The 115,343-nt window shown below is 59.0% G+C and carries 87 protein-coding genes and 4 pseudogenes (1 of these 91 running past the window's edge); 44 read left to right on the plus strand and 47 right to left on the minus strand.

Features of this window, described 5'->3' with window-relative positions; translation table 11 throughout:
• Together murL and murD are read left to right on the plus strand one after the other, a co-directional pair.
• Window positions 1-39, plus strand: the 3' portion of a protein-coding gene (gene murL, locus EO087_RS15595; RefSeq protein ID WP_128899665.1) for a UDP-N-acetyl-alpha-D-muramoyl-L-alanyl-L-glutamate epimerase. It extends 1,311 nt beyond the left edge of the window; 39 of the gene's 1,350 nt are visible here — the last part of the coding sequence; its start codon lies beyond the left edge, outside the window; it ends in the stop codon at window positions 37-39.
• A 1-nt stretch (window position 40) separates the two neighbouring features.
• A complete protein-coding gene (gene murD, locus EO087_RS15600) occupies window positions 41-1,399 on the plus strand; it encodes a UDP-N-acetylmuramoyl-L-alanine--D-glutamate ligase (RefSeq protein ID WP_128899666.1) in 1,359 nt (452 codons plus the stop codon).
• A gap of 142 nt (window positions 1,400-1,541) precedes the next feature.
• On the opposite strand, the gene EO087_RS15605 is transcribed toward murD, so the two are convergent.
• Window positions 1,542-3,626, minus strand: a complete 2,085-nt coding sequence (locus EO087_RS15605) for a M13 family metallopeptidase (RefSeq protein WP_128899667.1) — start codon at window positions 3,624-3,626, stop codon at window positions 1,542-1,544.
• Between the two features lie 180 nt (window positions 3,627-3,806).
• Between EO087_RS15605 and EO087_RS15610 the strand changes: the two genes are divergently transcribed.
• Complete coding sequence (locus tag EO087_RS15610) at window positions 3,807-5,273, plus strand: DHA2 family efflux MFS transporter permease subunit (protein WP_240669078.1); 1,467 nt, start codon at window positions 3,807-3,809, stop codon at window positions 5,271-5,273.
• Between the two features lie 98 nt (window positions 5,274-5,371).
• Complete coding sequence (locus tag EO087_RS15615; protein ID WP_205744388.1) at window positions 5,372-6,061, plus strand: response regulator transcription factor; 690 nt, start codon at window positions 5,372-5,374, stop codon at window positions 6,059-6,061.
• 5 nt (window positions 6,062-6,066) lie between these two features.
• Here EO087_RS15615 and EO087_RS15620 read toward each other — a convergent pair whose 3' ends face one another.
• The 5 genes from EO087_RS15620 to EO087_RS16510 all read right to left on the minus strand — a co-directional run bounded on the left by EO087_RS15620 (window position 6,067) and on the right by EO087_RS16510 (window position 16,138).
• The gene (locus EO087_RS15620) at window positions 6,067-9,846 is read right to left on the minus strand and encodes a translocation/assembly module TamB domain-containing protein (RefSeq protein ID WP_240669079.1); all 3,780 of its coding nucleotides are present in this window, start codon (window positions 9,844-9,846) and stop codon (window positions 6,067-6,069) included.
• 8 nt (window positions 9,847-9,854) lie between these two features.
• The gene (locus EO087_RS15625) at window positions 9,855-11,618 is read right to left on the minus strand and encodes an autotransporter assembly complex family protein (protein WP_128899992.1); all 1,764 of its coding nucleotides are present in this window, start codon (window positions 11,616-11,618) and stop codon (window positions 9,855-9,857) included.
• 253 nt (window positions 11,619-11,871) lie between these two features.
• Complete coding sequence (locus tag EO087_RS15630) at window positions 11,872-14,508, minus strand: glycosyltransferase (RefSeq protein ID WP_128899668.1); 2,637 nt, start codon at window positions 14,506-14,508, stop codon at window positions 11,872-11,874.
• Window positions 14,509-15,165: 657 nt separating this feature from the next.
• Window positions 15,166-15,912 (minus strand): SDR family NAD(P)-dependent oxidoreductase, encoded by a 747-nt coding sequence (locus EO087_RS15635; protein WP_128899669.1) that lies wholly within the window; start codon window positions 15,910-15,912, stop codon window positions 15,166-15,168.
• A gap of 4 nt (window positions 15,913-15,916) precedes the next feature.
• Window positions 15,917-16,138 carry a hypothetical protein gene (locus tag EO087_RS16510; protein ID WP_205744389.1) on the minus strand — a complete coding sequence of 74 codons (222 nt, stop codon included), beginning with the start codon at window positions 16,136-16,138 and terminating at the stop codon, window positions 15,917-15,919.
• Window positions 16,139-16,522: 384 nt separating this feature from the next.
• Between EO087_RS16510 and EO087_RS15645 the strand changes: the two are divergent.
• From EO087_RS15645 to EO087_RS15695, 11 genes and pseudogenes are all read left to right on the plus strand, one after another.
• Window positions 16,523-16,751, plus strand: a pseudogene (locus EO087_RS15645) (transposase); the annotation flags it as partial.
• Window positions 16,752-17,634: 883 nt separating this feature from the next.
• Window positions 17,635-18,410 (plus strand): annotated as a pseudogene (locus EO087_RS15650) (IS5 family transposase).
• 53 nt (window positions 18,411-18,463) lie between these two features.
• Window positions 18,464-19,336 (plus strand): SDR family oxidoreductase, encoded by an 873-nt coding sequence (locus tag EO087_RS15655; protein WP_164931869.1) that lies wholly within the window; start codon window positions 18,464-18,466, stop codon window positions 19,334-19,336.
• Between the two features lie 89 nt (window positions 19,337-19,425).
• Entirely contained in the window at window positions 19,426-23,484 is a 4,059-nt protein-coding gene (gene hrpA / locus EO087_RS15660) for an ATP-dependent RNA helicase HrpA (RefSeq protein ID WP_128899672.1), read from the plus strand.
• A gap of 132 nt (window positions 23,485-23,616) precedes the next feature.
• Window positions 23,617-25,743: a bifunctional (p)ppGpp synthetase/guanosine-3',5'-bis(diphosphate) 3'-pyrophosphohydrolase gene (locus tag EO087_RS15665; protein WP_128899673.1), complete on the plus strand. Its 2,127-nt coding sequence runs from the start codon at window positions 23,617-23,619 to the stop codon at window positions 25,741-25,743.
• A gap of 325 nt (window positions 25,744-26,068) precedes the next feature.
• Window positions 26,069-27,769: a hypothetical protein gene (locus tag EO087_RS15670; RefSeq protein ID WP_128899674.1), complete on the plus strand. Its 1,701-nt coding sequence runs from the start codon at window positions 26,069-26,071 to the stop codon at window positions 27,767-27,769.
• Entirely contained in the window at window positions 27,766-28,626 is an 861-nt protein-coding gene (locus EO087_RS15675) for an NAD-dependent epimerase/dehydratase family protein (RefSeq protein WP_128899675.1), read from the plus strand. The genes EO087_RS15670 and EO087_RS15675 overlap by 4 nt, the downstream gene beginning before the upstream one ends.
• A gap of 215 nt (window positions 28,627-28,841) precedes the next feature.
• On the plus strand, window positions 28,842-31,181 hold the full coding sequence (gene mrcB / locus EO087_RS15680; RefSeq protein ID WP_128899676.1) for a penicillin-binding protein 1B: 2,340 nt from the start codon (window positions 28,842-28,844) through the stop codon (window positions 31,179-31,181).
• Between the two features lie 2 nt (window positions 31,182-31,183).
• Entirely contained in the window at window positions 31,184-31,714 is a 531-nt protein-coding gene (locus tag EO087_RS15685; RefSeq protein WP_240669080.1) for a tetratricopeptide repeat protein, read from the plus strand.
• Window positions 31,715-31,785: 71 nt separating this feature from the next.
• Window positions 31,786-33,765, plus strand: a complete 1,980-nt coding sequence (locus tag EO087_RS15690) for an ATP-dependent DNA helicase (protein WP_128899678.1) — start codon at window positions 31,786-31,788, stop codon at window positions 33,763-33,765.
• A 322-nt stretch (window positions 33,766-34,087) separates the two neighbouring features.
• Window positions 34,088-35,527, plus strand: coding sequence for a sugar porter family MFS transporter (locus EO087_RS15695; RefSeq protein ID WP_128899679.1), 1,440 nt, complete (start codon window positions 34,088-34,090; stop codon window positions 35,525-35,527).
• Between the two features lie 226 nt (window positions 35,528-35,753).
• Here EO087_RS15695 and EO087_RS15700 read toward each other — a convergent pair whose 3' ends face one another.
• A complete protein-coding gene (locus EO087_RS15700; RefSeq protein ID WP_128899680.1) occupies window positions 35,754-36,011 on the minus strand; it encodes a hypothetical protein in 258 nt (85 codons plus the stop codon).
• Between the two features lie 70 nt (window positions 36,012-36,081).
• Between EO087_RS15700 and EO087_RS15705 the strand changes: the two genes are divergently transcribed.
• Complete coding sequence (locus tag EO087_RS15705; protein WP_128899681.1) at window positions 36,082-37,689, plus strand: CocE/NonD family hydrolase; 1,608 nt, start codon at window positions 36,082-36,084, stop codon at window positions 37,687-37,689.
• Between the two features lie 80 nt (window positions 37,690-37,769).
• Here EO087_RS15705 and hemE read toward each other — a convergent pair whose 3' ends face one another.
• The 6 genes from hemE to EO087_RS15735 form a co-directional block, all read right to left on the minus strand.
• Window positions 37,770-38,840, minus strand: a complete 1,071-nt coding sequence (gene hemE / locus EO087_RS15710) for a uroporphyrinogen decarboxylase (RefSeq protein ID WP_128899682.1) — start codon at window positions 38,838-38,840, stop codon at window positions 37,770-37,772.
• Between the two features lie 2 nt (window positions 38,841-38,842).
• A complete protein-coding gene (locus tag EO087_RS15715) occupies window positions 38,843-39,106 on the minus strand; it encodes a WGR domain-containing protein (protein ID WP_128899993.1) in 264 nt (87 codons plus the stop codon).
• A gap of 149 nt (window positions 39,107-39,255) precedes the next feature.
• Window positions 39,256-40,356, minus strand: a complete 1,101-nt coding sequence (gene aroB / locus EO087_RS15720; RefSeq protein WP_128899994.1) for a 3-dehydroquinate synthase — start codon at window positions 40,354-40,356, stop codon at window positions 39,256-39,258.
• Window positions 40,356-40,898, minus strand: a complete 543-nt coding sequence (locus EO087_RS15725; protein WP_128899683.1) for a shikimate kinase — start codon at window positions 40,896-40,898, stop codon at window positions 40,356-40,358. Before EO087_RS15725 ends, aroB begins: the two co-directional genes overlap by 1 nt.
• Before the next feature lie 95 nt (window positions 40,899-40,993).
• Window positions 40,994-41,740 carry a response regulator transcription factor gene (locus EO087_RS15730; RefSeq protein WP_128899684.1) on the minus strand — a complete coding sequence of 249 codons (747 nt, stop codon included), beginning with the start codon at window positions 41,738-41,740 and terminating at the stop codon, window positions 40,994-40,996.
• A gap of 379 nt (window positions 41,741-42,119) precedes the next feature.
• A complete protein-coding gene (locus tag EO087_RS15735; protein ID WP_128899995.1) occupies window positions 42,120-42,950 on the minus strand; it encodes a kinase in 831 nt (276 codons plus the stop codon).
• A gap of 40 nt (window positions 42,951-42,990) precedes the next feature.
• Between EO087_RS15735 and pdxH the strand changes: the two genes are divergently transcribed.
• Both pdxH and EO087_RS15745 read left to right on the plus strand, forming a co-directional pair.
• The gene (pdxH, locus tag EO087_RS15740) at window positions 42,991-43,578 is read left to right on the plus strand and encodes a pyridoxamine 5'-phosphate oxidase (protein WP_128899685.1); all 588 of its coding nucleotides are present in this window, start codon (window positions 42,991-42,993) and stop codon (window positions 43,576-43,578) included.
• A gap of 77 nt (window positions 43,579-43,655) precedes the next feature.
• Window positions 43,656-44,465: a cobalamin-binding protein gene (locus EO087_RS15745; protein WP_128899686.1), complete on the plus strand. Its 810-nt coding sequence runs from the start codon at window positions 43,656-43,658 to the stop codon at window positions 44,463-44,465.
• A 26-nt stretch (window positions 44,466-44,491) separates the two neighbouring features.
• Here the strand turns inward: EO087_RS15745 and EO087_RS15750 are convergent, their stop codons facing one another.
• Both EO087_RS15750 and proC read right to left on the minus strand, forming a co-directional pair.
• Window positions 44,492-45,067: a YggT family protein gene (locus EO087_RS15750; protein WP_128899687.1), complete on the minus strand. Its 576-nt coding sequence runs from the start codon at window positions 45,065-45,067 to the stop codon at window positions 44,492-44,494.
• 4 nt (window positions 45,068-45,071) lie between these two features.
• Complete coding sequence (proC, locus tag EO087_RS15755) at window positions 45,072-45,893, minus strand: pyrroline-5-carboxylate reductase (protein ID WP_128899688.1); 822 nt, start codon at window positions 45,891-45,893, stop codon at window positions 45,072-45,074.
• Window positions 45,894-46,114: 221 nt separating this feature from the next.
• Between proC and EO087_RS15760 the strand changes: the two genes are divergently transcribed.
• Window positions 46,115-47,152 (plus strand): type IV pilus twitching motility protein PilT, encoded by a 1,038-nt coding sequence (locus EO087_RS15760; RefSeq protein ID WP_128899689.1) that lies wholly within the window; start codon window positions 46,115-46,117, stop codon window positions 47,150-47,152.
• Between the two features lie 109 nt (window positions 47,153-47,261).
• A complete protein-coding gene (locus EO087_RS15765; RefSeq protein ID WP_128899690.1) occupies window positions 47,262-48,431 on the plus strand; it encodes a PilT/PilU family type 4a pilus ATPase in 1,170 nt (389 codons plus the stop codon).
• Between the two features lie 42 nt (window positions 48,432-48,473).
• Here EO087_RS15765 and EO087_RS15770 read toward each other — a convergent pair whose 3' ends face one another.
• The 6 genes from EO087_RS15770 to gshB all read right to left on the minus strand — a co-directional run bounded on the left by EO087_RS15770 (window position 48,474) and on the right by gshB (window position 54,271).
• Window positions 48,474-50,237 (minus strand): hypothetical protein, encoded by a 1,764-nt coding sequence (locus EO087_RS15770; protein WP_128899691.1) that lies wholly within the window; start codon window positions 50,235-50,237, stop codon window positions 48,474-48,476.
• Between the two features lie 106 nt (window positions 50,238-50,343).
• Window positions 50,344-51,270, minus strand: a complete 927-nt coding sequence (locus EO087_RS15775; protein ID WP_128899692.1) for an aspartate carbamoyltransferase catalytic subunit — start codon at window positions 51,268-51,270, stop codon at window positions 50,344-50,346.
• A 92-nt stretch (window positions 51,271-51,362) separates the two neighbouring features.
• Window positions 51,363-51,794: a Holliday junction resolvase RuvX gene (ruvX, locus tag EO087_RS15780; RefSeq protein ID WP_128899693.1), complete on the minus strand. Its 432-nt coding sequence runs from the start codon at window positions 51,792-51,794 to the stop codon at window positions 51,363-51,365.
• Window positions 51,791-52,360 carry a YqgE/AlgH family protein gene (locus EO087_RS15785; RefSeq protein WP_128899694.1) on the minus strand — a complete coding sequence of 190 codons (570 nt, stop codon included), beginning with the start codon at window positions 52,358-52,360 and terminating at the stop codon, window positions 51,791-51,793. The genes ruvX and EO087_RS15785 overlap by 4 nt, the downstream gene beginning before the upstream one ends.
• 91 nt (window positions 52,361-52,451) lie before the next feature.
• Complete coding sequence (locus EO087_RS15790) at window positions 52,452-53,312, minus strand: energy transducer TonB (protein WP_128899695.1); 861 nt, start codon at window positions 53,310-53,312, stop codon at window positions 52,452-52,454.
• On the minus strand, window positions 53,309-54,271 hold the full coding sequence (gshB, locus tag EO087_RS15795) for a glutathione synthase (protein WP_128899696.1): 963 nt from the start codon (window positions 54,269-54,271) through the stop codon (window positions 53,309-53,311). Before gshB ends, EO087_RS15790 begins: the two co-directional genes overlap by 4 nt.
• Window positions 54,272-54,608: 337 nt before the next feature.
• Here gshB and EO087_RS15800 point away from each other — a divergent pair, with 337 nt between their 5' ends.
• The 7 genes from EO087_RS15800 (at window position 54,609) to EO087_RS15830 (ending at window position 65,988) form a co-directional block, all read left to right on the plus strand.
• Entirely contained in the window at window positions 54,609-54,971 is a 363-nt protein-coding gene (locus tag EO087_RS15800) for a response regulator (protein WP_128899996.1), read from the plus strand.
• A gap of 21 nt (window positions 54,972-54,992) precedes the next feature.
• A complete protein-coding gene (locus EO087_RS15805) occupies window positions 54,993-55,364 on the plus strand; it encodes a response regulator (protein ID WP_128899697.1) in 372 nt (123 codons plus the stop codon).
• 7 nt (window positions 55,365-55,371) lie between these two features.
• Window positions 55,372-55,914, plus strand: a complete 543-nt coding sequence (locus tag EO087_RS15810; RefSeq protein WP_128899698.1) for a chemotaxis protein CheW — start codon at window positions 55,372-55,374, stop codon at window positions 55,912-55,914.
• A 158-nt stretch (window positions 55,915-56,072) separates the two neighbouring features.
• Window positions 56,073-58,118 carry a methyl-accepting chemotaxis protein gene (locus tag EO087_RS15815; RefSeq protein WP_128899699.1) on the plus strand — a complete coding sequence of 682 codons (2,046 nt, stop codon included), beginning with the start codon at window positions 56,073-56,075 and terminating at the stop codon, window positions 58,116-58,118.
• 100 nt (window positions 58,119-58,218) lie between these two features.
• Entirely contained in the window at window positions 58,219-63,945 is a 5,727-nt protein-coding gene (locus tag EO087_RS15820; protein WP_128899700.1) for an Hpt domain-containing protein, read from the plus strand.
• Entirely contained in the window at window positions 63,938-65,515 is a 1,578-nt protein-coding gene (locus EO087_RS15825) for a chemotaxis protein CheB (RefSeq protein ID WP_128899701.1), read from the plus strand. The genes EO087_RS15820 and EO087_RS15825 overlap by 8 nt, the downstream gene beginning before the upstream one ends.
• Window positions 65,512-65,988 (plus strand): chemotaxis protein CheW, encoded by a 477-nt coding sequence (locus EO087_RS15830; RefSeq protein ID WP_128899702.1) that lies wholly within the window; start codon window positions 65,512-65,514, stop codon window positions 65,986-65,988. The genes EO087_RS15825 and EO087_RS15830 overlap by 4 nt, the downstream gene beginning before the upstream one ends.
• A 433-nt stretch (window positions 65,989-66,421) precedes the next feature.
• On the opposite strand, the gene EO087_RS15835 is transcribed toward EO087_RS15830, so the two are convergent.
• The 8 genes from EO087_RS15835 to EO087_RS15870 form a co-directional block, all read right to left on the minus strand.
• Window positions 66,422-67,870, minus strand: coding sequence for a hypothetical protein (locus tag EO087_RS15835; protein ID WP_128899703.1), 1,449 nt, complete (start codon window positions 67,868-67,870; stop codon window positions 66,422-66,424).
• 316 nt (window positions 67,871-68,186) lie between these two features.
• Window positions 68,187-68,750, minus strand: a complete 564-nt coding sequence (yeiP, locus tag EO087_RS15840) for an elongation factor P-like protein YeiP (protein ID WP_128899704.1) — start codon at window positions 68,748-68,750, stop codon at window positions 68,187-68,189.
• 107 nt (window positions 68,751-68,857) lie between these two features.
• On the minus strand, window positions 68,858-69,625 hold the full coding sequence (locus EO087_RS15845; protein WP_128899705.1) for an SDR family NAD(P)-dependent oxidoreductase: 768 nt from the start codon (window positions 69,623-69,625) through the stop codon (window positions 68,858-68,860).
• A 145-nt stretch (window positions 69,626-69,770) separates the two neighbouring features.
• The gene (locus EO087_RS15850; protein ID WP_128899706.1) at window positions 69,771-70,676 is read right to left on the minus strand and encodes a hydroxymethylglutaryl-CoA lyase; all 906 of its coding nucleotides are present in this window, start codon (window positions 70,674-70,676) and stop codon (window positions 69,771-69,773) included.
• A gap of 33 nt (window positions 70,677-70,709) precedes the next feature.
• Window positions 70,710-72,707: an acetyl/propionyl/methylcrotonyl-CoA carboxylase subunit alpha gene (locus EO087_RS15855; RefSeq protein ID WP_128899707.1), complete on the minus strand. Its 1,998-nt coding sequence runs from the start codon at window positions 72,705-72,707 to the stop codon at window positions 70,710-70,712.
• A gap of 95 nt (window positions 72,708-72,802) precedes the next feature.
• Window positions 72,803-73,315, minus strand: a complete 513-nt coding sequence (locus EO087_RS15860) for a cupin domain-containing protein (protein WP_240669081.1) — start codon at window positions 73,313-73,315, stop codon at window positions 72,803-72,805.
• Between the two features lie 95 nt (window positions 73,316-73,410).
• On the minus strand, window positions 73,411-75,087 hold the full coding sequence (locus EO087_RS15865; RefSeq protein ID WP_128899708.1) for a glucan 1,4-alpha-maltotetraohydrolase domain-containing protein: 1,677 nt from the start codon (window positions 75,085-75,087) through the stop codon (window positions 73,411-73,413).
• A gap of 205 nt (window positions 75,088-75,292) precedes the next feature.
• On the minus strand, window positions 75,293-76,087 hold the full coding sequence (locus tag EO087_RS15870; protein ID WP_128899709.1) for an enoyl-CoA hydratase-related protein: 795 nt from the start codon (window positions 76,085-76,087) through the stop codon (window positions 75,293-75,295).
• Between the two features lie 199 nt (window positions 76,088-76,286).
• On the opposite strand from EO087_RS15870, the gene EO087_RS15875 reads away from it, so the two are divergent.
• From EO087_RS15875 to EO087_RS15895, 5 genes are all read left to right on the plus strand, one after another.
• Window positions 76,287-77,437 (plus strand): IS3 family transposase gene (locus EO087_RS15875; RefSeq protein ID WP_128899710.1). Its coding sequence is split into 2 segments (ribosomal slippage): window positions 76,287-76,551 and window positions 76,551-77,437, totalling 1,152 coding nucleotides; the frame shifts between segments, so codons are not numbered across the junction.
• A 916-nt stretch (window positions 77,438-78,353) separates the two neighbouring features.
• Window positions 78,354-80,525, plus strand: a complete 2,172-nt coding sequence (locus EO087_RS15880) for a hypothetical protein (RefSeq protein WP_164931870.1) — start codon at window positions 78,354-78,356, stop codon at window positions 80,523-80,525.
• Window positions 80,526-80,953: 428 nt separating this feature from the next.
• Window positions 80,954-81,193, plus strand: coding sequence for a FeoA family protein (locus tag EO087_RS15885; protein WP_128899712.1), 240 nt, complete (start codon window positions 80,954-80,956; stop codon window positions 81,191-81,193).
• The gene (locus EO087_RS15890) at window positions 81,190-83,031 is read left to right on the plus strand and encodes a ferrous iron transporter B (protein ID WP_128899713.1); all 1,842 of its coding nucleotides are present in this window, start codon (window positions 81,190-81,192) and stop codon (window positions 83,029-83,031) included. The genes EO087_RS15885 and EO087_RS15890 overlap by 4 nt, the downstream gene beginning before the upstream one ends.
• Window positions 83,019-83,330: a DUF6587 family protein gene (locus EO087_RS15895; protein ID WP_343133161.1), complete on the plus strand. Its 312-nt coding sequence runs from the start codon at window positions 83,019-83,021 to the stop codon at window positions 83,328-83,330. Before EO087_RS15890 ends, EO087_RS15895 begins: the two co-directional genes overlap by 13 nt.
• A 9-nt stretch (window positions 83,331-83,339) precedes the next feature.
• Here EO087_RS15895 and EO087_RS15900 read toward each other — a convergent pair.
• The 5 genes from EO087_RS15900 to EO087_RS15920 all read right to left on the minus strand — a co-directional run bounded on the left by EO087_RS15900 (window position 83,340) and on the right by EO087_RS15920 (window position 88,995).
• Window positions 83,340-84,115, minus strand: a protein-coding gene (locus EO087_RS15900) for an IS5 family transposase (RefSeq protein WP_240669003.1) whose coding sequence is annotated in 2 segments (ribosomal slippage) — window positions 83,340-83,746 and window positions 83,746-84,115 — 777 coding nt in all. Because the reading frame shifts where the segments join, the coding sequence is not laid out codon by codon here.
• A 131-nt stretch (window positions 84,116-84,246) separates the two neighbouring features.
• A complete protein-coding gene (locus EO087_RS15905) occupies window positions 84,247-85,272 on the minus strand; it encodes a phospholipase D-like domain-containing protein (protein ID WP_164931871.1) in 1,026 nt (341 codons plus the stop codon).
• A 285-nt stretch (window positions 85,273-85,557) separates the two neighbouring features.
• Window positions 85,558-87,165 (minus strand): carboxyl transferase domain-containing protein, encoded by a 1,608-nt coding sequence (locus tag EO087_RS15910; protein ID WP_128899716.1) that lies wholly within the window; start codon window positions 87,163-87,165, stop codon window positions 85,558-85,560.
• Between the two features lie 160 nt (window positions 87,166-87,325).
• Window positions 87,326-87,655, minus strand: a complete 330-nt coding sequence (locus EO087_RS15915; RefSeq protein WP_128899717.1) for a hypothetical protein — start codon at window positions 87,653-87,655, stop codon at window positions 87,326-87,328.
• A 155-nt stretch (window positions 87,656-87,810) separates the two neighbouring features.
• Window positions 87,811-88,995, minus strand: coding sequence for an acetyl-CoA C-acyltransferase (locus tag EO087_RS15920; protein ID WP_128899718.1), 1,185 nt, complete (start codon window positions 88,993-88,995; stop codon window positions 87,811-87,813).
• Between the two features lie 437 nt (window positions 88,996-89,432).
• On the opposite strand from EO087_RS15920, the gene EO087_RS15925 reads away from it, so the two are divergent.
• From EO087_RS15925 to EO087_RS15930, 3 genes are all read left to right on the plus strand, one after another.
• Complete coding sequence (locus tag EO087_RS15925; protein ID WP_343133163.1) at window positions 89,433-92,144, plus strand: S8 family serine peptidase; 2,712 nt, start codon at window positions 89,433-89,435, stop codon at window positions 92,142-92,144.
• Between the two features lie 121 nt (window positions 92,145-92,265).
• Window positions 92,266-92,418 (plus strand): hypothetical protein, encoded by a 153-nt coding sequence (locus tag EO087_RS16325; RefSeq protein WP_164931872.1) that lies wholly within the window; start codon window positions 92,266-92,268, stop codon window positions 92,416-92,418.
• A 453-nt stretch (window positions 92,419-92,871) separates the two neighbouring features.
• Entirely contained in the window at window positions 92,872-93,147 is a 276-nt protein-coding gene (locus EO087_RS15930) for a hypothetical protein (protein WP_128899720.1), read from the plus strand.
• A 386-nt stretch (window positions 93,148-93,533) separates the two neighbouring features.
• Here EO087_RS15930 and EO087_RS15935 read toward each other — a convergent pair whose 3' ends face one another.
• From EO087_RS15935 to EO087_RS15960, 5 genes and pseudogenes are all read right to left on the minus strand, one after another.
• Entirely contained in the window at window positions 93,534-94,685 is a 1,152-nt protein-coding gene (locus EO087_RS15935; RefSeq protein ID WP_128899721.1) for an ATP-binding protein, read from the minus strand.
• Window positions 94,686-95,227: 542 nt separating this feature from the next.
• Complete coding sequence (locus EO087_RS15945) at window positions 95,228-96,385, minus strand: isovaleryl-CoA dehydrogenase (RefSeq protein ID WP_128899722.1); 1,158 nt, start codon at window positions 96,383-96,385, stop codon at window positions 95,228-95,230.
• Window positions 96,386-96,628: 243 nt separating this feature from the next.
• Window positions 96,629-96,960, minus strand: a pseudogene (locus EO087_RS15950) (SDR family NAD(P)-dependent oxidoreductase); the annotation flags it as partial.
• A 49-nt stretch (window positions 96,961-97,009) separates the two neighbouring features.
• Complete coding sequence (locus EO087_RS15955; protein WP_128899723.1) at window positions 97,010-98,200, minus strand: beta-ketoacyl-[acyl-carrier-protein] synthase family protein; 1,191 nt, start codon at window positions 98,198-98,200, stop codon at window positions 97,010-97,012.
• Between the two features lie 29 nt (window positions 98,201-98,229).
• Window positions 98,230-98,775 (minus strand): hypothetical protein, encoded by a 546-nt coding sequence (locus EO087_RS15960; protein ID WP_128899724.1) that lies wholly within the window; start codon window positions 98,773-98,775, stop codon window positions 98,230-98,232.
• A gap of 62 nt (window positions 98,776-98,837) precedes the next feature.
• On the opposite strand from EO087_RS15960, the pseudogene EO087_RS16330 reads away from it, so the two are divergent.
• Window positions 98,838-98,938 (plus strand): annotated as a pseudogene (locus EO087_RS16330).
• The gene (locus EO087_RS16335) at window positions 98,909-99,235 is read left to right on the plus strand and encodes a hypothetical protein (RefSeq protein ID WP_164931873.1); all 327 of its coding nucleotides are present in this window, start codon (window positions 98,909-98,911) and stop codon (window positions 99,233-99,235) included. The pseudogene EO087_RS16330 and the gene EO087_RS16335 overlap by 30 nt, the downstream one beginning before the upstream one ends.
• A 296-nt stretch (window positions 99,236-99,531) precedes the next feature.
• Here the strand turns inward: EO087_RS16335 and EO087_RS15970 are convergent, their stop codons facing one another.
• From EO087_RS15970 to EO087_RS15990, 5 genes are all read right to left on the minus strand, one after another.
• Window positions 99,532-101,898 carry an MMPL family transporter gene (locus tag EO087_RS15970; protein ID WP_128899726.1) on the minus strand — a complete coding sequence of 789 codons (2,367 nt, stop codon included), beginning with the start codon at window positions 101,896-101,898 and terminating at the stop codon, window positions 99,532-99,534.
• Window positions 101,895-102,545, minus strand: coding sequence for an outer membrane lipoprotein carrier protein LolA (locus tag EO087_RS15975; RefSeq protein ID WP_128899727.1), 651 nt, complete (start codon window positions 102,543-102,545; stop codon window positions 101,895-101,897). Before EO087_RS15975 ends, EO087_RS15970 begins: the two co-directional genes overlap by 4 nt.
• Window positions 102,546-102,558: 13 nt before the next feature.
• Window positions 102,559-103,662 carry a Glu/Leu/Phe/Val dehydrogenase dimerization domain-containing protein gene (locus tag EO087_RS15980; RefSeq protein ID WP_128899728.1) on the minus strand — a complete coding sequence of 368 codons (1,104 nt, stop codon included), beginning with the start codon at window positions 103,660-103,662 and terminating at the stop codon, window positions 102,559-102,561.
• Window positions 103,663-103,922: 260 nt separating this feature from the next.
• Window positions 103,923-104,698, minus strand: a protein-coding gene (locus EO087_RS15985; RefSeq protein ID WP_240669083.1) for an IS5 family transposase whose coding sequence is annotated in 2 segments (ribosomal slippage) — window positions 103,923-104,329 and window positions 104,329-104,698 — 777 coding nt in all. Because the reading frame shifts where the segments join, the coding sequence is not laid out codon by codon here.
• Window positions 104,699-104,768: 70 nt separating this feature from the next.
• Window positions 104,769-105,086 (minus strand): hypothetical protein, encoded by a 318-nt coding sequence (locus EO087_RS15990; RefSeq protein ID WP_343133166.1) that lies wholly within the window; start codon window positions 105,084-105,086, stop codon window positions 104,769-104,771.
• Window positions 105,087-105,631: 545 nt separating this feature from the next.
• On the opposite strand from EO087_RS15990, the gene EO087_RS16860 reads away from it, so the two are divergent.
• The 5 genes from EO087_RS16860 to EO087_RS16010 all read left to right on the plus strand — a co-directional run bounded on the left by EO087_RS16860 (window position 105,632) and on the right by EO087_RS16010 (window position 111,141).
• Complete coding sequence (locus EO087_RS16860) at window positions 105,632-105,766, plus strand: type III secretion system chaperone (protein WP_240669084.1); 135 nt, start codon at window positions 105,632-105,634, stop codon at window positions 105,764-105,766.
• Window positions 105,767-105,945: 179 nt separating this feature from the next.
• Complete coding sequence (locus EO087_RS15995; protein ID WP_128899730.1) at window positions 105,946-106,401, plus strand: type III secretion system chaperone; 456 nt, start codon at window positions 105,946-105,948, stop codon at window positions 106,399-106,401.
• A 27-nt stretch (window positions 106,402-106,428) separates the two neighbouring features.
• Window positions 106,429-108,153 (plus strand): hypothetical protein, encoded by a 1,725-nt coding sequence (locus EO087_RS16000; protein WP_128899731.1) that lies wholly within the window; start codon window positions 106,429-106,431, stop codon window positions 108,151-108,153.
• A 105-nt stretch (window positions 108,154-108,258) separates the two neighbouring features.
• On the plus strand, window positions 108,259-108,690 hold the full coding sequence (tnpA, locus tag EO087_RS16005; RefSeq protein WP_128897488.1) for an IS200/IS605 family transposase: 432 nt from the start codon (window positions 108,259-108,261) through the stop codon (window positions 108,688-108,690).
• Window positions 108,691-108,780: 90 nt separating this feature from the next.
• Window positions 108,781-111,141: a hybrid sensor histidine kinase/response regulator gene (locus EO087_RS16010; RefSeq protein ID WP_128899732.1), complete on the plus strand. Its 2,361-nt coding sequence runs from the start codon at window positions 108,781-108,783 to the stop codon at window positions 111,139-111,141.
• A 1-nt stretch (window position 111,142) separates the two neighbouring features.
• Here EO087_RS16010 and EO087_RS16015 read toward each other — a convergent pair whose 3' ends face one another.
• The gene (locus EO087_RS16015) at window positions 111,143-111,358 is read right to left on the minus strand and encodes a hypothetical protein (RefSeq protein WP_240669085.1); all 216 of its coding nucleotides are present in this window, start codon (window positions 111,356-111,358) and stop codon (window positions 111,143-111,145) included.
• 263 nt (window positions 111,359-111,621) lie between these two features.
• On the opposite strand from EO087_RS16015, the gene tadA reads away from it, so the two are divergent.
• Window positions 111,622-112,116, plus strand: a complete 495-nt coding sequence (gene tadA / locus EO087_RS16020; RefSeq protein WP_128899733.1) for a tRNA adenosine(34) deaminase TadA — start codon at window positions 111,622-111,624, stop codon at window positions 112,114-112,116.
• Window positions 112,117-112,307: 191 nt separating this feature from the next.
• Window positions 112,308-112,745 carry a universal stress protein gene (locus EO087_RS16025; RefSeq protein ID WP_128899734.1) on the plus strand — a complete coding sequence of 146 codons (438 nt, stop codon included), beginning with the start codon at window positions 112,308-112,310 and terminating at the stop codon, window positions 112,743-112,745.
• On the opposite strand, the gene EO087_RS16030 is transcribed toward EO087_RS16025, so the two are convergent.
• Together EO087_RS16030 and EO087_RS16035 are read right to left on the minus strand one after the other, a co-directional pair.
• Window positions 112,739-113,557 carry a CHAD domain-containing protein gene (locus EO087_RS16030; RefSeq protein ID WP_128899735.1) on the minus strand — a complete coding sequence of 273 codons (819 nt, stop codon included), beginning with the start codon at window positions 113,555-113,557 and terminating at the stop codon, window positions 112,739-112,741. The genes EO087_RS16025 and EO087_RS16030 overlap by 7 nt on opposite strands.
• A gap of 76 nt (window positions 113,558-113,633) precedes the next feature.
• The gene (locus tag EO087_RS16035) at window positions 113,634-115,115 is read right to left on the minus strand and encodes a DcaP family trimeric outer membrane transporter (protein WP_164931874.1); all 1,482 of its coding nucleotides are present in this window, start codon (window positions 115,113-115,115) and stop codon (window positions 113,634-113,636) included.
• Window positions 115,116-115,343: the final 228 nt, after the last annotated feature.

Consider the following 115,343-nt stretch of genomic DNA (forward strand, 5'->3'; position numbering starts at 1 on the left):
CCCACCCGCCTGAAGGCGGCGCTGGCGGCGATCGGTTGACATGCGCATAGCGGAGCTCGCCGGCCAGCGCGTCGCGATCTGGGGTTTCGGTAGGGAAGGGCGCGCGGCCATACACGCAGTGCGCAAGCGCTTGCCGGATCTGTCGCTGGCGCTGTATTGCAGCGCAACGGAAGCATCGGAAGCGCAAGCCTTCGATACGACATTGCGTGTCTATCCGCATGAGCCGGATGCCGTTGCGCTGAGCGCGTATGACATCGTCATCAAGTCGCCGGGTATTTCCGCCTACAAGCCCGCTGTCGTGATCGCGCAGGCGCAAGGTACCCGTTTCACATCCGGCACGGCGCTGTGGTTTGCAGAGAGTCCACAAGCACGCGTGGTTGCGGTGACCGGCACCAAGGGCAAAAGCACCACCGCGGCACTGCTTGCCCATCTTGCGCGTGCGCTTGGCGTGCGCACCGCCTTGGCAGGGAATATCGGTTTGCCCTTGCTCGAATTGCTCGACCAGCAAGCCGAGCTGTGGGCGATCGAGTTGTCCAGCTTCCAGACCGGCGAAGCCGGTCCGCTGGAGCTGGGTGTCATCACCAGCCTCTACGAGGAACATCTCGACTGGCATGGTTCGCGCGAGCGCTATGTAGCCGACAAGCTCAAGCTGGTCGAGGCGGCGCATCGGTTGCTGGTCCATGGCGAGCAGGCGTCACTGCTGGAAAAGACGGCGCATCACGCGCATCGCCTGTTGTTCGGTCAGCCGGAAGGCTGGCATGTGGCGGACGGTTTTATTCGTCGCGGCGCATCCGACGTGTTTGCGCTGGATCGCCTTGTCGTGCCGGGTGTGCACAATGCTTTGAATGCATGTGCCGCATTGGCTGCATTAGAAACCATGGGCTACGACGCCGTGGCCGCCGCATCGGCATTGGCAAGTTTCCGTCCGCTTCCGCATCGCCTGCAACCGCTGGGCGAGCATGATGGCTTGCAGTGGTTCAACGATTCCATCAGCACCACGCCGGAGGCGACGCTTGCCGCGCTGGAAAGCCTGCATGGCCGCGAAGTGACGGTGATCGTGGGCGGCCACGATCGCGGTCTGGATTGGGCGCATTTTGTCGACGCGGTTACATCGCGCACGGCCTTGCGCATCATTACGCAAGGTGCCAATGGGCCGCGTATCGCCGTTGCACTGCGAGCGTCAAAGTCGGCAGTGCCGCTGGGCGACGTCGACACGCTGGCGGATGCGATAGAGATGGCACGTATCGTTACACCCGAAGGCGGCACGGTCTTGCTTTCACCCGGGGCACCGAGTTTCGATCAGTTCCATGACTACGCCGAACGTGGTCGCCGCTTTGCCGGCATGATCGGTTTCGATGAAAGCCAGATATCCGGTATCGCCGGTATGGGCATCGCCTGACACTCACTCGCTGAGCTGCCTGCAGGGTGGCAGGGAAATGTCAGTATGGCGCGTTCTATGCGGTGAATCCGCTGGGGTAGGGGTGCTACATAACCCATCATGAAAAAGAGCCGCGTCATGCGGCCCTTTTGCTTGCAACCGATTACCAGATCTTCACTCGATCATCCGGCGCCAGGTAAAGCTTCTCCCCCGGCTTTACGTTGAATGGCGCATACCAGCCATCGATATTGCGCACCGTCAGCGCACGGAAGTTGGCTGGCGCATGCACGTCAGTGGCGAGGCGTTGGCGCAACGCTGCGTCACGGATCTTCGAGCGCCAAGCCTGGCCGAAGGCAAGGAAGAAACGTTGATCGCCAGTCAGGCCATCGATCACTGGCGCCGGCTTGCCATCCAGTGACTTGTGGTAGGCCGCGAAGGCTACCGTGAGGCCGGAAACATCGGCGATGTTTTCGCCCAGCGTCTGTTGGCCATTGACGTGCAAGCCCGGCAGTGCTTCGTATAGGTCGAATTGCTTGACCAATTTTTGCGTGGCTTCCCGGAAGTGCGCGGCGTCTTGCGGCGTCCACCAGTTTTCCATCTTGCCCCGTGCATCGAAATCGGCGCCGGTATTGTCGAAGCTATGGCTGATCTCATGACCGATGATGGCCCCGATCGCGCCGTAGTTCGCGGCGGCATCCGCGTTCGGATCGAAGAACGGCGGTTGCAGGATGGCGGCGGGGAAGTTGAGCGCGTTCTGCAGTGGCAGGTTCACCGCATTCACGGTTTGCGGCGTCATCCACCACTCGCCGCGATCCACCGGCTGGTGCAGTTTGGCAAGTTGATGCTGGTATTCCAATGCAACGGCACGCTGGTGATTGCCGAGCGGATCATCCGCGCGGATTTCCAGCGCACTGTAGCTGCGCCAGGTTTCCGGATAGCCCACGCCGACGCGCAGGGTTTGGAGTTTTTCCTTGGCCTTGGCGCGCGTAGCCGGTGTCATCCATGCCAGCGTATCGACGCGGGCGGCGAAGGCGGCAATGATGTTCTTCACCATTTCTTCCATTTTCGTTTTGGACGAAGCAGGGAAGTAATGCTTCACATAGATTTGGCCGACAGCATCGCCGAGATCAGTATTGGTAGCGGCAACCGCACGCTTCCAGCGATCCTGCTGCTTGGGTGTGCCCTGTAGGGTGGTGCCGTAGAAGTCGAAGTTCAGGTCCGCATAAGCCTTGGGCAGCAGCGGTGCGGCCTGGTCCAGCGCGTGATAGCGCAGCAACAGCTTCCAGGTTTCCAGCGGTTCGCTCGCGACCAGTGACGCGATACCGCTGGTGGCCGAGGGCTGCCACACATCGATCTGCTTCTGATCCTCCAGGCCGGCGGCTTTGAAGTAAGCCGTCCAGTTGAGGCCCGGTGCTTTTTGAGCGAAGTCGCCCATGCTCCACACGTTATTAGCTTTGTGCGGATCCTGACTGTCGATCAAGGTGGCCTGTGCCCGCGCAATCTTGGTTTCCAGCGCGATGATAGCCTTGGCCTGCGTTTCGGCGTCGGGCGTGCCGGCAAGCTTCAGCAGCGAGGTGACATACGTCTGGTATTTGGCGCGCGCCGCAACCATGTCCTTGTCTTGCGACAGGTAATAGTCGCGACTGGGCATCGCGATGCCGCCCTGCATCAGATACGCCATGGTGTGCGAAGGATCTTCCAGCCCCTGCGTCACGAACAGGCCGAACAGGTTTTCCGTGTGGAAGTGGGTCGCGTTGATCGGGTCGACGTCCGCACGCTGCTGGCTGCCGAGCACGCTGGCGAGATCGTCGCGCGTCTTGATCGCATCGATCGGGTCGAACTGCGATGTCAGCGGGGTAAGGCCATGTTTCTCGATGCGGGCTTCGTCCATGTAGGCCGTGTAGAAGTCGGCAATCTTACGTTCATTGGAGCCGGCGGCAGCGTGGCTGCTGGCGATGCTGCGGATCAGTTCGGCGGTATGCTTCTCGGCCAGTTGATATACCAGCAGAAAGGTGCCGGTGCTGGCACGATCGGCGGGAATCTGCGCGGTCTTCAGCCAGTTGCCGTTGGCATAGTCGAAAAAATTGTTGCCCGGCAACACGCTGTGATCGATGCCCTTGAGATCGATGCCGATATCCGTGTTGCTGACCTTGGCGACTGATGCGCCTTCCATTGCTGCCGGCGCAGCCATCAAACGGGTGACGCCACTCAGTACCGCGGCGGTAAAAATCCATCGAAATCTCTGCATGGCAAACACCTTTGTGGGAGACTAAGTCTTTCACGATAGTTTGCCATGAGCGGCTTGCGAGCATGACTCTTGGTCTAGGCATCACTCGGGCATCACTCAGGGCCGTCGATTCCGGGGACATGCGTTCGACGTGTCCATAGGCGGTGGACACGTCCCGAGACCATCTTCATAGGAGCAGACATGGCCACCGTATCCGCAGCCCATTCTTCGCATGTTTTTATGCATCCGGACCGCCGTTGGCTGGCGCTTATCGTGCTGTGCATGGGGGAGCTGATGGTCGTGCTGGACACCACCATCGTTAACGTGGCGCTCCCCTCGATCAAGACCGATCTGAAGTTCGGCGATACGTCGTTGGCCTGGGTCGTGAATGCTTACATGCTTACCTACGGCGGTTTTCTATTACTGGGTGGACGATTGGGTGATCTTTACGGACATCGTCGGCTGTATCTGATCGGCCTCGGCGTCTTTACACTGGCATCGTTGGCCTGTGGTTTTTCCAGCACACAAGCCGCACTGGTGGTGGCGCGCAGTGTGCAGGGCCTGGGTGGTGCGGTGGTGACGGCGACGGCACTGTCTCTGATCATGGATTTGTTCACCGACGCTGTCGGACGTGCCAAGGCCATGGGCGTTTACGGTTTTGTGTGCGCCGGCGGCGGCAGTCTCGGCGCAATGCTGGGTGGTGTACTGACCAGCAGCTTGAGTTGGCACTGGGTGTTCCTGGTGAACCTGCCGATTGGGCTTGCTGTGGTGGTGGCTTCCTTGCGCTTGCTGCCGGCGGCGCCGGGCACGGCAACCTCGCGGCATTTGGATGTATGGGGCGCCGTGACGGTGACCGCGGCACTGATGCTGGCGGTCTATGCCATTGTCAACGGCAATCAGGTTGGCTGGTTGTCGTCACGCACGTTGGGTCAGCTTGCTGTCGCGGTCGTGCTACTCATGATCTTCCTGTGGACTGAAACGCATGTGCGGACGCCGTTGATGCCGCTACGCTTGTTTCGGCTGCGCAATCTGGTGATATCCAACATCGTGGGCGTGCTGTGGGCCGCGGCGATGTTCGCCTGGTTCTTCCTGTCGGCCTTGTACATGCAGCTTGTGCTGGGGTACTCGCCGATGGAAGTAGGGCTGGCGTTTCTGCCCGCCAACCTGATCATGGCGATGTTCTCGCTTGGCATCTCCGCCAAGTTGGTGATGCGCTTTGGCATTCGCCGTCCGCTGGCGGTGGGCCTGGCGTTTGCGGCATGCGGTCTGCTGCTGTTTTCGCATGCATCGGAAAACGGACATTTTCTGACTGACATCCTGCCTGGCATGCTGTTGCTCGGCGTGGGTGCAGGTGTTGCATTCAATCCGGTCCTGCTAGCGGCGATGAGCGACGTGGGGCCGTCGGAATCGGGGTTGGCTTCGGGCGTGGTGAATACGGCGTTCATGATGGGCGGCTCGTTGGGGCTTGCCGTTCTGGCCAGTCTTGCCTCTTGGCGCACACAGGTATTGATAGCGACGGGTGGAAACCAGGCATCCGCGCTTACCGGTGGCTATCAGTGGGCGTTTCTCGTGGGTGCTTGTTTCGCTGCGCTAGGCGCTTTGCTTGGCGCAGTGCTGTTGCGCACGCGTCACGCGCAGACTGATGAGCAGGCGGCGGTGGCGCACTGATGGGTAAAATTTTTAGATTGGGTTGAGATTTCAAGCCGGGCTCGTTTCCTTCACCAGAATGGCTGCCAATAGAAACATTCCGAGACCAAGGCCATACCGTGAACCTGGAAACTGATCGCCGAATTCGTGTTGCATTGCTCGACGACCATCCTGTGGTGCTGTTTGGTTTGTCCGCACAGCTTGGACAGTTATCGGATATTTCGGTCGTCGGCAGCTTTGAAAGCAGCCGCGCACTGCTTGTAGTCCTGACTTCGCAAGAAGTGGATGTCCTGGTGATGGACTATTCACTGGGTCCGAAGGAAATCGATGGTGTTAACCTGCTGCGCATGTTGCGCCTGCGCTTCCCCAAGCTTGAGATTCTGGTGGTATCCGGTTACTGCAATCCGGCCACTGCGGCATTGACTATCCGATCCGGTGCGCGGGGATTCATAGGGAAGATAAGCCTGATGCATGAATTGCTCGATGCGATACGGACGGTGGCGGCACGCCAACGTTATGTCGACAAGGTGATCGCGTATGAGCTTGATCTGGCGTTGAAAAAGGTGGCCGCTGATGATGACCGCGGAGAAACGGCGACGCTTGCAGAACAGGTCTCGCTGTCGCCCCGCGAGTGGGAAGTGCTGCGTTGTGTGCTGGATGGCATGGCTGTGACGTCGATTGCCACCAAGTTCTCGCGCAGCGTAACCACTATCAGCACCCAGAAGCAGGCTGCCTATCGCAAACTAGGGATTCGCACCGATGCGGAGCTGTTCAAGGTTCAGCACAGTCTGGGGAGGATGTACCAATAATCGGATTATTTCTCGATGCGGTAATTGAGGCTGGCGCGATTGAAGTCGGTGGCGTTTTGCGCTTCAAAACTCCAGCGCTTGCTGAGGCGATAGCGCAGCGTGATCACCTGACCGGGTTCGAACAGGCCCACGCCATAGCTCAGATAGAGCCTCGGCGAGAGGTACTTGCCCACTGTGAAGGCCGAGTTGCCGTTCAGCGCGTCGTTGCTCGATACGCCGATATCATCAATACCGAGTTTGCTACCGATGCTCTTGGCAAGCAGGTTGCCGGTGGCCGAGCCCAATGCCTGCGCCGCCGCATTCACCATGCTGCCTTCACCACCCTTTACTTGCGAAAGTGGTTTGCCGGTGACGAGGTAGGACAACGCATCGGATTGATCCATCACTGGGTTGGAGAACACCGTCAGCACGGGACGCTGTGCCGTGCCTGTGATCTGCAAGCCAACCTGCTGCCCCTGGTCGATGGCGGCGTTGGGCGTGAGACTGCGCAGTGCGCGGATGTTGAGGCCAGGATTGTCGATCGGCGTGCTGGCAAACAGCAGCAGACCCTGCTGGATCCGCAGGTTCTGGCCGTAGGCCTTGTAGGTGCCGTTGACCGCGATCTGGCCCTGTCCGGTGGTGCTGCGTCCGGGACGTTCATCCACCGTGAGTACGCCGCTCAGCCGTCCATCCAGGCCCATGCCGACCAGGTGCGCACGGGATCCAAGGTCGACCTTGATCGACGCCGTGATGGGCGTGGAGCCGCTGTTTGCCAACGGCTGAGGCTGATCCACGATCACGATATCCGGAGATGCCTTGTTAACGCCGCTGCCGGGCAACTTGTCCAGATTGACGTCAGCATTGTCCAGTCGCACGGAGCCTGCGGCGTTGATGCCTTGCGCATCGTGACGCACGAGTAGATCCGGTGAAATAGCCACTTTCGCAGCGGGAATGTCGACGACGGTGACATTGTTGCCTTTCAGCGTGATGCGGGTTTGCGTCTGCGCATCGAGACCCGCCACGCCATCGATCGCCAGCGTGCCCTTGCCGGATGTCACGCTGCCGCTGATGCGCAACTGATGGGTATCGGCGGCGCTGAGTGTGAGTTTGCCTTCGGTGAGCTTCAGGCCGGCATCCGGTACTTCGGCGGCGAAACCATCGACGCCCGCTTGTCCTGTGATCGTGGGCTCGGACAGCATTCCACCCAGCTTGAAGTCGCCATCGAGCCGGCCCCTCACGTTGGCCAGTGCGTCGGTAAACAGGCTGATGAAGGCCAGGTTGTCCAGATGCAAGCCAATCTCGCCGGCAAGTGCTTCCTGTGCACCAGTAATGCTGGCTTGCCCATCCAGTCGTCCATGGTTGTTGAGCGCGGCCCGCAAGCTGATCTGCTGATTACCCGGCGCAAGGGTGGCATTCAAGGCAAGATCAGTGTAGGTGAGTGCGGGTTGATCGGGATGTTCGTTGTAGGTGAAGCGACCTTGTTGCGACGTCACCGACGCATTGCCAGTGAGCACGCCCGCTGCATTGCGGTGAATCTTGCCGTTGCCTTCCAGCAGGCCGTTCGCGCTGAAAGGCAGGTTGGCGTTGCCAGCCGCATCCACCATGAGCGCGAGTGGTACGGCGTGCAACTGATAGCTTGCATCGAGGTTGCCGGCCTTATCGTAATCGCCGCTGACGCAGAGCAAGGGGTCACCCGCGGTGAGGCACAGCTCGGAAAGGCTGGCGCTGCCGTTGTTCCAGCCAAGACGTACGGCTTGTTGCAGATGCCAGCGTGGCAGGTCGTGCAGGTCCAGCACCAGCGAAGAGAGCGTGCCGTTCCAGTTCGGGCCCTTCAGTGAACCGCTGAGTGTCAGTGCGGTGGAGAGTTGATCGCCCTGGGCGTCCAGCGTCAGTTGATGCTGTGCTGATGTGCCTTGTCCATTCAGGCGTATCTGCCTGAACGCCAAGCCACCTACGTCGGCGCCGCTGGCATCCAGCTCCAGTTTTCCGCCCGGATTGCTGATATCGGGGATGTCCACCTGCAACTGCAGATGTTTTACACGTTGCTCCTGCCAGGTTAGCGATTGGCCTTGCAGATTGCCGCTGATGGCGAGCTTCGGCAGTTTGCCGCGAAGGTGGAATGGGCCGTTCAATTGCCCGCCGGCTTCCGGCAGCCAGTCATTCAGCGATGCAATGGCCAGCGTGACATCGGCATCGTTGCTGTTGCCGGGGCGGGCGAGCAGTTTGATGCTGCTGCTGGCGGATGCGAGATCCAGTGTGCCGTCCAACACTTCGTTGGGCGACAGATGCAAGTGGCCGCTGCCGCGCAGTGGGCGTTGGCGCAATTGTCCATCCAGCTTGCGCAGATCCAGCGTGACATCTGGGCTGTTCTTGACCAACTTGCCTTGTGTACCGAGGTCCGCGTCCAGCAACCCTTGCCATCCCGCGAAGAGTTGTCCGGGATCGAATTTGCTGGCATTGGCTTGCAGTTGCCAGGCGAGATCGGGCTGCAAGGTGAGTGAGCCGCTGGCGATGAGGTTGCCTTGTGGTTGCAGCAGGCTCAACGTGTGCAATTGGATCTGTGCGGGTGTGCCATCAAGATTCAGCGACAGCCTGGCGAGCTTGTCCGGTGGCCCAACGCTGACGTCACCTTCGGCGTGATAACGCTCGGCACTGCCTTTGGCGGTGAGATGTCCCTGGCTTTGCAGCACCTGGCCCACGAGTGGGGCGGGCAGCTCCACTTGTTTCCAATCGATGGCGAGATCGGCGCTGACCGGGTGAGCGTCCAGTTGCACGGTACCCGATGCATCGAGCAGACCTTTCACTTGCGGCGAAGTGAGTTGCAGGTGCTGTAGCGTGAGTGTCTTGAAATCCTTGTCGAAGTTCGCCTGCAGTGGCTGCAGGGAAAGGCGGTAGTCGTTGAGGACAAGCTCGCCGGTGATCGAGCCGCCGTACTGATCGCCACTGCCTTGCAGGTTCGCGGCAAGGTGCGTCAGCGAGCTGCTGCCGATCAGTGGTTTGGGGTCGAACACGGGTAGGTCGAGCTTTGCGGTCCAGGCATTCTTGCGTTGATCTAGGTCTAGCTGGAGTTGCGCCAGCATGGGTTCGCTCAAGGCGAGTTGAAGCTGGGCGTTGCGGCCATCGCTTTGCGCGTTCAAGCTGCCGGCGTATTCGGTGTTATCGATTTTCCACACGATTTGCGCGTGGCCTTTGCCACGATAACGTCGTCCGATGCCAAGCTGGCCATCCAGATCGACATGGCCATCCGGCGCGTGCAGGGTCAGTCGACTCACGTTGAAGCCGCGGTGGGTCCAGCTTCCGGCCAGATCGAGTTGATCGGAGGCGAAGAGCGATTTACCGTCTTGCTTGATCGTTACCGGCCCCACGTGGAGCTGATCCAGTACTAGCGCGATGGGCGGCTTCAACGAAAAGCTGCTCGATGAGGATGAGGTCTCTTGTGACTTGGGCAACGCCACATCGACACGGTTCACACGCAAGTCGATCACGTGCAGTCGTTTGTACAGCAGTGGCCAGAGACGCCAGTCCAGATGGGCTTGGGTGATCGTTACATCCGTGCCTTCGCCGTCGTTGTAGCGAAGCTGGGCCAGATCGAGCGGACCGATGAGGCGACCTTGCGCCTGCTGCACCTGCAATGTGCCATGGGTAAGGCTTTGTGCTTGGGCAAGCGCAAAACGCAGGCCGGAGCCAGTGCACAGCAGCCAGCCCATACTGCTTGCGAGCAGCAGGAGGATGATCAGCACGCCCAGTCCGATAACGCGCAACCAGCGGCGGCGAGAATGGGGAGTGGGCGGTGGAATGGTATTCACGCTATGCCTCACAGATCCGGCCCGATCACGAGGTGCAGTTCAACCCCGTGACGTTGTGCATCGTTGATGGGCGTGCCCACGTCGACGCGGATCAGGCCGACCGGCGAACGCCAGCGTACGCCCAGGCCCGTGCCTATTCTCGCATGCGCGTTGGTGCCATCGAAGGCGTTGCCCGCATCCAGGAACGTGGCGATACCCCAGCGCCGCGTGAAGTAGTGCTCTACCGTGGCGCTGGCGACAATCAGGTTGTTGCCGCCGATGACTCGGCCATAGCTGTTCTGCGGGCCGAGCGACTGAAACGAATAACCACGGATGGACTGGTCACCGCCTGCGAAGAAGCGTAGCTGGGGCGGGAGGGCTGCGAAATCGTCCGTCCAGACGTGACCGAGGCTGCCGCGCAGGATCAGCCGGTTGTTGCGCCAGAATGAGCGGATCCACTTGGCGTCGGCGGTGATTTCGCTGAAGCGCGCTGACGAGAGCAAATCGCCGGCGGTGCTGCGTGCGTCGAGACTGATCGACCAGCCCCGGCGCACGAAATCGAGATTGTCGGCCTGCTTGCGGCTCAGCGAGCCTTCGGCGTAGATCAAGGTGCTGCTGCCGTGCTCGATGCCAGGCGTGCTTTCCGGTTCGTCCGGTGTTTTGCCGACATCGAAGCTGCCGGTGAGTGCATGCACACCCAGGGTGCGCACCCAGTTGTGCCAGATCTCGCTTTCATTGGCGACCAGTTCCAGTGTGCGCGATTGCGAGGTAACGGTGTTGGCGTCACGGTAGGTGGCACCGAAGTTGAGGCTGCGCTCGTTGTCGCTGGGCAGGGGAATGGTGTACTGGCTGGAAAGCGTCTTCAGCCGTTGTGCCAGCACGATGTCGTTGGTCCACTTGTGACCGTATGGGTTCACCCAGCGTTTGCCGATGCCACCGCGCACGCCGACACCGGTATCGGTGCCCACGAACAGGCCGCTGGTGTAGATGGTGCGCTTGGCCGGCGCAAGCTGCACATTGATGTCGACGATGCCATGCCTGGCCGTGTCGATCTGCGGCATCACGTTGACGACCGAGAAGTAATCAGCGCCATTCAGGGTTTGCTGGAATTTCAGCAATTGATCCTGGCTGAAATAGTCGCCGGACTTGAACGGCATATAGCGGTCGAGAAAGCCTGGGTGAAATGGCGAGCCTTCGAAGTGGACTTGTCCGTAGCGGTAACGAGTGCCCACCTCCCAGGCCAGGTGGATGGCGGCGCTGTGATCACCGCGATTGACCTCGACGCGATGCACGGTAAGTCGCGCATCGAGGTAGCCGTTGGCGGTGAGCGCACCGTTCAGGGCATCGCGTGCGGTGTCGTAGGCTTCGTCATCCAGACGATGTCCCTTGAGTCTTTCGATGCCGCGTTGTGCCGCCTTGATCGGTTTCAATGCGCTGGCATTGGGTGCAAGCTTGACATCCACTGACGTGACGATAACGGGCTTGCCCGGTTGGACATGCAGGGTGACACGCCAGCCCTTGTCGGTTTTCTCAAGTTTGCCGGTGGCATGCGCATCGTAGTAGCCGTACGGCTGCAGCGCGGCGCTGACTTGCGTGTCGGCGCGGTCGTAAAGCCGCTGCACCTGGGCTTCGCTCACATCGCGGTTGGCGTATTGCGAAAGGCTGACGCCAGCAGTGACCGCCGCTTTAAGCGGATCATCCACGCCGTCCACGACAAGCTGTACGCCCGCATGGCTCAATGCGGAGACAGATAACAGCGGGAGTAGGCATAGACAACGGCGGATCCAGCGCATGCGTAAGGGTTCCATCCTCGACTCGGCGTCACAAGGAGCAGCTTAGCGAGTCGTAGATGGACGGCGCATTAAGCGCGCTTTTTATTTTAATCATGTGCTCTTCGCGTTCGCCTCCTCTCCCTTGTGGGGAGAGGATTGAGGTGAGGGGACGATCTTGCGCTGAACCCGCATCGGAGCGCGCCCCGATGGTACGTTTGCACGAGGTTGGCCCTTCACCCAACTCTCCTCCCAAAGGGGAGAGGCTCTTAGAACATCAACCCGCCTTGTCACCCGACTTGTGCGCAATCCAGGCGCCGGCCAACGCCGAGATATATGGGATCGCCTGTGCGGCCAGGATGAATATCCACAACTGGCCTTCGGTGAAGTGTGCGGCGGTGCTGCGGGCCATGCCGATAATGCATAGCACGAGTGCGCACAGCATCAGCATTTCCTCGCGCACCGGCGCGAAGGCGGCGAAATTGCTGCCACCCAGGCGGCGGCTCTTGGCGGTTACCACGAACGAGGTCTTCTGGCGCGTGAGGCCATGCAGGATGCCACGTGCGATGGCGTGGCTGAGGCCCATGCTGGCGATGGAGGCCATGATGGTGTCGTGCCAGCCACACGGCACACGCGCGCGGTACAGCACGATGCCGAAAATCGCTTTGGCGAAGAAGAAACCGATGATCGGGATCAGGAACAACTGCATCGGCAGGCTGAAGGTCTGCGGCAGGCCCACCATGCCGGCGGTCCAGAAGATCGCCATCAGCGTGAAGATCAAATGCAGGGCATCGGCGAACCAGCTAAACCAGCCGGTGAGGAAGTGGAAGCGCTGGCCGGCGCTCAATGGACCTTTCCGGGTCATCCAATCCCAGCGGCCTTTCAGGATTTGCATCGCGCCGAAGGCCCAGCGATAGCGCTGGCTCTTATAGGCTTTGAAGTCCGCCGGAGTCAGACCCTTGCCCATCAACGCGTCGACGTAAACCAGCTCATAGCCGGCGTGCATCAGGCGCAGGCCGAGCTCGGCGTCTTCGCAAATGGTCCACTCCGACCAGCCGCCGGTGCCTTCCAGTGCCGAACGGCGCACCATGGTCATGGTGCCGTGCTGGATGATGGCATTGCGCTCATTGCGGTGGTGCATGCCGATACGGAAGAAGCCGTCGTATTCCCACGCAGTCATGCGGCGGAAGCGGTTGTGCTCGAAATCGCGGTGCGCCTGCGGACACTGCACCACGGCGACCTTGGGATCGTGGAAGTAGCCGGTAAGCGACTTCAGCCAGTCTTCGCGTACCACGTAGTCGGCGTCGATCACCGCTACCACGTCGGCCTCCGGGTTGGTTTCCTTCAGGCCGAAGTTCAGCGCGCCAGCCTTGAAGCCGGGCCACGGCTCCAGATGGAAGAAGCGGAAACGTTCGCCCAGCTTTTCGCAGTATTCCTGCACCGGCTTCCAGATCGTCGGATCTTTGGTGTTGTTGTCGATCACCAGCACTTCGTAGTTCTGGTAGTCAAGCGCGGCCAGCGAGTCGAGCGTAACGATCACCATCTCCGGTGGCTCGTTGTAGCAAGCCAAGTGAATGGAGACGAATGGCTGCTTCTGGACCGGATCGGATGGCAGCAGATCGGCATGGCGCATCCACTTGCGCCGCCACAGCACTTCGGTGAACTCGAAACCATTGATCAACAGGATCGCCAGAATCGCCACCTGGGCCGGGAACAGTAGCACCAGCATGCTCCAGTCGATCCAGTCCAGGTAGAAATTGAAGGGCAGGGTGGCTGACCACACGACCAGGCCGCAGGCGAGCTGGATCAGCACGTCGAAGAACAGCCGGCCGGTGAGTTTGAAGCGGCTGAAGCGGATGCCGAACCAGATCATCGGAATGATCGCCAGCAGGCTGGCGGCCAGCGCCTTCCACGGCCAGGCGGTGTCCTCGACCACTGGGCCGGTGAGCGGGAACTTGAGCTGGCGATCGGCGTTGAAGATGCCCCAGTACGCGCCAGTGCGGCCTTCGCCGAGGCCCTCCTTCCAGGGTTGGTCGAAAGCTTCGAACAAGTAGTAGTCGACGTTGTTGGCCTTGGCCCAGATCAGCCATTGGCGGTCGAAGATGGCTTCATTGGAGATTGACGGATAGGCGCGCTCGCGGTGGTCGCCGTTGGAGGGCCAGCCCACTTCGCCTACCACGACATGCTTGTTGGGAAAGCGTTGCTTGATGCTGTTGTAGGCGCCTTCTGCGGCACCGAGAGCGTTGTTGCGGTCTAATCCATTCCAGAACGGAAACAGGTGGATGGTGATGTAGTCCACGTGCTCGGCCAGTTCCGGGTACTTCAGCCAGATGTAGTCCGGCTCGGCAATCGTCACCGGTTGGCGGATGTGCGCCCGGGCACGGTCGAGGTAGGTGATCATCTTCTCGACTGGGATGTTGTTGCGGAACAGTACCTCGTTGCCTACCGCCACCCGCTCGATAGTGTCCGGATAGCGGTTGGCCAGGGCGATCAGCGCATTCAACTCCTTCTCGTTATTGTCTAGGCGCGTGTCGATGTCGGCGCCGGCCATCACCTTCAGGCCCTCCTTCTGGGCTAGGCGAAAAACCTGCGGATTCAGCAAGGTGGAATAGGTACGGATGCGGCCGGTGTACTGGCGCAGCAGCTTCAGATCGCTGTCGATCTGGTCGTCGCTGGGAAAATCCTGCTTGAACGGATTCTGGTAGCGCTGGAAGAAGGAGACCGCAAAGCCGTTGATCTGGCCGTGCCAGTCCTCCGGGCCCTTCGGGCGGTTGCTCCACCACCACAAGCCGATATTCAACGCGGCGACCACCAGAGCCAGCAGGATGGCGGTGAAAATCGACGGCCTGGTTTTGAATTGGGTGGGCGTGGTGCTCAAGAAAATCCCCGTGACGGTGCCTCTTTCGAGGCGCATGAAGCTCGCGGAGCTTAACCAATTAACACCCGTGGGCTCAATAAATTGCGGCCGGAACGGTCAGCGCAAGGTCAGGGCATCCTTAGGGGCGAGGGAGTGAGCGGCTTCGAGACGAGGCAAGTTGAATCCGCGCGCGCCTACGAGATCGTCAAGCTGATCCACGAACGCTAGGTGTATCGGCCCGATAACATAAATCGTCGGGACTGATTACATCGACAGTTTGCGGGACCACATTAGCTGAGAATATCGGTCGCCGTGGGACCAAATTAAATGAGAACGGGCCCATTTTCGTTGATAACAACCCGATTACGTCGACGAGGAACCACATTCAGCGAGAACGCCTACAGCGGCACACTGGCAGCCAGGAGGGTGTTGTCAGCTCCTGCGCGCGCTCAAGCGCAAGATGGCACCCAGAAAGGTGCGTACTTCACGCGGCTTCGCGTCGTCGGGTGATGCAAATCTCTATGCTTTTTCGATTCCTACGGTAATCTTCAGTCCGTGTATGCCGCCATCAGAACATGTGCTCGGGTTAGCTGGTTGCTGTTGGCGATCAACGATCAACATATCCCTCGCACCTTGCAAAGCCACTTGCGACGGCCCTTGCGAGTCCATCGTGGAAGACGCAGTTCCTAGTTTTCTACGGCAGATCCTTACCATTCAAAATGGGCTGATGCCAGACATACCCCCGTCGATCGCGAGATCGGCGCCGGTCATGTAACGAGATTCCTCCGATGCGAGAAAAGCAATGGCGGCCGCCACTTCATTGGGCTCGGCCGGCCGTTTTAGCGGAATCACATTGGACCATTGTGCCAGTTGTGCCGGTGATATTCCCAGCGTATCGAAAATCGGCGTCTTCACGACACCCGGCGAAATACTGTTGACACGTATTTGCCGATCGGCCAATTCCGCAGCCAGGCTCTTCGCCAACGACACAACGGCCGCCTTCGAGGCGCAATAAGCCGAGAAATGCTTTGTTCCCTGTCCTGCCGCAAGCGACGCGACAAGAATGATTGACGCAGGCCGGGCCAGATAAGGCAAGGCCTCCTGAACCGTCACAAACACGCCGCTAACATTGATGCTGAGGATTTCCGAGAATTGTGCCAAGGACGTATCACCCACCGGGGTTTGCCGCGAAATACCCGCATTGGCAACCACTGCCGTCACATCACATTGGAAATGATCGACTGCGCACTGATAAACCTGCTTCATCTCTTCCGGGCGAGTGGTATCGGCCTGCACGGGTAGCACGTTATCGCCTAGCCGCGCGGCAGCGGCACGCAGCTTGTCCGTATCGCGTCCGCTAATCACGACGCGCGCGCCGTCGCGCACAAACCGCGCAGCGCTCGCATAACCAATGCCGCTAGCACCGCCGGTCACAACAACCAGAGAATGATCGAGCTGCATGGTCTCATGCTCCCAAGTTGATCACTACCGCGTGCCCTGCCTTGAGCGCGTGGGTCGTATGACCCGTGCCCGTCAAGTCGGCCGCAATAAACATTGCGCCTTCGGCGAAACGCCGCGAAGCGCCGCCGTGCACGGCGATCTCAAGCTCACCGGCCAGCACAATCACGTATTGTGTGGACGGTGGGTTATGCCAACTCATCCGGTAATCGGCGTCGAACTCGTGCACCAGCGTGCTCTCGCATCGTGTGGGTTGAGATAGCAACACGGTTGTGCCGGCAAAAAGCATGGGGCTTACTTCGAATGTTCGAACGCTTCTAAAGTGTGAGTGGCCATCTTGGCTCGTATGAATCTCAATGCAGTTCATCTTTATCTCGTTTCATCAAATAAAAATGTTGCCCGTCAAAAGAAAGTCGGCACGAAAGAGTCTCTTGCAAAATTCCCCGAGGTGCCCGATTTTTTCGGTGCCAGTGGCTCGAAAGGGGTTGCGGGTGCTGCCCTTGAAGGCATGATGGAGGTATTCGAAATCACCATCACATCCGCCCATGCATCATGCCCTACGCGAGTACCTGACGCAATTTCATTGCAGCTTGCAGGAAGAGCTCGTACCGCTGTGCCACTCATCGACCATTAACCCGCGTGGCGGCGAAAAGAAGCGGTTCGATCCCAGAGAAGCCGAGCGCTACAAAGAGCGCACCACGGTGGAGCGCGCCAACGCACGACTGAAGGATGATTTTGGCCTTCATCGCATCCATGTGCGAGGTCATGCAAAGGTCACGACACACATCCTGTTCGCCGTGTTGGCGCTCACGGCCGATCAACGACTGCGATGGATCACGTAGCACCTATTCCTCGCCGTCGCGAACACCCCTCGGTGATGCCCCGGGCAGGCGCCTGCTGTCAAAACGAAGCGTCTGTGAACATTTCTCGACCCATCTTTCGATGTCAACCCCCAGGGCGCGCCCGAATCACCAATATCTTCTGGATCCAGGCGGCAACTGGACTTGAATCACGAGATGACGAGGAAATTTTGCAAGAGGCTCGAAATTGACTTGAAATTTGAGGCTGTATCGAGGTCTTCGTGCCGGCCATCGGAGCGCGTTCGCCTTGGTCCCAGTCCCGAAACCACCGATGTAATCGGGTCCTGCGATTGATGTTATCGGGCCGCTACAGCTAGGTGGGGGGGTGATCGCCGGTGAAACCGGTTTGGCAAGTGCGCAGGCCAAGTCATGAAGCAGGACTCTGCATCCACGTGGCTGTTTCCATTCGCTACGTTGCGCATGATGGTTTTTCACTGGTTGTTGACGAGTGTTGTGAGATAAATATGCTGCGTTGCGCGATCAACCTGTCCCACTTTTTTTGGTAAAAATATTCAAGGTTGCTCAAATTATTTTGCAATGCGTCATGCGTCATGCGTCTTCGAGGTGCTGATAACCCGGTATCGCAGGGCGGCGAATTCGTAAGTGTGGTGTTTGCAAGTAAGTGTGTCGGCGTTCTTGCGGGACGCTGTAGAGATGTGCGCACCTTTTCGTTGACTTGATCTCGAACACTTCAAGTGGGCGAGTGTTCCTTGCTGCAACCGGTGGTGCCGAATTCGGGTGGTCAGGCTCCGGACATTGATGGTTTCTCTTTTTTTCATCAAGAAGTGTGGGGGGTGTCATGACTAGAGCCTGTCGTCATGAGGTGTTGAAATATGGTTAACTACCCGCCATGGAATCTTGCTGGATGGAATCCTCTGTGACTGCAGCCTATCGACGCCATGACATTTCCGATGAAAAATGGGGTTTGCTTGAACCCCATTTGCCGGGTCAAGCGGGCCGATGGGGGCGTGTAGCCAAAGATAATCGGCAATTCATCAACGCAGTGTTCTGGATACTTCGCACCGGAGCGCCGTGGCGAGATTTACCACCCGAGTACGGCGATTGGAAGAATACCCATCGGCGCTTTTGTCGCTGGCGCGATAACGGCACATGGGAAGGTCTGTTGGAACGTGTGATGGATGAGCCGGACTTTGAGTGGCTGATGATCGATGCCAGTCACTGCAAGGTTCATCCTCATGCAGCGGGAGCTCGTGGCGGCAATCAGGGCATAGGTCTCACAAAAGGGGGCGCAACACCAAGATACATTTGGCCGTGGATGCGCATGGTATGCCAGTCCGAATTCTTGTTACAGAGGGTACCCGGGCAGATTGTTCGCAGGCTGCGGAACTGATCAAAGACATTCCTGCTGAGCATCTCATGGCCGACAAAGGTTATGACAGTGATGCCATTGTTGAGCAGGCTCATGAGCAAGGCATGCAGGCGCATATTCCGCCACGTAAAAACCGAAAAGAGCCGCGCGACTACGACACGTACCTGTATCGTCATCGCCACCTGGTTGAGAATGCGTTTTTGTACCTGAAACAGTGGCGTGGTGTGGCGACACGCTACGCGAAGAATCTGTCCTCTTTCCTTGCCGCTGTGCAAATTCGCTGCCTCGTCATGTGGCTCAGAATCTTATGACGACATGCTCTAGTGCATCGGATAAAAGCGATTGCTATAGCATTCGTGGTCAAGTGGTTGTGGTCACTGGCGCAAGCCGTGGATTGGGGCGCGTCTATGCGGAGAAATTCGCGCGGTTGGGCGCACGTGTGGTGCTGATCGCGCGCGGTCAGGAACGGCTGGACGAGGTGACCAACGCCATCCGCAAGGGTGGCGGCGAAGCGATATGCGTGGCGGCGGATGTGGTGGACCAGCAATCCATCACGCGCGCCTTTGGCGTGATCGACAGTTACTACGATCACATCGATCTGCTCATCAACAACGCCGGTAATCTCGGTGCTACCGGCTTTACCTGGGAGCTGGATGCGCGGGAATGGTGGAGTACCCTGCAACTGCACCTGCTCGGCGGGTTCTACTGCATCCAGGAGGCGCTACGCCGCATGGTGCCTCGTCGGAGCGGGCGCATCATCAGCCTGGCAAGCCATGCGGGCGCATTCCGTTGGCCCACTCTTTCGGCGTATTCCGTGGCGAAGGCGGCGTTGATCAAGCTCAACGAGAACGTGGCGGTAGAAGCCGGAAAGCATGGCGTCGCGCTGTTCGCGTTTCATCCCGGCGTTGTGCGGGATACGGGGATACTGCCGAACTTGCAGGCGGACGAGAGTACGCAGCCAGCGTTGCTGGATGTCATTACCTGGTTAAGCCAGCAAGTGGCGGATGGGCATAGCACGACCGCGGAGCAAGGCGCGGCAGTACTCGTACAACTCGCCAGCGGTCGCTACGACTTTCTCAATGGTCGCTACATTACCGTTTATGACGATTTGGATGGCTTGAGCGAACAGTCCGAGCAGATCCGGCACGGCGATGCGATGACGATGCGTGTGGTTCACTGTGAACCCCTTGGCTGCAAACGCCAGCTCGCGATGATGGGGGAAGAAGCGATGGTCTGACTGCACAAGTGGGTGTGGCGGGCGCGTCTGACGAGCAGCGGAGGAAATGCGAATGCCGGTGATAGAGACGGGCTATCATGTACGGCTACATGAATGATGCGAAGCCCGATACTTCCCCCGTTTCCCCGGACAGCCGTCTGCGCGTGCTGCGCAAGTTGCTGGATACCGTTTCCAGTCGCGATTTTGGACGCCTGCTGGGGCGTTGGAGTGGTCTTTTGCGGCGGCCGGATGCGAAGAAACTCGAAGCGCTGGCCGTCGATATTGCCGCTTCCGCCGAGCGGCGGCAGCGTCGTGTGCAAAACAAGCCGGCGATCCGGCTGGACAAATCGCTGCCGATCACGGTACGGGCGGACGAGATCGTCAAGCTGATCCGCGAACATCAGGTGGTGGTGATCGCCGGCGAAACCGGGTCTGGCAAAACCACCCAGCTACCTAAGCTGTGCCTGGCGGCAGGGCGCGGCGAGGCTGGCCTGATCGGTTGCACGCAACCGCGTCGGTTGGCCGCGCGTTCGGTGGCGCGTCGCGTGGCGGAGGAATTGGGCACGCAATTGGGCGACAAGGTCGGCTTTCAGGTGCGCTTCAACGATCAGGTCTCCGAGCAGAGCCTGATCAAGTTCATGACCGACGGCATTCTGCTGGCCGAAACCCAAGGTGATCCATGGCTGTCGACCTATGACACCCTGATCATCGACGAGGCGCACGAACGCAGCCTCAACATCGATTTCCTGCTTGGGTACCTCAGGCGATTGGCGGCGAAGCGGCCGGAGCTGAAGATCATCGTTACCTCGGCCACCATTGATACCGCGCGTTTTGCCGAGCACTTCGGCGGCGCGCCGGTGGTGTCGGTGGAAGGGCGCACCTATCCGGTGGAAGTACGCTGGCGCCCGACGGACGACGTTGCCGCGCGGCGCAATCAGCGCCGTAGCGAGATGCAACAGGGCAGCGCCGAGCATGTTGCCGCTGTGCTGGACGACATCACGCATGACGATCCGCGCGGTGACGTGTTGGTTTTCATGCCGGGTGAGCGCGAGATCCGCGACACGCATTTGCTGCTTTCGCGCCGGCAGTATCGTGAAACGGAAATCCTGCCCTTGTATGCGCGCCTCTCGGCGGGCGATCAGGATCGGGTCTTCAAGCCCGGCGTCAAGCGTCGCGTGGTATTGGCCACCAACGTGGCGGAAACATCGCTGACTGTACCGCGCATCCGTTACGTGATCGACACCGGTACGGCACGCGTGAAGCGTTACAGCCAGCGCAGCCAGCTTGAGCGCTTGCATGTGGAGCCGATATCGCAGGCGGCTGCCGATCAACGCAAAGGGCGTTGCGGACGAGTCGGTCCTGGCATCTGCTATCGCCTGTATGACGAAGCCGACTACACCTCGCGTGCGGCCTACACCGATCCGGAATTACTGCGCTCCTCGCTGGCCAATGTCATCCTGCGCATGCTGTCGTTGCAGTTGGGCAAGGTGGACGAATTCCCGTTTCTAGAATCGCCCGATCCACGCGTGGTGGCTGATGGCTATCGCCGCCTGACGGAAATCAGCGCGATCGACGAGCGACGCCAGCTCACCACGGTGGGTCGTACGCTGGCGCGCCTGCCGATCGATGTGCAACTTGCGCGCATGCTGGTCGAAGCCGAAAAACTCGGCAGTCTGCGTGAGCTGCTGGTGATCGTGTCTTTCCTCAGCATCCAGGATCCGCGCGAGCGTCCGGCCGATGCGCGGCAGCAGGCCGACCAGGCGCATGCCGCTTTTGCCGATCCCAAGTCCGATCTGGTTGGCGTGTTGAATCTGTGGCGCGAGTACGACCATGCGCATGAGGAACTGACGCAGTCGAAATTGCGCGATTGGTGCTCGCGGCATTTTCTGAGTTTTTTGCGCATGCGCGAATGGAGGGAGCTGCATCGGCAGTTGTTGCTGGTGCTGGATGATGCGGGATTGGGGACTCAAGCGCCGGGACGCGGGCCAAAAGCTGGCAAGCCAGCCGATGCGACGAAGATCCAAGCTAGTGAGGCCAAGCGCAACTTGCGGAGAGCTGCTTCTCCGAGTCCCGAGTCCCGAGTCCCGAGTCCCGACGATAAATACGAAGCCATCCATTGCAGCCTGCTGGCTGGTCTCCCTACGCAGGTCGGCCACAAAGACGAAAAGGGTATTTTCCGCGGCACGCGCGAACGCCGCTTCCAGGTGTTCCCGGGTTCTGCGTTGGCCAAGACGCCACCAAACTGGATTTTCGCCGCGCAGATCCTCGATATCGGTGGTCGCGTGTGGGGCATGATGTGCGCACGTATCGAACCCTTGTGGATCGAGCAACAGGCCGCGCACCTTTTGCGCAGCACTTGTCGCGATGCGCATTGGTCGCGCAAGCGTGGCACTGTGGTCGCTTACGAACAGGCGAGTCTGTTTGGGCTGGTGTTGGTGGAGCGCCGGGCGGTGACGTTCCAGAAACAGGATTCCACACTTGCGCATGACATTTTCCTGCGCGAGGCGCTTGCACGTTGCGATATCGACGCGCGCGCCGATTTTGTCCGCGCCAATCAGCGCGTGCTGGAGGATGCGCAGGGCATCGAGGCGCGCCAGCGCCGCGAGGGTCTGATTCGTCATGACGACGAACTGGTGGATTTCTTCCGAGGCAAACTGCCGGAAGATATCGCGAGCAGCCGTGCGCTGGATGCGTGGTATCGGAATACGCGACCCGCCGAACAGGCCGCACTGCGCTGGTCGATCGACGATGTGATGGTGGGTGGAACAGGGCTGGATCCCAAGGCGTTCCCTGCGTCGCTGGAGATCCCGATAACCATGGAAGATCGAGTGCCACACGCGCAGGAGCGGCCGCAACGTTATCGTCTGGAGTACCGTTTTGTACCGGGTGATGACGCCGACGGCGTGACCCTTCATTTGCCGCTAGCCATGCTCAATGCGCTACCCACCGCACGCTGTGAATGGCTGGTGCGCGGATTGCTCGGTGAAAAAGTCGCGGAGCTGATCCGCGGCCTGCCCAAGGCTTTGCGTCGCAACTTTGTGCCCGCGCCGGATTTTGCGCGCGCTTTTGTCGAAGCCGAATCGCCGCGCGACGAATCATTGGCCAAAGTACTGGCCATGTTCCTTCGCCGCACGATGGGTGTGGACATCGATGCGAATGACTTTGCGCCGATCGAACGGGCTCCGCATTTTTCCATGCGCTATCGCCTGCATGACGAGAAAGGGCGCACGCTGGCGACCGGGCGCGATCTTTCCGTGCTGCGCGGACAATGGGCGGGGCAGGCGCGCGAAGCCTTCTCCCGCAAAACCGATATCGAACTTACCCGCGAAGACGTTACGAGTTGGGATTTCGACGAGATTCCCGAGCAGGTGAGATCGGCAGGCGGTTTACTTGCTTTCCCAGCACTGGTCGATCTTGGTGATGCGGTGGCGCTGCGTGTTTTCGAGCGTCGCGACGAGGCTGGAGCTGCACATACCAAAGGCGTTGAGCGTTTGCTGCGCAACGCGTTGGCCAGTGACCTGAAGCAGGCGCGTCGGCGTTTGCCGATCGCCAACGCCCTGTCACTGAAGTATGCGCCGCTCGGCAGCGTGGATGGCCTGCGCGAGGATCTGGTCGAAGGCGGTTTCGCTGATCTGCTCGCCGTGCAGGATCTGCACGCACGCAGTGCCGCCACCTTCGACGTACTGCGCACGCATGCGGCGCGTGAATTGTTCGCTTCGGCGGTGGAGCGCTTGAAGCTGGCCGAGCCGATTATCGAGGCACAGGCCGATCTGAAGCCCTGGCTGCAACCACCGCTGATGGGGTTTGCGCGAGCCAGCTATGACGATCTTGGCGAACAGCTCGAAGCCATGCTTGCGCCTGGTTTCTTGCGTGAACTGTCGACAGCACGGCTGTCGCATTTCCCTCGCTATCTGAAAGCGATGCGCTTGCGCGCCGAACGCCTGCGCCAGGATCCCACCAAGGACCAGCAACGCATGTTGCAGGTGCTGCCTTATTGGCGGGAATACCTCAATCATTGCGCGGCAGGCGATGTCGGGTTGGATGAGCTGCGCTGGCTGATCGAGGAATGGCGTGTATCGTTGTTCGCGCAGGAACTGAAGACACCTGAACCGGTGTCGGCCAAGCGCCTGGCGAAGGCGCTGGAAGAGATCAGGTCCACCCATCGATAGGCACACCTGTGCTTTCATCCCAACCGCTTCCTGCAAGCAGGGCACACCTCGTGATTTGTCGATCCCCGGACAGTATGCTGACCGCTCGCACGCCATGATTCACATAGCGTGACGCACAGGAATCCCTGCAACATGGTTCATGCCACCACCACGGCTGCGGGACACTTGGCGGCGTGGCAGTCACGGGCTGGTACGCTGCCCGCGGTGCTGGTCGACGTGCTCGCTGCCTGTTCCCAGAACGGAGTGAATGAGCACGAATGTGGCGATGTGCTTGATCTGCTCGCCATGCTTGGCTGCGACGCGCAGACCCAGGCCGCGGCGTTGTGGTTCGAAATCGCGCATACCCATCCGTTGGTGTGGGAGCAGCGCGCTGCCGCGCTGCCGGAGGAATTGCGGCGTCTGGTGGCTGGCCAGGTGGCGGCCGAGCGGGTGTGGGCCTTGCATGCACAGCGTCCGCCTGAGGGAGGTTCCGAAGGCTTGCGTCGCCTGCTGCTGGCGATCATTCGCGATCTGCGCGTGGTGTTCGTGTTATTGGCAAGGCAGCTTGCGCGGATGCGCGCGGCCAGCACGTTCCCGGAAAGCGACCGGCAGGAATTAGCACGCCTCACCCGCGACATCCATTCCCCGCTCGCCAATCGCCTGGGTATCTGGCAATTGAAGTGGGAACTGGAAGACCTGGCTTTCCGCTACCTGCAGCCGGATACCTACCGGCGCATCGCCAAGCTGCTGGACGAACGGCGTGGCGATCGCGAAACCTTCATCCGGGAAACACTGAGCGAGCTGGGCGAGGCCTTGCGCATGGCGGACATCCGCGCCGACCTGGCCGGGCGCCCCAAGCACATCTACTCCATCTGGAAAAAGATGCAGCGCAAGGCGCTGGAGTTTTCCGATCTCTACGATATTCGTGCGGTGCGCGTGCTGGTCGACAACGTAGCCGATTGCTACGCCGCGCTTGGCGTGGTGCATGCGCTTTGGCCACATTTGCCGGGCGAGTTCGATGATTACGTAGCGCGCCCCAAGAACAACGGATATCGCTCACTGCACACGGCGGTGATCGGTCCGCATGGCAAGACATTGGAGGTGCAGATCCGTACGCATGAGATGCACCGCGCCAATGAACTCGGCGTCGCCGCGCATTGGCGCTACAAGGAAGGCGGTAGTGGCAATGCGGATTTCGAGGCCAAAATTGCCTGGATGCGCAAACTGCTCGAACCGCGCAACGACGATGGCGAACTCGCCGCCGATCTGCAGACCGAGTTGCTGGAAGATCGCGTCTATGTGCTCACGCCCAGGGGCGAAGTGGTGGACATGCCGCACGGCGCGACCGTACTGGATTTTGCCTATCACGTGCACACCGAGGTGGGGCATAGGTGCCGTGGCGCCAAGGTCAATGGCCGCATCGTGCCGCTGACCTACCAGCCGCACAGCGGCGACCGGGTGGAAATTCTTACCGCCAAACTTGCCGAGCCGAGCCGCGACTGGCTTTCCACCCATCACGGTTATCTCAATACCAGCCGCGCGCGCGACAAAGTGCGCGCGTGGTTCCGCCGCAGTGCGCACGAAGCGAACCTGGCGGTGGGGCGCGCCCTGTTCGAACGCGAGCTCAAGCGACTGGCCATGTCGGATGTCGATCTGGCGAAATTGCCCGCTCTGTTCCACCTACAAACACAAGATGAATTGCTGGTTGCGCTTGCCTTGGGCGACGTCAGTCCAGGGCAAATGGCGCGTGTGTTGCAGGAATCCCAGCACCCGCCCGAGCCACCACTGAGCGTACCCATCACCGCGCGTCCAACCGTGTTCGATCACAGTGCGATCAGCATCGAAGGCGTGGGCAATCTGTTGACTACCCTGGCGCGCTGCTGCCAACCGCTACCCGGCGATCCGGTGCGCGGGTTCATCACCCGTACGCGTGGTGTCTCGGTGCACCGTGCGAACTGCGCCAGCTTGGCACGATTGGCCAGGCGCGATCCGGATCGGGTGATCGAAGTGAGCTGGGGACAGGCGGCTGCGCAGGCGTATGAAGTCACCGTCCAGCTCAATGGCTACGATCGCAAAGGCTTGCAAAAGGATGTGGTGGGCGTCATCAGCCATGCCAACATCGGCATCATCGCCTCATCCAGTCGCCTGTTTTCGCGCACTGGCGAGGTGGAGATGCGCTACACCTTGCGGGTCAGGGATTTCGAGCAATTATCGACCCTGCTGGATCGGCTGGCCGCCTTGCCGAACGTGGTGGAAGCCAGGCGAATCGGGACGGGATGAGTTGCTTGGTAGCAGCAATCTTCATCGCGCGCATGCGCGTGAGAAAGCCCAACGAAAGCGCCCAATCACGGGAGAAGTCGCGGCTGGTTTCGAGCCAAAAGCATCGGTGGTCGCGACGGACTCTTATAAGCTCAAGCCTGGGCCTGCGACGGCGCGCAATGCGATCAAACTGCTAAAGAAGATTGGATTTCCGGAAGAGATTGTCGCCAATGCCATATCTTATGCGGAATCTGCATAAGGGCTAGTTGAACGCAGCATCCTGCTCTCGCCGCGAACAGGGGGCACAATGTTAAGCTGGATAGTATCGACTAACTTGCCTTGAGCCATGAGCGGACCTCGCGACCCGCACGACCCCTACGCCGGCCGTACCGAACCTAAACTGGGTGATCTCGATCACCTGGACCAGCCGCATCCGGCGACAGAGCCGAACGATGGTTTGCCGCGCATGAATGTGGAGCCGGACTACCGCCGCCGTGCGCCCCCCGGCCGGCACAAGCGCAAGAAACGCAGCGGCTGGTTGATGCCGCTGATCATCGTGGTTCTGCTGGCGGCTGCGGCAGGGCTCTGGTTCAACCAGGGACGTTTGCGCGGGCTGGTGCCGCGCACGGATTTCAATGACGTGTTGCACCGCGCCCAGGTGGCGTTGCAACAGGGGCGCCTGGATGGCGTGGATGGCACCAGCGCGCGTGAGTTGTTCGAAGCGGCGCGCGCATTGGAGCCGGATAACGATGCCGCGCGCCAAGGTTTGAATAATGTGGGGCGCGCGGAAATCTCACGCGCCGATGCTGCCTTGCAAGCGGGCAATGTGGATCAGGCCCAGCAGGCCTTGACCAACGCGCGGGAATTGCTGGGCGGTGGTAGTGACGTGGATCGCCTGACGCAAGCCATTGCCAAGGCGCAGGTTTCCACCGGGCAAATCGCAACGCTCGTCGCACAAGCCCAGCAAGCGTTGAGCGACGGCAAGCTGGATGGCACCGATGGTGCGACAGCTTTGTATCAGCGTGTGCTGGCGGCCGAACCCGATAATGCGGTGGCGCGCCATGGCATGGATCAGGTCGGCGGTGCGATGGCCACGCAAATCCAGAAAGCACTCGACGCGAATGATGTGAGCGCTGCATCTGCCGGTATGGATCGGCTCGCGGCCTTGTTGCCCAACTACGCACAACTGCCAACCTTGCGTGCTTCATTGTCCGCCCGGCAGGCGCAGACAGGCACGGCGCTGACCGATGCGATCAATCAAGGCAACGATGCGCTGCGTGCAGGCCGTATTGCCGGCCATGGTGACGACACCGCGTTGGCGCATTTCAAGGCGGCTTTGGCGATCGATCCCAACAGCCCGCAGGCCAAGGCCGGATTAGGGCAGGTGGCCGAAGCGCTGATCGTGCAGGCCAACGCCGCGATCGATAGCCGTGATGCCGATCATGCGCGGCAACTGCTGGACCAGGCGGCTAGCCTGACACCGGGCTCGGCGGATTTGATCGCTGCGCGGGCGCGTTTGGGTCAGCCGGCGGCGAGTGGCGCGGTCGTTGCGGCGAATCAGCACGATGACAATACGCCTGCCACGCCGCCGGTCACGCTGACGCCCCAGCAGCATCTGCAGGTGGCGAATATGGTGCAGCAGGCGAGGATGGCCGCGCAGCGTGGCAACATCATGTCCCCGCCGGGGAATTGCGCTTATGACTTGTATCGCGGCGCACTGGCCATCGATGGCAACAACCCGACCGCGCTTTCCGGTTTGCAAGCCTTGCCGGGCACGGTGCATCAGCAATTCAATCAGGCGGTGAGTGCCGGCAACCTCAACAAAGCCGGTGATTTGTTCGATGCGCTGAGCAATCTTTCGCCGGGTGATGCGGGGCTGATGCAGGCGCGGCAACGCTTGGTGGATGCCTGGGTGGATCAGGCCGAACAACAGCTCGACAGTGGTGATCGCAACAATGCCGCATTCTCGCTTGAGCAGGGACGCAAGTTGTCGCCCAACGATCAGCGCGTGCAGCAACTCACCCTACGCATGCAGGGCGGTGGATGACGGTATTGGTGTTCGGTGGTAGTGGTCAGATCGGGCACTATCTATTGCCGCTGCTCGCTGCGCGCGACGAGCCCGTCGTTGCGGTAAGTCGCGAACCGCGCGCTGCGCTGCCCGGCATGACATGGCTGGCGGGCCGTCTGGTGGACCAAGTGCCGTTCGTCGACGGCGTCTCGGCCATTTTCAGTTTGGGTCCGCTGTACCCGTTTGCCGATTGGCTGGGCCATGCCCCGTTGCATCATGCGCCGCGCGTGGTGGCTCTCAGTTCGATGAGCGCAGAAACCAAGTCTGGTTCGGAAGTGCCAGCCGAACGCGAAATATCGCATACGCTGCTGCGTGGCGAGAGTGCATTGATGGCAGCCTGCATGCGGCACGGCAGTGACTGGACGGTATTGCGTCCCACACTGATTTATGGGGCGGGCATGGACCAAAGCCTTACCCCTATCGCTCGTCGCGCCATGCGCACACGCGTGTTCCCGTTGCCGGCCGGGTGCGGTTTGCGCCAGCCGGTGCATGCGCAGGATCTGGCACGGGCTGCGCTGGCAGTACTCGATACATCGGCCTCGGCGATGAAAATCCTGTCCATCGGTGGTGGCGAGCGTCTTTGCGTACGCGAGATGTTCGCGCGGGTGAGGCACAGTCTGTCGGTGGATACGTTGCCGGTGCCGATTCCGGCCTGGCTGTTGCACTTGGCGCGCCGTGGTGCGGGACGGCTGCGCGGGCCATTGAGTCGGTTGGACGCTGATCTCATCGCCGACAATACGGAGATGACGCGGTTGCTGGGGATCCATCCGCGCCCCTTCCGGCCGGATGCCGAGAGTTGGTTGCAACATCGCTCCCTTTCTCCTCCCAGTTTGTAAAAGCTCACACGCGTCGCCCTAGCCTGCGTCCACTGCTGTCCGGGAAAATTATCCCCGATATGAGTACCTAAAGATGAGTAGGGCGCGCACCATCAAGTGTCATCAGGAATGCCGCCGGATGCCCGTCTTATGCCATTTTCCCCCTGCCCATGTTCATCCGGCCGCCGGGTGCCAGGCTCTATGATCCCCGCACCCCGCCACCGGATATCCCAACGTTGGACTCTCTGAGCCGAATTCGATCGATCGCAAGTGCGTGCTGGCCGTGGATACGCATTCCCTTCTGGATCGGCACTGGCCTGTTGTTCGGTTTCGTGTTGCCGTACTCGCTGATATTGAACAAGCGTGTGCAGGACCGTTTCAACGACCTGGTTTTCGCCGTGCCGACTCGCGTCTACTCGCAGCCGGTGCGTCTGGCACCCGGTGTACCCATGACGCCCGGCGCGCTTGAAGTGGGACTGACCTTCTCCGGCTACGTCTCCGATGGCCATGGCGATGTGCCGGGTAGCTGGGCCAGGAAGGGTGGCATCTATGTCATTTCCTCGCGCGGTTATGCCGGTCCCGGTGGCGGTGAATTGCCCAAGCATATTCGCGTGGTGCTGGAGCGGGGCATCGTGCAATCGGTGACTGATCTGGGCACGGGCAAGGCGTTGCAGGAAACCCATCTGGATCCGGCGCGCATCGCCACCGTGTACGGACCCAAGCAGGAAGATCGCAGCATTGTGCAACTGAGCGATGTCCCTCCCCTGTTGGTCGGCGGCTTGCAGGCGGTCGAGGATCGCGACTTCAAACATCACATCGGCGTGGATTTCACCGCCATCCTTCGCGCTGCCTTTGCTGACCTGCGTGCGGGACATGCGGTGCAAGGCGCTTCGACCATCACCCAGCAGCTCGTCCGCAATCTGTTCCTCAGTCGTGACCAGACGATGGGGCGCAAATTGAACGAGGCGCTGATGTCGATCCTGCTGGAAATGCATTACGACAAGTCGCGCATTCTCGATGCGTACATTAACGAAGTGTTCCTCGGCCAGCAGGGCAATCAGGCGGTGCGCGGTTTTGCGGCGGCGTCGGAATTTTATTTCGGTCGTCGCCTGGAATACCTGCGTCCGCAGGAAATCGCCATGCTGGTGGGATTGGTCAAAGGCCCCAGCCAGTTCGATCCACGCCGTTTCCCGGATCGTGCGCTGGCACGGCGCAATTTGGTGCTGGATCAGTTCGCCAGTACCGGCTTGCTCACACAGGAGCAAGCACGTGCCGCGCAAGCAACACCACTTGGGGTGATCGCGAATGGCCAGCTTCCACACGATCGCTTCCCCGCCTTCATGCAATGGGTGCGCGTACAGATTACCCATGATTTTGATGAAGAAACCTTGCGGCAGGGCAATCTGTCGATCTTCACCACGCTCGATCCGGCCACGCAGCTTTATACCGAGCAATCGATCGACGCCACCATCAAGAGTCTGGGCAAACGTGGCGACGATACCCAGGCTGCCGCTGTGATCACGGACTCCAGGACTGGTAGCGTGCTCGCCGTGGTCGGCAGCAAGGTTGCGGGTGACCAGGGTTTCAATCGCGCATTGGATGCACAGCGCCCGATCGGCTCCACCATCAAGCCTTTCGTCTATCTGGTTGCGTTGACGCAGCCAGAGCGCTGGAACCTTGCCTCGGAGCTGGACGATTCGCCTATCAGCATGCGTCAGCCCGATGGCACGCCATGGACGCCGCACAACGATGACAACCAAAGTCACGGCATGGTACCGATGGTGGATGCGTTGGCATACTCATGGAACCTTGCCACCATCCATCTTGGCCTTGATGTTGGCGTGCCGCGCATCAAGGCGTTTCTGGACTCCTTCGGCCTGGTGAAGATCCAGCCCGGTCCATCGCTGCTGATCGGTGCGATCGATCTGGCGCCGATCCAGGTGGCGCAGCTCTATCAGTATTTGGCTTCCGGCGGACACGCGTTGCCGTTGCTGGCGGTGAGCGGCGTCGTCGACGGCAACGGTCGCACCATCAAGCGTTATGAGGTGCAGAGCGGACAGGGTGAATATCAGCCCGCTGTGCGTCTGGTGACTTGGGCGATGCAGCAGGTGGCTACCTACGGCACCGCACATACGCTGGCCGAATCCAGCCTCGCCGCGCTGCATGTCGCCGGCAAGACCGGGACCAGCAATGATCTGCGCGATAGCTGGTTCGCCGGTTTCACCGGCGATCGCCTGGGTGTGTTCTGGATGGGCCGCGACGACAACAAGCCCAGCCACCTGTTTGGTGCCACCGGTGCCTTGCGTGCCTGGCAGGAATTGTTCCGCAAATTGCCCACTCAACCGCTCTCCGCCGCGCCGGGCGACGGGTTGGAAATGGCTTGGATCAACCCCGTCGACGGCAAACGTAGCGATCCGCAGTGCTCGGGCGCCAAACAGGTGCCAGTGATCGCCGGTTCGCTGTCCAGCGATTCGGAGGGGTGTTTTTGGCAAAAGGTCGGTAATCTGTTCGGTTCCAGCCCCAATGCCCCGGCGCCTGCCGATGCCACGCCTGCCACTACAGTCACCCGAGAATGATCATGCCGTTCCGTACGTTTCGCGCTTTCCCATTTCTGCCGGTAGCTTTCGCCGGTATCCTGCTCGCCGCATGCACCCAGCCCCTACCTGAAGCACCCAAGCCGACAGGGAAATCCAATGCGGCCATGGTGGCGGAGATCCAGGCCGCCGGCGAACGCGACAAATCGGTGATCAATGTGCATCCTCTGGTGGATCCGGGCATTACCACCCTGCAGGATGGTGCACGCACGGATGAACGCAACGGTCAGTTTGATGCCGCCGCCGCCAAGCTGGACATGGCGCTGAAGCGCAGCCCGAATTCGCCGGCCGTGCTGCAAGACCGTGCCGAATTGGCCATCTATATGGGCCATTACGACATGGCCGAACAGCTTGCGCATCAATCCTGGTCGCTGGGCTCCAAGCAGGGGCCGTTGTGCGCGCGCAACTGGCAGACCATCGTTGAGATGCGTCAACGCGTGAACGATACAGCCAGTGCCGCCACGGCCAGCAAGAGCGTTGAAGCATGCCGCGAACCCGGCATCCAGCGTTTCTGAGCAGATGAGCGCCACGCCACGGATGGTTTGGCGGCAACCAGGGCGCGGACTGCCTAAGCCATACTCTCCCGATGCCCCATCCCGATGACATCGACGCCCTCCTCGGTGCTGAAGGCCCATTCGCCCGCGAGTTGCCCAACTTCGCGCCTCGTTCTGCGCAGCAAGCAATGGCGAAGGCGGTGCAACACGCGATCGCTGAATGCGAAACCCTGATTGCCGAGGCGGGTACGGGCACGGGAAAAACCTATGCTTATCTTGTGCCTGCCATGCTATCCGGCGAGAGGGTGATTGTTTCCACTGGCACCAAAGCGTTGCAGGATCAGCTCTTCTTTCGTGATCTGCCTAACGTGCGCTCGGTACTCGGTGTGCACCTGAAGGCTGCACTGCTGAAAGGTCGCGCCAATTATCTGTGCCTATACCGGCTGGATCAGACGGTTCGCGAAGGTGCCAGCTTCGATCGCAATCAGGCCACACAGCTTGCCGCGATCCGCGCATGGTCGGCGCGCACGCGCCGTGGCGATCGTATGGAGCTGGCAGAGGTGCCCGAGGATTCGCCACTATGGCTACGCGTCACCTCCACGCCGGAAAACTGCCTCGGTGTGGAATGTCCTTTCTACGATGATTGCCATGTGGTTGCCGCGCGGCGCCAGGCGCAGGAAGCGGATTTGGTGGTGGTCAATCATCATCTGCTGTTTGCCGATCTCGCCTTGAAGCAGGAAGGCTTTGGCGAAATCCTGCCGGGGGCGCAGGCGTTTATTCTTGATGAAGCACATCAGATTCCCGAGCTGGCTGGGCAGTTCTTTTCGCAAAGTCTCAGCGCACGCCAGCTGACTGAGCTTGCACAGGATGCATTGAACGAATGCAATGGCATGACTGGCGCAATCGGTTTGGTGCTGGAGCCGGTTGAATCCCTGCAGGAGGCGGTGCGCAAGCTGCGTCTGACGCTAGAACCCTTGCCGACGCGTGGCCCTTTCCATGATGTGCTGAAACAAGAGGGTGTCCCAGAATCGCTGCGCGATCTGGGGGATTTGCTGGCGGTACTGACGGACGTACTGGCTTCGCAGGCCGAACGTTCGCGCGGCTTCATGAATGTGCATGAGCGTGCCGCCAGTTTCACCGAGCGTCTGGATCGAATTGTCCAAGAACATTCCGAGCAGGACGTACGCTGGTACGAGTTGTTCCCGCGCGGCTTTGCCTTGCATGCTACGCCGCTGGATCTGGCTGCGCCGCTGCGCACGATGCGTGAGCGCACCCACGCGGCGTGGATACATACGTCGGCCACGTTGTCGGTCGCCGGCCATTTCGATCATTTCGCGCGCCAGCTTGGCCTGGATGATCCGCAGACCATCCGTCTGGAAAGCCCCTTCGACTATGCCCGCCAGGCGCTGTGCTATTTGCCAGAGGGCTTGCCTGATCCTGCAGCGCGTGATCACACCGAACGCGTCATCAACGCGGTGATGCCGGTGCTGGAAGCGTCGAACGGTCGCGCGTTTCTGTTGTTCACCTCGCATCGCGCCCTGCGCCGCGCCGCGGAATGGCTAGCCGATCGTGTTTCCTGGCCGTTGTTCGTGCAAGGCGACGCACCGCGGCATCAGTTGCTGGAAGAGTTTCGCGCCAGCGGGCATGGCGTGTTGTTGGGAGCGGCGAGTTTCTGGGAGGGTGTAGATGTTGCTGGCGAGGCACTTTCGGTGGTGGTCATCGACAAGCTACCGTTTGCTGCGCCCGATGATCCGGTACTGCAGGCACGGCTGGCGGCGCTGGAGCAGGCGGGTATCAATCCGTTCATGGGCTGGCAAGTGCCGTCAGCCGTGATCGCCCTGAAGCAAGGGGCCGGGCGCTTGATCCGTGGCGTGCACGATTGCGGTGTGCTGGTGCTTGGTGATCCGCGCCTGACGACCAAGGGGTACGGCAAGTTGTTCCTGGCTAGCCTGCCGCCGATGCCGCGGACGCGTGATCTTGCACAGGTGCGGTCATTCTTTGAGCGTGTCGCGATGGAGGCGAGCAACCCGAAAGCGGCTGAGCGTGATAGTTTCTCCGCGCCAGACGATTAAGACAATACTGAATAAGTATTCAAGGGGCAGCCATCGGGTGCGCACGCAGAATCGACTATCACCAGACACGAATGGCGCTTACTTAAGCCCCTCTCCCTTCGGGAGAGGGGTTGGGGTGAGGGTGCGGTCGGAGTGCAATGACAAACACTTGTGCAAGAAATGATCACCGCGCTCCGCCCGAACCCTCACCCCCAGCCCCTCTCCCGAAGGGAGAGGGGAGTGTTCCGCGCGCATTGCAATCGACGAGCAAGCGCTTAAGTAAACGCCATTCCCACCAAACACCATTCCCACCAAACACTATTACGCGGAGAACAGGATCGACATGAACCTCAATACAAGTACAAATCCAGACAACACCCAGGAGGAGGAAACCGCGCGAGCCACGGCGCGCGTGGTATTGATTGCCGCGGCCGCGGCAATCGGCGGCTTTCTGTTTGGCTTCGACACCGCGGTGATCAATGGCGCCGTTGATGCAGTGCGCCACGGTTTTGCGCTGGGTGCTGGCGAGATTGGTTTCGCCGTGTCCTGCGCTTTGCTGGGTTCGGCGCTAGGGGCGTGGTACGCCGGTCCGTTGGCCGATCGTCTGGGGCGCGTGCGCACGATGCAGGTGGCAGCGTTGTTTCTGATGGTCAGTGCGCTGGGTTCTGGCCTCGTGCACGGTGTTTTGGATCTGGTGCTGTGGCGCGTGGTCGGTGGCATAGGCGTGGGCATGGCCTCGGTGATTGCACCGGCATACATCGCGGAGGTGTCGCCAGCCAATGTGCGCGGACGCTTGGGTTCGATGCAGCAGCTTGCGATCGTGCTCGGCATCTTCGTTGCGCTGCTTAGCGATGCCTGGCTCGCCAGCACGGCAGGTGGCGCGGCCAAGGTGCTATGGCTGGGGCTGGAAGCGTGGCGCTGGATGTTCCTCGTCGCTACCGTACCAGCGCTGATTTATGGGGTATTGGTGCTGGGTGTGCCGGAATCGCCGCGCTATCTCGTTGCGCGCGGGCGTCTGCCCGAAGCGCGCACGGTGCTGGCGAAAGTGCTGGACCTGCACAGCGACAGCGCACTGGATGCCAAAGTCAACGACATCGCGCACAGCCTGCGTGCGGAATATCGCCCGACCTTGCGCGATCTGCGCGGTCCTCGCACGGGCCTGCTGCCGATTGTATGGACGGGCATTTTGCTGTCGGTATTCCAGCAGTTCGTCGGCATCAATGTGATTTTTTATTATTCCTCGACGTTGTGGCACTCCGTGGGTTTCAGCGAAACCGACTCGTTTTCGATCACCGTGGCCACGTCGATTGTCAACGTGCTGGTGACGCTGGTGGCGATTGCGCTGGTCGACAAGATCGGGCGCAAGCCGCTGCTGCTGATCGGTTCGGCTGGCATGACAATCACGCTGGGATTGATGGCAGTGTGTTTCTCGCAGGCCACAGGCAGCGGTACCAATCTCAGCATGCCGGAACCGTGGGGCATGATTGCCTTGGTCGCAGCCAACGCCTATGTCGTGTGTTTCGGTTTGAGCTGGGGGCCGATGGTGTGGGTGCTGCTTGGCGAGATGTTCCCCAACAGTATCCGCGCGATTGCGCTTGCCGTGGCGGCGGCTGCGCAATGGATGGCCAATTTCGCCATCACCAGCACGTTCCCGTGGCTGGCGGAAATGGGCCTTGCCTTCGCCTACGGGCTGTATGCCTTGTTTGCCTTGCTATCACTGCTGTTTGTGATGCGTGCCGTGCGCGAGACACGTGGCATCGAGCTGGAGGATATGAAGGCGTAACAAAGTGCAGTGGTTTCGTGGGCTGGCGCGGACGTTAAGCCTGGCGTGAAACGGGGGCGAATGCGCCCCCGTAGCGCTGCGGCAAGCATGCCTTAACTTAGGGCTCAGCGCTCAAAATTCAAGGGCACTAAGGCCACCGTAGATTCCATGCTCGTCATTCCAGCGAAAGCTGGGATCGTGCGCCCGCGAAGGCGCTCAACCAGCGAGGTGAAAGTCCTCGTCGGGGTTAGCCACAGGCCCCGTAGCGGAAGGTAACTGCGTCGCCGTGAGGTGGGGTGGGGAGCAACCGGAAGCGAAACTGCGGTTCGTAGTAAAGCGAACCGGCTACGGTTCCATCGGGTGACGAGTCGTCCGGTTCCACGACGAAGTTGGCCTTAACGCCGCTTTGGGTAAGGGCCACCTCCGTAGCAACGCGGTCCTTGCGATGATTTTTCGTTTCCTGATTTTCCGCCTTCACGCGGACATCACTCGTGTGGGCGCACATGTGTACACTGCATGCGTACGAGTGTGCATGTACAGGAGATACTCGTCTCTCACATATCCGCGGAGGGTCTATGCGATACACAGCAGTGTTGTTTACCTTGCTGGCATCCGCCATGGCTACGACGGTGATGGCGCAAAGTCTTCCTGGCACAGTCACATCCATCGCCACACCGGATGGGTATCAGTTGCAGGTTTACGTTGCCGTGCCCGCAGGGCGGGGCAGTGGTCCCTTTCCGCTGGTGGTCATGCCATCCAGTTGGGGCGTGAACTACGCGGAATACGTGGGCGAAGCGAATGTGCTGGCCCATGGCGGCTATGTCGTGGTCAGCTACAGCTCGCGCGGGTTCGGCATCGGCTGCGCACTTGATCCAACATGCGGCTATATCGATATGGCTGGACCGTTGACCGTAGGCGATGTAAGCACGGTCATCACCTGGGCCTTGAACAACACGCCGTCCAATAAGGACGAGATCGGTGTTTCCGGTATTTCCTACGGTGCGGGCACCAGTCTGTTGGCCGCTGAAAACGATTCGCGCATCAAGGCGGTGGCCTCGATGAGCACATGGGCGGATTTAATAGCCTCGCTAAACGCCAATCAAACACCCAGCCAGCAAGGCATTGGCTTGCTGGCGTTTGCCAGCTATCTGGGCAAACCGGGTGCGCTGTTGACGCAGGCCAACGAAGATGTGCTTGCGCTCAATTTCGCTGGCGCGGTACACGCCGTCGAGAACGATCCGGACACGCCAGGGCGCTCACCAATCAACCGCGTTGCCCAGATCAATGCGAATGGCCCAGCGGTGTTTGTCGCCAATGATTTCGAAGACAGCCTGTTTGTGCCCAGCCAGTTGATCAACTTCTACAATCAACTCACCGTGCCGAAGATGATGATGTTCTCGCATGGTGATCACACCACCGCCGAACTGACCGGCGCGGCAGGTTTTCCCAACGAGATCTACACCGCCGTCAATGCGTGGTTCGATCATTATCTGAAAGGCGTTAACAACGGCATCAATATCCAGCAGCCAGTACAACTGAAATCGCAGACGGGCGTCTGGAGCACTTTTGCGAATTGGAGCGCTGTGCAGCAGGGGGCGGTGACGTATAACCTCACCCAGCCGGTGTCATGTGGTTTGTTGTATCAGTGTACGGGCAGTCTTTCGGCCGGTTCCGGCAGCAACTGGCAATACGGCATTATCGGCGGCTATCTGACCGCTGCGACGACCGGCATGGCCTTCGTCAGCGGCTTGCTGACCGGTTACCTGGATCTGCCACCGGCCGTCGCCCTATCATTGGTCAATCGCTGGAACGCTGGTGTGTGGGTTGGCCCGGCTGCTGCGCAAACGCAGAACTTGATCGGCATGCCTGCGTTGCAGGTTACTGTTACGCCGACCACCAGCCAGGTAACCTTGATCGCCTATCTTTACGATCTGAACTCGTCGGGTATGGGCCCATTGATTACCTGGAAACCGTACACCATCACCAACGCAGCCGTGGGTGTGCCGCAGACCATCAGCATGAATCTGGAAGCGACCAACTGGCAGATGAACCAGGGTGATCAACTGGCGCTGGTGATCAGTACCAATGATTTGCGCTATGCGGGTGTGACGCCGTTGAATAGCGATGTCACGTTCAGTTCGTCAACATCGTCACCTTCGACGTTGAGGGTTTCACTCCACTAGCGATGCTTTACTCCCTTTCACCTCCGGGACACGGGGAAGGGTCATGGGTGGCCCTGCTTTGAGGGAGTGAGGAGGAGGGTCTAGGTAGCATGAAGTTTGCGGCTGTAAGCATGCACCTCATCCACTAGTACTTGCATGTGTTCCGGATCGACTTCTGGCGTCACGCCATGGCCTAGATTAAATACGTGTCCGGGATGATTGCCGTAGCGGTCCAGTACATGACGCACTTCGCGGCGGATCACTTCAGGAGACGCGCGCAGCACGGTCGGATCGAGATTGCCTTGCAATGCCACCTTGCCATTCACCATCTGGCGAGCATCGCCGAGGTCGATGGTCCAGTCGACGCCAAGTGCGGCACAGCCGGTCTGGGCCATCGCGGCAAGATGGACGTTGGCGCCCTTGGAGAACAGGATGACCGGCAAGTCGCGTGCGTGTGCATCCGTCTTCAATGCCTCGACCACCTGTGCCATGTAGCGCAGTGAAAATTCGAGATAGGCGATCGGGCTCAGCATGCCGCCCCAGGTGTCGAACACCATCAGTACCTGTGCGCCGGCGGAGGCTTGCGCGCTGAGATAAGCCGCTATCGAACGTGCCAGGGTTTCGAGCAGTGTGTGGGCGAGCGCCGGTTCGTTCCAGCACATGGCCTTGGCGGTGGCGAAATCGCGCGAGCCTTCGCCTTCCACCATGTAGCAAGCCAGTGTCCATGGGCTTCCGGAAAAGCCGATCAGCGGTACGCTGCCGTCGAGCTCGCGCCGGATCACACGTACCGCATCCATTACATAGCGCAGTTCGGTTTCCATGTCGGGCACGCCAAGCCTCTCGACGTCGGCGCGGGTGCGCACTGGGTGGGCGAACCGCGGCCCTTCACCCTGCGCGAAGGACAGGCCAAGGCCCATCGCATCCGGAATGGTGAGAATGTCGGAGAACAGTATGGCGGCATCCAGTTCGAAGCGGCGCAGAGGTTGCAGCGTTACCTCGCAGGCCAGCTCGGGGTTCTGGGCCAGCGCCATGAAACTGCCGGCCTTGGCGCGGGCGGCACGATATTCCGGCAAGTAGCGGCCGGCCTGGCGCATGACCCAGATAGGCGTGGTGTCGACAGGCTCGCGACGCAGGGCACGCAGCAAGCGATCATTCTTCAGAGATGTAGGCATGTTTATCGGCGTCCGTGAGGGCCATCCAGCCCTTGGGCAAACATCACACGGAAGCCGCGCTTGAGTTGGGCATCGCGCATTTTCTCGAACGCGGCGATGGCTTCGTCGCGCTCCAGGTATTGGTCGCGCTTGAGCGTGGCGCGACCACCCTGCGTGCCCGACTCGCGGTACAGTGTCCAGCCACCGAGTAGATCCTGTTCCAGCAGGATCTGGACGTAGCGTGGCGGCTCGGCTGAGGCTGGCATGGTTTGCAGATAGAGGCGCATAGCTTCCAGGGGTGACATGTGCGGCGACAACGCCGCAGGTAGATCATTCTAGATGGCTGGCGTCTTGCTAGCGAGCGTTCGAATTCCGACCTATGCAGGGCGAGAGTTTCTGTCCGTCGCGGATGGTAAAGGGCAACTATCGGAACAACTCAGGTACTGCCTGTCGCTTCGTGTAGCACGGCGAGTACATCGGCTTCGTTCACGCCCGATACGATTTCCGCACGGCCCAGACCACGCCACAGAATCAGGCACAGCGTGCCTGCGATGTTCTTTTTATCCAGGCGCATCAGCGCGAGCAGTTGCTCGGGCTCAAAACCGGAAGGAACATCCGTGGGTAGGCCTGTCGTCTTCAGAAGTTGTTCCAGGCGCAGCGTATCCGCCACCGCACTCATGCCAAGCCGTTCGGAAAGTCGTGCAGCCAGCAGCATGCCGATGGCGACACCTTCGCCGTGAAGCAGGGTGGTGTAGTGCCCTGCTGTTTCCAGGGCGTGGCCGAAGGTGTGTCCCAGGTTGAGCAGTGCCCGTTCGCCTTGTTCTGTTTCATCGCGAGCGACAACCCCAGCCTTGTAACGTACTTTGGTGGCGATGGCCTGGATAAGCGTGGTTTCATCGCGCAATGCCAAAGCGTCGGCATGTTGTTCGAGCCACGCGAAGAAGCCGGCGTCACCAATGGCGGCACCCTTGATGACTTCGGCCAGGCCTGCGCGATATTCGCGCGCAGGCAAGCTATCCAGGCTGCCGATATCGGCAACGACTGCACGCGGCTGGTGAAAGGCGCCTACCAGGTTTTTGCCGGCGGGAAGATTTACGCCGGTCTTGCCGCCGACGGAGGAGTCCACCATGGAGAGCAGGGTGGTCGGCATTTGGATAAAGTCGATGCCACGCATCCAGCATGCGGCCGTGAATCCGGCAAGGTCGCCGACGACGCCGCCGCCCAGGGCGATCACGCAGGCATCGCGCGTGGCACCAAGTCTGGAGAGTGCGTCGAGTGCACGGCCGACATTGGCAAACGTCTTGTGCGCTTCGCCATCTTCCAGCAGGAACGATGACCATTGCAGGCCATCGAGACCACAGGCAACACGGTCCAGATAAAGTGGCGCGACGGTGCTATTGCTGATCACCAATGCATGCCGTCCTCGCAGGGTTGTGCGCCAACGCGTTGGGTCATCGAGCAAGCCACGCCCGATCCACACCGGATAGCTGCGCTCGCTCAGTGTGACATTGATGGTTTCAGGTGTAAGGATGCTCATCATGCGGCTTGCCGGTTCCAGTGTTGATCGATAAGCACGATGCAGCGTTCGGTGGCGGCGGATAGCCCTTCGTGCTCGCTGCCATGGGGGATCACCAGATCGGCAATTTCCTCGTAGAGTGGGGTGCGCGTCTGTGCCATCGCTTCCAGCTTGCGTTGACGATCGGTATCGGTGAGCAGTGGTCGGGCGGTGTCGTGCGCCAGGCGTTGCCATTGCAGCAGTACGCTCACCTGTAGCCAGACCACGTAGCCACGCTCGACGAGACAGCGACGATTGGCAGGATCCAGCACGGCACCCGCGCCACTGGCCAACAGTAGCCCGTGGCGCCGGCTGCATTCCTCCAGCAAGGCTTGTTCACGCCGGCGAAACCCTTGTTCACCCTCGATCTCGAAGATGGTACTGACGGGAACGCCGGTTGCGCGCTCGATTTCCTGATCCAGGTCGAGGAACGGCATGTTGTAACGCACTGCCAACTGGCGGCCGATCGACGTTTTGCCAGCGCCGGTCGGGCCGACTAGGAACAGGTTGCTGGAAGGATTCATGACTCGATTTTAGTATGGCTTGCGTGGATCTCTAGCCATAGAGCGGCTACTTTGATGTCATTTCGAAGGGTTCATGTGTGGGTGACAGCGTGGCTTCACGGGCCACCATGAGAAGGGGGCAGTTTCCCGACGATATTTGTGGTTTGTAAGGCGAGGTCCGCTTCCATGCCGTACTTGATCAGGTCGGCATCGCGGCGAATGCCCAGCCTGCGCATGGCGCTCATCTTCTGGGTGCTTACGGTCTGCTTGCTGCGGTGCAGGCGTTCGGCGATTTCGCTAACGGTAAGGCCCGACACAAAAAGACGAACCACTTCGAGTTCGCGCATGGTGAGGTTCTTGACCGGCGAGGGTGTGGAATGGTTGCCGATGCCATGCATTTTCACGATGGCTTCGATGGTGGGCGAGAAGAAACGTTTCCCGGACAATGCGGCATACAGACTGCCGGTAACGTAGGTCAGTGAATCGGCCTTGCTAAGGATGCAATCGACACCTTGTGCGACCAGCGAACGGATCACGCCAGGGTTGTTCATCATGGTCACGGCGATCAGATGCATCTTGGGAAAGCGACGCCTCAGGAAGCCGAACAAGGCCATGCCATCACCATGCGTACCGCCAGGCATAGCGTAGTCGGATACCACCACATCGACCGGTTGCTGATTGAGCAGGTTCACCAGCTCGGTGGAATTGTGGGCAATGCCTACCACGATCACGCCGGATTGCTTTTCAAGTTCGTGCATCAGGCCTGAAAGCAACAGTGGATGGTCATCGGCGATCGCGATTCTGACCGGACGGCCATAGGCACGAAGTGGATCCAGATCAAACTTATCTTGAGTAAGGTTCATGGGTGCAATGTTCCGCTGTTGTAAGAATGTCTTCCATGACACGGACCATGGTCAGGGTTGCCTTGATTCGTTATCGAGGCGCCGATGGCCACCGTCGATGATTGTGGTAATCAGGTGATAAGTTGTTTGTCGCGTGTCAAGTTCGGATCTGTACGAAGACTTACATGTAACGTGAATCGTACATTAGCGAATATGTCTCGGTAGCCAATGTGACCTAAGCACGTGGACATATGCTCCGATCGAATGCGATGAAATTGAAGTAAGAAAATGGGCAGAGAAAGACGGGAGGATTATGTGTGTACCCTTGTATAGGGCCAATAGTTCTAATCCTAAATTCACTTGTCCTTGTCTTTATGACGCGACGTGATGGCGGATGCACTCAGCTATGGCTGAGTCCGGTTACGTGGTGTTGGGTATCGTATTCCACGCAGGTATCGGCCAATACGGGCAAGGTGGCTAGGGCATGGTGGCTGAGTCGTTCGAAATGCGCCAGGAAGCGTTTCATCGCTTCGGCATTCATCGCCAAAGGGGCGCCGCGGGCCAGTAGTTCCTTTTCAGTTTCGCTGCGCCAGCCGCGCACCACGTCCCAGTTCGGTGCCTGCAATACGATAAGGGCATCGAGTTTGCGCCACAGCGGCTGGTAGGCGCGCAATTGCTTATTGACCCAGTGGCGCCAGCGACCGTCTTCGTCCTCGGTGCGTTCCAGTTCGTTGACAGGATACTCAAGCGCACTTTCCAATTGGGGCCGCAAGCCCAATGCCCAGCCTTCCACGATCACCAGGCGAGGTGGTCGGACGGCATGCGGCCAGCGTGAAGGCGGCATGCGAGTATCGCGACCTTTGTCGAAACGGGGCCAGGTGACCGGCAGTTTGTCGCAGGCGTGTGGGAGTGCGGCAAGTACAGAGAGCAACAATTCAATCTCGTGAGTACCTGGTACGCCGCGCGTGCGTAGTAGCGGATGAATCTGATGGGCCAGCGTCTCGCGCTCGCTACGCGAGTAATAGAAGTCATCCAGCGAAAGCACTTCGGTGGACCAATCACGTTGTTCAGCCTGGGTCTTGATGACCCGGGCGAGGGTGCTCTTGCCGCTTCCCTGAAGGCCCGACAGGCCGAGCACATACGGTCGGCGGGTCCGCGCGATGCGGCCGGCGTAATGATCCAGCAAGTGCTCGGCGAGGGCCTGATTGTGCGTGCTAGCATCCTCCTTCATTGCGTCATGATGACGTGCGTGAGCCACGATTCAAGTCCTTATGCTGAAACCAGAGATTCTTGACACTTTCAATACACTGCTGGACCAGGCGGTGGCCAGTGGCGATCCTGAGCCGACGGCCATGAACTTGTCCAGCGTCGATGCGGCCGGACGAGTCAGCTCGCGCATCGTATTGCTCAAGGGGGCCGACCAGCGCGGTTTCCGTTTCTTCACCAACTACCAGAGCGACAAGGGTGTGCAACTCGATGCCCATGCGCAGGTGGCCTTGTGTTTTCACTGGAAGCGGTTGCGTGAAGGGGTGCAGGTGCGCGTTGAGGGTATCGTGCGCAAGCTGCCGATTGAAGAGTCGGATGCGTACTTTGCCAGTCGCCCGCGTGGCAGCCAGATGGGTGCATGGGCGTCGCTGCAATCGCAGACCTTGCCGACCCGCGAAACGTTCGAGCAGCGCGTGGCGCACTACGAACAACAATTTGCCGGTTATGATGTGCCGCGTCCCCCGCATTGGGGTGGTTACGTGGTAGAGCCGGACATGATCGAATTCTGGTACGGCGCGAACTTTCGGCTACACGAACGCGTGCGCTGGGATCGCCACGGCCAGACCTGGACCAGTCGCCTGCTTTATCCCTGATGAGGAATACGCCATGAGCCGAGCCACTCCCGCGGAACATGTCGCCCCGCATGGATTTACTGTTTAGCCCGTTTACCATGACCGCTCAAGATTCATTCCCTCATCGCATCGTCTGCCTTACCGAAGAACCCACCGAGGTGCTCTATGCGTTGGGCGAGGAGCATCGCATCGTAGGCATTTCCGGTTTTACCGTGCGTCCTGCGCGAGCGCGCAAGGAAAAGCCCAAGGTATCGGCATTTACCAGCGCCAAAGTAGGACAGATCCTGGCCCTGAAACCGGATCTGGTGATTGGTTTTTCGGATATCCAGGCGGATATCGCACGTGAATTGATCCACGCGGGCATCGAAGTGTGGATCAGCAACCATCGCAGTGTGGCCGGCATCCTGGCCTACATTCGCCGGCTTGGCGCGATGGTGGGTGCTTATGAAAAAGCTGAGCAATACGCGCAGCGCGCCGAAGCACATCTCGCACAGGTTCGTGCCGCCACCGCACGACTGACACGACGCCCGAAGGTCTATTTTGAAGAATGGGATGAGCCGATCATTACGGGCATTCGCTGGGTCGCGGAGCTGATTGGCTTGGCGGGTGGCGACGATGTGTTCCCCGAGCATGCGCGCGAGTCATTGGCCAAGCACCGTATTCTGGCCGATGGAGCGGAGGTGGTGCGTCGTGCTCCGGACATCATTCTCGGCTCATGGTGCGGCAAGCGCTTCCGTCCGGAGAAAGTGGTGACGAGACCAGGCTGGAGTGTGATTCCCGCTGTGCTGCATGGCGATTTGCATGAAATCAAGTCACCGATCATTCTTCAGCCGGGACCGGCTGCTTTATTTGATGGGCTTGATGCCATACATGCCATCATTGTTGCGTGGGCTGCGCGGCAACGCTGAAATAATTTCCTCTCTCCTTCGGTTCATCAGCCGCCTTGGGCCAGGCGTGCGCCCAAGTCAAAAATGGGTGCCGCCAATAAAATGCGTGCCAGCAACAAGACGATCACCACAACGGTCGGTGAGAAATCGATGCTGCCCACGACCATTTTTCCGCGCAGCGGACGTAGCACGGGTTCGGTGATGACGCTGGCAAGTCGGAACAGCGGTTGATACGGATCGATCGACAACATGCTCATCAGTGACCAGCCAAAAATCACGATGATGTAGAACAACAACATGAAATCGAGCAGGTCGGCCAGTGACAGGATCAGCAATCCCGGCGCGGAAGGCAGGAAACCTCCCAGTGCAAAGATCACCATGCGTTCCACCAGCAAAGTGAGCCAGATGATCAGCAAGGCCGCGAGATTGATGCGCCGCCAATTCGGCAATATCCGGCGAATGGGAGCCAGTACCGGATTGGTATAGCGATAGATGAACTGGCTGAGCGGATTGCGGAAGTCTGCGCGCGTGGCCTCCGCCAGCAGCCGGCACAAGAACAACGTGGCGACGGCGCCAAAGGCGACCTGGATCAGCAAGGATAGCGCGTTGAGCAGGTAAGGCATCCGATCATTCCTTGTCCAGGGCGGCGGCCAACGCTTGGCCGCGGTGCGTGGCGGCCGCCACGGCGCGGGCGACAACGCGAGGCAATTGGTCGGCACTGAAGCTTTCCAGCGCAGCCTGTGTCGTGCCATTGGGTGACGTGACGCGCTGACGCAAGGTTGCGGGTGCCTCGTTGCTCTCCACCAGCATGCGGCCCGCGCCAAGGCAGGTTTGCGTGGCCAGGATGCGTGCGGTTTCGCGTGGCATGCCTTGTGCCACGGCGGCATCTTCCAAGGCTTCCACGATGACGAAGAAATAGGCGGGGCCGGAGCCGGAGAGGGCGGTGACGGTATCCATCAGCTTTTCGTCATCGATCCAGCGGGTGATGCCTACGGCATCCAGGATCAGTTGTGCTTGTTCCCGCTGCTGCGGCGTCACGCGCAGATTGGCACACAGACCGGTGGCACCCGCGCCGATCAGGGCGGGGGTGTTGGGCATGCAGCGCACGATGGGTAGCAGGTTGCCAAACCAGCGTTCGAGCTGGTCGATACGCACACCGGCAGCAATCGAGATCAGCAGTGGGCGATTGCGCTGGAGGGCATCGCGCAACTCGGCCTGAATGGCTGGCATGATCTGCGGTTTGACTGCCAGCACCAGTACGTCGGCATCTTCCGCCGCCGCCCGGTTTTCGGCAAAGGCGGCCACGCCGAAGTCGCGTCCCAGGGATTGGCGCGCCTGCGCCAAGGGCTCGGCGACGCGCAGGTTGGCGGCGGCCCCGCCCTTCTTTAGCAGGCCGCCAATCAGGCTGCGTGCCATGTTGCCGCCGCCGATGAATGCGATACGTGTCATGAGTTGTTGCTTACATCTTGGGTTCCGGCCCAATACCTTACCGGACTGGCGTCCCTAATGCTGCCGGCTGGCGAGGTCGGCGCGTAAAAGTTGAAACGCGCCCCAAGTCTCGCTTTGCGAGTCCCGAGTCCCGGGTCCTGAGTCCCGACTTGCAGAAAGACTGGCCCCCCACCCGCCGCCACAGGTAGTATCAACCCCGTTAATGAGGGGGAAACACCACCATGGATATCGCCGAACTGCTTGCCTTTTCGGTCAAGAACAAGGCGTCCGACTTGCACTTGTCGGCGGGACTGCCACCGATGATCCGCGTGGATGGCGATGTTCGCCGCATCAACATTCCCTCGCTGGAACACAAGCAGGTGCACTCGCTGATCTACGACATCATGTCGGACAAACAGCGCCGCGACTATGAAGAATTCTATGAGGTCGATTTTTCGTTCGAGATTCCCGGCTTGGCTCGGTTCCGTGTCAACGCATTCAACCAGAACCGTGGTGCGGGTGCGGTGTTTCGTACCATTCCTTCGGAAGTTCTAACCCTGGATGACCTGGGTTGTCCAAAGATTTTCCGCGAACTGATCGAACAGCCGCAAGGGCTGATCCTGGTCACCGGCCCGACCGGGTCGGGCAAGTCGACCACGCTGGCGGCGATGGTCGACCACATCAACAAGAACGAATACGGTCACATCGTCACCATCGAGGATCCGATCGAATTCGTGCACACCTCGCAGAAATGCCTGGTCAACCAGCGCGAAGTGCATCGCGACACACACGGCTTCAATGAAGCCTTGCGTTCAGCTCTGCGCGAAGACCCGGACTACATCCTGGTGGGCGAATTGCGCGACCTGGAAACCATCCGCCTGGCGCTGACTGCCGCGGAAACCGGCCACTTGGTGTTCGGCACCCTGCACACCAGTTCGGCTGCCAAGACCATCGACCGCATCATCGACGTGTTCCCGGCGGGTGAAAAGCCGATGGTGCGTTCGATGCTGTCTGAATCACTGCGCGCGGTGATTTCGCAGACGCTGCTGAAAAAAGTCGGCGGTGGTCGCATGGCGGCGCACGAGATCATGGTTGGCATTCCAGCCATCCGCAACCTGATCCGCGAGGACAAGGTGGCGCAAATGTATTCGTCAATCCAGACCGGTCAGCAATACGGGATGCAGACGCTGGATCAAAACCTACTCGACCTAGTTAAGCGCGGCCTGATCGCGCGCCAGCAAGCGATCGGGTATGCGAAGAACAAGGAGGTGTTTAAGTGATTTGCGGGAATCGGGAGTCGGGAATCGGGAATCGTAAGAGCAGTCAGCCTGACGCTTTTAACGATTCACGATTTACGATTCACGATTTACGCCCATGCGGGAGCACGCCATGAGCGAATTCGACTTCACCTCATTCCTGAAATTGATGGTCCACAAGAAGGCCTCGGACCTTTTCATCACGGTGGGTGCGGCACCCTCGATGAAGGTGCAGGGTCGCATCGTGCCGATCACGCAGAGCCCGCTGTCGGCGCAACAATCGCGCGACATGGTGATCAACATCATGACGCCTTCGCAGCGCGAGGAGTTTGAAAAGACCCACGAATGCCAGTTCGCGATTTCCGCGCAGGGCGTGGGCCGTTTCCGTGTGTCCTGCTTCTATCAGCGCAACTGTGTGGGCATGGTGCTGCGCCGGATCGAATCGAAGATCCCCACTATCGAAGAACTCAACCTGCCATTGGTGATCAAGCAACTGGCGATGACCAAGCGCGGCATCATCATCTTCGTGGGGGCAGCCGGTACCGGTAAATCCACCTCGCTCGCAGCGATGGTGGGCTTCCGCAACCAGAACTCGACCGGGCACATCATCACCATCGAAGACCCCATCGAATACGTGCACAAGCATGAGGGTTGCATCGTTACCCAACGCGAACTTGGCATTGACACCGATAGCTGGGAAAACGCGCTGAAAAACACCTTGCGTCAGGCGCCTGACGTGATCCTGATCGGCGAAGTGCGTACGCGCGAAACGATGGAGTACGCGATCAACTTTGCCGAAACCGGTCATTTGTGCCTGTGCACACTACATGCCAACAATGCCAACCAGGCCATCGACCGCATTTTGCACTTTTTCCCGGAAGACCGTCGCCAGAAGTTGTTCATGGACCTGTCCCTGAACCTTAAGGGTATCGTGGCGCAGCAGCTTATTCCCACACCGGATGGCAAGGCGCGCCGCGTGGCGATGGAAGTGATGCTGTGCTCGCCGCTAGTGCAGGACTACATCCGACAGGGCGAGATCCACAAGCTCAAGGATGTGATGAAGGAGTCCACCAACTTGGGCATGATGACCTTCGACCAGAGCCTAGTGACGCTCTATCAGGCCGGCGAAATCAGCTATGAGGATGCACTGCGCCATGCCGACAGCGCCAATGAAGTGCGCTTGCGCATCAAGCTGTCGCAGGGGGGCGATGCACATACCTTATCCCAGGGCTTGGAAGGTGTGGAGCTGGAGCAGGATCACCCCAGCCAGAACGACTTGGGTGGCGGATTCTTGCGTCGCTGATAGTAGGTAGATCGTTGGGTTTTGGCGTTAGATCGTAAAACGCTACTTCAATTCCGTATGCGTGGTGATCTCCAGCCCTTGGACACCCATTTTCACATTTACCCCGATCGCCTTGATATGCGCCGCTTCTGATTCCATGGCTGCAAATTGTGCCTTGGTGCTGGCCAGCGTAGCCTTCTCATCGCCCTGGGAATCGGAATTGTCGGGGTTCATCGCCGATGCCATGCTTGCCGTAGTCTCGGCGCGCTGCTCCATCAGACGGATCCAGTTCGCATACATGTCGCCATCAAGACGCACACGCATCAGCTCGCCTGCGTCCCCGCCGGGCTGCTTCAACAGATCTGCCAGTTTTGCGTCTTCGCCATCACCGACCGCAACGCCGAGTGACTTGGCCCCCATCGCTGCCCAGCCCGATTCGCCAAGGGCATTGGTGAGCTGGGTGGGCAGGGCGGTCGGCTTGCCGTCACTGGTGAGTTTCAGTCCGGCAATCAATGGACTGGTGACTTGCGCCATCGCCAACAGCCCAGCCGGGTTATGGGTGCCAACCAGCACACGACCGGAGACCTTTGGCATGCCATCGCCGGGGTTCGGGGTGTAGCTGTCCAGCGCAATATGCAGGCCCAGCAGATCACCGATCGGCGGCACGGCAGCTTTCTGCACGGTGTCGGCGAGGTTCTTGAAGCTGTCGTTGAGGTTGTCCAGCTTTGGGCAGGTAAACGGCTTGGCTGCCACGGCGTCCGCTTGCGCGCTCCAGAAGGCACGCATCTGGGCCATGGGCAAGGCAAGGCTGATTTCGAACGGTGAGCGCAGATCACTGCCCAGGCCTGGCAGTTCCACCTTGAGGCTATCGAACGCGCTGACGATATCGCTGGCCAGTGTTACATCGAAGCGCATGTCGCGATGCTTGTCGTCGAGGGTGGTGTAACCCATGCTCATCTGTGGCATGCGCGCGGCAATGCGATAGGCATCGGTCTGGCAGCTTGTGGGTACCTGCATCAGGTTCGCCACAGGTTCGCCCGTCTTGGCCGATTCGCTTTCGGCGCGGGCCTTCAGCAAAGCAAGCGCCAAGGGATCCTGGCCACCCGTGGCCAGCGGCAGCAGTTTGGTCAGGTCCAGTTCTCCCACCGCCCACTTGGCATAGCCCTTGGCCTTGGCCAGATCGGTCAGGGTATGGGTGTCCTGGATGCTCTTGGCTGGACGATCCAGGCCAAGTACCTGGCGTAGTAACGGCTGCGCAGCATCGTCGGATAGCATGGCCAACACAGCTTGCTTGCCGACCACGGCAATGATGAATTGCAGGTGCGAAGTAGGGGCAACGTAACGCTGATAGCTTTGCGTGCCCAGCGTGGCCACATCGAACTTCTTGCCGTAGTTGTTCTGAATTTTGGCGACGAAGTTCTGGAAAGCCTTGGCATCGGCCAATTGCATGCGCAGTACCGGCGACAGACCCTGGCCATAGAATGCAGCGTAACCCTTGGGGTCGATACCCGTTTCCTGGATTACTTGCTCGGCGGTCTTGCCGTCAAATTCGCTGGCCACGGTACGCAAGTACTTGGCCATGTCCGGATCGGTCGCATCGAGCTGGTCGGCCTGCGCTTTCATCTGGGCCACCTGGGCCGGCATCTCCGCGTCTACCTGGGCCAGGATGGCCTGGCGTGTGCTGTCGTCGAGCACGTCCAGGTTGGCAATCACATAAGGGGTATCCGCAGGCACGAAGGCCAGGGGGGCATCCTTGTCTTTGTGCGAGCAGGCAACCAGCATCAAGCCGGTCAATGCCAGCGCCAGCACGCGCTTGGTCGTACGCATAATCATCCCCGGGTTATGGTGTCGTGTCTTGCCACAACATTATGCCTGCTTCGAGCGCAAAGCGGAGGACGACTTTCTTTAGGGTCACCTTTTCTGATGGAGACGCTCAGCGCGCCAACATTTCGGCCAACACGGCCATCCGCACAAACACGCCATTCCCTACCTGTTCCAGAATGCGCGATTGCGGTCCATCGGCCACATCAGGGGCAATTTCGACGCCGCGATTGATGGGTCCCGGATGCATCACCAGACAGCCGTGTGCCGCCTTGGCCAGCCGTCGGGTATCCAGACCGTATGCGCGAAAATAGGCCGCTTCATCAGGTAGATCGATGCTGGCCATGCGCTCTTTCTGCAGGCGCAGCGTGATGGCCACATCAGCGCCTTCGATCGCTTTGTCGAAATCATCGTAAAACGTGCAGGCGGGGAGTTCGCTGGCCTCCGGCATCAGTGCGGCGGGGCCGCACAGACGGATTTCCTTCGCACCCAATGTGCTGAAAGCGTGAACGTCCGAGCGCGCCACGCGCGAGTGCTTTACATCACCACAGATCACCACGATCAGCCGGCTGAAATCCGGCTTGTGCTGGCGAATGGTCAGGGCATCCAGCAAGCCTTGCGTGGGGTGCGCGCGATCGCCGTCACCGGCGTTGATCACCGAGACGCCGCTCATGGCATGTTTCACCAGTTCGTCCGGTGTGCCTGATACTTTGTGCCGCACGATGATCGCGTCCATATGCATCGCTTCGAGCGTGTGCAGCGTGTCGAACAGTTCTTCGCCCTTGGCGGTGGAGGAGAAACTAATATTGAAGTTGATCACATCCGCGCCAAGGCGCCGCGCCGCCAGTTCGAACGAGGTACGCGTGCGCGTGGATGGCTCGAAGAACAGGTTGAGGATAGTGCGTCCATTGAGCAGGTTCAGCTTGCGCGTGCCGTGCGCGCAGGCGTCGCGCATGGTGATGGATCGGTCCAGCAAGCGCTCGATGCATTCGCGTGGCAGGTTTTCCAGCGTGGTGAGGTGGCGCAGGCGGGTAAGCATGGTAGCGAGTCTTTAAGTGTTGTTATTGGAAATAAGGTTGGTATTTTCGTGAAACGTCGCGTTTGCGTTGCGTGTCATGGAGATAACGTCATTCATGGCGCGTTCGCGCCTTCATGCAACCACCGCTCCAGAATCACGGCTGCCGCTTCCGCATCGATCTGTAACGCATCCCTGCGACGTTTCAGTCCCGCAGAACGAGCATCGGCAAAACGCTGCGCGGCCTCGCGGGAGCTGTGCCGTTCATCCGCCAGCATAACCTGCACGTTGTAACGCTTTTGCAGGTGCTTGGCAAAGCGGCGGGAGCGCCGGCTGGCGGGTTGCTCACGGCCTTCCAGGGTCAGCGGCAGGCCGACGATCAAGGTGTCGGGCAGCCATTCGCCGCACAGACTATCCAGTGCAAACCAGTCCGGGATCTCGTTACGCATCGCCACGGTGGCGAGGGCGCGGGCGCTTGCGGTAACCCGATTGCCCACCGCGACGCCGATCAGCTTGCTACCGACGTCGAAGCCGAGCACGCAGCTCATGCGTGGCCCGCATAGCCGGGCAACTGTAGCGGATCTATCCCGACCAGCGCGGCTGCAGCGCTCCAGCGCTCCTCCAGTGGAGTATGGAACACCACGCGTTCACTGGCTTCCGCGGTCAACCAAGTGTTGTCTTTCAGTTCCTGCTCGAGTTGGCCGGCGCTCCAGCCGGCATAGCCCAGCGTCATCAGGGCCGGCCGCGGACCTTCACCGGCGGCCATGGCAATCAGGATGTCCTGCGATGTGGTCACTGACCAGTCGCCGTTGATACGGTAGCTCGATTCCCAGTGCCCATGCTCGCGATGCAACACGAAGCCACGTTCCTGCTGCACCGGGCCACCGATCAGCACCGGTGCATCGGCCAACTCGTGGTCGACGCAATCGAGCCTCATTTGGGCCAGCACGTCGCCGAACCGGTACTCGGACAAACGGTTCACCAGTAACCCCACCGCGCCGTCTTCGTCGTGCTGGCACAGAAAGGCCACTCCGCGGGAAAACGGCGGCTCGGTCAGGCTGGGCATGGCGATCAGGAACTGTCCGGCTAGGGATTGAGGGGTCTTGGAATACATGGCGGCATTGTATGCCCTGTGGGTGGTCACTGTGGGTGGTCACGTCTGTATAGATCAAAGCACATCGGCTGATAACGGCATGTGCAGAAGCTTACCGCGTTTTCAGCACATCACCGGGTCGAAACTGCCACGTGCGCGTGATGTAAAGAATATCCACCTTCTCCATGCTATCCGGCGGCAAGGGCGGAAATGGTGCGCACAGCTTCACGATAGCGAGGGCGGCCTTGTCGATGACGTCATGCCCCGAGCTCTGCGTGACATCGATGCTGTGCACGCTGCCATCGCGATTGAGGCCGACGGTGAGAATCACATCGCCATGAATGCGCTGTTCACGCGCTTGCTCGGGATAATTCAGGTTGCCGATGCGTTCGATGCGATCCACCCAGCCGCGCATATAAGTCGCGTAGACGTATTCCTTGGTGTTAGTGGAAATGAACTTCTTGTGTGGGCGTTTGGCGTACGCCTGGCTTTGTTCGCGCACTTCGGCGGCAAGTTGCGCTGTCTGTTGTTCGACGCGCGCTTCATCCGCATCAGCGATCGTGTCGCGTGCATCCTTGGCGGTGTCGCTGTCGACGCTGAAGTCCGCGTTGCCTGACGTGGTAAGCATGCGCTGGTCCGTTGCCTGCTGTGGTGCTGGGGAGGCGGCATTTACGTGCTGTGGCGAGGTGCCTTGATTAGGTATGGGAAGCAGGCCGGAGAACGGTTGCGAGGGGCGGGCGGCCTTGTCGCTGTCGCCGCCGCCCTTGTTGTTGGCCTGGCCGAGGAAGTCCGCCTTGTCGGGTGCTTCGTTGTTGGCCACGTTCACCAGGGTCACGTCCAGCGTGGGCAAGGCGGGTTTGGTGGTGACGTAAGTCACACCAATGCCGAACAGCAGCAGGCCGTGAACCAGCAGCGAAAAGATGAAGGTGGCCCCGATCTTGTTATCGCCAGGACGATGGGCAACGGCATTCACGCAGGCGTTTTCTCAATCGCATCGAACAGCAATCCTGCAATATTAAGCCCGAATTGCTGGTCCAGTTCGCGTACACAAGTTGGCGACGTGACGTTGATCTCGGTCAGATAATCCCCGATCACGTCCAGGCCTACAAAACGCAGACTGCGGTGACGCAGCTCCGGGGCGACTTCAGCGGCGATCCAGCGATCGCGGTCGCTCAGCGGCACGCCTTCGCCACGTCCGCCGGCGGCGAGGTTGCCGCGGAATTCATCGCCTTGCGGGATGCGCGCGAGGGCGTAGGGCACTGGCTCGCCGTCGATCAGCAGGAGGCGTTTGTCGCCAGCGCTGATCTGCGGGATGAATTTCTGGGCAATGGCGAACTGACGACCTTCGCCATGCGAGTCGCCGCCGATCAGTGTCTCCAGCATGGAGTTGAGGTTTTTGTCGCCCGCTTTGACGTGGAAGATGCCACGCCCGCCCATGCCATCCAGCGGTTTGAGCACGGCCTCGCCGTGTTCGGCTACGAAGCGGCGCAGCTCAGTCTTGTCGCGGGCGACCAAGGTCGGTGCCATGCATTGCGGAAACTGGGTGGCGAACAGCTTTTCGTTGCAGTCGCGTAGCGCCTGCGGATCGTTGATGACTTTCACGCCGGTGCGCTGGGCGGCTTCGAGCACGACAGTGTCATAGATGAATTGGGGGTCGACCGGCGGATCCTTGCGCATCAGCACGATGTCCAGCTCGCTCAAGTTGGTCCAATGGGCCTCGCCAAGAGTGAACCAGCCAGAAGGATCGTCCTTCACCGTCAGCGGGCGCAGCCAAGCCCAGGGGGCGCCATCGCGCAGGGTCAGGTCACCCTGTTCCATGTAGTAGACGCGGTAACCGCGGCGGGATGCCTCCAGCAACATGGCGAAGGTGGTGTCCTTGGCGATCTTGATGGCGCCGATGGGATCCATGAGGACAGCGACAGAGCGGGACATGGGCAATTCCGGCAACCAGGGAAGGGTGTGCATGGTGGCTGAGGAGGTCTGTGTGCGGCAAGGCGCGGTGCTTGTCGGAAGAGGCTCGGGCGCTAAGATCCGGTTGCTGCAAGCGATTTTTCCTTGACGGAAGGCCGTGCAGGCAGTAAACAACAACGATGGAGCGCCCTGACGAAGATCAGGCCACTTAAGTAAGTGTTTTGCGGGATTTTTCATCTACATCGGGTGGTGGTCCTTGGCCGTATACCGGGTGCCGTACCTGAGCCTGGGGGGCGGGCCGCAGGGGGGTTAAGTGAACTTGAACGTAGGTACGAACGGCTTGGCCGGTCTGAAGGTTATGGTTATCGATGACTCCAAGACCATCCGTCGAACGGCGGAAACCTTGTTGAAGAAGGAAGGCTGCGATGTGCTTACCGCCATCGACGGCTTCGAGGCGCTGGCCAAGATCTCTGACCAGAAGCCGTCGATCATCTTCGTGGATATCATGATGCCGCGGCTCGACGGTTATCAGACCTGCGCGCTGATCAAGAACAATCCGCAATTCCGGGCCACGCCAGTGATTATGTTGAGTTCGAAAGATGGTTTGTTCGACAAGGCGCGTGGACGCATCGTCGGCGCCGAGCAATATCTCACCAAGCCGTTCACGCGCGATGAACTGCTGGGTGCCATCCACCGCCATGTCACGGTTTTAGGCCGGTGATGAGCTCTAAAAGGGGGAGTTGTGGCCAATATTCTGATCATCGACGATTCGCCAACCGACGTGCACGTGTTCACCACCACGCTCGAGCGTGCCGGTCACCGGGTCGATGCTGTCGACAACGCTGAGGACGGCATCGAACGCGTGCGCGCCACGCGGCCCGACATTGTCATCATGGATGTCATCATGCGTGGCATGAACGGTTTCCAGGCCACGCGCATTTTGACGCGCGATCCGGCTACCGCTAGCGTGCCGATCGTCATCATCACCACCAAGTCGATGGAAACCGACCGGGAGTGGGGCAAGCGCCAGGGGGCTAGGGCGTTCATCACCAAACCGGTGAACGATAAGGAACTGCTGGCTTGTATTGAAGAGCTGCTGCCGAAGGCGGCCTGAGGTGAGCATGAATTCCGGGTCTCTGAGCCCATTCGAGATGCTCGCCCGCTACGAGCGCCTGTCGCTGGCGCACGCGTCCGGTACGCAGGAGCGCTTCGAGGCACCGGGCTTGTGGCGTGGCATCGGTTATCGCTCAGGCACGCACCTGTTCGTCAGTGGTATCGAAGAGATCAACGAATTGCTTGCCGTACCCGCGTTGACGCCGGTTCCCGGCACCAAGCCATGGTTGCTTGGCGTGGCCAATGTGCGTGGCAACTTGATGCCAGTGATCGATCTGGCGCGTTTTCTGTTCAGCGAACACACCTATCATTCCGAGCGTACGCGCCTACTGGTAGTGCGCCAGGGCGGCGGTAGTGTGGCGCTGATGGTGGACGAAGTGTTTGGCCAGCGCACCGTAGATGTAGAGCAGCGCCGTGAAGCGGAGCCGGAAGACGATCCGCGCCTGACGCGCTTCGTTGATGACTGCGTGAATGTCGACGGGCAGCGCCTGGCGATGTTCAGCATGGGCAAGCTGGTGCGTGCGCCGGATTTTCGTCAGGCCGCGGCCTGACGGGGGCGGAGGACCGGTGCCGGGTGTGGCCGGAGTTTGTCTGTGGGTTGAGAAAGTGTTTTTCTGCACTTTTTCGATGCATAGGGCTCGTCAGTATGTCCGGATTTTCTTGGCCCGCATGCGGGTGGCCGGTTTGCAGTAACGGATGAGGTGAAGACATGAGCACTACAGGGGGCGTCGGCAAGGAGCGGGGATACACCATCCTTATCGTCTTGCTGGTGATTTCGATTGGCTTCGCGGCCATCGACTTCGTACTACTCAATTTCAAGAACGTTGAAGACCGCCAAGCGATCGTGTTGACCACGCAGATCCAGGTACTTTCGCAACAGACGGCCAAGTACGCGCTGGAAGCCTCTGGCGGTAACCCCGATTCATTTGCCGAGCTGGAAAACGCACGCGACACGATCGATTCCGCCGTGCAGCGCCTAGTCAAGGGTGATGCCAAGACCGGCATGAAGCCCTATGCCGACAAGTATGCCGACAAGAACGCCACGCCCACCGGCCGCTCGGTCAACAAACTTGCCGACGCGTGGAAGCAGCTTGACGGCGATATCGGCAAGATCCTTTCCAACAAGGCCGCGGTGCTCGACTCCTCGCAGCGCGCCGACGACCTTTCCAGGCAGTTGCCGTTGCTCAATTCCAATATGGAGCAGGTGATCAACATCCTGCAGCAGCGCAAAGGCAGCAGCGCGGATGAAATGCTTGGCGCCTCGCGCCAAATGTTGCTGGCTGACCGCATCATCCGCCGCGTGCAGGAGGTGCTGCAGGGCGGTGAATCCGAACAGGCTTCCGCCGATGGTCTTTCGCGTGACGCGCAAAGCTACGGCGAAGTGTTGAAGGGCCTGTTGCAAGGCAATCAGGGCCTGGGCGTGCAGCAGCTCGGTGACGCCAACGCGCGCAAGATCCTGGCGCAGATGCAGAGTGACTGGGACAAATTGAGCGATCCGGTCTCCAAGCTGGTGGCTGCCGCTAGCAACATCGCCGACGTAAAGAGCGCTGGCAACCAGGCCTCGCTGGACTCGCAGAACGTGTTGCTGCGCGCGAATGACCTGGCCGACCAGATCGGCCAGCTCCCGGTGCGTCGCCTGTTCCCGAATGTGTGGTGGGGTGTTATCGGTGCGATCGGCGCCACCGGCTTCGCTGTCCTGCTGGTTATCCAGCTCGTCAGCGACCAGCGCCGCCGCTTTCGCGAGAGTACCGAGCTCAACCAGCGTAACCAGGAGGCCATCATGCGCTTGCTGGACGAAATGGGTTCGCTCGCTGGAGGTGACCTGACGGTAAAAACCACTGTGTCCGAAGACATCACGGGCGCCATCGCCGACTCGGTGAACTATGCTATCGACGAATTGCGCACCTTGGTGACGACGATCAACGAAACCTCCGAGCAGGTGTCGTCGTCGGCGCAGGAAACGCAGACCACCGCACGTCATCTGGCCGATGCCGCGCAGAACCAGGCGCATCGCATCAGCAAGGCCACCACCGCGATCAACCAGATTGCGAGTTCGATGGATAACGTGTCGAAGAACTCCGCCGAATCGGCCGACGTGGCCGAGCGTTCGGTGCAAATCGCTTCGCACGGTGCGGAGGTGGTGCGCGAAACGATTTCCGGCATGGACTCGATCCGTGACCAAATCCAGGAAACATCCAAGCGCATCAAGCGCCTGGGTGAGTCATCACAGGAAATCGGCTCCATCGTGGAACTGATCAACGACATTGCCGAACAGACCAACATCCTCGCTCTGAACGCCGCCATCCAGGCCGCATCGGCCGGTGAAGCCGGCCGCGGTTTCGCGGTGGTGGCGGATGAAGTGCAGCGCCTCGCAGAACGCTCCGCGAGCGCCACCAAGCGAATCGAAACCTTGGTGCAGACGATTCAGTCCGACACCAACGAAGCGGTGAGTTCGATGGAACAGACCACCGCTGAAGTGGTGGCCGGTGCCCGCAAGGCGGAAGATGCGGGCAGTGCGCTGGGCGACATCGAACGCGTTTCGCATGACCTGTCGGCGCTGATTCAGAACATCTCCACCGCCGCTCGCCAGCAATCCATTGCGGCGACGGATATTTCGCAATCCATGAACGCGATCCAGGAAATCACCTCGCAGACGTCGCAGGGCGCAAGCCAGACGGCAGAATCGATTGGTTACCTGGCACAGTTGGCAAGCGATCTGCGCCGCTCGGTGGCGCACTTCAAGTTGCCGAGTTGAACGGGCTTACACGATGTCGGATTGGCATCGGGCCATAACTAATGAGGGCAACCTCGACGGTTGCGTGATGCGCTAAAAAGCGCAGCCGCTGAGGGGACGCATGAGACTTCAAGATCACATCGATTTCACAACCCTGCAATGGGTCAAGCCCGAGCTTGACGAGACGCTTTCGCTCGCACGTCAGGCCCTGGAGTCCTACGTGGACAATCCTGGCGAGGGCGATGTCATGCGCGCTTGCGCGGACAACCTGCATCAGGTGCAAGGCACTTTGCGCATGGTGCAGCTTTACGGCGCGGCCATGGTCGCCGAGGAGATGGAAACACTCGCCATCTCCCTGCTCGAAGACCACGTGCGCCATCGTGAAGACGCTTACGCCGCGCTGATGCGCGGCCTGATGCAGTTGCCCGATTACCTGGAACGGTTGTCTAGCGGCCATCGTGACGTGCCCGTGGTGCTGCTGCCGCTGCTCAATGAACTACGCGCCAGCCGCGAGCAGGACGCACTGAGCGAGTTGGCGCTGTTCACCCCCAATCTTGATGTGCCACTGCCGGAGCAGGCGCCGCCGGCGGCAAGCGTGGCCGATGCGCAACGGAATAAGGGCGAAATCGGCGAATTGCGGCTGCACTTCCAGCAGCAGATGCTGGCCTGGTTCCGTGGCCAGGGTGCGCAACATCAGCTCGCCGCCATGCGCAAGACGCTTATCGCGATCGCCGCACGCGGTGCGACCACGCCGGGTCGCCGCTTGTGGTGGATTGCGGCCGGCGTACTGGAAGGCCTCGATCACGGCATGTTGAAAAACTACGCGGCCGAAGTGCGCCAATTGATCGGCCGCGTCGATCGCAGCATCCGCTCCCTGATCGACAACGGCGAGGAAAGCCTGCAAGGCGGCGACGCCGACGATTTGGCGCGTAAGCTGCTCTACATCGTGGCGCAGTCCAAGCAACGCAGCCCGCAGATGGCGCAGCTTGCCCAGACCTATCATCTCGACAGTCTAGTGCCCGATGCAACCGAACTGGAACATGCGCGTGGTTCGATGGCCGGTCGCAATCGCGCCTTGCTCGACTCCGTGGCGCGTGCCTTGAAAGACGATTTGCTGCGTGTGAAGGAATCGTTGGACTTGTTCCTGCGCCAGCCTGATGCTGATCCGACGCAACTCGGCGCGCAAGCCGAAGTGCTCGAGCGCGTGGGTGATACGCTTGGCATGCTTGCACTCAATGTGCCGCGCCGCGTGATCAACGAACAGCGTCGCTTGCTGGAAGAAGTCGCCAACCGGACACGCAGTCCCGATGAAGAATCGCTGCTCGATGTGGCTGGCGCGCTGCTCTATGTTGAAGCTTCGCTGGACGACCACATCGAAAGCCTGGGTGCGGAAAACGCGCAGGTCGAGGATCATCCCACGCCGGCCATGTTGCCACGCAGCGAGGCGCGCCACATCCTCGCCACACTGATGAACGAAGCCGTTGCCAACACTGGCAAGGTGAAGAGCGGCATCGTGGCTTTCGTCGAATCCGGCTGGCAGCACCAGCCATTGGACGGTATGTCCGCGCTGATGGACGAAGTCGCCGGCGCCATGCGCATGCTTTCTTTGTCGCGTCCGGCGCAAATTGCCGAAGGCGTGGGTCGCTTCATCGGCAACGAGCTAAGCATGGATCAGCGCGTACCCAACAGTGCGCAGATGGACCAGCTCGCCGATGCGCTGGCTGCGCTGGAGTACTACCTCGAAGCCGCCCGCGAACATCGCGGTGGGCTTGACCACATTCTGGATGTTGCCGAACACAGCCTAGGTGGGCTGGGTTACTGGCCGCCACCGCTGCCGAAGGCGATGCCGGAGCCGGCTGTGGCATTGCCAGCTCACGTCGAAGCCCCGGTACTGGCCTTGAACGAATCGGTCAGCCTGGCGCATGGCGAAGACGCCACCAGGCTGTTTATCGGCAGCAGTGACACACCCGTCCCGCACGCACACGACATCACCGGTCTACATCTGGCCGAAACTGAAACGGACACCCATTCGGCGGTTACGGGTGATGGTGAAGACTGGATCGAGATCGAAGAAGAAGTCGAAGAGCAGGTGGCCGGCGTCGATCCGCTAGCCGCCACGGCTGGCTTCCAAACCAGCACGGAAGGCATCGACGACGACATCCGCAACATCTTCCTGGAAGAAATGCAGGAAGAAATCAACAACCTGCATCAGGCACAGCAAAGCTGGAGGGTCGATCCGAGCCAGCTCACCGAGCTGACGCCGATCCGCCGTTCGTTTCATACGCTGAAGGGTTCCGGCCGCCTAGTCGGCGCCAGTGTGCTGGGCGAGCTCTCCTGGCGCGTGGAGAACATGCTCAATCGCGTGCTCGATGGCACGATCCAGCCACACGATGGTGTGCAAGCGCTGGTCGGCCATGCCATCGACGCGTTACCGTCATTGCTGGTCATGCTGAAGGATGGCGTGCTGCCGACCGCGCCACTCAGCGCGATCATGCAGGCCGCTGATCAGCTTGCCGCGGGTGAGCAGGCTGCCGTGGAACAGTTTGCTATCACTAGCGGCGCCCAGACGGCGCGTCATGTGGTGCGCCGTCGCGTGCCGCGCGCGAATGTCATCGCCGACACCATCCCGGCAGCGACGCATACGGATCAATTCGTCGCCACTTCGCATCCAACCGAAGAAGCGGAAGTCGCTTCGTACGCGCAACCTATCCACGAGCCGGTGCTGCCACCGATCGATCCGGTCCTGCTGGAAATCCTGCGCAGCGAAGTGGCGCAATATCTGCAGGTCATCCGTCACACGGCGAACTTCGCTGACGACGAACTGCCCGTCGAAGACAATCTGCTGCGTGCTGTGCACACTCTGCACGGTGCTATCGCAATGGTCGAAATTCCGTTGCTGATGCATTTGTTGTCACCGTTGGAAAGCCTGCTCAAGCGTTTGCGTGCGGCCGGTCAACCGTTGTCGACCGAAGGCGTGCGCCTGCTGTGCCGCAGTGCCGATGTGGTCGACGAGGTGATGGCGCAGTTCGACGCATCCCATCCGCAACTGCCCGATGCCTTGGCCCTTGTCGGGCGCCTGGAACAGCTCCGCGATCACCAGCCCGAGCCGCAGATGGCCCATATGGTGTTCGAATCACGTCATCTCGGGCCCGCACCAGCGACACACGAACGACGTGAACGGGAGCAGCCCAAACATCTACCCATCGAAGAGCTCACCAGTGCCGAACCCGAAGCACTGATCGAACCTGATTCGTTGGCGGAAGAAGTCAAGCTCGAAGAAGAAGCCAAGCTCGAAGAGACACCGCATATCGAGCCAGCGAGCGAAGAGCCTGCTGCCGACGTGCCGCACGACATCGAGCCGATTGCAGCCGTCGAAGCGTCCACGCATGAAGCGGAGCCGATCGCGGCGGCTCACCTGTCGCACGAAGCGCGTGAGGCCGACTCGACCCCGGTCGGCGAGCTGATCCACTTCAACCACATCGACGCCGACTTGCTGGAAATCTTCAGTGAAGAAGCGCGCGAAATTCTGGATAGCGCCGACGGCGTGCTGGCCAAATGGCGCGTCGAGCCCACCGACGTCACGCACATGAACGGCCTGCTGCGCCCACTGCATACCCTCAAGGGCGGCGCGCGTATTACAGGCATCACGCCGGTGGGCGATCTCAGTCATGCGATCGAAAGCATGCTGGAGCGCTCGCACGGTATCGATCCACAGCGTACCGGCCCGCTTATTGCCACGCTGGAAGCGGCTTTCGATCAGATGCACGACCTTGTGCAGCGCGCGTCGCAAGGCAAGGGCATCACCTATCCGCAAGCGATGATCGACCGCTTACAGGGTGGCGCGACGATGGCCGAGCCACTGGCCCTGGGACCCATTGCCGAAACCCCGGTGACGACATACGTCGAAACACCCACGCCGCAGCCGACCACGGAGCTACCCTCGCTGCTGCCGGCCGAAGAACCACAGCAAGAAGACGCCGCACACACGGCGCAAGAGCAAATCCGCGTACGCGCCGATCTGCTCGACAGCCTCGTCAACAACGCGGGTGAAGTGGCCATTTATCGTTCGCGCCTGGAGCAGCAGGTTTCGGCCTACCGCTTCAACCTGGTCGAACTGGAACAGACGGTATCGCGTCTGCGCGGCCAGCTCCGCATGCTGGAAATCGAAACCGAAACACAGATCATCGCGCGCTTCCAGCGTGAGCATCGCGAAGCCGGTATCGGCGTATTCGATCCACTCGAACTCGATCGCTTCTCCCAGTTGCAGCAGTACTCGCGTGCACTGGCCGAGTCGGTCTCGGACTTGGTGTCAATCCAGGGCATGCTGGACGAACTCACCCGCCAGGTGGAAACACTGCTGCTCCAGCAGTCGCGCGTCAGCTCGGAATTGCAGGAAGGCTTGTTGCGTACTCGCATGCTGCCCTTCGACACGATGGTGCCGAACCTGCGCCGCACGCTGCGTCAGGCGGCGCAGGAAGAAGGCAAGAGCGCCCAGTTGTACGTGGAAGGCGCACACGGCGAAATGGATCGCAACCTGCTCGACCGCATCAAGGCGCCGTTCGAGCACATGCTGCGCAATGCCGTGGCGCACGGTATCGAATCGCCGGACGATCGCCGCAAAGCCAACAAGCCGGAAGAGGGCGCGGTGCGCATCCGCGTGGCACGCGAAGCCACCGAGGTCGTGGTACGCGTGAGTGACGACGGCCGCGGCCTGAATCGCGAGGCGATCCGCCACCGCGCCATTGAGCGTGGCCTGGTGCGTCCGGAAACTCGCCTTAGCGACGACCAGTTGCTGGCGTTGATCACCCAGGCCGGCTTCTCCACCGCCAGCACGGTGACCCAGCTCGCCGGTCGTGGCGTGGGCATGGACGTGGTAGCCAACGAGATCAAGCAGCTTGGCGGTTCGCTCGCCATTGAATCGTGCCAGGGTGAAGGCACCACTTTCGTGTTGCGCCTGCCGTTTACCCTCGCGGTGACGCAGGCGATCTTGGTGCGCATCGGTGAATCCACCTTTGCCATCCCGATGACCTCGGTGCAGGGCGTGGCCCGCATCAGCCCTGACGAACTCGCGCAGCGGATGGCGCAAGACTATCCGCAATTCGATCACAACGGCGAGGAATACGGCATCCACGACCTGGCCGAGCTGCTCGGTCTGGTTGCCGGTCACGCCAGTGACGAAGAACAGTTGTCCTTGCTGCTGACCCGCTCGGGTGAACTGCGCGCCGCCATCCGCATCGATGCCGTGATTGGCTCGCGCGAAATCGTGGTGAAGTCAGTCGGCCCGCAGGTGAGTTCGGTGCCAGGCATTCTCGGCGCCACCATCATGGGCGATGGTTCGGTGCTGGTGATTCTGGATCTGGCCCCGTTGGTGCGTCATGGCCTCAGCCGTCGCGAACAACGGCTGGCCGAAGGCGCTGTGTACGCAACCACGGCACCGGTGATTGAAAATGTGCGCCCGCGCCCGCTGGTCATGGTGGTGGACGATTCGATCACCATGCGCAAGGTCACCGGCCGCGTGCTGGAACGCCACGAATACGAAGTGGAAACCGCCAAGGACGGCCTCGATGCCATCGATAAGCTGCACGAGCGTGTGCCGGATCTTATGTTGCTCGACATCGAAATGCCCGGCATGGACGGTTACGAACTGGCGACGCACATGAAGGCCGATCCGCGCTTCCGTGGTGTGCCGATCATCATGATCACCTCGCGTACCAGCGAAAAGCATCGCCAGCGCGCCTTCGACCTCGGTGTTGAGCGCTATCTCGGTAAGCCGTACCAGGAGGCTGAATTGCTGGCACAGATTAGTGAAGTACTTGAGCAGCATGCGCGGGAGCTGGTGAATGAGTAGGAGTCCGAAGCGTATCGCGCTCTTTTTTAATGACGCTGAGCTGGGGAGTCATTTGCGTGTCGTACTCTCCGAGCACGGTGCGCAGATGGCATACGAAGGTCCGCTGAGTAGCTTCGATGAAACGAAACTGCGCCAGGTCAGTGTGGATGTACTGGTGGTCAATCTTGACGATACCGTGGACGATGCCACGCTCGAACGCATCTATGGATGGATCGAGTCCAGTGACATACCGGTCGTATTCAACGATGCACAGGCCAGCCGCGACCTCGAAGGCTGGGATCGTGCGCGCTGGGCGCGCCATCTGGCAGCCAAGGCGCTCAACAGCGGAGCCATCGATCCCCCTCGCCCCGATAATGCGCGCGCGTTGGAAGCGCGGGCGATACCGGTCCGCAAGGAAGTCGTCGAGCAGCACGCAGAGCCGATCTTGGCAGAAGCGCCGGTTGACGATATTCCCGAGCCGGTCACCGAATCCAGCGAAGAACCGCCACTGGCGCATGACGTCTCCTCCCGGGACTCGGAAACCCTGGCTGCCGAGCTGGAGGCTCTGCTCTCCTCCGACGAAATCACGCATGCCGCAGCCGCTGAATCGGCATGGGCAGAAACCTCGTGGGCAGAAACTTCGTCCCCCACACGCACCGAAACACCATCGTTCAACATCAACCTGGATCATCTATCCCTCGCCGATGTCGACGAGGCGTCCAAGCCAGCACGGATCGACAGAGCAACGCTCGCCCAGCAGACGCCCATGCCGACGGCGCCGGAATGGAGTTTCGTGGAAGAAGGCGAAGCGGTTGCCGCCACGTCCAACACCCACAAGCCTTTCGGTGTCGAAAAAGTCAGCGCCACCGACTACCTTGCCCCGAATGTGGGACAGGAGCAGGTGGAGGAGCACGAACTGCCGATCGAACCGGGCACGCGCCTGGAACTCGTATCGCTCGAAAAAGCGGTGGCTCCCAAGCACGAGTACCAACCCTACGAAACACACTTGCGAGAGTGGGACGCAGCTTTTGCACGCTTGCTGGTGCTGGGCGCGGCGCGTGACAGCCAGGCGTCGCTATCGGCCTTCCTGGCCGTGCTGCCGGGCAGCTTCAAGCTGCCTATCCTGCTAACCCAGCACCAAAACACCGGCGGGGCTGAGCAATTGGTGCAATCGCTGGCCATGCAAAGCGCATTGCCGGTAAAAGTGGCTGCCATGGGCGTGCGCGTACGTGCCGGTGAAGTGTTGGTCGTGCCGCGCGGACAACAGGTGCATGTATGGCGCGATGGCCGTGTGGAACTGACCGCGGCCCATGACGATGCCAACGAGCAAGCCCCCTCCATCGACAGCAGCTTCACCATGGCAGCCAATGTGTTCGGGCGCGATGCGCTGGCGATCCTGTTTGCCGGCAAGGCCGCCGATGCCGTGGCCGGGGCGCAAGCCATCCATGATCGAGGTGGACAGGTCTGGGTGGAATCATCCGGCAGTGATCACCACAGCGATATGGTCAATGGCGTGCTGACCGAACGTCTGGCCAGCTTTTCCGGCTCGCCGCAAGAGCTAGCGGTGCGCCTGATCGAGGACTTCCGATGAGCGAGCAGCCACTTCCCCGTGAAATCCGTTGCGTGCTGGTGCCGGTCGGCGACCTGCGCCTACTGCTGCCTAACGTAACCGTGGCCGAAGTGATCGCCTTCACCACCCCCGAGCCGATAGCCGGCGCCCCGGAATGGCTGCTGGGACGCATTGCCTGGCGCGGCTGGCGCGTGCCACTGGTTTCCTTCACCCAACTGGCCGGTGCGCACGAAGGCCATGCCGAACTCAGCGTGCGCGTGGCCGTGCTCAAAGCCTTGGGCGACAACCCCGAACTACCGTTCATAGCGGTGCTGACACAAGGCTTCCCCCGCCTAACCACACTCAATGCCGAACTGATCATTCCCACCCACGATGGCAAACCCTTGCCGCGTGGTGTGAAGGTTCAGGTACTGGTGCGTGATGACGTGGCGATGATTCCGGATCTGGAAGGCATCGAGAACGAAGTCTACGAGTTGTTGCAGCAGGCAAGCTGATGGCCATGTCATCTCTCGCGGCAGGCAAGGTGCGAATCTTCGGCGACTGGGGCGTCTTTAAGGCAACGCTGAATAAGTATCGCCGTCGTCACCAGCCCTGCCTGTTCACATCCCGTCAGGCTGGTGACGACGGCGATACTTATTCAGCGTTGCCTTAAGTTCGGAGCATTGGGTGAGGGGCCGGGCTTGAGGGAAACTCCACGGCTACGCGAAAGTTTCGCTCTTTAAATCGCGCACGAAACAAGCTATTTCGCAAGATTGGCCCCTCACCCCGGCCCTCTCCTCGCTCCTCAAAGCCGAGCACATCCATGTGCTCTCCCCGCGTGCCCCAGAGGGGAGGGGCGCCGTAGCATCAGATTTGTGATCAAAAGACAGAGGCTTGATCCGGGGATAATCCAACAGATGACGGGGTGCTGCGATTTTTCAGTGTTGCTTAGAATTTGTTACGATTTTGCCCGGCTTGTTGAATGCAAAGCGTCCCACCGTGGGCGTCATACATTTTTTGAAGCGCAATGTCCGCATTATTTTTATCTTTCATATAATCGTTGTAAGCTTCAATTGCGATTTCGGTGCCTTGCATTACGGCGGATCTTTTTATCCCATACGAAATGATATCGTCCTGGTTAAGCAATGCACCTCTTGTTTCATTATTGTAATGAGAAAGATCGGGGGTGTAAGAATCCTTTAAATACTGAAGGACGGGATGCACTCGGCAAAACGTAACCTCACCTGTTTCTTTCTCGTGACAACCGAATTGCGCGAACTGCGATTTTGGATCCCAGGTGCCATAATTGCTGGGCATTAATGCATCTTCATCATTTTGGGTCCACTCAGTAGCCCCTGCCCAATTCTCCGGTTCGATATATTCAGCAACAGTTTCTCCATCCGGTCTATACATCGCAGTGAGCTCTTGCTTGAAAGCATTATGAACTTGAATTTTAGCGTTTTTAATAGCTGCTTCAATATCTTTGTCTGTAACACATTCGTTAAGTCGATAAGCTTCTGAAATCATCGCGTCAATTTCGCGTTTGTAGGTTTCGTTCATGCGAAAAGCAAGACTTGCCTCCTCTCGTGACATCTTCGGAATATTCACAGAGGCATCAAAGCCAAGCTCTTTTTGCCAATAAGTAGAAGAGGTAAGAATTTTATCCATGACGTTGTCATCGAGCTTTTTGGTCATGCAGTTTGCATTGAAGGTCTTCCTTAAAAATTCTTCATGCTCGTCTTGATTATTAAAAGTCTTAAGGCATCCAACACTCTCTCCCTTTAGGTCCGTTACATGGAGTTCATTTCCTTTCATTATCAATTGGTAGCCATTGCCTGGTAGATCGTTGATGTATAAGATATTAGGAATTTTTGAATCGAATTTATCAGGATTAACCCATTCATTCATAAGGATGGCGGGGATCGCATTATCCATTATGGAGCCGAGAATTTTATTCTTGGCGTCATCATTTAATACTCCAGCCCGCAAGCCTGTGCGGAGAATATCCATCAAAAATGCTTTATATTCGTTCTGACCATTAAAAGTCCTAAGGTGATCAATGCTATTTCCCCATGGATCCGCCACGTGTAGTTCATTTCCTTTCATCAATAATTGATATTGATTGCCGGGTTCATCATGGGCGTATAAGGTATGGGTGATATTTGGATCGGCATCAACATGATTATTCCATCCATTAATAATAATGGTGTTGATCGCCTTGTCCAGCTCAGCCTTCCTTTTTGGTATATGGTTCACCTCCAAAGCGGAGCTGATTCCAAGGGTGAATATGTTTTTGATCAGCTCTCCACCTCCGCTTTTTTTTGGTGCTACAGCATTACCGTAGTTGATAGTATTATCGCTACCGCCAAAAAATCTTTTGAATGAATTGACATGCATTTTATATTACCTATTAGTTGTGACTGACGTAAAATAAAATCATGAATGTAACACTAATATTCCGTGTTTGATGCGCAAGGCGCTCATTGTGACGTGTTTATTGGATTTTCATGATTCATGACACCCTTCCTGATGCTGATGCGTCGTAACTATTCAGCACAGGTTGAGTACGAGTGAAGGTTTCGCGGTGATGTTGAAGTTCGTGGCGTTCTACACTCGTGGGAAGTTGCGTTTTTTATTTAACACGCCGTCATTTTTTCTAAACTAATCAAAACTTACTATACGGTGTTTACCCGAGTTACGGCAAAGAGCGCGCTTACGCGCGCCCGGCAAATTCCCCCGTCAACGTATTCACCCACACCTTCTCATCGTTGGTGATGTACTCCGGTACCTGGATTTCGATACCGGTGTTGAGCTTGGCCGGCTTTGTGCGTTTGGTGGCGCTGGCGCCTTTCAGTTCCGGGGCGGTATCGACCACGGTGAGTACAACGCTGGTGGGTACCTGCAGGCCAACCGGTACATCGTCGATCACTTGCACGTAATAACCTTCCAGGCCTCCCACGATATAGCCGGCGTTGTCGCCCACCACTTCCGGGCCGAGTGTGTATTGCGTGTAATCCTCGTTGTCCATGAACACGAAGGCATCGCCATCCATGTAGGAGAAGTTGGCTGGACGGCGCGCCAAGTCCACGTCCTTCAGGTCATCGTCGGCGCGTAGGCTGAGGTCGAATTTGCGCCCGCCCGGGATCGAATACAGCGTGAAGCGGAAGGTGACGTTGCCACCACGTGCCGTGGGTGAGCTGCGCTCGATATCGCGTACCTGGTAAACGGTACCTTCGTGTTCGATCACATGGGCTTTCTTGACGTCGGAAGCTTTCATGGATGTAAGCCGGAAATGGGAAATAAGGAATGATTAAAAGTGTCGTGCTCGGAAGCTGGGCGGAGAAACGGGTTTTACGATTACCGTTTCTCCATTCCCGATTTCGTTCACTTCGGCTGCAACCGCACCGCGCCATCCAGTCGGATGGTTTCGCCATTGATATAGCGGTTGCCAAGGATGAACGCGACGGTCGAAGCGAATTCGTCCGGCTTGCCCAGGCGCGAAGGGAAGGGGATCGATGCGGACAGCGATTCTTGTACCTGCGGTGACATGCCATCCACCATCGGGGTCCAGAAGATGCCTGGCGCAATGGTGGCCACGCGGATGCCAAAGCGTGACAGTTCGCGGGCCATCGGCAGGGTCATGCCAACCACGCCACCCTTCGAGGCGGAATAAGCGGCCTGGCCGATCTGGCCTTCGTAGGCGGCGACGCTGGCGGTGTTGATGATCACGCCGCGCTCGCCGTCTTCACCCGCTTCATTGTTCTGCATCAGTGCGGCGCCGGCCTTGGCGACGTTGAAGCTACCCACCAGGTTCACCATCACGGTGTTGGCAAAGGTGCTGAGCGCCATGGGGCCCTCCTTGCCGAGCACGCGGCTGGCGCCGAGGATGCCAGCGCAGTTGATCACCACGTTCAGGCCACCCAGTGTGTTGTGGACGGCCGCTACGTTTATCGCCACGCCTTCCTCAGATGTCACATCGGTACGGAAGAAGCGCGCGTTGTCGCCCAACGCTTGGGTCGTTTCCTGGCCCTTTTCTTCGTTGACGTCGAACAGGACAACCTGGCCGCCATTCGTTACCAGATGCTGGGCGACGGCATAGCCGAGACCGGAGGCGCCACCCGTGATGATGGCCTTCACTTGATTGAGCTGCATGGAGTGTCCTGGGAACAGAAAGCCAGCATGGTAGCGCACCGGTCTTGGTGGCTGCCCGTGTTCTCAGGCTGATATGCGCGTAGACGACGTGAATGGCGTCAGCGTCTTCGAGGCGGGCGATGCGAATCATTTGCCGAGGGTTGCTTCAGGCTGTCGTGCGCGCCTTGGTAACGCGACTGGCGGTCGGTTTATTGAGCTGCGCAGACAGCCATGCACCGGTAGCCACCAGCAGATCCAGGTTGATGCCTGTCTGCATGCCAATACCTTGCAGCATGTAAACCACATCCTCACTGGCCACATTGCCTGTGGCGCCCTTGGCGTAGGGACAGCCGCCCGTGCCGGAAACAGCGCTGTCGACCACCCGCACACCTTCATCCAGGCAGACCATGATATTCGCCAGCGCTTGTCCATACGTATCGTGGAAGTGCACGGCGAGCGCGTGCATGGGTATTTCTTGCGCCACGGCGTGCAACATAGCGCGTGCCTTCACGGGTGTGCCGATACCGATGGTGTCGCCTAGCGAGATTTCGTAGCAACCCATGTCGTACAAGCGCTTGGCGACGCGCACCACATCCTCGACCGGAACGTCGCCTTGATAGGGACAACCTAGCGCAGTGGAAACATAGCCGCGCACCTTTACGTCTTCCGATTTGGCGCGCTCAAACACCGGCTGAAAGCGCGTCAGCGATTCGGCAATGGTGGCGTTGATATTCGCGCGATTGAACGCTTCGGACGCAGCGGTAAACACCGATACCTCGGCCGCACCCGCCTTGCGCGCCAGTCGATAGCCCTGTTCGTTCGGCACCAGCACGGGATAACCCACGCCCGGCACCTTGCGGATCTTGCGGAACACTTCATCCGCATCGGCAAGCTGCGGCACCCAGCGCGGGCTGACGAAACTGGTCGCTTCGATGGTTTTCAGCCCGGTGGTGGAAAGTCGGTCGATCAGCGCGATTTTTACATCAGGTGGAAGCAGCGTTTTTTCGTTCTGCAAGCCGTCGCGGGGGCCCACTTCCACGATGCGAACGACGTTCGAATTCGAAGTATCCATAGGCATCCGGGGAAGTCCGTTATTGCTAGATAATCAGGCTGTTAAAACGACGAGAACGGTGTCAGCTTCGACAAATTCGCCCTGTGCCGCATTAACACTTTCAATGATGCCGGCACGTGGCGCCTTCAAGGCCAGTTCCATTTTCATGGCTTCCATCACCAGCAGCTCCTGACCTTCCTCGACGGCATCACCCACCTGGGTTTTGACGAGTACGATGCGTCCAGGCATGGGCGCGATGATCTGGTTGCCGCCGGCACCTTGCTTCGATTCCCACGCGAACGCAGGTGCACGAACGAATACATGGCGTTGTCCGTTGACATCGTGCAGCGATACGCGCTCCTGGTCGGCATGTATGGGCAGACGGACACCCTGGCCATCGAAGCGGGCACTGAGGACGCCACCGTGGTGGCGCGCACCCCGTACCTTGCAATGCGATTCGCCGTGTTGCAACTGATAGTCGCCTTCGTGACCGTGTGCTTCGATCTCGTAACGCTGCTCACGCAGCGACAGCGCCACGATGCGCTTGCCGGCGTGGCCGATACGCCAGGCGTCGGCACGCAACCAGGGTGAGTAGGGATCGTCGCCGTGCAAGGCATCGTTGACGATGGAGCGTTCGTCATGGAGCAAGGAGGCGGTGGCGGTGGCAAACAGGACATGGTTCGAGGGTGCGGTATTGCCAGTAAGAAATTCGCTAAGGTGACGGTCCAGGTAGCCGGTATCGATGCGGCCCTCGATCACCATCGGATGACGTGCCAGTCGTTCCAGGAAGGCGATATTGGATTTTGGTCCGACGATGTCGCACTCGGTCAACGCTTCACGCAGGCGTCGCAGCGCCTGCGTGCGATCGGTGTCGTACACGATCAGCTTGGCGATCATCGGATCATAAAAAATCGTTACGGTGTCGCCCTCGATCACGCCGCCGTCCAGTCGTACGTGGCGGGACGGCGAGGGCAGTTTCAGCGTACGCAGCTTGCCGGAGCCGGGCAGGAAGTTCTGTTCGGGATCTTCGGCATACAGGCGTACTTCAATGGCATGCCCGTGTGCATGAATCTGATCTTGCCGCAATGGCAGGGTTTCACCGGCGGCGACGCGCAGTTGCCATTCGACCAGGTCGAGGCCGAGCGTTTCTTCGGTGACCGGATGCTCCACTTGCAGGCGGGTATTCATTTCCATGAAGAAGAACGTGCCGTCTTGCCCCACGATGAATTCCACCGTGCCGGCGCCGACGTAGTTCACTGCCTTGGCTGCCGCCACCGCCGCCTCGCCCATTGCCTTGCGGCGCTCGGGCGTGAGGAACGGGGAGGGCGTTTCTTCCAGCACCTTCTGGTAGCGGCGCTGGGCGGAGCATTCACGCTCATTCAGATGGATGACGTTGCCCTGCGTATCGCCGAACACCTGGAATTCGATATGGCGCGGATGCTCGACATAGCGCTCCAGGATCACTCGCGTATCACCGAACGAACTGGCTGCTTCGCGTTGCGCGGAGGCCAGCGCATCGGTGAATTCCTTTTTGGTGCGCACAATGCGCATACCTTTGCCGCCACCGCCGGCAGCCGCTTTGATCATCAGCGGAAAGCCGGTCTTGCGAGCCTGCTCCTCAAGAAAGGCCAGGTCCTGATTGTCACCGTGATAACCCGGCACCAGCGGCACCTGATGTTTTTCCATCAGCGTCTTGGCGGCGGCTTTGGAACCCATCGCGTCGATGCTTTCCGGGCGTGGGCCGATAAAGGCGATGCCGGCGTTGGTGCAGGCGCGCGCAAAGCCAGTGTTCTCGGAAAGAAAACCGTAGCCCGGATGGATCGCTTGCGCGCCAGATTTTTTGGCGACCTCCAAAATGGCGTCGCCGCGCAGATAGGAGTCGGCCGGGCGCGGCCCGCCGATCGGCCACGCTTCGTCGGCCAGGCGCATGTGCTGCGCATCCTTGTCCGCTTCCGAATACACCGCAATGGTGTGGATGCCCAGCCGTCGGCAGGTGCGGATCACGCGGCAGGCGATTTCGCCACGATTGGCAATCAGTACGCGCTCAAACATGCGGGTTCCTTACCGGCTCGCAGAAGATGCAAAGCGAATAAAACTAGCAGATTTGCGTGATTGCGCCGATGCGCAGCGCAGCAACGGCGAGATGATTACTCGCCGTCCCAATAGTCCAACGAATCTTCCGGCCGCCCCAGGATGCGCATCGGCCTGGGCGCGCCGCTTGCGTCGCTGTTCGCGAACACGCCGTATTTGCCGGAATCGGGGTACTCGCAGACTTCCACTTCCGATTCATTGCTAAGTGCGAGGTAGCGCATCTCCACCTCGCCAGTGTTGATGATCTGGTGCGCGGTTTCCGGGCCGCCGGTGGGGCAGGCGATCACGTGGCCGGCGCGGATGGAATAATGCTGGTTGCCGTAGCGAAGCTCGCCGCTGCCTTCGAGGATGACGAACATTTCTTCTTCCACGCGATGGCTGTGGAACGGACAGTTGCGCTTGCCCGGCGCAAGCACGTTGAGGCGATAACCGAGTTTGCGTGCGCCGATCTTGCTGGCGATCTCACCGTAGCGCCGGTCATACAGGTGCGCGTTGTCGCCGCGCGGCATGCGCGATGCGTCGGGCAGGCGGATCTCAACGTCGTCGAGGTGGATGAAAGGTTTGCTCACGGTCTATTCGCCTTCCCAGTAATCCGCAGTGGCACCCTGGCGCATCATGATGCGGATTATCTGCGACTTGCCCTCCGCGTCGGGCTCGAACTCAATCAAAAAGCGCCGCCGGTACTGGCGTCTTGCATGACGATGACCTCGTTGTCGCTGCCAGGTTGCCAGCTTTTCACCTGGGAAGCGTCGGCTTCATTGCGGATGATGCATTTCCATTCGACACCCTGTTGCCCGGGCAGGGCGATGCTGCCTTTCCAGGTGGGGTACGTGCTGACATCCGTCAATCGCACTGCCTTAGCGGGATCCCAGTTGCCCAGCTCTGGGCTGCTTCCGACGACATAGACGCTGTCACCTGTCTGGGTCTTGCCGTTGTCACAACGGAAAGTGACGTTCACGGATGCGGCGGCTGGTCCGGTATGCCAGATCCGTATTTTCCCGTCGTCATGGCTCAATGCAGGCAGATAGGCATCCTGGCTGACTTGGTCGGGTTTGGCCAGATTTGAATTCAAGGCCACTAGCAATTGCTGGTGGGAGCCCGTGATGACGGCCACCAGGCCGGTGCAATGCTGGCTGCCGCACTGGGTGGGAAACCGGATGTCCGAATCGGCACGGATACCTGCCGTACGGCGGGTTTGGATCAGCAGGCGCAGATAGTCATGCAGATCGTCGTTGTCGGTATGGGGACCATACATATCCGGCCAGTAAACCGCCGGTGTGCCGGGACTGCTCAAAATGTAAGCGTAGGCTTGCTTGCGCAGTGGGCTGGCAATCGGCCAGATATGTTGTCCACCGCCAGGACCGGGGGAGGGGCCGGTATCGTGGTTGTCGACAAAAGTGACCGCAATGTCGCGCCAACGCGGTTCAGGGTTGCCGTTCAATCCGTTGCGCCATTCAGAGATTGAACCGTTTTGCATGCGATCCTTCAGCGCGAAATCAAAGACCATGCAGTCGGAATGGTCCGACCAATCTTTTAGCCCATCTTGAAAGCTCTTGTTGTGGAGCGGATTGTCGGCAGGGAATTCACCCGGTGATTTCCACATTTCGCCGATGCAAATACCGTTGTCGAAGACGTCGCTCATCCAGTGTTGCACGTGCCGCGGCGCGTAGCCGCGCACAAAGTCAAAACGCAGGCCGCTAGCCGAGTAGTTGTCGCGCAGGTTGATGAACTCCTTTTCGAACATCGCTTCGACGTCGGCGTTGCCGAGGTTGAAATCGGAATCGCCACTCATGAAAGGATCACCATCGTCACATGGGCTGGGGCCGGAACCGGCGCCTTTGTCGTCGCAATCCCGGCGCCAGATTTTGCCCGTCTTGGGAAGGAAGTTGGCGCTGCTGGCCTTGCTTCGATCCATGTGATTGGGCACCACGTCGTAAACCAGCTTGATACCCGCTTTTTTAAGTGCCTGAATGGCTTCCTTCAATTGCGTATTCGTGCCGTAGCCGCTGTTCTTATTGAAACTCCCCCAGAAGTAACCTTCGCCGCCACCTGATTTGTCGCCGCTTTTCCAGCTTGATGTGTCTTGCCAGACCGGCGGCAGCCAGATGATGGTGAAGCCATCGGCGGCAATTTGCGGGGCTTTTTTCTTTAGCGTGTCGTACCACGTGCCAGGCATGCGTACCGAGTTCCAATGAAAGCCTTGCAGGATGATTTCATCCTCGCTGCCGTAACGAATGCCGCCGGGACTTTTTTGTGCACAGGCGGCTACCGAAAAGGCAGCGCACCATCCAGCGGCGAGCACACAGATAAATACACGAGCAATCCATGTTGCACGACACATGACTCCCCTCCGGATCATCGCAACCTGACGTGCTATAGATCAGTTATGGCGATAACAGAGCGTGAAAAGGTCGTGCGGTCTGGATGAAACGCGTACGGGGATGGCCTATGCACAGTGGACCAAGGGTTTCCTTACACCGAACCTCAATCTGTTCTAGATAAATTTACTCTGACAGCATCTGACAGCAGTTGCTGCCAGGTTGTTGTCAGATGTGGTGTGTCCAGTTTGGTGCGCGCTTGTCCAGAAAAGCACCGAGCCCTTCCTGTCCCTCTTGCGACACACGCAAGCGTGCAATCAATGTGGCGTTGTCGTGGTCGATGTGCTCGGCAGCCGCTTCCGTCAGGCCGTGCATGCCCAATGCCAGACGTTTGGCTTCCTGCTGGGCGACGGGGCCGGCCTTGGCGAGCATCTTGAGTACGTTGTGCACCGTGTCATCGAGATACTCCGCAGGCACCGACTGGTGCAACAGCCCAACCTGGGTGGCGGTATCCGCGTCGAAAATCTCACCGGTCAAGAACAGCCGGCGCGCATGGCGCAGACCGATGGCCGCGATCACATAAGGGGAAATCACCGCAGGTACCAGACCGAGCGTGACTTCGGTCAAGCCGAACTTGGCGGTGTTGACGCCAATGGCAATATCGCAGCAGGCGAGCAGGCCCACGCCGCCACCGTACGCGGCGCCATTGACGCGGGCGATGGTGGGCTTGGGCAGGAACTGCAAGGTGCGCATCAGGGTGGCCAGGCGCAGCGAGTCTTCGCGGTTTTCCTGCTCGCTGGCTTTTGCCATGCCGCGCATCCAGTTCAGATCGGCACCGGCGGAAAAGCTCGCCCCCACGCCGGTCAAAACCACCACACGGACAGCGGAATCCTGCCCGGCTGCCTGCAGGGCGGCGGTGAGGTCGGCAATCAGCCGGTCGTCGAAGGCGTTGTGCACTTCGGGGCGGTTGAGGCGGAGTTCGCGGATGCCGGCATGGTCGGCGATCTGGACGGCACTGGTCATGGAGAAGTCCCGGGATAAGGCGCTGCATCTTAAGGGCACCTCTATAAATTGCCCAACCCAAAAATTTCGCAGATTTTTATGAATCGCCCCAAATTCTGCCTGCCGAGCAGAAGGCATTCCTTAGAGCCCGTCGTCATGATCTTGCCCCTCTTCCACGGACACCCGGTTAAGCGATTCAATTCGCTATCCGAGGTGAACGATGAAACAGAAGACAGGCGTGAAACAGGTCCGGCAACGTTACAGCCCCGAGTTCAAAGAGCAAGCCTTGCGCAGGGCTGAGCAGGATGGCGTGGCGCAGGCGGCGAAGGATCTAAAGTTATCCCCCAACCAGCGCTACGCTTGGCGCGCCAAAGCCCAGCTACGCAGTCAGACGGGCGAACAACAGCAGCTCCAGCAGGCTGAAAATACACGACTCAAACGTGAGGTAGCACGCTTGGAGGAGGTCGTCTTCCTAAAAAAGGCGGCAGCGTACTTCGCGAAGACGCCCAAGTGAAGTACGCCATGATCCGTACACATGAAGAAGCTCACGCGGTCCGGCTGATGTGCCGTACGCTGGACGTATCACCGTCTGGCTACTACGCATGGCGCGATCGTCCCCTCTCGTCACGTGCCCTCAAACGCACTGAGCTCGACGCCCGGGTGCGCGAAGCCTACGACACCGAGAAGGGGCGTGCCGGCTCGCCACGACTCACGCACAGGCTCAAGCGGCAAGGCCATCATGCCGGTCGGCACCAGGTCGCCCAAAGCATGCGTTGCCAGGCGTTGCGGGCTAGAGGCGCACGCAAGTACAAAGCCACCACGAACTCCAACCACAACTTGCTCGTGGCACCGAACCTCTTGCAGCAAAACTTCGATGCTGACCAACCGAATCAGGCGTGGGTCAGCGATATAACCTATATTGCCACCGACGAGGGCTGGCTGTACTTGGCCGTGGTGCTGGATTTGTATTCGCATCACGTGATTGGATGGTCGATGTCCGATCGTATGACCTCACCACTGGTCTGTAACGCGCTACGCATGGCCGTGTTTGCCAGGCATCGGCCACACGGCGTGATCGTGCATTCGGACCGTGGAAGCCAATACGGCTCGCAGGAGTATCAGCGCTTGCTCAGCGAGCACGACTTGCTATGCAGTATGAGCAAGAAAGGCGATTGTTACGACAATGCAGCCATGGAGAGCTGGAATCACAGCTTGAAGGTCGAAGCCATCCACGGCGAACGCTTTGCCACGCGAGAACAAGCCAGGGATCACGTGTTCGAATACATCGAGGTCTACTACAATCGACAACGGCTTCACTCCACGCTGGGCTATCTCAGCCCGGTCGAGTTCGAACTACGACATGTTGCTTAACCGAGTGTCCGTGATTCAAGGGCAAGATCATTTCGTTGTTACTTCGGTGGCACCGACGTCAAACCTTCGCTCGTGCCTACCCCGGGCTGAATAGTTACTTTTTCTGTTTCTGAAGAGGAATAACCTCATGCATGTTGGTCCTTATCAACGCGTTAATCCTTATCAACGCGAGGTATCTGTGGCGGATACCACGCAATCACCTGTCGGTGACGCACCAACGCCTGCCGACAGAGGGTTTTTTCACGGTGCCCAAGTCTTAGATCCGCCACCTGCTCGGGGTGGGCGAGGCACCGGCGATCGCTCTCGCGGCGGGATCAGCGGGCGAGGCCAGCCTTGGGCCACCGGTAACCATCACACGTCGGCACCGGTTTCTCCGTCAGGTTGCGGTGCGCCTTCAACGTTCGGCCCGGTCCCAGGTGCCCACCCACGGGGCGCGCACTCTGCGCAGGGGGGACAAGCTATTAGGGGCACGGCACCGACTCGGCGCGGTGCACCGAGTCATTCTCATCAACGCGAGGTATCTGTGCCGGGGACCACGCGATCACCTGCCGCTAACGCACCAACGCCTGCCGACAGAGGCGTTTTTCACGGTACCCAAGTCTTAGATCCACCACCTGCTCTGGGTAGGCGAGGCACCGGCGATCGCTCTCGCGGCGGGTTCAGCGGGCGAGGCCAGCCTTGGCCCACCGGTAACCATCACACGTTGGCACCGGTTCCTCCGTCAGGTCACGGTGCGCCTTCCACGTCTGATGCGGCCCCAGGTATCCACACAGAGGCTGCGCCGGTGGATGGGAGGCCGGCTGTTAAGGGCAAAGCACCGGCCGCACGGATCCAGTCAGCCGACGCACTGCGAGCGGCATTGGGAGCGAAACCGTGCCGGTTAAATGTGCTGACGTGTGCATGCTGGTTCAAAGCGATGAAAAGCTCCGATTGGCCTACGCCGGATGATCTCGAGTGGCTCGCGGATCAGCTCCCCACGCTTGTACGCAACTCAAGCCCGAACATATTGAATGAGCAAACGTATGCCCAATGGAGCTCGCTATTTCTAAAAGTCGGGAACGCCCCTGACTGCAAGCAGCAGTTGGAACGGTTATTAAGCACCATGGCCGACTGGTTGAACCGCCTGCCAGAAGGATTGGGTCCTCAGACCGTGGGCACCCTCCTTTACAACTTGCAGGCGATGCCATCCACCCCTGGCACCGAGGCGGTGCTGCAGGCCATGGCCCGACACATTTCCTCAAAGGAGGCACCCTCCTTAAATGCCCAAGCCATCGGCAACGCTTTGTACGGGCTGCAGAACATGCCTTCGACAGCCGGCACCGAGGCGGTGCTGAAGGCCATGGCTGGGCACATTTCCCGGGCGCCTTCCTTATCTGCCCAAAACATCGGCAACGCCCTGTACGGGCTGCACAACATGTCGCCGACGGCCGGCACGGAGGCGGTGCTGCAGGCTATGGCCCGACACATTTCCTCAAATAAGGCGCCTTCCTTAGATGCCCAAGCCATCGGCAATGCTTTGTATGGGTTGCAGAACATGCCTTCGACAGCCGGCACCGAGGCGTTGCTGCGGGCTATGGCCCGGCACATTTCCTCAAATGAGGCACCCTCCTTAAATGCCCAAGCCATCGGCAACGCTTTGTACGGGCTGCAGAACATGCCTTCGACAGCCGGCACCGAGGCGGTGCTGAAGGCCATGGCTGGGCACATTTCCCGGGCGCCTTCCTTATCTGCCCAAAACATCGGCAACGCCCTGTACGGGCTGCACAACATGTCGTCGACGGCCGGCACGGAGGCGGTGCTGCAGGCTATGGCCCGACACATTTCCTCAAATAAGGCGCCTTCCTTAGATGCCCAAGCCATCGGCAATGCTTTGTATGGGTTGCAGAACATGCCTTCGACAGCCGGCACCGAGGCGGTGCTGCAGGCCATGGTTGGGCACATTTCCCGGGTGCCCTCCTTATCTGCCCAAAACATCGGCAACGCCCTGTACGGGCTGCACAACATGTCGCCGACGGCCGGCACGGAGGCGGTGCTGCAGGCCATGGCCCCGCACATTTCCCGGGTGCCCTCCTTATCTGCCCAAGCCATCGGCAACGCCCTGTACGGGCTGCAAAACATGCGGCCGATGGTCGGTACCGAGATGGTGCTGGAGGCCATGGCTCCGCACATTTCCCGGGCGCCCGCCTTATCTGCCCAAAACATCGGCAACGCCCTGTACGGGCTGCAAAACATGCCACAAACCCCCGGTACCGAGATGGTGCTGGAGGCCATGGCTGCGCACATTTCCCTGGCACGATCTTTATCTGGTCAAGACATCGGCAGTGCCCTGTATGGGTTGCAAAACATGCCTCTAACGGCCGGCACCAAGGCGGTGCTACAGGCCATGGTTCCGCACATTTCCCTGGCACGATCTTTATCTGGCCAAGAAATCGGCAATGCCCTGTACGGGCTGCACAGCATGCCGCAGACAATCGGCACGGAGGCATTGCTGCGGGCCATAGCCCCGCACATTTCCCGGGTGCCCTCCTTATCTGCCCGACACATCGGCAATGCCCTGTACGGGCTGCAAAACATGCCGTCGACGGACGGCACCGAGGCGGTGTTGCAGGCCATGGTTCCGCACATTTCCCGAGCACCCTCCTTATCTGCCCAAGCCATCGGCAATGTCCTGTACGGGCTGCAAAACATGCCGTCGACGGCGGGCACCGAGGCGGTGCTGCTGGCCATGGCTCCGCACATTTCCCGAGCGCCCTCCTTATCTGCCCAAGCCATCGGCAATGTCCTGTACGGGCTGCACAACATGCCGCCGACCCCGGGCACCGAGGCAGTGTTGGAGGTCATGGCCCCGCACATTTCCGACGCACCCTCCTTATCTGCCCAAGAAATCGGCAACGCTCTGTACGGGCTGCACAACATGTCGCCAACGGCCGGCACCGAGATGGTGCTGGAGGCCATGGCTCCGCACATTTCCCAGGCACCCTCCTTAGATGCCCAGGTCATCGGCAACGTCCTGTACGGGCTGCACAACATGCCTCCGACGGCTGGCACGAAGGCGGTGCTGCAGGCCATCGCTCCGCACATTTCCTAGGAGCCTGTCGGATTTGAGGGCACTTTTATAAATTACCTGATTCCGTGACCTCCTAACGCGCAGTGCGCATGGCGTCTGGGTTTGCGAGTGATCTTTGACTCACCCGGCGGGTGAGTGGGTGATCTCACGCAAAGCAAGCGGGCAAGCGGGCATGCGGGGTGCGAGTCAGGAGCTCACGGAATCAGGAAATTACTTAACTTCCATGAACATGTGCCGATTTACATGCGAACAATGCGGCATCTTCTGGGGAGCTGATAATTTATAGAGGTGCCCTTAAGGCAACGCCGAATAAGTATCGCCGTCGTCATGATGGATTGGCCCCGCACCCCAGCCTTTGCCGAGGCGGGGCTGGCGTATGACCATTGGGCTGCACCCCATGCGAAAAGTGGATACAATGCGAACCATTCTTATTTAGAAGCGTAATAATCGTGCGCCTGTGTGACCTGCCGAAAGGTGCCTCTGCTGTGGTTGAACGAGTTGAAGATGCCCACGCCCATGATTCGATCGCGCAGCGCCTGCGCGATCTGGGTTTTGTCCAGGGCGAACGGGTGAGACTGGTAGCGCACGGTCCAGTGGGCGCGGATCCGCTGCTGGTGCAAATCGGTTACACCCGTTTTGCCCTGCGGCGCACCGAAGCGGCGCGCGTGACCGTGCAGGAAGTCGCATGAGCGCAGGCACACTGCGCATTGCCCTGGTCGGCAATCCCAATTGTGGCAAGACGGCGTTGTTCAACCAGCTCACTGGCGCGCGCCAGAAGGTGGCCAACTATGCCGGCGTGACGGTCGAGCGCAAGGAAGGGCGATTCACCGCCCCCTCTGGTCGCGTGCTGCAGATTCTGGACCTGCCAGGCACTTACAGTTTCGATACCACCAGCCCGGATGAACAGATCACCCGCAATGTGCTGGAAGGCAACTACCCCGGCGAGGCGGCGCCGGATCTCATCGTGTGCGTGGCCGATGCCACCAACCTGCGGCTGCATTTGCGCTTTGTGCTGGAAGTGAAGCGCCTGGGCCGTCCGGTGGTGCTGGCGCTGAACATGATGGATACCGCACGCCGGCGCGGTATCCAGATCGATATCGACGAACTGCAGCGCCGAGTTGGCATGCCGGTGGTGGAAACCATTGCGGTCAAGCGCGGCGGTGCGCGCGCCTTGATTGAGCGCGTGGATGGCGAAGTACCGGTGGCCGCTCCTGCCATGCCCGACGATGCCGCCAGCCGCGCTGGCCTGCATGCGCAAGTGCGCGAACTGCTCGACGCTGCCGTGCGCATGCCGCGCGCGACGGCGGCGCTGGACGATGCACTCGATCGCTGGGCGCTGCATCCGGTGTTCGGGTTGATGATTCTCGCCGTGGTGATGTTCCTGGTCTTCCAGGCGGTGTATTCGTTCGGCAAGCCGATGAGCGATCTGATTGGCGATGGCTTCGACTGGATCGGCGAGCATATTGCCATCGGGTTGCCAGAAGGTCCCTTGCAGGGTTTGCTCAAGGACGGCATCTGTACCGGTCTTGGCACCGTGCTTGGCTTCCTGCCGGAAATTTTGGTGTTGTTCTTCTTTATCCTTGTGCTGGAAGAATCAGGCTATCTGCCACGCGCTGCTTTCCTGCTGGATCGCATGATGCTGTCGGTGGGGCTCACCGGGCGCTCCTTTATTCCGTTGTTGTCGAGCTTCGCCTGTGCCATTCCCGGCATCATGGGTACGCGTAGCATCCAGGATCCGCGCGACCGTTTCACCACCATTCTGGTCGCGCCGCTGATGACCTGCTCTGCACGCTTGCCGGTGTATGCGCTGTTGATCGGCGCCTTCATTCCGTTGCGTCCCGTGCTTGGCGTCTTCAATCTGCAAGGGCTGGTGCTGTTTGCGCTGTATGTGGCGGGCATCCTTGGCGCGATGCTGGTGGGCTGGGTGATCAAGTACATGCGCCGCGACCGCAGCGAACATGCGCTGCTGATGGAGCTGCCTTCTTATCGCATGCCGCAGCCGCGTGACGTGGTGATTGGCCTGTACGAACGCAGTGCCATCTTCCTCAAGCGCCTGACCGGCGTGATCCTCGCGCTGACCGTGCTGATGTGGTTTATCTCCACCTTCCCGTCGCCGCCTGCTGGCGCGATCGGGCCGGCCATTGATTACAGCATTGCCGGTTACCTAGGCCGCGGTTTGCAATTCATCTTTGCGCCGCTGGGCTTCAACTGGCAGATCAGTCTGTCGCTGATTCCCGCTTTTGCCGCGCGTGAAACCGCGGTGGCCGCGCTGGCAACAGTCTATGCCGTGGGGGGCGATGCCGCGGGAGGTGGTTTGGCGCATGCACTGACCGCGAATATTTCCCTGGCGAGCGCGCTGTCCCTGCTGGTGTGGTTTGCGTTTGCCCCGCAGTGCATGTCCACGCTGGCGGTGATTCGCCGCGAAACAAATTCCTGGCGCAACGTGGTGATCTCCTTTGGCTACATGTTCGCTGTGGCGTACACCGCGTCGTTTTTCACCTATCAGTTGGCGAGATGGTTCCTGTGAACACGAGCCTGCTTGTCCAGTACATCGTGATGGCGCTAATCGTGCTAGCCAGCGCGTTGTACGCGTTACGCAAATTGGCCCCGCAGCTCACCGGCCGCTGGCTGGCTTCCGTATCGATCCAATTCAGCCAGCCGGGACATGCGGCCTGGATACGGGCATGGGGGCGCCGTTTGCAGCCGAAGCAGGCTACCGGCAGTTGCAGCGATGGTTGTAGCACTTGCGGTGCGTGCGGACCGAAGCGGTCTATTGGCGCGAAGGGTGATACGGTTCCGCTCGAATTCCGACAGCGCAATCGCTAGAGCATGTCGTCATAAGATTCTGAGCCACATGACGAGGCAGCGAATTTGCACAGCGGCAAGGAAAGAGGACAGATTCTTCGCGTAGCGTGTCGCCACACCACGCCACTGTTTCAGGTACAAAAACGCATTCTCAACCAGGTGGCGATGACGATACAGGTACGTGTCGTAGTCGCGCGGCTCTTTTCGGTTTTTACGTGGCGGAATATGCGCCTGCATGCCTTGCTCATGAGCCTGCTCAACAATGGCATCACTGTCATAACCTTTGTCGGCCATGAGATGCTCAGCAGGAATGTCTTTGATCAGTTCCGCGGCCTGCGAACAATCTGCCCGGGTACCCTCTGTAACAAGAATTCGGACTGGCATACCATGCGCATCCACGGCCAAATGTATCTTGGTGTTGCGCCCCCTTTTGTGAGACCTATGCCCTGATTGCCGCCACGAGCTCCCGCTGCATGAGGATGAACCTTGCAGTGACTGGCATCGATCATCAGCCACTCAAAGTCCGGCTCATCCATCACACGTTCCAACAGACCTTCCCATGTGCCGTTATCGCGCCAGCGACAAAAGCGCCGATGGGTATTCTTCCAATCGCCGTACTCGGGTGGTAAATCTCGCCACGGCGCTCCGGTGCGAAGTATCCAGAACACTGCGTTGATGAATTGCCGATTATCTTTGGCTACACGCCCCCATCGGCCCGCTTGACCCGGCAAATGGGGTTCAAGCAAACCCCATTTTTCATCGGAGATGTCATGGCGTCGATAGGCTGCAGTCACAGAGGATTCCATCCAGCAAGATTCGATGGCAGGTAGTTAACCATATTTCAACACCTCATGACGACAGGCTCTAATGTCTGCGTAGCTCTTGTTGACTCTCCTCCCCTGTGAATAGGGGAGGGAGTTCGAAACATGGAATCAAATCAATCCGACCAGTGTGTGCCGCCCGAATAGTCGCTACTCATCGTGCTTTTAAGCTGCGAGAGGATGCTCGAATGGGTGGTGATCAGGCCCAGTTCGCGGTTTTTGGTGAGTGAGGCGCTGGAGAAGTTCTCCGAGCCCACGAAGGCCATCTGCGCAGAAGTACCGTAGTCGGCCACGATGGCCTTGGCGTGGATGTACAGCGAAGTGGTGTTGTCTGGATACGTGCTGATGTTGACGCCGGCGTTGGTCAACTCGTTGAACTCGCTGGCGTAGTCGTTATCGTCGTTGGTCATCACCACGGTGACGCTCACGCCAGCCTTGGCCGCATTTTCCAATGCCTCGACGATCGCGCTGTCGCTCATTTCTTCATTCTCGACCAGCAGGCTGGTCTGGGCGTTATTGATGATGCTGAGCAGGGACGACTGCGAGTTGGTCGGGCTCCACACCAGGTCAGTGCCGTTTGACGGCGTTACCGACGAGTGCGCGAAGTCCTTGGCGAAGGTGGCTTCGATGGCTGAGATATCGGTCGTGTTGTTCTCGATCACCGCATAGTCGCGCGAGGTGCTGTAGTAGCGGCTGGTGAGATTGGCGGTCATGATCGCCGTCTGCGCGTTCGAGGTTGCGCTGTCGACGGTGATGGTCTTCTGGTGAGAAGCCTCATACTTGGTCCAGGCCCACACCACGTTCACGCCGCAGTCCTTGAGCTGATCGTAGGCAGCGGTGTTGTTGCTTTTTTCATCATTCACGTCAAGGATCACGCGCACGGTCACGCCACGCGCGGCGGCATTGCAAAGGTCATTCTGCGCGGTCGTGTCCTGCAATTCGTACATCGTCATATCGATGGTTTTCTGTGCCGAATTGATCAGGTTATAGATCGAGGTGAAGCCCTGGTCGGGGAAAATCACCAGCGTCTGCGTGCTGGTCTGCGCGGCCACGGGCAGGGCGGCACCGAAGGTGCAGGCAAGCGTCAGGGCAATAGACAGGGTGGTTTTTCCGAAAACGGAACGCTCACAACGGCTCTTCATGGATTGGATCCTTATCGTCGAATAGAAATGGACGCATTTCCCTGCGTTATCGACTGCCGCTCTCCCTGGGCGGCTTCGGCTTGACCGGGCCATCCGGTCTTCCCCATAACGGCACACATAGCCGTTACAGCCGAAGCGTCGATATGAACCGCCGTCGATGACATGGATCTTTCGGTGAGATTTCAAAACGCTGGCCATATTTATGCAGCGTGTACTTTCGTCACGTTTTGGTGAATGTGAAGATGCATCGATGTGATGAGGCCATGTAGATGGTCCTCGGTCCGGTTACATCCGGAATACACCGTAGCGTTGGGGTTCGATCGGTGCATTCAAGGAAGCGGAAATCGCCAGCCCCAGTATGCGGCGCGTATCGGCCGGATCAATGATGCCATCGTCCCACAGGCGCGCGCTGGCGTAATACGGGTGGCCATGACGTTCGTACTGCTCGCGGATGGGTGTTTTGAAGGCATCTTCTTCCTCGGCACTCCAGCGTTTGCCGGCGGCTTCGATGCCATCGCGCTTCACCGTGGCGAGCACGCTTGCTGCTTGCTCGCCGCCCATCACGCTGATGCGTGCGTTGGGCCACATCCACAGGAAACGCGCGCCGTACGCACGTCCGCACATGGCATAGTTGCCAGCGCCGAAACTGCCGCCGATCACCACGGTGAACTTCGGCACGTGCGAACAGGCGACAGCGGTGACCATCTTGGCGCCGTCTTTGGCGATACCGGCGTTCTCGTATTTCTTGCCGACCATGAAGCCGGTGATGTTCTGTAGAAAGACCAGCGGCACGTTGCGCTGGTTGCACAGCTCGATGAAGTGTGCGCCCTTGAGCGCGGATTCGGAAAACAGGATGCCGTTGTTGGCAATGATGCCGACTGGGTAGCCGTGGATGTGCGCAAAGCCGCACACCAATGTCTTGCCGTAGCGCGCCTTGAATTCGAGAAACTCGGAACCGTCGACGATGCGTGCGATCACTTCACGGATATCGAACGGACGGCGGGTATCCTGCGGAATCACGCCATACAGTTCTTCGATGGCATAGCGCGGTTCGACAGGTGCCCGCACGGTGAGTGGCATGGCCTTCTTGCGGTTGAGGCTGGCCACGATGTCGCGTGCGATCGACAGCGCATGCGTATCGTTTTCGGCGAAGTGGTCCGCCACGCCGGAAACGCCAGTATGCACATCGGCGCCACCCAGTGCCTCGGCATCCACCACTTCGCCGGTGGCGGCCTTCACCAGCGGCGGGCCACCCAGGAAGATGGTGCCTTGCTCGCGCACGATGATGGCTTCGTCGCTCATGGCCGGTACGTAGGCGCCACCGGCAGTGCAGGAGCCCATCACCACGGCAATCTGCGGGATCCCCAGGCCCGACATGCGGGCCTGATTGTAGAAGATGCGGCCGAAGTGTTCCTTGTCGGGGAAGACTTCATCCTGCATGGGCAGGAAGGCGCCACCGGAATCGACTAGGTAGATGCAGGGCAGGCGGTTTTCCAGCGCGACTTCTTGCGCACGCAGGTGCTTCTTCACCGTGATCGGGAAGTAAGTGCCGCCCTTCACGGTGGCGTCGTTGGCCACGATCACCACTTCGATACCATGCACATGGCCGATGCCGGTGATGATGCCGGCGGCCGGCGCGGCGTCGTGGTACATGCCGTGTGCAGCAAGCGGCGACAGTTCCAGGAATGGCGAGCCCGGGTCGAGCAGGGCGCGGATGCGCTCGCGTGGCAACAGCTTGCCGCGGGCGGTGTGTTTTTCACGGGCCTTGACGCCACCACCCTCCGCACTGCGACCCAGCTCACGACGCAGGTTGTCGACAAGGGTACGTAGTTGTGTGTTGTTGGTCTGGAATTCGGAGGAACGAGGATCGATCTGCGAGGTGAGGACGCTCATATCGGTGCTGCGACCATCTTGGCAAACCGTGGATGATAACGGTGCAGCCCGTCCTTCTGCATTTGCACTCGCAGCTTGACCATCGTACGGAGCCATTTTGGAACCATAAAAAAATCGGCCGCCAAGGGCGGCCGATTTGATGGAAACCACCAGCGAAGGATCAATGACCCTTCGTGGCATCCTTGGCAGCGTCGGATGCGTCAGCAGCGGCGGCCTTCATGGCATCGCCTGCAGCCGGAGCAGCGGGCGAAGCCGGAGCGGCAGCAGCGGTGGAAGCCGGAGCAGCGGCCGGGGCAGAAGCGGTGGAAGCCGGAGCGGCAGCGGTGGAAGCAGAAGCGGCCTTCTGAGCCTGATCAGCAGCCTGTGAAGCTGCTTGCTGGGCTTGGTCAGCCGACTTCTGTGCATCCTGCGCGGCATCCTGTGCGCCGTTGCTGCAAGCCGCCAGCAGCGCGACAAGCGCGGAGGCGAGAAGGGTACGCGTGAACTTCATGATGAATCTCCTTAGCCGTGAAGTGCCCATTGGCACGATTATTAATAGCGCGTTAGTGTTAAGTGCGCTACCCGTTTTATGAACAACTTTTATGTCACATTAAACCGCTGGTGGAGGACGCGACCGCCAGCCCGATGGGTAACAGGGGTGTCAGCTTAGTCCAAACGCTCCACTGCCATAGCGGTGGCTTCACCGCCGCCAATGCAAAGCGATGCCACGCCGCGACGCAAGCCGCGTGTTTTTAAGGCGTTGAGCAATGTCACCACCAGACGGGCACCGCTGGCGCCAATCGGATGTCCCAGTGCGCAGGCGCCGCCGTTGACGTTGAGCTTGTCATGCGAGATGCCCAGTTCACGCATGGGGGCCATGGCCACCACGGCGAAGGCTTCGTTGACTTCGAACAGATCGACATCGCTCACCTTCCAGCCAGCTTTGTCCAGCACCTTGCTGATGGCCGTTACCGGCGCGGTGGTGAACCATTCCGGCTCCTGCGAGTGCGTGGCATGGGCAACAATACGTGCCAGCGGTTTGATGCCGCGGACCTTGGCATCGTCAGCCGACAGCAGGATCACCGCGGCCGCACCGTCGGAAATGCTCGACGAGCTGGCGGCGGTAATGGTGCCGTTTTCTTTGCGGAACGCGGGCTTGAGTGAGGGGATCTTGGTGGTATCGGAACGGCCTGGCTGCTCGTCGGTATCCACCTGCACATCGCCTTTGCGGCTGGAGACGGTCACCGGCACGATTTCATCGGCAAAGGCGCCGGAAGACTGGGCGGCTTTGGAGCGATTCACCGATTCGATGGCGAAGGCGTCCTGCTCCTCGCGGGTGAAGTGGTACTTGTCGGCGCACAGTTCGCCGAACACACCCATGGCCTTGCCGTCGTAGGGGTTGGTCAAGCCATCCCATGCCATGTGGTCGACGAGTTGGCCGTCACCGTAGCGGATACCACCGCGGGCGTTGACCATGTGCGGGGCGTTGGTCATCGATTCCATGCCGCCGGCCACCACCACTGTCGCCGAGCCGGCTTTGATCAGGTCATGACCGAGCATGATGGCCTTCATGCCCGAACCGCATACTTTGTTGATGGTGGTGCTGCCGGTACCGACCGGCAGGCCAGCCTGCAAGGCCGCCTGGCGGGTGGGGGCCTGGCCGAGATTGGCGGGCAGCACGCAACCCATGATCACTTCGCTGACATCCCCGGCACCTACGCCGGCCTGTTCCAGCGCTGCGCGGATCGCGGCGGCACCAAGCTTGGGAGTGGGTACGCCGGTGAACTGGCCTAGAAAGGAGCCGATGGCGGTGCGCTTGGCACCGGCAATAACAATACTGACATCCGACATGCTGATCTCCGCAGGAGCTTTGATGCGTACCCCGCTAAGGGCAACGCTGGGGAAAATAACTTGCGGAATTATCGCAGCCCGGGACGTAAGGCAGCAAACCCAAGTTTTCGTGAGAAATCACGTACTCAGTGCTTGCTCAGTGCTCGCAATCCTACAAAGCGAACGAATAAGCTATAGCCTAGATACCGCCACTGGTGTGGCGGTAGTCCGACGTGTTGTGGGGATCAACATATCTAACAGGGGTAAGTTTTATGGCGACCGGAATGTGGGCGTGGCGTCGTCGTGAAATCGCCACATTGATTTGTCTCGGGCTGGAACTAAGTGCTTGTGGGGGAGGCAGTGGCGTCAAGTCGGCATCGTCGCAGGTGTCCCCGACGAGTCCCTCACCGGCACCCTCATCACCTTCTCCGACGCCATCACCGTCGCCGAGTTCCAATGTGCCGACACCGCCGATCAACGCGCAGCTTGCGCTGACCAATGCCTATGTCGCGCAACAGGCGGGCTACACCGGTAGGGGCGTCACCATCGGCGTGGTCGACAGCGGCATCATGCCGAACAACGCCGCGCTGGTCGGGCGCGTTGGGACGGAGTACATCGACGTCGATCCATCGACCAACAACACCCGTATTCCCGACGTAGTCGGACATGGTACCTGGGTGTCGGAGATTGCCGCGGGCACTTCCTTCGCGCAGTTTGCCGGTGGCATTGCGCCAGGCGCGAACTTGGTGTCGGCGCGCATCATTGACGATAACGCACCGGACGATAACGGTTCGACGGCAGCTTCGCAGGTCACGACGGCTGACGCGCAGTTCATACAGCAAGTCAATCAGCAAATGATTAGCTCGGGTGTCCAGGTCGAGAACAATTCTTGGGGCGGCATTACCTGGAGCAGCAGCGATACCGCTGTCACGCAGGCTTTCGATCAGGCGTACGCGCCGTTTATTGAGCAGCACAATGGCCTGGTGGTGTTTGCGGCGGGCAATGATTCGCAGGCCAATCCGAGCACGATCGCGTCGTTGCCTACCATTGCAAATGATCCGCAACTTCAACAAGGTTGGTTGGTTGCCGTAGCGCTTAATAGCAACAATCCCACGCAGCTCGACAGTTATTCGAACAAGTGCGGCATTGCGATGAACTACTGCCTGGCCGCACCAGGCGACGTGATCGTATTGGACAAGGACACGACCACCAGCACGACCAATCCGACCTATTACATCGTGGAAGGTACGTCGTTTGCTGCGCCGGCTGTCTCCGGCGCAGCGGCGCTGGTGTGGCAGGCTTATCCGTACTTCTCCAATTTCCTGGTGCAGCAGACGCTGCTGGGTACGGCGACGCCGATGGGTGGTGCGCAGCCGAATCCGACGTTTGGCTATGGCGTTCTCAATGTCGGCGCGGCAGTGAACGGTCCGGAGCAATTCAACTGGGGTAACGTTGAAGTTAATTTCAGCGGAACATCGAGCTGGAACAATCCGATTTCGGGTGCTGGTGGACTGATCAAGGATGGCTCGGGCACGCTCACGCTTAGCCATCCATCTGTGTATACCGGCGGCACTACCATCAACGGCGGCACCTTGAATGCGGTGTCGCTCAATTCCAATGCGAACATCAATGCCGGTGCAACACTGGCGATTACCGGCAATTCCAACACGGCGCAATTTCCGTTGATCGTTGGCCAGGTGAACAACCAGCAAGGTACCCTGGTAGTGGGTAGCAGCAACCTCACCACGCTCGGCAACTACACGCAGTCAGGAGGACGGCTTGCGGTGCCGTTGGGCTCTGCCTTGCAGGTGAATGGCAGGGCTACCCTAAGCAACCGCCCGGGGCTTTATGTTTACGGTGCCAACAGTGGCTATGTTGTCAATTCGCATACCGAGGTGTTGACTGCCACGGATGGGTTGACCGGTACATTTTCAAGCCTTAGCTGGGCATCGAGCGTGATACTGCAGGCAACGCTCGGTTACGGTCCGAGTGATGCCTACCTTAACGTGACTAGCGCCAATCTCACGCAGATTCGAGGGTTGCCGTATTCGGCAGCGACCTACGCAGCGGCTGAGCGTACCCAGGCTGCTTTCAACACCCTCAACAGCGTGATCCAGAGCGGCTCTTCGGGGCAGGCTTTGCCGGGCGATTTTGTCGCCGGCGCAGCGGGCATCCAGCAATCGCAGACCACAGAAGCGCTGCAGCAATCGTTGAACAGCCTGTCCGGCCAGATGTACGCCGCAAGCGCCGCGATGACCTTCGAAGCCATCGACGCCGATACACGTGCGCTGTCCGATCGCTTCGACAGCTTGCTCGATCATCCGCAGCAACTGAGTCTCAACAAGTTCCAGAGTTGGTCGCAGAACTTGGGTTACCAGGGAACGCTGTCGCGTAGCGGTTTCGACAACATGGGCTTCCAGCTCAACGGCACCATGATCGGTGGCGACCGCAGCTTCGGTAACGGTAGCGTGATGGGTTACGCCATCAGCCAAAGCCAGGGCTTGGGCAATATCCAGCAGAGCGTGGACCAGGGCTTCAGCCGTGCGCTGGAAGGCATGGTCTACGGCGGTTTCGTGCAAGGCAACTGGTACACCATGGGCCGCTTCGGTGTGGGCAGCGATTGGCAGGACACGCGCCGCCTGCTGATCCTCGGTGGCCAGACGGCGGGTGTGTCCAGCTTCAGCAACGGCAGTTACAACGTGGTGTATGGCGAAAGCGGCTATCGGTTCAATTTGGGCAACTGGAAGTTCACGCCATTCGCCAACCTCGAATACGCCAACATCGATCGCGACGGCTTCAACGAAGTCGGGGGCGATGGCTTCGGCCTGATGACGAACTCGCAGTCCATCCAGCGCTGGCAGGGTGGTTTCGGTTTGCGTGGCTCGCGTCAGTGGATCATGGCCAACGGCACCACCTTGAGCTTGCAGGCGCGCATGCTTTGGCAGGATGCGTTCGCCATGCACGGCGTATTGCCGAGTGCTAGCTTCACCGCCGTCCAGCAGTTCACGCCGATCGACGGCATTGGCTTGTCGCGTTACGGCAGCGTGGCCGGTCTGTCGCTGAATTGGGAGTTCTCAAAACGCTCGAATTTGTCGTTTGGCATCGATCAGTACAATGCGCAGCATGAACGCGCCACGATGGGGACGCTGAACTACCGCTTGGCGTTCTAATGCGCTGGCCGGCATCATCGACAAGGGCCTGAAAGACAGGCACGGGACATTCGATTGCGGCATAGACGCTGTACACATCCAGCGCATCGATCTTCACGCGCTGGTTGCCGAACACTTCGACTTGGTACACGGTGGTGCCGCCGTCGGCGCGGCACTCTTGCGTGCCGGTGCCGGTGCCGGTGCCGGTGCCGTCGAGCCAGTTGCTGAGTACCAGGTGGACGCGGTCGGCGCCGAGCGGGAGGTTGCTGAAAAGGTTGCGGCGGCATCGGCATGATCGATGCGGGGAGGGAGAACAGCGCCGATGCCGCCGCAGAAACGTTCGTGCTGGGTGAGTTGCAATCTTGCGCATGCGAACAAGCGTAATGGCTTGCGACTCACGAAGCGTGTCGGTTCTGTGCAGAAAACACGTTCGTCACGAAACGCTGACGGGCGAAGCGCATGATGACTACATGTGTGCACTGCGTTACCGACGAAACGGGCGATTGACGTGATAAGCAAGAGGACTTAGGGTTCTTGCGTCGCCGCTCAATCGGCGACCGGGTGTCAGAACCTGATTTTTCGGAGCGCACAAAGCGCCGTAAGGCGCTTTTGTGTCTTCACGTTCGTCTATGGCGGACGTGTTGGGCAGGCGCAAGCCTGGCCGGGCTCTCCGAACTCGGTTTCTGACCCCGACACGTCCGCCACCCACTCTCGGCGGCGGCCATCCCCTCAAGGCATGGAGCTTCCGATGAGCCTGCATTCCCGCGATACCTGGATCGCCCTACACACGCAGTATTACGTTGATCCCAAAGCCAACCATCATGGCCTGATGATGGACGCACATATCTTGCTCGATAGCGCGCACGGCATGGTGCAGATGCTGGGGGATACGATCAGCGAGGGTGACATGATCAATAACGATCGGATGGCGTCAGCGCTGCATGGCATCGCCTTGCTGGTGGAAATGGGACGGCGGTGCGTGGCACAGGCGGAGTTGCGGATGATGTTGGCAAACCATGGATGAAAGTGGGTGCTGGCAGAAGGACAGCTATCGGTGCAAAGAATCATGCGCTTACTAATCATGTGGTTGTGGCGATGGTTATGCCATTTGCGCAAGCGAAAGCCACGGAACATTTATCGCCGCAAAGGCATGCGCAAGCCGTATCGGCACCACCCTCGCAAACCCATCTGGGTGGTTGACGAGGTGATTCGCATCCATCAAGAAAGCGCCGATGGCTCGTGGAGGCGGCGCCCAAATTGCGACATCTAAAAGGGGATGGCCGTAACGCCTCCCATTGACTCTCAGTGCGTAGGCCAACGAGGGCCAGAGCATCGCTGGCCATTGCGGTATGCATCTGACTTTTTACCAGCTGAGGGCCGCGATATGTCACCCCCTCACTCTGGCGGCACTCAGGTTACGGGTGGCCAAGCTTTTTGCTGCACGAGGCGCTCGTACCAACGCCGCATCCCACTGTCTTCGACAGCGTAGTCACCACGCTCGGATTTCCAGATTAGCGGCGGCTCAATGGCGCGCAGCTTTTCGATGGCTCCGCGGGCGGAGCCGGCCGCCACTTTCCTGCCGTGCGCCCTGCTGTATTCGGCCAGCGCATCGGCCGTGAACAGGCGACCGTCGTGCCCGTTCGACAAGACACGCGTGAGCACGGCGCGTTGCAACTTGGAGAGGCCTTCGTACGCGGTCATATATTCGGAAGCGCGCTTCGCTTCGTATTTATTGGCCTCCTCATCTAAAAGTTGATGAAATCGATCGTTCCGGCCTCCCCCAAAAGGGCCAGCCACAACATTTAAGGCGTGCAGCATCTCTTCCGGCCGGTGGTCGAAGCGGCGAAACGTGGCGGCCAACCGAGCGTTGTCGATGTGGAGGGAGGGAACGTCGACGGCAAGTTGCGCGGCCAAATGCGCTGAAAAATCCTCATCCAAGAGCCGCAGATCGTCGATGTGTGATCCAAGGAAGGGCGTGTTGTTGCCGTGCACCAGGCGCAACAGTTTGTCCCGGTCCGATCCCGACATCACGAGACAAAAGCGTTGTTTGCCGCTGGCGTTCAGGATGTCACGGGCGGCCTTCAGGGCGAACATCGCGTCCATGCCGGACCTGGTTGTGATCGTGTGTTGCGCTTCGTCGACAATCAGGACAATCGGATTAGCGACCTTATCCTGGAGTGCCTGGAGCGCATCGGCGAGCGAAGCGCCTTGCGTGTTACCAACCTGGGAGAGCGTGACCTCGACACCCTTGATGCTCACCTTGCTTAGTCCTGCCGCCTTGGCCGCACGGGTGATCATTCCTTGGGCGGCAGCCAGCGCATTGGCGATGGTGATCGCAATAAGCTCGCCAGGGTCTCGCGATTTGTCTGCCCACAGGTCGACATACATCACCGTCGCGCCCCTTTCTTCCAGGGCGGGCCGTAGATCCTGCATGAGGAAGTTGGACTTGCCGGTGCGACGCGCAGCGCCCAGGAAGAGGGTGGTCGTGCTGAACATCCCGTTTCCGAGAAGGCGCTCGGCCACATCCTTCGCCAGTGCTGGTCGAAAAAAATACTTAGACATGACTTTTTAATACTCCGAAATCGACCGGATATTAATTTAATATCACGGCACGGATTTCGCCAGTACCGACCTCGACCAACCACCCAGAAAACCGTATGACGGCGCCGTTTAATACAGCGATTAGCGCCGAATATTAAATTAGCGAGCGCTGCACCACGTCAGCCCCGTCAGCTATCGCCTGCGGCGAGGCAGCCGATCGTGACTAAGACTCGCCCCATGCGTGGCGTCTCTGGGCGTCGCAGGCAATTCCACCCTTAGACGCTTCGCAAGCCACTGGACAGGTGAACTCCAAGCCGTTCCGTGCAGGGAGAGGTGATGCAGGATCACGCATGCCCGGGGGTCTACGCCGGAACCCTCGAAAATAGAGGCTGGGTATTCGCCATCAGCTCAGCAAGCCTGGCCACCCGTGGGAGAATGGCCGCGTTGAACGGCTGTTTGGCACGTTGAAGGAAAAGCTGGATCGGCTCACGGTGTATAGCCGTGCGGGTCTCGAAGAGGCGTTGATCGAGTTCCGTTTTTGCCTCTACGCCGCGTGGATGGGGTTATTTCCAACCGTGAAACAACTCGCGCCCGATCAGCATGCGGCGAATTTCGTTCGTGCCCGCGCCAATTTCATAAAGCTTCGCATCGCGCAACAGGCGTCCGGCTGGGAATTCATTGATATAACCATTGCCACCCAGCGCCTGGATTGCCTCCAGAGCGACCTTCACGGCATTCTCTGAAGCATTGAGTAGGCACGCTGCAGGATCGATGCGCGACGTCATGCCCGCATCGAATTCCTTTGCCACCATATAGGCAAAACTACGCGAACTCTGCAGCTTGGTGTACATGTCCGCCATTTTTGCCTGCATCACGCCAAAGGTGCCGATGGGCGCATTGAATTGCTTGCGCTCGCGCACGTAGGGCAAAACGAGATCCAGCGATGCCTGCATCAGGCCGATCGGACCGCCGGACAGCACCAGGCGTTCCGTATCCAGGCCACTCATCAGTACGCGTACGCCTTCGTTCACTTCACCGACGATGCTTTCGACAGGAATCTCGCAATTCTCAAACACCAATTCGCAAGTGTTGGAGCCGCGCATGCCGAGCTTGTCCAGCTTTTGCGCGGTGCTGAAACCCTTCATGCCTTTTTCGATGATAAAGGCCGTCATGCAGCGGCTGCCCGCCACGCGCGGCGCTGTGCGCATGTAGACCAACAATACATCGGCGTCAGGGCCGTTGGTGATCCACATTTTGGAACCGTTGGCTACCCAAACATCGCCACGCCGTTCGGCCTTGCAGGTCATGGAGCCAACCACGTCGGAACCGGCCCCTGGTTCGCTCATTGCCAGCGCACCGATATATTCGCCTGAGCACAGTTTGGGAATGTATTTGCGACGCTGTGCTTCGTTGCCGTTGTGAAAAATGTTCTGCGTGCATAGGTTGGAGTGCGCGCCATACGAAAGGCCCACCGAACCGGATGCGCGGGAGATTTCCTCCATCGCTACCATATGCGCGAGGAAACTCATGCCAGTGCCGCCGTATTCCTCCGACACGGTCATGCCAAGCAAGCCCATGTCCCCCATCTTGCGCCACAGGTCGTGTGGGAACTGGTTCTCGCGGTCGATGTTATGGGCGCGTGGCGCGATCTCCTTTTCCGCGAAGGCGGCAACGCTTTCGCGCAGCAGGTCGATCTCTTCACCGAGCGGGAACGGGCGCATCACGAAACTCCTGAGGAGGGGATTTAACCAAGAAATTGTAGCGCAGGGATCTGTTTGGACTCTGATGCGGCGCATCAGGGTGCGCACAATCTGTACATGCGCCAGAGGGTGAGGTGCAGATCGCATCCCTAACAACGACACCGCAGATTACAGGGACAAGAGACAGTCCCCTTCCGGGAAGAAGGAGCTCCAGTCGACTTTCCTCAGCACAGCCCCCCGTTAACCGAAAGCACCTGTCGCGTGATTGGTGCGCAATACTCGGTCCCAATCGTCGTCGGTCAAGGCCGGAAAGGCGCCATCGCGGGTCAGGCCGGCATTGCAGACCACACCGTATAAGCGCCATGCGCTTCAATATCTGCTTCGAGAGTGGCAACACAAGCTGCACGGTCGGCGACATCGAATTGCAAAATGTGTGCATGGCAACCCAGCGCTGTGATCGCTGCCCGCACCTGCTCGGCCTCGTCACGCCGGCTGCGGCAGTGCAGAACCAGATCGTAGCCGGCTTGTGCCAGTCGCAAGGCAATGGCTCGTCCGATGCCGCGGCTGGAGCCGGTAACCAGAACGGTATCCGTCATGCAGTGTGTCTCCGGCAATCGGGTTTCGACCTATGTGCGGGGTGCAGCATCATGCCGGATCCCCCAGGATCAGCGAGGCGTTATTGCCACCGAAAGCAAAAGAATTGCTCATCAGATAGCGCCGGCCACCCGCGGGCAAATGATTGCCTGTTTGTACCAGATTCAGCGCAGGCAGTGCGGGATCCGCTTGCCCATCCCACACATGTGGGGGCAGGCGCCGTTCGGCAAATGTATCAGTGAGGCTTAGCCAGCAAAATGCTGCTTCCAGCGCCCCGGCTGCGGCAAGCGTGTGGCCGGTGAGCGATTTGGTGGACGAACACGGCACGGCATGCTCGAACATCGTGGTGACGGCAAGGCTTTCCATGCTGTCGTTATGCTCGGTGGCGGTGCCGTGCAGGTTGATGTAGTCGATTTGCGCCGCCGCCAGGCCGGCATGGCGCAAAGCATCGCGCATGGCTTTTTGCGCGCCGCCGCCTTGTGGATCGGGCGAAGACATGTGATAGGCATCCGAACTTGCGCCACCGCCCAGAAACTGCACGGGCCCGGTTTCGCGTGTCATCAGGAACAGCGCTGCCGCTTCCCCGATATTGATGCCGCGCCGATGTTTCGAGAACGGGTTGCAGCGCTGCAGATCCACCGCTTCTAGCGCATGGAAGCCATTGATGGCTAGGCGACACAACGTATCCACGCCGCCACAAAGCACAGCATCGCACACGCCTATCCGAAGCAGGCGCTGTGCGCTCAACAAGGCGCGTGCGCCGGATGTGCATGCGGTGGAAATGCCGTAGCGTGGCCCGGCCAGTTCCAGCCATTCGGCCAGGAACTCGGCGGGCGCGGCCAGTTCCTGATGCGTATATCGATAATCCGCCGGCCACACGCCATTGCGACGATAAGCATCGATACCATAGGTGGCTTCTTCGATGCCGCTGGTGCTGGTGCCGAGCACGACGCCGATACGCGCGCGGCCATAACGTTCGATCGCGTCGTGAATATCCGTTTCTATCTCCCATGCAGCGGCGAGCAACAGGCGGTTATTGCGATTGTTGTGATGCTCGCGTAGCGCATCGGGTATGGGCGGCAGTTTCGCACGCACCGCGCCAAGCGGTGGCGCGTGACCAGGAATCCAGCCTTGCTCCGGACGAATACCGCGGGTATCGCCGCGAAACAGGGCTTCGGCAACGACGGACTTGCCTGCACCAAGGTTGCAGATCACGCCCAGTGTGTTGAGGTAGATGTCCATGCGGGTTCGGGTTGAGTGTGCTGACATGTTTACACGGCACCTCGCAGGCGCTGACGCCACAGCCATTCGCCAACAAACAGTACCCCTAGGATGACGTACACCAGCAAGCCGTTGTACAGCGTCCACACGTTCAGCGATGCCCACATCGTGAGCGCGGCCGATACCGCGCCGTTGAAGATAAAGAACCCCACCCAGACCCAGGTCACTTTGCGCGTATAGGGAATGGCTGCGTCTGGAAGGTTCGGCTCGCTCGCACGAGCGATACGTTCGATGATCGGCGGGCCGTATCTTAGGCTCAAGCCAAAGACGCCAAGCAACACGGCGCTGATCAGGGTGGGATACCAGCGCCATAGCGTTGCTTTGCCGCTGAAGGCCAGTAGTGCGCAGTAAACCAGCGCCGCTGCCAACATCCAGCGTCCACCCGGCTGCTTCAGCAGGTTGGGCGCCCGCATGAGCCAGGCCACGGCAAGTCCGAGTGCAAACAGCGCTGGCTGCGCACGATTCGCTCCCAGATATACCAGGAACGGATAAAGCACTCCGGTCAGCGTAAACAGAATGGACGTCAGCTTGGGCATGCGTTCCGATGTGCTTTCATGACCGTTGCCAGATCCATCGACGTGTTTTCCACGCGTGCTCCAATGCGTTGCTTTGCTGGTGGAGTGCACGCACGAATTCCAATGCGTGTGGCCACGTCGCTGGGGCGATCTTGTGTTGGTTCGATTCCAGTCGCAATTGCCAGCGTTTGTTGCTTTGCGCGCGTTCATCCACGCCAGCGGCCTTCACTTTCAGCGCCACCGTATAGGAAAACGGTATGTCGTCGATCCAGTCACGGTAGGCTTCGGGTGGCTGTTCCTCCGCGACCACGACCAGTATGGCGGGGGCACCTTCGCTCAGGATGGCAACGGCTTCCAACATGGCGTGTTCAAAGGTATCGGCCTCGCCCGCAATAGCCACGGATTCGCCATGTTGACCGCACAGGATCGACCACTGCCCAGCGATGGCGTTATGCACGGACAAGCCAAATTGTGTAGGTGACAGCGGTTGCTGATCCGTTACGTCACTTAGCAGCGCATAGGCACGGGACGTTTCACCGTGGTGCGAGGCAAATACGAAGGGAAGTTGTTCGTCTTCACCGCATAGGGGCCACGCAACATGCAAGGTCATGCGTGCCAATCGGCTGAGGCGGCGGCGCTGCAGAGCGGGCAGGAAATCGCAGCTTGGTTGGCTGCCGTCATCAGGCATGCGCATTGGGGTGCGCGACCACGCCTGCCACGCTTCGTTGTTATCCAGGCCGGGTGCCCAGGCGCGCCATTGATCGATGATGAAGTCCATCATGCGTCCTGCCTTTTTCGCGAGGTTGTGCTGGTCGGTACCAGCAAGACCGTGAAGCCAATACCCAGCAGCAAGGTAAGGCCGAAATCCCGCAGTGCCGGCATGGAACTCAAGGCTAGCAGGCCGAACGACAACAGGGCCGTGAAGGCGGAAAGCAGCACGCTGGCGTACATCGCGCCGGGATGATGCATGACATGCGGCTCACCTTCACGCAGGAAAACCGCGTAGTTGGCGCCCACGCCCAGTACCAGCATCAGCGCCATCCAATGAAACAAGGTCAGCGGCTGATGCAAATAACCGAGCACGGCAAGCGTAAAGCCGATACCCAGCACCGGCGGCGCCAGCACACGCGGTACCTCGCGCCAACCATAGCGCCAGCCGAATACCGGTACGATCAGCAACACGGCAGCCAGTAGCCAGACACTGGCGTAACGTCGATACCGTCCAAAGAGCGCGGAAATGCTGGCGGGTTTGTCAACTAGCATGACGCCAGGCAAATGATCGGCTGCGTGCTGAAGCATGGCAACCGGTGCATCGCCTTGTGGCAGCACGAGCGAGGCGGCGCCGTGATGTGCCTCATCGCCCATCCACAAGTAGCGAAAAGGTGTTGCTATCGGAGTCTTCAGCCATGCCTGCAAGTCGAGGGGCGTGCCGGGCCATGCATGGATGTATGGTTCGATATCATTGGCGCGAAATCCCACATGGCTCAACCATTGCCGCATGCGTTCCGGTTGCACGAACAACGGCGCCAGCAGCGCCTGGTTTGCCTGCTGACGCTGCAACGAAGGCGCCATGCCAGCCAGGCCAAGCCATCCCTGCAAGGAGTTCGCCTCGACCAACGGCTGCAAGCGTTGTTCCAGTGCTTCCTCGCGCTGCAGAACCTGTTCCTGATCCTTGCCTTGCACCAGATAGAACTGGGTGCCGTTGCCAAGGCCGGTAATGTCACGGATCTGCTTCTCTTGTTCGGTCAGTGCGGCAGGGGGCGCGATCAGCAGGTGCACGTCGTCGTCATGGCGCAATTGCCACCAGCCGGGCATCGCCAGCAGCAACAGGACCACCGCGAGTGCCACGGCGCGGCGTCCGTACGCAGTGCGAGCAACACTTTCCTGCAATATGCGTGCAATATGCACTGACGTGGTCGACAGCGGTTTCGCGGGCCGTTGCAGCAAGGCCGGCAACAAGCCGAACACACTCAAGCACGCCACCGTCATGCCGGTCATGGCAAAGCAGGCCATCTGGCGCAGCGCCGGAAACGGTACAAGACCAAGCAGGGCATAGCCCAGCAGCGATGTACCCAACGCCAGCAACAGCGCTGGCCGTACCTGGCGTAAACCTTTGCGTGGTTCCCATGCATCGCCGGCATTCGCGCGCGCACTCAGGTACTGAATGGAATAATCCACGGCTTCGCCCAGCAAGGCTGCACCGAATACCAGCGTCAACAGATAGATATGCCCAAAGATCAGCACGCAAAGTATTGTCGCCGCGACAATACCGATCGCGGTGGATAGAAACGCCAACAGCAAGGGGCCGGGTGAGCGGAACACGCCCAGCAGTAGCAGGGCGATGCCGATGGTGGAAACGAGTCCGACCAGATGTACGTCGTGCTCCGCGTCGGCACGTGCAGCGGCGGCATAGAACACGGCGCCAGTGCGCAGGATGCGGGTGCCGGGTTGATCACGTTGCGTCGCCAGTTCGGCCTGGTCCAGCGCGCCCAGTGCACGGCGTTGGATGGCATCGTCGTACGAGGAGCCTTTGAGCGTGGCCGTCACTAGCACGTAGCTGACTTCACCGCGATGTGCGGTCAGCAGATTGTCCTCCGGTACCAGTGGCGAGCGGTTCCAGGGCTGCTGGTCCAGCCAGTGCTGCAGCCAGCCGAAGGGGGCATCCTGCAGGCGTGTGGCCACGCCGGTGACAAAAGGTTCGTTCACGTGCTGCACTAATGCCTGCGCCGGATCATATCCGGGTCGCGCTAGCGCAGTGCGATCCGCATCGGCAAGCAGGTTGAAGCGATGCGCCAGATAGGGTGCCACCCGTTGCTGCAGGTTGAAGGGCGGCAACTCGGCCGTTACCGTGGCAAACACGCTATTTTTGCCCAGTGCACGCCCCAATTCGCGTGCTGCCGCTTTGGCGCGATCATCGTTGGCATTGGCAACCAGTAGAATCACACGATCGCCGTTGGCGTGTGCCAGCCGATGCGCGGCCACTTCCGCCAGCGGGTTTTGCTCGGTCGCCGGCAGCATAGCCAGCAGATCGGTCTGGATGGCGGAGCTGCCATGACCCAACAGTAGCCATGTTCCAAGCACAGCGAGAAGCAGCGTCGCCGCTGCAAACCAAGCTGCGCGTAGCCACAGACTCCGTGGACTCATGGCAGACCGAGTGAGTGCTTTTCCAGTGCGCTCAGCGGACCGGCGTCACGGGTGTCGGTCATGCGGATATCCGTCTGCGTGCCATCTTGCATATTGATGCGAATGCCCTGCAGAAAGCTGCCGCCGTCAAGCTGGATGTCGCGCAGCACCTGCGCCACGCGCGTCTGCTTTGGCGTGAAATGCAGCGTCCACCGCGCAACCGAGCCATCCGCGCTGACATTGAACTGCCGCATCACCGCATCGAGCCGCCCGGCTAGCATGGATTGCAGCATTTGCGAAATCTGGCTGATGCCACGTTCATTGCGCACGGATTGCATGCGGCCACTGGCGTCGATGCGCGCGGTCTGATTACCGGTGAGCGCCAGCATTTCCTGATAAGGCTGTTGCACTTGCCACAACATGCCGCGGCCGGATACGAACAGCAGTTGCCCACGGCTGTGTTGCGATTGGGTAAGGGCGGGTATCTGGCGCTGCTGGGTGAAAGATGCGCGCACGGCGGAGTGTTGGTTTAGTTCGGCAAATATGTTGTGAAGCAGGTCGGGCGATGCGGTTTGGGCATGTGTGCTCAGGCTCAACCAGGAAAGAAGGGTGCATAGCAATTTCAATGCATTGCGTGCAACGAATTTACTCCCTTCTTTCTTCAGCATGACAAGCAGCGAATTACTGCCCGCGCATACGCCCCGCAAAGCGTGGCGCGCCGTTGCCCATATGCGGCAGTTTGATCTTGCCGATCGCCTCGATGCGCTCTTCCGCCAGACGGTCCGCTGCTCTATAGGTGGGCACGTTCTGCGTCTTGCTGATTTCGAAGATGCGGCCCAGGTTGTAGTAAATCGTGCGCATCATGCGCATAGCGCGCTCGCGGTTGTAGCCGTCGATTTCCAGCGATACGTTCATAACGCCACCGGCATTGACGGCGTAGTCGGGTGCATACAGCACGCCACGGCGTTGCAGTTCGTCGCCGATCGCGTCGTTGGCAAGCTGGTTGTTGGCCGCACCGCAGATGATTTTGGCCTTGATGCGATCGATGGTCTGCTCGTTCACCGTGCCACCCAGCGCGCAGGGCGAATACACATCGGCATCGACATCGTAGATGTCGTCCAAGCCCACGGCTTCGCAGCCCAGCTCATCCACACAGCGTTGCACGGCATCCTTGTTGATGTCGGTGACGAACACCTTCGCGCCCTGTTCGCGCAGCAGCTTGATGAACTCGCTGCCCACATGGCCGGCACCCTGCACGGCGTAGCTATATTTGCCCACGTCTTCGTTGCCGTGCTTGAAATTCAGCGCCGCCATCAGGCCTTGCAACGTGCCGTAAGCGGTGAATGGCGACGGGTCGCCCGAACCACCGTGTACCTGGTGCACGCCAGTCACGTATTCGGTTTCGCGGAACACATATTCCATATCGTTCACGTCGATGCCCACATCTTCAGCCGTAATGTAACGGCCATTGAGCGAGTTGACGAAACGGCCGAAGGCGCGGAACAGCGCTTCGGATTTGTCTTTCGACGGATCGCCGATGATTACCGCCTTGCCGCCGCCCAGGTTCAGGCCGGCTACGGCGTTCTTGTAGGTCATGCCGCGTGACAGGCGTAGTACGTCGTTCACCGCATCCTGCTCGGTCTTGTACGGCCACATGCGCAGGCCGCCCAATGCAGGGCCCAACACCGTGTTATGGATCGCAATGATGGCCTTCAGGCCGGCATCCTTGTTGTGGCAGAAGACGACTTCTTCGTGGCCTGTTTTGGCGATGGTTTCGAAAATCATTGGAACATGGACTCCACGTTTGACGGCGCCGGGGAAGGCTACCACTTAGTTGAAGCGCTCGGGCCCTGCCAAGGACCTGACGCCTGAAACTCAAAGCCCCAGCAAGAAGCTGGGGCGGTGAGTTAGCGCCGTAGAGTTTAGTACGAGTCGGAGTGGATCGCTGGCGCAACGCAACAAGCGACAGCATGTTCCAAAAAGCCTCGCCGAAGCGGGGGCTTTTCGAGCCTGATTGCCAGGTCCCTCATGGCTAGAGCATGTCGTCATAAGATTCTGAGCCACATGACGAGGCAGCGAATTTGCACAGCGGCAAGGAAAGAGGACAGATTCTTCGCGTAGCGTGTCGCCACACCACGCCACTGTTTCAGGTACAAAAACGCATTCTCAACCAGGTGGCGATGACGATACAGGTACGTGTCGTAGTCGCGCGGCTCTTTTCGGTTTTTACGTGGCGGAATATGCGCCTGCATGCCTTGCTCATGAGCCTGCTCAACAATGGCATCACTGTCATAACCTTTGTCGGCCATGAGATGCTCAGCAGGAATGTCTTTGATCAGTTCCGCAGCCTGCGAACAATCTGCCCGGGTACCCTCTGTAACAAGAATTCGGACTGGCATACCATGCGCATCCACGGCCAAATGTATCTTGGTGTTGCGCCCCCTTTTGTGAGACCTATGCCCTGATTGCCGCCACGAGCTCCCGCTGCATGAGGATGAACCTTGCAGTGACTGGCATCGATCATCAGCCACTCAAAGTCCGGCTCATCCATCACACGTTCCAACAGACCTTCCCATGTGCCGTTATCGCGCCAGCGACAAAAGCGCCGATGGGTATTCTTCCAATCGCCGTACTCGGGTGGTAAATCTCGCCACAGCGCTCCGGTGCGAAGTATCCAGAACACTGCGTTGATGAATTGCCGATTATCTTTGGCTACACGCCCCCATCGGCCCGCTTGACCCGGCAAATGGGGTTCAAGCAAACCCCATTTTTCATCGGAGATGTCATGGCGTCGATAGGCCGCAGTCACAGAGGATTCCATCCAGCAAGATTCGATGGCGGGTAGTTAACCATATTTCAACACCTCATGACGACAGGCTCTAGGTCTTCGATCAGCGGCCCCAGTAGCCCGCGCGCCAGCGCCAGCTCGGACCCATCCGCACCCACGTACCGGGGTACCAGCGGTAGCCGACGCGTTCGCGCATCCAGTAACCAGGCACCCACACATGGCGGCGTGCATAGCCATCCCAGCGCCAGTAGCCCGGCGCCCAAACCCAGCCACGACGTGGCGGAGGAGCACGTTCAAAACGCGGCGGTGGCGGTGCTACGCCAACCGCGCCAACAACCACCTGTGCCGAAGCTGGCGGGATATAGCTCACACTGGCCAGCGCAAGGCCGATGCCAGCAACAAGGGCCAATTTGCGGGTCATGCTGATCATAGTGTCTTCTCCAAATTTAAAGCAGCCACGGAAGGCGGCTTGCAGTGCGGGAAACGCAATCGTATTTCCGATTGTTGACGTGATTGTTTTCGCTTGTTCAGGAAGCAGCATGAATTACTTGCGATGAGTAAAGGGCATTGGAATAAGAGGTGCTGTAAGCGTCACCCAAGGTCACGTCAGGCAGTGCTGTATTCGTGATCAGCAGGCGGATGCAGGCTGCCAGTGCCCGTTCAACGGCAGAAGCGAATCGATGTCGCGATCATAGTGTGGCGGGGCAGGCGGCGCCCATTCTTGTGAGTCGGCCAGTGAGACGTCACTTTCCTGCAACGCGTTGGTATCTTGGATGCACAAAATCTCAGGCAAATACCGGATCGTCAGCGTTGTTTAGCGAAGAGATACTTTGTTCGATACTGAATATGTATGGACTATCTGCAAAGGAATTCGTGCTGCTTGTCGCTGGCTATGAGGCGATGGATAGAGATCTTCAAAAGAAATGGGTGGTCCTTTACTAGCACAAATTTTAGTAACAAAACTATATGAACAAAGTCGCTTTTGAGCGACCACTTGCAGAATTTAGTTCAACGATTGAGCTGCCTGAATTGTCATTTGATGAGGATGGCATGGCCTATGTCACGGTTGATGATAGCCATCTCATCATTTTTCGTCGTTGAATGCGTGCTTCGTGCTACTTGACCAAGTGGTTGACACACTCCTCAGGCACACGGATGCAAAACCCCGTGGTTAGATATGCTTGTGATGAGCTTGTATGTTGTTTCGTCACAACGATCCGGGCATTCCAAGGTGGGTTCGCTACAAGAGCTTGGCCAAAAACACTGCATGAAGTAACAAAATGGACGCTAACGAAGTTATAAAAAGCATGCTCGCCGACATTTCGCAGCACTATGGCGTATCGCTCCAACTTGACCGCTGCTCTCGTTGCGAACTTATCGTCGATGAAGTCGAAATGACTATAGACGCGCCAATTGGATCTGATCTGGCAATAATGACCACTATCATTGCTAATGAAACTACTGATTTCTTGTCATCAGAAACATTGCTTGGAATTTTAGAGCTTAATTTTGTACAAAAGAAAACAATGGGTGGATGTATAGCGTTAGATCCCATTTATCGTCGCGTTTTATTCACAGTGAGCCTGGATGTATCAAGGATAGATTATCAATACCTTTTTAATGCCATAAGAAATTTTGTTGTGGCCTCATGTGCATTGAAAAAAGAAGTTCATCACTTAAAGAGCCAATGCGGTACCAAGCGGCTGGCTTTTTCCGATGTCTTAACATTTGTTTAATATTTATATATAAGAGGTTTAAAAATCATGCATGCTAATAATGTATCTGGCTATGGTGTTCCCACCACTACAACGCCAACCACGCAACCTGCAGCTAAATCTGCATCTGAGCCTCTTGGCCACCGTCCATCGATTACATCTGCGACTTCACTCACTCACTCAGTACCGTCAATGTCAACTGGCGGACATTCAATTGGATCTCCCAACCCGCACTTCTTGAAGGCCCGCGTAGGGCAGATGCCAAACATGGGCCGCATCAAGCCAGCCGAAAAAAACTACTGGTCTATCGCACACATTACGGGTGCTAATAAAATGCAAGAGGCCGTAAATGCAACTCATTATTTGTTAGCAGTATACGGAGAAGACCCAAGTGAGTTCTTCGGCAGAGTTATTTTACCTGAAGACGAAGCCAGGATACGCGCCGGCGCGAGAGAAAGCAAGGGCAATAACTCCCCTGCTTTGACGCCGCAACGCGCTATATTCCAAGAAATGCACAGTAGTAATGGAAATGCCTATTACTCGCCAAAAACTACCAATTCATTACTTGGAGGGTTATATAAAAAGATTGATTCGGAAAATGAAAAATTCAAAAAATCCTTGAGCGCTGCGAACTCCATTTCTGAAGTCATTGAGTGTGTAAATAACTTTAACACCGCCATTTGTCCACGTGTTCTTGATATTTCTGAGCTACATATTGTTAGATATAATAGCATTAATGGTAGGCAAATAAAATCAACAGATGTTTATGGATATGGTGAATATTTGTCAAAATCGCTTAATGATAAACTCGTCACTGCAGTGAATGACGGCAAAGACTTCGACGAGACCAAAAGATTAGTTAAAGAAAAACTAGATGCTAGCATGGATGCTACATTCATGAATGAGGCGCGAGTGAGTGAAATTTGCGCTCCAGAATTGCAAGCGTTCCGTGATGCGATCGATCGCGCCACTAACAATGATGAGGTACAAGGTGTAATTAATAATATCCGTGATTTTTTTCGACACAAAGATATATTCAATGTAAATGCACGGGTGGCGCCAACGAAGGAACAAAGAATTGATTGGCTAAATCGTATGCATATGAGTATGCACTCAAAGTGTGCTTTCGAGGCGCTAGCAAAATCGGCATATGAAAAATTCAGGGATAGTAAGGATCTTGATGAGTGCAAAAAATTACTAATAACGTATTGTGATAATATTACTTCAAATATTGAAGTTGATTCAAGCGCAATCTCACACGAGATTAATTTTTCGCAAGAAAATGGCTTGTCTACAAAAGCATATAAAAAAGCTCAAAACGAAGCCATGATAACAATTGAGACAAGCTTTAATGCGCTAATTTCATGGGCTCATAATACTGAAGAATTACTAAAAAATAACAAGTCATTGCCATATTCTGAATTTACAAAAGATGGCTTTTTAGATGAGGTTAAACGCAATTTTACGGCGGCACTTGAGGCATTTAGAAAAACGAATACTATTTTTGATGACTTAATACAAGAAAATCCGGGATCCATGAATATATATGAAGAAAAACCTGTTGATTTAGTGCGTCTTATAAAAAATATTGAAGACCTAGTGGGTGATCCGATTGTTGATTACATGGAGATGGCATTCACGGAAATCGCTCAAGGACCAGCAAGGAAGGATGCCTCTACTATAGATATCCTTAACGACTTTATTAGCCGGCTAGCGAGTTGTGTTGATAATAAAAATGTTGACGGTATTAGAGCGCTATTAAAGATGCCCTAACTCAGAATGAGGTAAGCCCCCGGCTTTGCCGGGGGACTCACCAAGGTTTGACCTATACGGCGGTCGTAGTGAACCTGAAATCTCGACCAAGAGACGAGGTTCACGATGAAAGAGTATCAAAGCTTGAGTCATGCCCGTTGGGACTGTAAGTACCGCGTGGTGTTCATTCCCAAGCGGAGAAAGAAGCAGGTGTTTGGAGAGTTACGCAAGCACTTGGGCGAGGTCTTCCACGAGTTGGCTTCGCACAAGGAATCGCAGATTGTGGAAGGCCACCTGATGAGCGACCACATTCACATGTGCATCAGCATTCCGCCGAAGTATGCAGTGTCGAACGTGGTGGGTTACCTCAAGGGTAAGAGTGCCATCACCATTGCGCGCAAGTTCGGAGGACGGAATCGAAACTTCACTGGGGAGTCGTTTTGGGCACGAGGCTATTTCGTCTCGACGGTGGGCTTGGACGAAGCGATGGTGAGGGCATACATCCGAAACCAAGAGCAAGAGGATGAACGTTACGACGAGATGAAGCTGGGCGTGTAGCCCGCCGCCTTCAGGCGGCTCACGCTGTTATCGCCCCTTTGAGGGGCTCACCCAATAAAGCCCCCGGCTTTGCCGGGGGATACTTACTGGATGGACATTCTGCGCGGCGAGTTTGTGCCGATTCTGGTGGCTATCACCCTGGCAATCCTGCTGCTTGGCACACTCTGGCTGTTATTGATTCGCCAGGACCGCAGCATATTTGCTCCAGTGTTGGCACGCGCAAAACGCGTTTACCAGAGTGAACTGCTCAATCGCACCATGATCGAAACCTCGCCCGTCGGATTATGTGTTATTTCGATGCGAAATGGGGCTCCCCTGCTGCAAAACGATCTTGTACGCGAATACGCCACGGACATCGCGGATCCGGATGGCACGTTCTACAAGCAATTGTTGCAAAATTTCTCCAACGCGACAGGTTCATTGATTGGCCGCCCGGAAACGCGAGAGTTCAACCTTTCGTTGACTGAGGTCCACGGAAAAGACATTCGTCACCTGCTGGTTGCCGCGATGCCTATTGTTTACGAGGATCGTGATGCACTTTTCTGTGTACTACGCGATGTGACTGCGCGTACCGAAATTGAAGAAAACCTGCGTCAAGCCCGTCGTGACTCGGAGCAAGCCAAGCAAGCTGCCGAATCGGCAAGCTTGGCAAAGACCTCCTTTGTGGCAACGATGAGCCATGAGATCCGTACGCCGCTCAATGGCATTCTCGGTCATCTGGAGTTGCTTGGCCGCTCTCGCCTCGAACCATCGCAGCGCGAGAGATTGGGGCGTATTCGTCTTTCGGCGGATGCACTGCTTGGCATCATCAGTGACGTGCTTGACTTTTCACGTATCGAAGCCGGTCAACTGGATATCGATCCGCTGCCGTTCGAGCTTCATCCACTGATCGAGCAGACTACGTTGCTTTACGCTCCGGCGGCACAGCGCAAAGGCTTGAAACTTTACTATGGCGTGGAATCGGGGTTGGCGAAGAGCTATGTCGCCGATGCACATCGCATTCGCCAGGTGCTGAACAACCTGGTAAGCAATGCGGTGAAATTCACGGAGTCCGGCCGCATCGTCTTGCGTGTTCGCCTCGCGCCGAAGCAAGGTGTCGAGCCGGTCCGGCTGCGCTTCGAAGTGATCGATTCGGGCATCGGCATGACCGAGCAGCAGCGCCAGCAGGTTTTTCAGCCGTTTTCCCAGGCAGATGCCAGTATTTCACGACGTTTTGGTGGCAGCGGGTTGGGGCTGACACTTTGCCATCAGCTAAGCGAGTTGATGGGTGGAAAAATCGAAGTGCAAAGCACACTTGCCGTAGGCAGCGTGTTCTCGTTCGAATTGCCCGCTACTGTGGACAAGCTTGAGTCGCCATCCGAGGGTAGTCCCCTTGCAAAGCATCGTATCGCCCTCTTGTCACTTGCGGCGGAATGGCGTGTCGAGATTGCTGCGCTACTCGGTCGTTGGGGCGCCGATGTCATGGTCGCTGCGTTGCCATCGGAACTGGATATGGATTGGGTGGGGCAGGCCGATGCCCTGGTTATCTTTGGCGATTGTCAGGCATGGCAGGAAGACGAGGAGCGCGCCGTACTGGACCGTGTCCGACGAGTCGTCAGAGCTACCGTCGACGGTCCACTGTTGCCTGAATTTCGTGATGGTGTGCATTTCGTTTCCTGCTATGCCAGTCAAGCCTTGCTGATAGCCATTCTCGAAGCAGAACCGAGCGCGGGGCTTCGAAACGACGAGGTCTTGTCGGCTTATTCGGAAAACGACACCGTCAGTCGCCGTCATTCGGTATTGCTCGTCGACGATAACCCCGTCAATCGTGAGTTGATCCAGCAGCAACTTGAAACGTTGGGATATACCGTCGATGCGGCCGAGGATGGCGTGGTTGCACTTCGCCTGTGGCATGAAGACCGCTACGACGTGGTATTGACCGATATCAACATGCCCAATATGAACGGCTATGAGTTGACGAAGCAGTTGCGAGCGCGCGGCATTACGGTGCCGATTCTCGCGGTGACAGCAACAGCACTGGCCAGCGAAAAAGTGCATTGCAAGCAGGCGGGCATCAACGATCTCTTGCTCAAGCCCTTGTCGCTGGATCGCCTGGGTGAAGCCATGTCGCGTCACCTGCCACAGGCGAGCCCCTCCCTTGCATCGCTGGTCAAGGTGGCCTGGGCAGGGAAATATCCGGAAAAGGTATTCCGTATCTTTGTCGAGTCAGGCACCCGAGATCTCAATGCCATTCTTGCAGCCGCCCGCACTCAGGATCAGAAAACACTGCTGGCGCGCATCCATTCCGTAAAGGGAGCGTTGTTGATGCTTGGCGAGCAGGAGGTCGCTGCCCAATGCGCCACGCTTGAAAAATGGATCGATGCCGATGGCATTGACATTGCCCGCCCCGGCATCGAAAGGCTCGATTCGACCATGCGCGAGCTTTTGCAGCGCTATGCCGAATTTCTTTGAGCTACATCGTGCGTTTGAGGTCAGGCGGTTCGCCCATTGCTACAGAACCCGTACCAATTACAAAGAAGACCCAATTGTCCGGCGTGCCGAGCGCCGCGCGGTTAGCGAGCACCATAGCAATGGCATGATGCAAAAACACTTTCGGGTCGATCCAAGGTAACGCCGTACCGTTGCTGTGAATCTGCGCCTTTACGATCCGCCTGCCGGGTTCCTCCACGACCGCGTATCCTCGTCGCCCAGGTTCTGCGAGCAACGTGGACTTACCGCCGCCTGATCAGCCGGAGATTACAACGAACCGATTCATATAGTCCCCTTTGCTCAGTCGGTACCAGAAAAACAGTGCTGAAAAATCGGCTAGAATAACGCACTTCGTGGCGGTGCAAAGTCAGCGAGCAGATGCAGGACACTCAACAGTCTAGCTCGTGATTCGTACCTGGTGTGACGCCACCGATCCTGTGCAGAGCTACCCTGATCGCTGACATGGCTGACGAATCGAACAGCAACCCAAGCTTGCCCGTGTTCAGTGTTGAAGACGAAGCCCATATGCGACACGCCCTGCAATTGGCTGGGCACGCGCGCGATGCGGAAAACGAAGTGCCGGTAGGGGCTGTGCTGGTGCAAGATGGCCAAATTGTCGGCCTGGGCTGGAATCGCAACATCACGCTGCACGATCCTACAGCGCACGCCGAAATTATGGCCTTGCGCGCGGCAGGGGAGAAACTGGCGAACTATCGCATGATTGGCGCCACGCTCTATGTCACGCTGGAACCTTGTGCTATGTGCGCGATGGCCTTGGTGCATGCCCGCATCGGGCGTGTGGTTTATGGCACCACCGATCCTAAAACGGGCGCAGCAGGCAGCGTGTTCGACACCTTGATCTCGGATCGCCACAACCACCGCATCGATGTGCAGGGCGGCTTGCTGGCGGAGGAGTCGGTGGTGTTATTGCGCGAGTTCTTCCGCGCCCGCCGCTGAGGTACGTTGTGCCCTGACTGAAAAAGCCTGACGGTGCGTTGCAGCAAAGCTGCCTGCGTGACATGCGGCGCGGGTGTAAAATCACGCCAAGCCCAACAGTAGGAGCGACGACTCCGTTGCACTCAGGATGGATCACGGTTAGATGAGTTCGGTGCGTTCGCAAAAGGTTCCGGAGATTGGAGGAGGGCAGCATGTTCTCGCATATCCTTATACCGACCGACGGTTCCGAGCATGCCCTGCATGCGGCCGAGATCGGCATTCAACTCGCACAGAAACTCGGTGCGCGTATCTATGCGTTTCATGTGTTGGCGCCACTCGCCGCGGTAGCCTATTTTTCGGACGTGATTCAGCACGCAGAAGACTCCTATACCGAAAGGGCGATTGTTCGTGCCCAGGTGCATCTGACCGATATCGAGGCGATGGCCAAGAAAGCGGGCCTGGAAGTCGGGTCGGGTTATGCGTTCGATCACCGTCCATACGTGGCTATCATCGGCGCGGCCAAACAGCAGCATTGCGACCTGATTGTCATGAGCACGCACGGCTACGCTACGCTCGACCGGATCTTGCTGGGCAGTGAAACCAATCGGGTGCTGAGTTGCTGCGATGTTCCCGTGTTGGTGTGTCAATGAGTGCGCAATGCGGTCGATTTTCTTGTCAGTTCCTCCCGCAGAGTGGCTACCTCCTCTGAAGGAGGTAGCGTATCCAGCATGGCCAGAAAAATCTGGAAATCCTGGCGCCAACCCAATCGGTCGATGATCAAGTCAAGCCGCTTGATGCGTGCATCGTATCGTCGTGCATCACTTTTCTTCGTGCCGGCCATGCGATGGGCTTTGCCCAGAAAAGCGAGCTGATAACGGACTTGCCGGGCACGCCTTCGCCAGCGGTGAAAAGCGTCATTGGTGCGGCACTGCTGCACGATATGATGCGTTTTTTTCATGCGTTTGACACTGCGCTTCAGCGCTTCTTTGGCGATGGGCAGGGTGATAGCCTGCCAGTTCAGGGCTTCAAGTGCCTTGGTGATGCGCTCGGCCTTGCGAGATCGGCGTCGCCACTCCGGATCGTTTTCCAGTGCGGTTTCGAGCAGGGCCTTGCTACGGTTTTCGAGCAGATCGATCAGTGCAGGCGTAAGCGTTGCTTCGTGGCTGTTGGCGAGCAATCGGGCTGTGCGTATTGCAACGTGTGCATCGCGCAGGTCGGAAAATCCATGTACCAGTTGCCGCAGCAACTTGTCGAGCGCTGTGGTCTGTTGCTGATCGTAAGGTGACTGGAAAAAAGCGAGCAGGCTGCGAAGGCGGCGGCAGGCCCGGCGCGTAGCGTGAATACCCGTGTGGCGTCCCTTGCGCGCGGCAAGTGCTTGTTGCAACAAACGACATTCCCGGCCCGCCAGCACCCCCAACGCTGTTCCAATCACCAGCTTGTCGCCACGCTTGGTTTTATTCATGCGCCAAGACGATCTCCGGGTATCAATACAGACCGTGCTTTAGTAACGATGAGTGGCGCTGTTGTATGCAACGAAATTACTTGACGAAGCTGTACTGGATCGAGGCCTGGATACGGGTGTCATCGTTGGAACGGTTGTCTTGCTCGATCAAGCGCCCATGCAGTAATTCGATACCAGCGGTGAACGTCGGGGCAGGGGTCCATAGCAGGTTGAGCGCGCCATAATTGCTGTTGTGGAAGCCGTTGATGGCAAGCAGGTCGGAATGCTGGATGCGTGCTATGCCGTAGACTAGATTGCTGCGCCAGTTGCTGCTCCAGTAGTGCGTATAGGCGAGGTGTGAGCCAATGCCGGTGAGTGGATGGAGCTTGCCATCCGGGCCAACAATCGCATCTAGGTTGAGGCCATCGGTGTCGGTCAGATAGCGAGCAATGCCCTTGCCCCAGCCGGCGGCGAACATTAGCAGGTCGCCATAAGGACTGGAGGGGCCCACCTTGAACGAGCCGCTCAACTGCGCGCCGCCGGCCAGCACGCGATCACTTTGCTCATAATCGGTATAGCCAAGTTGGCGCAGCACGCCGCCCCATTGCAGATGTCCCCAGCTACCCTCGGTGCGCGCGGCCAGAATCAGGTCGGGCATGTGTTGGGTGCCATGGATGGTGGGGATGGGAAGCGCGGGAGCCGTCAGGGGTTCGTAGATGCTGACCTGTGAGGTGGGCTGTTCGGCCGCAATCGTCAGACTGCTGTGTTCGCCCAGGTGGAAGAACTGGTGGATACCTGCCCGGCGGGGCGCTATCGTGCCGGGAGGGCCTTCAAAATCCAGCGTATCGGGCAGGGCGTCCAGATCTGTAAAGGCGGACCAGCCGAAACCCGCAAAAGTGTTGCCCAATTGCCCATAAGCCTGTCGTAGCCGGAACCCGTAGTTGCCGGCACCGCCGCCGAACAGGTCGGTCTCGAAATAGAAGCGCAAGGTTTCATCGAAAATCGTCGGCCGGCGGATTTCCATGCTCAGGCGGGTCTGGCGTGCCTGCATGGTGAAATTGTCGGAGTCGTCGTGTGGCTTGGGCACGGGGATGGCAGAGGTGACGAAAGCATCGGGAGAATTGATGGCGCCGGTGTCGTAGATAGTATCGAGCTTGGCATAACCACCCAGTCGGACCAGCGTTTCCGTGCCTGGAATCTGCACGAAGCCTTTCAGGTCGGGGTTGGTCGGTGGCGCTTCATTGTCGATGCGTGAAGCGGAATCCTGGTTCTCCGACACGCTTTGCTGTGCCGGCAGCGGCGAGCGTTCCGCGTCGCTGAGCTGGAGGGCGTTGACTTGTCCACTGGGCACTTCGGTCAGCGCCGTAGCTGCCGCAGGCGCAACGGGTGCGGTGGTTACCGGTGCGTTGGGGGCTGCTGCCACAGGGGTGGTTGTCGTGGCGGGTGTCTGGGCTTTTTCGGAGCGCAGCTCCTTCACCTCAGCCTGCAACTCTTTCACCGTGGTTTGCAGGTCGTCCACTTCATGCTGCAGTTTCTGGGTCTGGTCCTGCGCCAAGGCAGGTGACAGTACCGCGAACATCAGTAAGCCACTTAAATACCTTATGCACATCGTTCGCTCCTTTTAAACGCGCAGTACGAGGGGCCGTGAGAAAAAGTCATGCCAGTGCTGCTACGGCTTACGGTTTCCAGTTGTCCCCATCGCCACCCCAATGCTCCTAACTTAAGCGTAATCTCAATGTGTCGTCATTCCAGCTTTCGCTGGGATGACGAGCATGGAATCCCCAGCGTTCGTTCGGCCTTAAGTTCG

Source organism: Dyella sp. M7H15-1, from assembly GCF_004114615.1.
Classification (GTDB): Bacteria; Pseudomonadota; Gammaproteobacteria; order Xanthomonadales; family Rhodanobacteraceae; genus Dyella_B.

Excerpts from the sequence above, each read along its gene's own strand:
- murD (WP_128899666.1), top strand. The coding sequence starts at position 41 with ATGCGCATAGCGGAGCTCGCCGGCCAGCGCGTCGCGATCTGGGGTTTC.
- EO087_RS15605 (WP_128899667.1), bottom strand. The coding sequence starts at position 3,626 with ATGCAGAGATTTCGATGGATTTTTACCGCCGCGGTACTGAGTGGCGTC.
- EO087_RS15610 (WP_240669078.1), top strand. The coding sequence starts at position 3,807 with ATGGCCACCGTATCCGCAGCCCATTCTTCGCATGTTTTTATGCATCCG.
- EO087_RS15625 (WP_128899992.1), bottom strand. The coding sequence starts at position 11,618 with ATGCGCTGGATCCGCCGTTGTCTATGCCTACTCCCGCTGTTATCTGTC.
- EO087_RS15630 (WP_128899668.1), bottom strand. The coding sequence starts at position 14,508 with ATGCGCCTCGAAAGAGGCACCGTCACGGGGATTTTCTTGAGCACCACG.
- EO087_RS15635 (WP_128899669.1), bottom strand. The coding sequence starts at position 15,912 with ATGCAGCTCGATCATTCTCTGGTTGTTGTGACCGGCGGTGCTAGCGGC.
- hrpA (WP_128899672.1), top strand. The coding sequence starts at position 19,426 with ATGAATGATGCGAAGCCCGATACTTCCCCCGTTTCCCCGGACAGCCGT.
- EO087_RS15665 (WP_128899673.1), top strand. The coding sequence starts at position 23,617 with ATGGTTCATGCCACCACCACGGCTGCGGGACACTTGGCGGCGTGGCAG.
- EO087_RS15670 (WP_128899674.1), top strand. The coding sequence starts at position 26,069 with ATGAGCGGACCTCGCGACCCGCACGACCCCTACGCCGGCCGTACCGAA.
- EO087_RS15675 (WP_128899675.1), top strand. The coding sequence starts at position 27,766 with ATGACGGTATTGGTGTTCGGTGGTAGTGGTCAGATCGGGCACTATCTA.
- EO087_RS15685 (WP_240669080.1), top strand. The coding sequence starts at position 31,184 with ATGCCGTTCCGTACGTTTCGCGCTTTCCCATTTCTGCCGGTAGCTTTC.
- EO087_RS15690 (WP_128899678.1), top strand. The coding sequence starts at position 31,786 with ATGCCCCATCCCGATGACATCGACGCCCTCCTCGGTGCTGAAGGCCCA.
- EO087_RS15695 (WP_128899679.1), top strand. The coding sequence starts at position 34,088 with ATGAACCTCAATACAAGTACAAATCCAGACAACACCCAGGAGGAGGAA.
- EO087_RS15700 (WP_128899680.1), bottom strand. The coding sequence starts at position 36,011 with ATGTGCGCCCACACGAGTGATGTCCGCGTGAAGGCGGAAAATCAGGAA.
- EO087_RS15705 (WP_128899681.1), top strand. The coding sequence starts at position 36,082 with ATGCGATACACAGCAGTGTTGTTTACCTTGCTGGCATCCGCCATGGCT.
- hemE (WP_128899682.1), bottom strand. The coding sequence starts at position 38,840 with ATGCCTACATCTCTGAAGAATGATCGCTTGCTGCGTGCCCTGCGTCGC.
- EO087_RS15715 (WP_128899993.1), bottom strand. The coding sequence starts at position 39,106 with ATGCGCCTCTATCTGCAAACCATGCCAGCCTCAGCCGAGCCGCCACGC.
- aroB (WP_128899994.1), bottom strand. The coding sequence starts at position 40,356 with ATGAGCATCCTTACACCTGAAACCATCAATGTCACACTGAGCGAGCGC.
- EO087_RS15725 (WP_128899683.1), bottom strand. The coding sequence starts at position 40,898 with ATGAATCCTTCCAGCAACCTGTTCCTAGTCGGCCCGACCGGCGCTGGC.
- EO087_RS15730 (WP_128899684.1), bottom strand. The coding sequence starts at position 41,740 with ATGAACCTTACTCAAGATAAGTTTGATCTGGATCCACTTCGTGCCTAT.
- EO087_RS15735 (WP_128899995.1), bottom strand. The coding sequence starts at position 42,950 with ATGAAGGAGGATGCTAGCACGCACAATCAGGCCCTCGCCGAGCACTTG.
- pdxH (WP_128899685.1), top strand. The coding sequence starts at position 42,991 with ATGCTGAAACCAGAGATTCTTGACACTTTCAATACACTGCTGGACCAG.
- EO087_RS15745 (WP_128899686.1), top strand. The coding sequence starts at position 43,656 with ATGACCGCTCAAGATTCATTCCCTCATCGCATCGTCTGCCTTACCGAA.
- EO087_RS15750 (WP_128899687.1), bottom strand. The coding sequence starts at position 45,067 with ATGCCTTACCTGCTCAACGCGCTATCCTTGCTGATCCAGGTCGCCTTT.
- proC (WP_128899688.1), bottom strand. The coding sequence starts at position 45,893 with ATGACACGTATCGCATTCATCGGCGGCGGCAACATGGCACGCAGCCTG.
- EO087_RS15760 (WP_128899689.1), top strand. The coding sequence starts at position 46,115 with ATGGATATCGCCGAACTGCTTGCCTTTTCGGTCAAGAACAAGGCGTCC.
- EO087_RS15765 (WP_128899690.1), top strand. The coding sequence starts at position 47,262 with ATGAGCGAATTCGACTTCACCTCATTCCTGAAATTGATGGTCCACAAG.
- EO087_RS15770 (WP_128899691.1), bottom strand. The coding sequence starts at position 50,237 with ATGCGTACGACCAAGCGCGTGCTGGCGCTGGCATTGACCGGCTTGATG.
- EO087_RS15775 (WP_128899692.1), bottom strand. The coding sequence starts at position 51,270 with ATGCTTACCCGCCTGCGCCACCTCACCACGCTGGAAAACCTGCCACGC.
- ruvX (WP_128899693.1), bottom strand. The coding sequence starts at position 51,794 with ATGAGCTGCGTGCTCGGCTTCGACGTCGGTAGCAAGCTGATCGGCGTC.
- EO087_RS15785 (WP_128899694.1), bottom strand. The coding sequence starts at position 52,360 with ATGTATTCCAAGACCCCTCAATCCCTAGCCGGACAGTTCCTGATCGCC.
- gshB (WP_128899696.1), bottom strand. The coding sequence starts at position 54,271 with ATGTCCCGCTCTGTCGCTGTCCTCATGGATCCCATCGGCGCCATCAAG.
- EO087_RS15800 (WP_128899996.1), top strand. The coding sequence starts at position 54,609 with ATGGTTATCGATGACTCCAAGACCATCCGTCGAACGGCGGAAACCTTG.
- EO087_RS15810 (WP_128899698.1), top strand. The coding sequence starts at position 55,372 with ATGAATTCCGGGTCTCTGAGCCCATTCGAGATGCTCGCCCGCTACGAG.
- EO087_RS15815 (WP_128899699.1), top strand. The coding sequence starts at position 56,073 with ATGAGCACTACAGGGGGCGTCGGCAAGGAGCGGGGATACACCATCCTT.
- EO087_RS15820 (WP_128899700.1), top strand. The coding sequence starts at position 58,219 with ATGAGACTTCAAGATCACATCGATTTCACAACCCTGCAATGGGTCAAG.
- EO087_RS15825 (WP_128899701.1), top strand. The coding sequence starts at position 63,938 with ATGAGTAGGAGTCCGAAGCGTATCGCGCTCTTTTTTAATGACGCTGAG.
- EO087_RS15830 (WP_128899702.1), top strand. The coding sequence starts at position 65,512 with ATGAGCGAGCAGCCACTTCCCCGTGAAATCCGTTGCGTGCTGGTGCCG.
- EO087_RS15835 (WP_128899703.1), bottom strand. The coding sequence starts at position 67,870 with ATGCATGTCAATTCATTCAAAAGATTTTTTGGCGGTAGCGATAATACT.
- yeiP (WP_128899704.1), bottom strand. The coding sequence starts at position 68,750 with ATGAAAGCTTCCGACGTCAAGAAAGCCCATGTGATCGAACACGAAGGT.
- EO087_RS15845 (WP_128899705.1), bottom strand. The coding sequence starts at position 69,625 with ATGCAGCTCAATCAAGTGAAGGCCATCATCACGGGTGGCGCCTCCGGT.
- EO087_RS15850 (WP_128899706.1), bottom strand. The coding sequence starts at position 70,676 with ATGGATACTTCGAATTCGAACGTCGTTCGCATCGTGGAAGTGGGCCCC.
- EO087_RS15855 (WP_128899707.1), bottom strand. The coding sequence starts at position 72,707 with ATGTTTGAGCGCGTACTGATTGCCAATCGTGGCGAAATCGCCTGCCGC.
- EO087_RS15865 (WP_128899708.1), bottom strand. The coding sequence starts at position 75,087 with ATGTGTCGTGCAACATGGATTGCTCGTGTATTTATCTGTGTGCTCGCC.
- EO087_RS15870 (WP_128899709.1), bottom strand. The coding sequence starts at position 76,087 with ATGACCAGTGCCGTCCAGATCGCCGACCATGCCGGCATCCGCGAACTC.
- EO087_RS15880 (WP_164931870.1), top strand. The coding sequence starts at position 78,354 with ATGAAAAGCTCCGATTGGCCTACGCCGGATGATCTCGAGTGGCTCGCG.
- EO087_RS15890 (WP_128899713.1), top strand. The coding sequence starts at position 81,190 with ATGAGCGCAGGCACACTGCGCATTGCCCTGGTCGGCAATCCCAATTGT.
- EO087_RS15895 (WP_343133161.1), top strand. The coding sequence starts at position 83,019 with ATGGTTCCTGTGAACACGAGCCTGCTTGTCCAGTACATCGTGATGGCG.
- EO087_RS15905 (WP_164931871.1), bottom strand. The coding sequence starts at position 85,272 with ATGAAGAGCCGTTGTGAGCGTTCCGTTTTCGGAAAAACCACCCTGTCT.
- EO087_RS15910 (WP_128899716.1), bottom strand. The coding sequence starts at position 87,165 with ATGAGCGTCCTCACCTCGCAGATCGATCCTCGTTCCTCCGAATTCCAG.
- EO087_RS15915 (WP_128899717.1), bottom strand. The coding sequence starts at position 87,655 with ATGAAGTTCACGCGTACCCTTCTCGCCTCCGCGCTTGTCGCGCTGCTG.
- EO087_RS15920 (WP_128899718.1), bottom strand. The coding sequence starts at position 88,995 with ATGTCGGATGTCAGTATTGTTATTGCCGGTGCCAAGCGCACCGCCATC.
- EO087_RS15930 (WP_128899720.1), top strand. The coding sequence starts at position 92,872 with ATGAGCCTGCATTCCCGCGATACCTGGATCGCCCTACACACGCAGTAT.
- EO087_RS15935 (WP_128899721.1), bottom strand. The coding sequence starts at position 94,685 with ATGTCTAAGTATTTTTTTCGACCAGCACTGGCGAAGGATGTGGCCGAG.
- EO087_RS15945 (WP_128899722.1), bottom strand. The coding sequence starts at position 96,385 with ATGCGCCCGTTCCCGCTCGGTGAAGAGATCGACCTGCTGCGCGAAAGC.
- EO087_RS15955 (WP_128899723.1), bottom strand. The coding sequence starts at position 98,200 with ATGGACATCTACCTCAACACACTGGGCGTGATCTGCAACCTTGGTGCA.
- EO087_RS15960 (WP_128899724.1), bottom strand. The coding sequence starts at position 98,775 with ATGCCCAAGCTGACGTCCATTCTGTTTACGCTGACCGGAGTGCTTTAT.
- EO087_RS15970 (WP_128899726.1), bottom strand. The coding sequence starts at position 101,898 with ATGAGTCCACGGAGTCTGTGGCTACGCGCAGCTTGGTTTGCAGCGGCG.
- EO087_RS15975 (WP_128899727.1), bottom strand. The coding sequence starts at position 102,545 with ATGCTGAAGAAAGAAGGGAGTAAATTCGTTGCACGCAATGCATTGAAA.
- EO087_RS15980 (WP_128899728.1), bottom strand. The coding sequence starts at position 103,662 with ATGATTTTCGAAACCATCGCCAAAACAGGCCACGAAGAAGTCGTCTTC.
- EO087_RS15990 (WP_343133166.1), bottom strand. The coding sequence starts at position 105,086 with ATGACCCGCAAATTGGCCCTTGTTGCTGGCATCGGCCTTGCGCTGGCC.
- EO087_RS16860 (WP_240669084.1), top strand. The coding sequence starts at position 105,632 with ATGAACAAAGTCGCTTTTGAGCGACCACTTGCAGAATTTAGTTCAACG.
- EO087_RS15995 (WP_128899730.1), top strand. The coding sequence starts at position 105,946 with ATGGACGCTAACGAAGTTATAAAAAGCATGCTCGCCGACATTTCGCAG.
- EO087_RS16000 (WP_128899731.1), top strand. The coding sequence starts at position 106,429 with ATGCATGCTAATAATGTATCTGGCTATGGTGTTCCCACCACTACAACG.
- tnpA (WP_128897488.1), top strand. The coding sequence starts at position 108,259 with ATGAAAGAGTATCAAAGCTTGAGTCATGCCCGTTGGGACTGTAAGTAC.
- EO087_RS16010 (WP_128899732.1), top strand. The coding sequence starts at position 108,781 with ATGGACATTCTGCGCGGCGAGTTTGTGCCGATTCTGGTGGCTATCACC.
- tadA (WP_128899733.1), top strand. The coding sequence starts at position 111,622 with ATGGCTGACGAATCGAACAGCAACCCAAGCTTGCCCGTGTTCAGTGTT.
- EO087_RS16025 (WP_128899734.1), top strand. The coding sequence starts at position 112,308 with ATGTTCTCGCATATCCTTATACCGACCGACGGTTCCGAGCATGCCCTG.
- EO087_RS16030 (WP_128899735.1), bottom strand. The coding sequence starts at position 113,557 with ATGAATAAAACCAAGCGTGGCGACAAGCTGGTGATTGGAACAGCGTTG.
- EO087_RS16035 (WP_164931874.1), bottom strand. The coding sequence starts at position 115,115 with ATGTTCGCGGTACTGTCACCTGCCTTGGCGCAGGACCAGACCCAGAAA.